Annotated in this window: 105 protein-coding genes, 1 other RNA gene, 3 pseudogenes and 2 riboswitches (2 of these 111 cut by a window edge); of the genes and pseudogenes, 37 read left to right on the forward strand and 72 right to left on the reverse strand. The window is 65.3% G+C overall.

Annotated elements, in window-relative coordinates; translation table 11 throughout:
* On the forward strand, positions 1-1,144 hold the 3' portion of the coding sequence (locus FVD38_RS05425; RefSeq protein WP_147933875.1) for an MFS transporter. It extends 68 nt beyond the left edge of the window; 1,144 of the gene's 1,212 nt are visible here — the last part of the coding sequence; its start codon lies beyond the left edge, outside the window; it ends in the stop codon at positions 1,142-1,144.
* 74 nt (positions 1,145-1,218) lie between these two features.
* Here the strand turns inward: FVD38_RS05425 and FVD38_RS05430 are convergent, their stop codons facing one another.
* The 4 genes from FVD38_RS05430 to FVD38_RS05445 form a co-directional block, all read right to left on the reverse strand.
* Positions 1,219-1,563 carry a hypothetical protein gene (locus FVD38_RS05430; RefSeq protein WP_147933876.1) on the reverse strand — a complete coding sequence of 115 codons (345 nt, stop codon included), beginning with the start codon at positions 1,561-1,563 and terminating at the stop codon, positions 1,219-1,221.
* Positions 1,560-2,222, reverse strand: coding sequence for a thiol:disulfide interchange protein DsbA/DsbL (locus FVD38_RS05435; protein WP_123071425.1), 663 nt, complete (start codon positions 2,220-2,222; stop codon positions 1,560-1,562). Before FVD38_RS05435 ends, FVD38_RS05430 begins: the two co-directional genes overlap by 4 nt.
* 150 nt (positions 2,223-2,372) lie before the next feature.
* Positions 2,373-3,251 (reverse strand): cobalamin-binding protein, encoded by an 879-nt coding sequence (locus FVD38_RS05440; RefSeq protein ID WP_147933877.1) that lies wholly within the window; start codon positions 3,249-3,251, stop codon positions 2,373-2,375.
* 4 nt (positions 3,252-3,255) lie between these two features.
* Entirely contained in the window at positions 3,256-5,214 is a 1,959-nt protein-coding gene (locus FVD38_RS05445; RefSeq protein ID WP_229493427.1) for a TonB-dependent receptor family protein, read from the reverse strand.
* Positions 5,215-5,282: 68 nt separating this feature from the next.
* A riboswitch (cobalamin riboswitch) is annotated at positions 5,283-5,524 on the reverse strand.
* A gap of 87 nt (positions 5,525-5,611) precedes the next feature.
* On the opposite strand from FVD38_RS05445, the gene FVD38_RS05450 reads away from it, so the two are divergent.
* Positions 5,612-6,427 carry a DODA-type extradiol aromatic ring-opening family dioxygenase gene (locus FVD38_RS05450; protein ID WP_147933878.1) on the forward strand — a complete coding sequence of 272 codons (816 nt, stop codon included), beginning with the start codon at positions 5,612-5,614 and terminating at the stop codon, positions 6,425-6,427.
* Positions 6,428-6,577: 150 nt separating this feature from the next.
* Here FVD38_RS05450 and ylqF read toward each other — a convergent pair whose 3' ends face one another.
* The 4 genes from ylqF to FVD38_RS05470 form a co-directional block, all read right to left on the reverse strand.
* Positions 6,578-7,525, reverse strand: coding sequence for a ribosome biogenesis GTPase YlqF (gene ylqF / locus FVD38_RS05455; RefSeq protein WP_123071428.1), 948 nt, complete (start codon positions 7,523-7,525; stop codon positions 6,578-6,580).
* Between the two features lie 320 nt (positions 7,526-7,845).
* Positions 7,846-9,024 carry a hypothetical protein gene (locus FVD38_RS05460; protein ID WP_147933879.1) on the reverse strand — a complete coding sequence of 393 codons (1,179 nt, stop codon included), beginning with the start codon at positions 9,022-9,024 and terminating at the stop codon, positions 7,846-7,848.
* Positions 9,025-9,033: 9 nt separating this feature from the next.
* Complete coding sequence (locus FVD38_RS05465; RefSeq protein WP_147933880.1) at positions 9,034-9,918, reverse strand: hypothetical protein; 885 nt, start codon at positions 9,916-9,918, stop codon at positions 9,034-9,036.
* An 89-nt stretch (positions 9,919-10,007) separates the two neighbouring features.
* Entirely contained in the window at positions 10,008-10,940 is a 933-nt protein-coding gene (locus FVD38_RS05470; RefSeq protein ID WP_147933881.1) for a histone deacetylase family protein, read from the reverse strand.
* Positions 10,941-11,137: 197 nt separating this feature from the next.
* On the opposite strand from FVD38_RS05470, the gene FVD38_RS05475 reads away from it, so the two are divergent.
* The 5 genes from FVD38_RS05475 (at position 11,138) to FVD38_RS05495 (ending at position 16,951) form a co-directional block, all read left to right on the forward strand.
* On the forward strand, positions 11,138-12,058 hold the full coding sequence (locus FVD38_RS05475; protein WP_147933882.1) for an AAA family ATPase: 921 nt from the start codon (positions 11,138-11,140) through the stop codon (positions 12,056-12,058).
* Positions 12,058-13,089: a DUF58 domain-containing protein gene (locus FVD38_RS05480; RefSeq protein WP_147933883.1), complete on the forward strand. Its 1,032-nt coding sequence runs from the start codon at positions 12,058-12,060 to the stop codon at positions 13,087-13,089. The genes FVD38_RS05475 and FVD38_RS05480 overlap by 1 nt, the downstream gene beginning before the upstream one ends.
* Positions 13,086-15,077, forward strand: coding sequence for a transglutaminase TgpA family protein (locus FVD38_RS05485; protein WP_147933884.1), 1,992 nt, complete (start codon positions 13,086-13,088; stop codon positions 15,075-15,077). The genes FVD38_RS05480 and FVD38_RS05485 overlap by 4 nt, the downstream gene beginning before the upstream one ends.
* A complete protein-coding gene (gene mltB, locus FVD38_RS05490) occupies positions 15,074-16,159 on the forward strand; it encodes a lytic murein transglycosylase B (protein ID WP_147933885.1) in 1,086 nt (361 codons plus the stop codon). Before FVD38_RS05485 ends, mltB begins: the two co-directional genes overlap by 4 nt.
* Before the next feature lie 453 nt (positions 16,160-16,612).
* A complete protein-coding gene (locus tag FVD38_RS05495) occupies positions 16,613-16,951 on the forward strand; it encodes a hypothetical protein (RefSeq protein ID WP_109344434.1) in 339 nt (112 codons plus the stop codon).
* Positions 16,952-17,186: 235 nt separating this feature from the next.
* Here FVD38_RS05495 and cysM read toward each other — a convergent pair whose 3' ends face one another.
* The 16 genes from cysM to gyrA form a co-directional block, all read right to left on the reverse strand.
* Positions 17,187-18,089, reverse strand: coding sequence for a cysteine synthase CysM (gene cysM / locus FVD38_RS05500; protein ID WP_147933886.1), 903 nt, complete (start codon positions 18,087-18,089; stop codon positions 17,187-17,189).
* A gap of 130 nt (positions 18,090-18,219) precedes the next feature.
* Positions 18,220-19,593: a M20/M25/M40 family metallo-hydrolase gene (locus FVD38_RS05505; protein WP_187271480.1), complete on the reverse strand. Its 1,374-nt coding sequence runs from the start codon at positions 19,591-19,593 to the stop codon at positions 18,220-18,222.
* A 99-nt stretch (positions 19,594-19,692) separates the two neighbouring features.
* Positions 19,693-20,037, reverse strand: a complete 345-nt coding sequence (locus tag FVD38_RS05510; RefSeq protein ID WP_147933888.1) for a ComEA family DNA-binding protein — start codon at positions 20,035-20,037, stop codon at positions 19,693-19,695.
* A 109-nt stretch (positions 20,038-20,146) separates the two neighbouring features.
* A complete protein-coding gene (rfaE1, locus tag FVD38_RS05515) occupies positions 20,147-21,124 on the reverse strand; it encodes a D-glycero-beta-D-manno-heptose-7-phosphate kinase (protein WP_147933889.1) in 978 nt (325 codons plus the stop codon).
* A gap of 5 nt (positions 21,125-21,129) precedes the next feature.
* Positions 21,130-22,305 carry a lipopolysaccharide assembly protein LapB gene (lapB, locus tag FVD38_RS05520; protein ID WP_147933890.1) on the reverse strand — a complete coding sequence of 392 codons (1,176 nt, stop codon included), beginning with the start codon at positions 22,303-22,305 and terminating at the stop codon, positions 21,130-21,132.
* 21 nt (positions 22,306-22,326) lie between these two features.
* Positions 22,327-22,644, reverse strand: a complete 318-nt coding sequence (locus FVD38_RS05525; protein ID WP_071359980.1) for a LapA family protein — start codon at positions 22,642-22,644, stop codon at positions 22,327-22,329.
* Between the two features lie 156 nt (positions 22,645-22,800).
* Complete coding sequence (locus tag FVD38_RS05530) at positions 22,801-23,106, reverse strand: integration host factor subunit beta (protein WP_005668997.1); 306 nt, start codon at positions 23,104-23,106, stop codon at positions 22,801-22,803.
* 28 nt (positions 23,107-23,134) lie between these two features.
* A complete protein-coding gene (rpsA, locus tag FVD38_RS05535) occupies positions 23,135-24,838 on the reverse strand; it encodes a 30S ribosomal protein S1 (RefSeq protein WP_147933891.1) in 1,704 nt (567 codons plus the stop codon).
* Between the two features lie 314 nt (positions 24,839-25,152).
* Positions 25,153-25,815, reverse strand: a complete 663-nt coding sequence (gene cmk, locus FVD38_RS05540) for a (d)CMP kinase (protein ID WP_147933892.1) — start codon at positions 25,813-25,815, stop codon at positions 25,153-25,155.
* Between the two features lie 18 nt (positions 25,816-25,833).
* On the reverse strand, positions 25,834-27,165 hold the full coding sequence (gene aroA / locus FVD38_RS05545; protein ID WP_147933893.1) for a 3-phosphoshikimate 1-carboxyvinyltransferase: 1,332 nt from the start codon (positions 27,163-27,165) through the stop codon (positions 25,834-25,836).
* A complete protein-coding gene (locus FVD38_RS05550; RefSeq protein ID WP_147933894.1) occupies positions 27,162-28,070 on the reverse strand; it encodes a prephenate dehydrogenase in 909 nt (302 codons plus the stop codon). The genes aroA and FVD38_RS05550 overlap by 4 nt, the downstream gene beginning before the upstream one ends.
* On the reverse strand, positions 28,071-29,174 hold the full coding sequence (gene hisC, locus FVD38_RS05555) for a histidinol-phosphate transaminase (protein ID WP_147933895.1): 1,104 nt from the start codon (positions 29,172-29,174) through the stop codon (positions 28,071-28,073).
* Between the two features lie 21 nt (positions 29,175-29,195).
* On the reverse strand, positions 29,196-30,266 hold the full coding sequence (gene pheA / locus FVD38_RS05560) for a prephenate dehydratase (protein WP_147933896.1): 1,071 nt from the start codon (positions 30,264-30,266) through the stop codon (positions 29,196-29,198).
* A 75-nt stretch (positions 30,267-30,341) separates the two neighbouring features.
* On the reverse strand, positions 30,342-31,427 hold the full coding sequence (gene serC / locus FVD38_RS05565) for a 3-phosphoserine/phosphohydroxythreonine transaminase (RefSeq protein WP_147933897.1): 1,086 nt from the start codon (positions 31,425-31,427) through the stop codon (positions 30,342-30,344).
* An 18-nt stretch (positions 31,428-31,445) separates the two neighbouring features.
* Complete coding sequence (locus FVD38_RS05570; protein ID WP_147933898.1) at positions 31,446-32,009, reverse strand: DUF2059 domain-containing protein; 564 nt, start codon at positions 32,007-32,009, stop codon at positions 31,446-31,448.
* A gap of 82 nt (positions 32,010-32,091) precedes the next feature.
* Complete coding sequence (gyrA, locus tag FVD38_RS05575) at positions 32,092-34,707, reverse strand: DNA gyrase subunit A (protein WP_147933899.1); 2,616 nt, start codon at positions 34,705-34,707, stop codon at positions 32,092-32,094.
* Positions 34,708-35,095: 388 nt separating this feature from the next.
* On the opposite strand from gyrA, the gene ompA reads away from it, so the two are divergent.
* The 4 genes from ompA (at position 35,096) to FVD38_RS27125 (ending at position 38,213) form a co-directional block, all read left to right on the forward strand.
* Positions 35,096-35,803, forward strand: a complete 708-nt coding sequence (ompA, locus tag FVD38_RS05580) for an outer membrane protein OmpA (RefSeq protein ID WP_147933900.1) — start codon at positions 35,096-35,098, stop codon at positions 35,801-35,803.
* Between the two features lie 207 nt (positions 35,804-36,010).
* Positions 36,011-36,715 (forward strand): bifunctional 2-polyprenyl-6-hydroxyphenol methylase/3-demethylubiquinol 3-O-methyltransferase UbiG, encoded by a 705-nt coding sequence (ubiG, locus tag FVD38_RS05585; RefSeq protein ID WP_123070614.1) that lies wholly within the window; start codon positions 36,011-36,013, stop codon positions 36,713-36,715.
* A 5-nt stretch (positions 36,716-36,720) separates the two neighbouring features.
* A complete protein-coding gene (locus FVD38_RS05590) occupies positions 36,721-37,428 on the forward strand; it encodes an HAD family hydrolase (protein ID WP_187271481.1) in 708 nt (235 codons plus the stop codon).
* A 164-nt stretch (positions 37,429-37,592) separates the two neighbouring features.
* On the forward strand, positions 37,593-38,213 hold the full coding sequence (locus FVD38_RS27125) for a glycine zipper 2TM domain-containing protein (RefSeq protein ID WP_147933901.1): 621 nt from the start codon (positions 37,593-37,595) through the stop codon (positions 38,211-38,213).
* Between the two features lie 43 nt (positions 38,214-38,256).
* Here FVD38_RS27125 and FVD38_RS05600 read toward each other — a convergent pair whose 3' ends face one another.
* Positions 38,257-39,018: a class I SAM-dependent methyltransferase gene (locus FVD38_RS05600; protein ID WP_229493447.1), complete on the reverse strand. Its 762-nt coding sequence runs from the start codon at positions 39,016-39,018 to the stop codon at positions 38,257-38,259.
* A 246-nt stretch (positions 39,019-39,264) separates the two neighbouring features.
* Here FVD38_RS05600 and ssrA point away from each other — a divergent pair.
* Positions 39,265-39,623, forward strand: a transfer-messenger RNA (tmRNA) gene (ssrA, locus tag FVD38_RS05605).
* 65 nt (positions 39,624-39,688) lie between these two features.
* On the opposite strand, the gene FVD38_RS05610 is transcribed toward ssrA, so the two are convergent.
* Complete coding sequence (locus FVD38_RS05610; RefSeq protein WP_147933903.1) at positions 39,689-40,240, reverse strand: hypothetical protein; 552 nt, start codon at positions 40,238-40,240, stop codon at positions 39,689-39,691.
* 155 nt (positions 40,241-40,395) lie between these two features.
* Positions 40,396-40,564, forward strand: a riboswitch (yybP-ykoY riboswitch).
* A gap of 3 nt (positions 40,565-40,567) precedes the next feature.
* On the opposite strand from FVD38_RS05610, the gene FVD38_RS05615 reads away from it, so the two are divergent.
* Positions 40,568-41,125 (forward strand): manganese efflux pump MntP, encoded by a 558-nt coding sequence (locus FVD38_RS05615; RefSeq protein WP_147933904.1) that lies wholly within the window; start codon positions 40,568-40,570, stop codon positions 41,123-41,125.
* A 109-nt stretch (positions 41,126-41,234) separates the two neighbouring features.
* Here FVD38_RS05615 and FVD38_RS05620 read toward each other — a convergent pair whose 3' ends face one another.
* The 3 genes from FVD38_RS05620 to tssF form a co-directional block, all read right to left on the reverse strand.
* Entirely contained in the window at positions 41,235-41,864 is a 630-nt protein-coding gene (locus tag FVD38_RS05620; protein WP_147933905.1) for a type 1 glutamine amidotransferase domain-containing protein, read from the reverse strand.
* Between the two features lie 105 nt (positions 41,865-41,969).
* The gene (gene tssG, locus FVD38_RS05625) at positions 41,970-42,959 is read right to left on the reverse strand and encodes a type VI secretion system baseplate subunit TssG (protein WP_229493431.1); all 990 of its coding nucleotides are present in this window, start codon (positions 42,957-42,959) and stop codon (positions 41,970-41,972) included.
* Complete coding sequence (tssF, locus tag FVD38_RS05630; RefSeq protein ID WP_147933907.1) at positions 42,956-44,791, reverse strand: type VI secretion system baseplate subunit TssF; 1,836 nt, start codon at positions 44,789-44,791, stop codon at positions 42,956-42,958. The genes tssG and tssF overlap by 4 nt, the downstream gene beginning before the upstream one ends.
* Positions 44,792-44,965: 174 nt before the next feature.
* Here tssF and FVD38_RS05635 point away from each other — a divergent pair, with 174 nt between their 5' ends.
* Together FVD38_RS05635 and FVD38_RS05640 are read left to right on the forward strand one after the other, a co-directional pair.
* Complete coding sequence (locus tag FVD38_RS05635) at positions 44,966-46,378, forward strand: MATE family efflux transporter (protein WP_147933908.1); 1,413 nt, start codon at positions 44,966-44,968, stop codon at positions 46,376-46,378.
* Positions 46,379-46,430: 52 nt separating this feature from the next.
* Positions 46,431-48,650, forward strand: a complete 2,220-nt coding sequence (locus FVD38_RS05640) for a S9 family peptidase (protein ID WP_147933909.1) — start codon at positions 46,431-46,433, stop codon at positions 48,648-48,650.
* A 136-nt stretch (positions 48,651-48,786) separates the two neighbouring features.
* Here FVD38_RS05640 and FVD38_RS05645 read toward each other — a convergent pair whose 3' ends face one another.
* Positions 48,787-48,993: a CsbD family protein gene (locus FVD38_RS05645; protein WP_147933910.1), complete on the reverse strand. Its 207-nt coding sequence runs from the start codon at positions 48,991-48,993 to the stop codon at positions 48,787-48,789.
* 183 nt (positions 48,994-49,176) lie between these two features.
* Here FVD38_RS05645 and FVD38_RS05650 point away from each other — a divergent pair, with 183 nt between their 5' ends.
* Positions 49,177-50,274 carry an AI-2E family transporter gene (locus FVD38_RS05650; RefSeq protein ID WP_147933911.1) on the forward strand — a complete coding sequence of 366 codons (1,098 nt, stop codon included), beginning with the start codon at positions 49,177-49,179 and terminating at the stop codon, positions 50,272-50,274.
* A 102-nt stretch (positions 50,275-50,376) separates the two neighbouring features.
* Here FVD38_RS05650 and FVD38_RS05655 read toward each other — a convergent pair whose 3' ends face one another.
* Both FVD38_RS05655 and FVD38_RS05660 read right to left on the reverse strand, forming a co-directional pair.
* Positions 50,377-50,553 carry a CsbD family protein gene (locus FVD38_RS05655; RefSeq protein ID WP_137174977.1) on the reverse strand — a complete coding sequence of 59 codons (177 nt, stop codon included), beginning with the start codon at positions 50,551-50,553 and terminating at the stop codon, positions 50,377-50,379.
* 72 nt (positions 50,554-50,625) lie between these two features.
* The gene (locus tag FVD38_RS05660; protein WP_147933912.1) at positions 50,626-51,270 is read right to left on the reverse strand and encodes a class I SAM-dependent methyltransferase; all 645 of its coding nucleotides are present in this window, start codon (positions 51,268-51,270) and stop codon (positions 50,626-50,628) included.
* A 139-nt stretch (positions 51,271-51,409) separates the two neighbouring features.
* On the opposite strand from FVD38_RS05660, the gene FVD38_RS05665 reads away from it, so the two are divergent.
* Positions 51,410-51,691, forward strand: coding sequence for a flagellar protein FliT (locus FVD38_RS05665; RefSeq protein WP_147933913.1), 282 nt, complete (start codon positions 51,410-51,412; stop codon positions 51,689-51,691).
* 358 nt (positions 51,692-52,049) lie between these two features.
* On the opposite strand, the gene FVD38_RS05670 is transcribed toward FVD38_RS05665, so the two are convergent.
* Positions 52,050-53,153, reverse strand: coding sequence for a FimV/HubP-related protein (locus FVD38_RS05670; protein ID WP_147933914.1), 1,104 nt, complete (start codon positions 53,151-53,153; stop codon positions 52,050-52,052).
* Positions 53,154-53,241: 88 nt separating this feature from the next.
* Between FVD38_RS05670 and fumC the strand changes: the two genes are divergently transcribed.
* The 3 genes from fumC (at position 53,242) to FVD38_RS05685 (ending at position 55,394) form a co-directional block, all read left to right on the forward strand.
* Positions 53,242-54,636, forward strand: a complete 1,395-nt coding sequence (gene fumC, locus FVD38_RS05675) for a class II fumarate hydratase (RefSeq protein ID WP_147933915.1) — start codon at positions 53,242-53,244, stop codon at positions 54,634-54,636.
* Positions 54,637-54,753: 117 nt separating this feature from the next.
* Entirely contained in the window at positions 54,754-54,966 is a 213-nt protein-coding gene (locus FVD38_RS05680) for an RNA-binding S4 domain-containing protein (RefSeq protein WP_123070597.1), read from the forward strand.
* 143 nt (positions 54,967-55,109) lie between these two features.
* The gene (locus FVD38_RS05685) at positions 55,110-55,394 is read left to right on the forward strand and encodes a DUF883 family protein (RefSeq protein WP_123070596.1); all 285 of its coding nucleotides are present in this window, start codon (positions 55,110-55,112) and stop codon (positions 55,392-55,394) included.
* Between the two features lie 115 nt (positions 55,395-55,509).
* On the opposite strand, the gene FVD38_RS05690 is transcribed toward FVD38_RS05685, so the two are convergent.
* From FVD38_RS05690 to FVD38_RS05710, 5 genes are read right to left on the reverse strand one after another with little or no spacing between them, the layout of a single operon-like run.
* Entirely contained in the window at positions 55,510-55,701 is a 192-nt protein-coding gene (locus FVD38_RS05690) for a YjfB family protein (protein ID WP_123070595.1), read from the reverse strand.
* 23 nt (positions 55,702-55,724) lie between these two features.
* A complete protein-coding gene (mobB, locus tag FVD38_RS05695; protein ID WP_147933916.1) occupies positions 55,725-56,309 on the reverse strand; it encodes a molybdopterin-guanine dinucleotide biosynthesis protein B in 585 nt (194 codons plus the stop codon).
* Positions 56,296-57,000, reverse strand: coding sequence for a general secretion pathway protein GspB (locus tag FVD38_RS05700; protein ID WP_147933917.1), 705 nt, complete (start codon positions 56,998-57,000; stop codon positions 56,296-56,298). The genes mobB and FVD38_RS05700 overlap by 14 nt, the downstream gene beginning before the upstream one ends.
* A 1-nt stretch (position 57,001) precedes the next feature.
* Positions 57,002-58,633, reverse strand: coding sequence for an AAA family ATPase (locus FVD38_RS05705; RefSeq protein ID WP_147933918.1), 1,632 nt, complete (start codon positions 58,631-58,633; stop codon positions 57,002-57,004).
* Between the two features lie 26 nt (positions 58,634-58,659).
* Positions 58,660-59,157 carry a hypothetical protein gene (locus tag FVD38_RS05710; RefSeq protein WP_147933919.1) on the reverse strand — a complete coding sequence of 166 codons (498 nt, stop codon included), beginning with the start codon at positions 59,155-59,157 and terminating at the stop codon, positions 58,660-58,662.
* A 200-nt stretch (positions 59,158-59,357) separates the two neighbouring features.
* On the opposite strand from FVD38_RS05710, the gene FVD38_RS05715 reads away from it, so the two are divergent.
* The 10 genes and pseudogenes from FVD38_RS05715 (at position 59,358) to FVD38_RS05760 (ending at position 70,864) form a co-directional block, all read left to right on the forward strand.
* Positions 59,358-60,707, forward strand: a complete 1,350-nt coding sequence (locus FVD38_RS05715) for a GIN domain-containing protein (RefSeq protein ID WP_147933920.1) — start codon at positions 59,358-59,360, stop codon at positions 60,705-60,707.
* Positions 60,708-60,993: 286 nt separating this feature from the next.
* Positions 60,994-61,872, forward strand: coding sequence for a glucosamine kinase nucleotide-binding domain-containing protein (locus FVD38_RS05720; protein WP_147933921.1), 879 nt, complete (start codon positions 60,994-60,996; stop codon positions 61,870-61,872).
* Positions 61,869-62,966 carry an N-acetylglucosamine-6-phosphate deacetylase gene (gene nagA, locus FVD38_RS05725; RefSeq protein WP_147933922.1) on the forward strand — a complete coding sequence of 366 codons (1,098 nt, stop codon included), beginning with the start codon at positions 61,869-61,871 and terminating at the stop codon, positions 62,964-62,966. Before FVD38_RS05720 ends, nagA begins: the two co-directional genes overlap by 4 nt.
* Positions 62,967-62,989: 23 nt before the next feature.
* On the forward strand, positions 62,990-64,000 hold the full coding sequence (locus tag FVD38_RS05730) for an SIS domain-containing protein (protein ID WP_147934028.1): 1,011 nt from the start codon (positions 62,990-62,992) through the stop codon (positions 63,998-64,000).
* Positions 64,001-64,011: 11 nt separating this feature from the next.
* The gene (gene nagZ, locus FVD38_RS05735; RefSeq protein ID WP_147933923.1) at positions 64,012-65,520 is read left to right on the forward strand and encodes a beta-N-acetylhexosaminidase; all 1,509 of its coding nucleotides are present in this window, start codon (positions 64,012-64,014) and stop codon (positions 65,518-65,520) included.
* A gap of 227 nt (positions 65,521-65,747) precedes the next feature.
* Positions 65,748-67,022: a tetratricopeptide repeat protein gene (locus FVD38_RS05740; protein ID WP_147933924.1), complete on the forward strand. Its 1,275-nt coding sequence runs from the start codon at positions 65,748-65,750 to the stop codon at positions 67,020-67,022.
* Between the two features lie 153 nt (positions 67,023-67,175).
* A pseudogene (locus tag FVD38_RS05745) lies at positions 67,176-68,177 on the forward strand (IS1595 family transposase).
* 137 nt (positions 68,178-68,314) lie between these two features.
* On the forward strand, positions 68,315-69,385 hold the full coding sequence (locus FVD38_RS05750; protein ID WP_147933925.1) for a flavodoxin family protein: 1,071 nt from the start codon (positions 68,315-68,317) through the stop codon (positions 69,383-69,385).
* 52 nt (positions 69,386-69,437) lie between these two features.
* Complete coding sequence (locus FVD38_RS05755) at positions 69,438-70,196, forward strand: GntR family transcriptional regulator (protein ID WP_147933926.1); 759 nt, start codon at positions 69,438-69,440, stop codon at positions 70,194-70,196.
* A 59-nt stretch (positions 70,197-70,255) separates the two neighbouring features.
* Positions 70,256-70,864 carry a PH domain-containing protein gene (locus tag FVD38_RS05760; protein ID WP_147933927.1) on the forward strand — a complete coding sequence of 203 codons (609 nt, stop codon included), beginning with the start codon at positions 70,256-70,258 and terminating at the stop codon, positions 70,862-70,864.
* A gap of 86 nt (positions 70,865-70,950) precedes the next feature.
* On the opposite strand, the gene FVD38_RS05765 is transcribed toward FVD38_RS05760, so the two are convergent.
* The 11 genes from FVD38_RS05765 to rpsP form a co-directional block, all read right to left on the reverse strand.
* Positions 70,951-71,565 carry a choice-of-anchor E domain-containing protein gene (locus tag FVD38_RS05765; protein WP_147933928.1) on the reverse strand — a complete coding sequence of 205 codons (615 nt, stop codon included), beginning with the start codon at positions 71,563-71,565 and terminating at the stop codon, positions 70,951-70,953.
* 230 nt (positions 71,566-71,795) lie between these two features.
* Positions 71,796-72,584: an SDR family oxidoreductase gene (locus FVD38_RS05770; RefSeq protein WP_123071949.1), complete on the reverse strand. Its 789-nt coding sequence runs from the start codon at positions 72,582-72,584 to the stop codon at positions 71,796-71,798.
* A gap of 103 nt (positions 72,585-72,687) precedes the next feature.
* Entirely contained in the window at positions 72,688-75,456 is a 2,769-nt protein-coding gene (locus FVD38_RS05775) for a M16 family metallopeptidase (protein ID WP_147933929.1), read from the reverse strand.
* 173 nt (positions 75,457-75,629) lie between these two features.
* Entirely contained in the window at positions 75,630-76,079 is a 450-nt protein-coding gene (locus tag FVD38_RS05780) for a CBS domain-containing protein (RefSeq protein WP_147933930.1), read from the reverse strand.
* A gap of 98 nt (positions 76,080-76,177) precedes the next feature.
* Positions 76,178-76,531: a DUF3579 domain-containing protein gene (locus FVD38_RS05785; RefSeq protein ID WP_147933931.1), complete on the reverse strand. Its 354-nt coding sequence runs from the start codon at positions 76,529-76,531 to the stop codon at positions 76,178-76,180.
* Between the two features lie 131 nt (positions 76,532-76,662).
* Positions 76,663-77,622, reverse strand: a complete 960-nt coding sequence (locus FVD38_RS05790; RefSeq protein ID WP_147933932.1) for a CobD/CbiB family protein — start codon at positions 77,620-77,622, stop codon at positions 76,663-76,665.
* Between the two features lie 91 nt (positions 77,623-77,713).
* Positions 77,714-78,424, reverse strand: coding sequence for a CoA pyrophosphatase (locus tag FVD38_RS05795; RefSeq protein ID WP_147933933.1), 711 nt, complete (start codon positions 78,422-78,424; stop codon positions 77,714-77,716).
* Between the two features lie 34 nt (positions 78,425-78,458).
* A complete protein-coding gene (rplS, locus tag FVD38_RS05800; protein ID WP_147933934.1) occupies positions 78,459-78,845 on the reverse strand; it encodes a 50S ribosomal protein L19 in 387 nt (128 codons plus the stop codon).
* 116 nt (positions 78,846-78,961) lie between these two features.
* Positions 78,962-79,723 (reverse strand): tRNA (guanosine(37)-N1)-methyltransferase TrmD, encoded by a 762-nt coding sequence (gene trmD / locus FVD38_RS05805; protein WP_147933935.1) that lies wholly within the window; start codon positions 79,721-79,723, stop codon positions 78,962-78,964.
* A 27-nt stretch (positions 79,724-79,750) separates the two neighbouring features.
* On the reverse strand, positions 79,751-80,281 hold the full coding sequence (gene rimM / locus FVD38_RS05810) for a ribosome maturation factor RimM (protein ID WP_187271493.1): 531 nt from the start codon (positions 80,279-80,281) through the stop codon (positions 79,751-79,753).
* A gap of 48 nt (positions 80,282-80,329) precedes the next feature.
* The gene (rpsP, locus tag FVD38_RS05815) at positions 80,330-80,578 is read right to left on the reverse strand and encodes a 30S ribosomal protein S16 (protein WP_123071958.1); all 249 of its coding nucleotides are present in this window, start codon (positions 80,576-80,578) and stop codon (positions 80,330-80,332) included.
* A 240-nt stretch (positions 80,579-80,818) separates the two neighbouring features.
* Here rpsP and FVD38_RS05820 point away from each other — a divergent pair, with 240 nt between their 5' ends.
* Positions 80,819-81,232, forward strand: a complete 414-nt coding sequence (locus tag FVD38_RS05820) for an NINE protein (RefSeq protein ID WP_147933936.1) — start codon at positions 80,819-80,821, stop codon at positions 81,230-81,232.
* Here FVD38_RS05820 and FVD38_RS05825 read toward each other — a convergent pair.
* From FVD38_RS05825 to FVD38_RS05860, 8 genes are all read right to left on the reverse strand, one after another.
* Positions 81,229-83,019 carry an acyl-CoA dehydrogenase gene (locus FVD38_RS05825; RefSeq protein ID WP_147933937.1) on the reverse strand — a complete coding sequence of 597 codons (1,791 nt, stop codon included), beginning with the start codon at positions 83,017-83,019 and terminating at the stop codon, positions 81,229-81,231. The two genes, FVD38_RS05820 and FVD38_RS05825, sit on opposite strands and share 4 nt — an antisense overlap.
* A gap of 112 nt (positions 83,020-83,131) precedes the next feature.
* Positions 83,132-84,073: an electron transfer flavoprotein subunit alpha/FixB family protein gene (locus FVD38_RS05830; RefSeq protein WP_147933938.1), complete on the reverse strand. Its 942-nt coding sequence runs from the start codon at positions 84,071-84,073 to the stop codon at positions 83,132-83,134.
* 34 nt (positions 84,074-84,107) lie between these two features.
* On the reverse strand, positions 84,108-84,857 hold the full coding sequence (locus FVD38_RS05835; protein ID WP_147933939.1) for an electron transfer flavoprotein subunit beta/FixA family protein: 750 nt from the start codon (positions 84,855-84,857) through the stop codon (positions 84,108-84,110).
* Positions 84,858-85,071: 214 nt separating this feature from the next.
* Complete coding sequence (locus tag FVD38_RS05840; RefSeq protein WP_040777452.1) at positions 85,072-85,299, reverse strand: sulfurtransferase TusA family protein; 228 nt, start codon at positions 85,297-85,299, stop codon at positions 85,072-85,074.
* Between the two features lie 497 nt (positions 85,300-85,796).
* Positions 85,797-88,406: an alanine--tRNA ligase gene (alaS, locus tag FVD38_RS05845; RefSeq protein WP_147933940.1), complete on the reverse strand. Its 2,610-nt coding sequence runs from the start codon at positions 88,404-88,406 to the stop codon at positions 85,797-85,799.
* Positions 88,407-88,520: 114 nt separating this feature from the next.
* On the reverse strand, positions 88,521-88,748 hold the full coding sequence (locus FVD38_RS05850; protein ID WP_147933941.1) for a hypothetical protein: 228 nt from the start codon (positions 88,746-88,748) through the stop codon (positions 88,521-88,523).
* Positions 88,749-88,842: 94 nt separating this feature from the next.
* Entirely contained in the window at positions 88,843-89,595 is a 753-nt protein-coding gene (ugpQ, locus tag FVD38_RS05855) for a glycerophosphodiester phosphodiesterase (protein ID WP_147934030.1), read from the reverse strand.
* 31 nt (positions 89,596-89,626) lie between these two features.
* A complete protein-coding gene (locus FVD38_RS05860) occupies positions 89,627-89,971 on the reverse strand; it encodes a DUF1294 domain-containing protein (RefSeq protein ID WP_147933942.1) in 345 nt (114 codons plus the stop codon).
* Between the two features lie 698 nt (positions 89,972-90,669).
* Between FVD38_RS05860 and FVD38_RS26410 the strand changes: the two genes are divergently transcribed.
* Complete coding sequence (locus FVD38_RS26410) at positions 90,670-91,113, forward strand: DUF3597 domain-containing protein (protein WP_229493449.1); 444 nt, start codon at positions 90,670-90,672, stop codon at positions 91,111-91,113.
* Positions 91,114-91,213: 100 nt separating this feature from the next.
* Here the strand turns inward: FVD38_RS26410 and FVD38_RS05870 are convergent.
* Together FVD38_RS05870 and trpS are read right to left on the reverse strand one after the other, a co-directional pair.
* Positions 91,214-92,245: pseudogene (locus FVD38_RS05870) on the reverse strand (serine endopeptidase); the annotation flags it as partial.
* A gap of 121 nt (positions 92,246-92,366) precedes the next feature.
* A complete protein-coding gene (gene trpS, locus FVD38_RS05875) occupies positions 92,367-93,404 on the reverse strand; it encodes a tryptophan--tRNA ligase (RefSeq protein ID WP_147933943.1) in 1,038 nt (345 codons plus the stop codon).
* 303 nt (positions 93,405-93,707) lie between these two features.
* Between trpS and FVD38_RS05880 the strand changes: the two genes are divergently transcribed.
* Complete coding sequence (locus FVD38_RS05880; protein ID WP_147933944.1) at positions 93,708-96,023, forward strand: family 1 glycosylhydrolase; 2,316 nt, start codon at positions 93,708-93,710, stop codon at positions 96,021-96,023.
* A 210-nt stretch (positions 96,024-96,233) separates the two neighbouring features.
* Here FVD38_RS05880 and FVD38_RS05885 read toward each other — a convergent pair whose 3' ends face one another.
* A complete protein-coding gene (locus FVD38_RS05885; protein ID WP_147933945.1) occupies positions 96,234-96,428 on the reverse strand; it encodes a hypothetical protein in 195 nt (64 codons plus the stop codon).
* Positions 96,429-96,602: 174 nt separating this feature from the next.
* On the opposite strand from FVD38_RS05885, the gene FVD38_RS05890 reads away from it, so the two are divergent.
* Entirely contained in the window at positions 96,603-97,856 is a 1,254-nt protein-coding gene (locus tag FVD38_RS05890) for a CaiB/BaiF CoA transferase family protein (protein ID WP_147933946.1), read from the forward strand.
* 3 nt (positions 97,857-97,859) lie between these two features.
* Here FVD38_RS05890 and FVD38_RS05895 read toward each other — a convergent pair whose 3' ends face one another.
* Together FVD38_RS05895 and FVD38_RS05900 are read right to left on the reverse strand one after the other, a co-directional pair.
* A complete protein-coding gene (locus tag FVD38_RS05895; RefSeq protein ID WP_147933947.1) occupies positions 97,860-98,183 on the reverse strand; it encodes a hypothetical protein in 324 nt (107 codons plus the stop codon).
* A 126-nt stretch (positions 98,184-98,309) separates the two neighbouring features.
* Positions 98,310-99,224, reverse strand: coding sequence for a LysR substrate-binding domain-containing protein (locus tag FVD38_RS05900; protein WP_147933948.1), 915 nt, complete (start codon positions 99,222-99,224; stop codon positions 98,310-98,312).
* 104 nt (positions 99,225-99,328) lie between these two features.
* Here FVD38_RS05900 and FVD38_RS05905 point away from each other — a divergent pair, with 104 nt between their 5' ends.
* Together FVD38_RS05905 and FVD38_RS05910 are read left to right on the forward strand one after the other, a co-directional pair.
* Complete coding sequence (locus tag FVD38_RS05905; protein ID WP_147933949.1) at positions 99,329-100,522, forward strand: MFS transporter; 1,194 nt, start codon at positions 99,329-99,331, stop codon at positions 100,520-100,522.
* 203 nt (positions 100,523-100,725) lie between these two features.
* The gene (locus FVD38_RS05910) at positions 100,726-102,375 is read left to right on the forward strand and encodes a DUF4394 domain-containing protein (RefSeq protein ID WP_147933950.1); all 1,650 of its coding nucleotides are present in this window, start codon (positions 100,726-100,728) and stop codon (positions 102,373-102,375) included.
* 30 nt (positions 102,376-102,405) lie between these two features.
* Here FVD38_RS05910 and FVD38_RS05915 read toward each other — a convergent pair whose 3' ends face one another.
* The 5 genes and pseudogenes from FVD38_RS05915 to FVD38_RS05930 form a co-directional block, all read right to left on the reverse strand.
* The gene (locus tag FVD38_RS05915) at positions 102,406-103,098 is read right to left on the reverse strand and encodes an anti-sigma factor (protein ID WP_147933951.1); all 693 of its coding nucleotides are present in this window, start codon (positions 103,096-103,098) and stop codon (positions 102,406-102,408) included.
* On the reverse strand, positions 103,095-103,652 hold the full coding sequence (locus FVD38_RS05920; RefSeq protein WP_147933952.1) for a sigma-70 family RNA polymerase sigma factor: 558 nt from the start codon (positions 103,650-103,652) through the stop codon (positions 103,095-103,097). Before FVD38_RS05920 ends, FVD38_RS05915 begins: the two co-directional genes overlap by 4 nt.
* Positions 103,653-103,748: 96 nt before the next feature.
* Positions 103,749-104,036 (reverse strand): annotated as a pseudogene (locus FVD38_RS27170) (response regulator); the annotation flags it as partial.
* A gap of 12 nt (positions 104,037-104,048) precedes the next feature.
* Complete coding sequence (locus FVD38_RS05925; protein WP_370660629.1) at positions 104,049-105,479, reverse strand: ATP-binding protein; 1,431 nt, start codon at positions 105,477-105,479, stop codon at positions 104,049-104,051.
* Positions 105,466-106,944 (reverse strand): ATPase domain-containing protein, encoded by a 1,479-nt coding sequence (locus FVD38_RS05930; protein WP_147933953.1) that lies wholly within the window; start codon positions 106,942-106,944, stop codon positions 105,466-105,468. The genes FVD38_RS05925 and FVD38_RS05930 overlap by 14 nt, the downstream gene beginning before the upstream one ends.
* Before the next feature lie 551 nt (positions 106,945-107,495).
* Between FVD38_RS05930 and infA the strand changes: the two genes are divergently transcribed.
* Complete coding sequence (infA, locus tag FVD38_RS05935; RefSeq protein WP_123071346.1) at positions 107,496-107,765, forward strand: translation initiation factor IF-1; 270 nt, start codon at positions 107,496-107,498, stop codon at positions 107,763-107,765.
* A 103-nt stretch (positions 107,766-107,868) separates the two neighbouring features.
* Here the strand turns inward: infA and FVD38_RS05940 are convergent, their stop codons facing one another.
* The 5 genes in view from FVD38_RS05940 to FVD38_RS05960 are tightly spaced (at most 60 nt apart) and all read right to left on the reverse strand, a layout consistent with a single transcriptional unit that may run on beyond the window.
* Positions 107,869-109,080 carry an MFS transporter gene (locus FVD38_RS05940; RefSeq protein WP_123071345.1) on the reverse strand — a complete coding sequence of 404 codons (1,212 nt, stop codon included), beginning with the start codon at positions 109,078-109,080 and terminating at the stop codon, positions 107,869-107,871.
* Between the two features lie 10 nt (positions 109,081-109,090).
* Positions 109,091-109,969, reverse strand: a complete 879-nt coding sequence (locus FVD38_RS05945) for a hypothetical protein (RefSeq protein WP_147933954.1) — start codon at positions 109,967-109,969, stop codon at positions 109,091-109,093.
* Between the two features lie 17 nt (positions 109,970-109,986).
* Positions 109,987-110,772, reverse strand: coding sequence for a hypothetical protein (locus FVD38_RS05950; RefSeq protein WP_147933955.1), 786 nt, complete (start codon positions 110,770-110,772; stop codon positions 109,987-109,989).
* Positions 110,762-111,271: a hypothetical protein gene (locus tag FVD38_RS05955; protein WP_147933956.1), complete on the reverse strand. Its 510-nt coding sequence runs from the start codon at positions 111,269-111,271 to the stop codon at positions 110,762-110,764. The genes FVD38_RS05950 and FVD38_RS05955 overlap by 11 nt, the downstream gene beginning before the upstream one ends.
* 60 nt (positions 111,272-111,331) lie before the next feature.
* On the reverse strand, positions 111,332-111,552 hold the 3' portion of the coding sequence (locus tag FVD38_RS05960) for a DnaJ domain-containing protein (RefSeq protein WP_147933957.1). The gene runs 73 nt beyond the window's last position; 221 of the gene's 294 nt are visible here — the last part of the coding sequence; the start codon falls outside the window, past its right edge; it ends in the stop codon at positions 111,332-111,334.

The raw sequence follows: 111,552 nt of genomic DNA on the forward strand, positions 1-111,552 counted from the left end.
GCCCTATCCGATGCTGGCGCCGCTGTTCGCCGACGGCGGCGTCAACGGCCTGAACAGCTTCCTCGGCCTGCCGCCCAAGCTGCTGCTGGGGATCGCACTGATGATCAATCCGATCGGCCTGCTGATCGGCAGCGCCGTGCTGGGCCCGCTGTCGGACGGCTTCGGCCGGCGCCGCGCCCTGCTCCTGACCACCGTCGGTGCGGCAGTAGGCCACCTGCTCACGGCCGTGGCGATGGTGATGGAATCGTATCTGCTGTTCCTGGCCGCGCGTTTCTTCACCGGTCTGCTGGAGGGCAATGGCGCGGTGATGCGGGCCCTGGTCATCGAGCGCATCAAGGGCCCGCTGCGCAACCACGCGCTATCGTGGCTGAACGGCTCGTTCAACCTCGGCTGGCTGGTCGGCCCGCTGCTGGCCGGCTTCACCATGGCCTTCGGCCCCGAGTTGCCTTTCTATATCGCTGCCGGCGCCCTGCTGCTGGGGACGGTGGGCGTGCTGGTGTCGATCCCGCCCACGCCGGCGCCGCCGCATGCGCACCGCTGGTGGGCGGTGGCGCGCGACCGCCATGCGCTCACCCTGCTGCGCCATGCGCCGCTACGCACCCTGTTCACGGTGCACCTGGCGTATTGCTGCGGCGTCGCGGCGCTGTATGAATTCTTCCCGTTGTGGCTGGTGGACGTGGGCGGCTACGATGCGCGCCAGATCGCCGTCGTCAATATGGGCATGTGCGCGCTGATGACCACGGCCGCCCTGTTCGCCGGCCATGCCAGCCGGGTCGAAGGCCGCCTGCGCGCCGGCTGGTACGCGGCCATTGCAGCCGCCGCGGTGCTGTGCGTGGGCTTCGGCAATCTGTGGGTCGGCATCGCCGGCATCGTCCTGTTCGGCGCGCCCCACGCCTTCTACAACACCGCCCTGCAAACCTGGTCGGCCGACGAGTTCGCGCAGCACGGCCAGGGTTCGGTCATGGCCCTGCTGTCCACGATCTTTTGCTTGGCGAATATCCTGATGGCGCTGGCCGGCGCCGTGCTCACGCTGATCGATACCCGGCTGGTGCTGGTCGTTGGCGGCCTGCTGACGGCCTGGGCCTCGGTGGCCCTGCGGCGCTGGAGCGCCCGCAGTCCCCGCCCGCACCTGGAAAGCACTTGACGCGCCTGCGGACGTGAAAACGGCGTCCACTGGGGACGCCGTCTTGTCTTGCCTTCTTGTCTTACCTTTAAGTCTTACTTCCGGGTATCGATCCGGCCGTCGTGATCCGGATGCGAACGCACATGGGTCACGCCGTACCACAGGTGCTCCCACCAATGATCGCGCGAACGCACGGTCAGCATGCACTTCTTGTCGAACCCCTGTTTGAACACTTGATCGGGGCAAAGGTTCGAGGCCATCGCATGGCGCTGGTTTTCGGCATTGACGAGCGCAATGCCAAACCAGACGGTGGTCAGGACGAAGATCAGCGCCAGCGCCCACGCGACGTGATTCACGTTACTGGTCTCGAACAAGTTTTCCTCTTTGGGCCGGGACCCTTCGTAAATCTTGAGGATCTCGCCTTCGACGTTATCGGTCATTTTTCCTTGGCTGCCTTCGCCACCAGTGCATCGAGGACCTGGCCGGTCGCCGTCATCAGCTGGCCCATGTCCTGGATCTTGTTCGATTGCGCCACCGTTGCCGGCGACACGACGTATTTGCCGTCGATGACGACGGTCGGGGTGCTGCTGGCCTTATACGCTTCGGCGATCTGCGGCAGGCGCTTGAGCTTGGTCTGCACGCCGAACGAGTTCCACGCTTCGAGGAACTTGGCCTTGTCCAGGCCATTCGAGGTGGCCCAGGCGATGATGTCGTCGTCCTTCATCAGGCGCTTGCGCTCGACGTGCACGGCGCGGAACACGCGATGATGGTACTCCTCCAGCTTGCCCATGGCGTCGAGCGTCAGGAACAGGCGTGCTTCAGGATCGCTGGCGCCCTGGAACGGCAGCGGGATGCGGCGCATCACGATATTGTCACCCTGCTTTTTGACCCAGTTCACCAGGCTTGGTTCGAACGCATTGCACGCGCCGCAGTGGTAGGCGAAGAACTCGACCACTTCGACCTTCTTGCCCACGGTCTGGGTCGGCTGCGGGCTCGCGAGCACGGTGTATTCGGCGCCGACGCGTGGATCGGTTGGCGAAGCATTGGCGAAACCGGCGACCAGGGCAGCGGCAACGAGGGCGAAACGCAGGGTGCGCATAAAATCCTTCCAGAAGAATGAACGAACGACCGCGAGATTACCACTTTTTGCGGCTCCCCTGTCCCAGGAGCACGATTTTTTGCATTTGCTTACGGCTGAAACAAAGAGCGTGGTGACTTTCAATCTACGCCGGCGGCGTGAATAGTCAAGTTACCGGGGCCGGCGCCCGCGCGCTTGTTCGAGCATCGCGCACAGCTGCGCCGCACCCTCGGCCGTTCGCGGCCCCGCCCGGTTGGTCAAATCGCCATCGATCGTGAAGATATTGTCGCGCCGGACGGCGGTCATGCCCTTGAACGCCTGCCACATCTTCCCGCCCGGGTCGTCCGGATTATCCCGTCCGCCAACCAGGATGACTTCGGGGTCGGCCTCGATCACCGCCTCGACGCCGACCTCGGGCGCGATCGTCTTGAGCGCGCCGAACAGATTGCGTCCGCCGCACAGGCGTACCATATCGCTGGCGATGTGGTCGTCATTGAGCGTGTAGAGCGGCCGCGGCCACACCTGGTAGAACACGCCTACCTGCGGCCGGCCCGCGTAGCGCGCCCTGAGCGCGGCGATCCGGTCGCCGTAGTCGCGCGCCGCCGCCCCCGCGGCCGGCTCGGTGCCGAGCAGCCGGCCCAGGCGCAGCAGGCTGTCGCCGATCTGGGCCAGCCGCCCAGGCTCGCTGTGGTAGACCGGGATCCCGAGCCGCTCCAGCTGCTCGACCTGGCGCGTCGGGTTGCCGCTATGCCAGACCACGATCAGATCGGGCTTGAGCGCCAGCACGCGCTCGAAGTCGAGCTTGTTATAGCTGCCCACCTGGGGCAGCTTCTTGGCCGCCTCCGGGTAGTCGCTATAGTTGACGGCGCCGACCACGCGCGCCCCGCCGCCGGCCGCGAACAGCAGCTCGGTGACGTGCGGCGCGAGCGACACCACGCGCCGGGCCGGCTGCGCCAGCGTCACCGTACGGCCGACGTCGTCGACCACCGTGACGCCGGCGCCGGCGAAGGCCGGCAGTACCGCCAGCACGAACCCGATCAGACGCTGCATGGCGTCAGAAGTCGAAGCGCAGCGACAGTTTCAGTTGGCGGCCATCGCTTGGATAGATGCCGTCACGGCAGCTGAAGGCCTGGCTATAGTACTGGCGGTCGGCCAGGTTCAGGCCCGATACCGCCACTTCCCACGGGCCAAAGCGGCGCGCATAGCGGGCGTCGATCGTGGTGAACGAAGGAATGCGGGTGCTGCAGCCGTTGGTGAAGTCGTTGCCGTAGCGCTGGCTGTCGACCCACTGGGCGCCGATGTCGGCGGTCTGGCCGTCGCCCGGCGTCCAGGCCAGGCGCGCGGTGACCACGTGCTTCGGCACCAGCACCATCTCGCGGCCGGCGTTAGGGCCGTCGCGGAACTCGGCCTGCACGTATTGCCATGAACCGGTCAGGCGCCAGGCGTCGGCGAAGGTCGCCTGCCCTTCCAGTTCCACGCCCTGGCGGCGGGTCGGATCGAGGTTGGTGTTGGCGCCGAAGCCGATGGTCGGATCGTAGTAGATCTCGTTGGTCAGGCGGTGGCGGAACACGCGCGCAGTCGCTTTACGCGCCTCGGTGCCGGCGGCCACGCCCAGTTCCAGGTCGCGCGAGGTTTGCGGCTCCAGCACGTCCAGGGTCGAACGGTAGGAGTTCTCGTCGATGTTGGCGATGCGATAGCTGCGGCCGGCCTTGGCGAACACGGTCACGAGCGGCATCACGTCGATGCTGCCTTCCACGGTCCAGGCGGTGAGCGACTGCTTGCGGTGCTCGCCCAGGACAGCCGGGACAGCCAGCGGGTCGCTGTAGTCCTTCTCGAAGCGCTCATGGCGGCCGCCGACCGCCAGGCGGGCATTGTGCGGCGCGTTCCAGCGCAGTTCGTCGCGCAGGTAGAAGGCTTTCGAGTCCTGGCGCGCATCGCCGGTCGAGTAGTCGGACGTGACCTTGCGGTCCCAGCGGATCAGATCGATGCCGGTGACGAATTCGTTGCGCTTGTCGCCAAAATCAACCGTGTGGCGCAGGCGCGGCGAGAACTGGGTTTGCTCGGCCTCGTAGGTCGATGCCGTCGTGCCCCACTCGGAGAAATAGGTCGACGCGACATCGCGCTCGCGGTGCGACAGCTCGGCTGCCAGCTCGAAGGCGCCGATGCGGTGCTCGACGAAGGCGGTCACGCGGTCGGTGTCGAGCGAGCCGAAGTCGTCCGGCGTATCGGTCTGGGTCGGAATGGCCAGGAACTGCGCTTCGGTCAGCGAACCCGGCAGGCGCGAATCCGAGCGCGAACTCTCGAAACGCAGGCCGGCGCGGCCGTTCGGCGCGTAGGCGTACTGCACGCCGCCACTGAAACTGGTCTGCTCGTACTTATTGTTGTCACGGTAGTTGTCGGTGCGGCGGTCGGCGACGGCGGCGTCGAACGACCAGGGGCCGGCGCCGTGGGCGATCGAGGCGCGCATATCCAGGTGGTCGAAGCGGCCGCCTTCAATGAACAGCGAACCGCGCGTACCGGCGCCGGCGCTGCGGCGGGTGACGATGTTGATCACGCCGCCGGTGGCGCCGTCGCCATACAGCACGCTGCTGCCGCCGCGCGTGATCTCGATGCGCTCGACCGTGTCCACGGGGATGGTCGACAGCACGGTGTGCACCAGCTCGTTCTCGTTCAGGCGCACGCCATCCACCAGCACCACCGTGTTCTGGGCGCTATTGGTGCCGAAGCCGCGCAGGTCGAGCCCGAAGTCAGGCGAGCCGTCCAGGCTCTGGCGGCCGAACACCCCGCCGATCTTGCGGATCGCCGCATTGACGTCGGTGGCGCCGGCGCTGCGGATCTGCTCGGCGGTGATGACGGTGGCGCCGATCGGCGTGGCCTGGGCCGGGAAGCGCGGGCCGGTGATGAGGACCGAAGGGACGCTGCTCTGGGCGACAGCCTGGGTGGTGAGGGCGGACAGGGCGAAGGCGCAAGCCAGTGCGAGTGGCGCGCGGCGCGGTGCGGCAGCAAAAATCATGATGAATGTGTTCTCGATAAAAGGCACCGGCCTGCTTCCCCGCAGGCCGGAGTCAACGGAAGCGCCTGGCGCTTCCACCTGGTTTGGCCGGTATCCGGGCTGGCAAGCATGACGGCCTCACCTTCCTGCGCGTCATGCACAGTGGTTGTCGAGAGCGTCCGCCACGCCTCTTGAATGGGGGCGCGGCGCTTGTTGACCGTTGCGGGGGCAGCACACTTCCATGGCGGCGCGCGGCGCGGCCATGTCGTGTTTCCCGTTTAACTTCGCGCACCAGGATGTGCGCGAGAGCACCAAAACGGGGCGATTATACCTTGACAAGGTGCGGCCTGCCCGGTCGCCGGCAGCTTGGCGCGGGATCGGCTACCATCGTTGTTTTCATGCCTCAAGAGGAGCTGCCATGGCACGTCTACCCACTTACTTCGTCTCGCACGGGGGAGGCCCCTGGCCGTGGATGCGCGAGCAGTACGGTACTGCCTACGACCAGCTGGCCGCCTCGCTGGCTGCCATGCGCGCCGAGGCTGGAGAGACGGTGCGCGCAGTGCTGGTCGTGACCGCCCACTGGGAGACGCCGCAGTTCATGGTGTCGTCGGGCACGGCGCCCGGCATGATCTACGACTACGGCGGCTTCCCGCCGCACACCTATCAGGTGAAGTACCCGGCGCCGGGCGAGCCGGCGCTGGCGCGGCGCGTGGCCGACCTGCTCGAGGCCGCGGGTCATCCCGCCACGCTGGACGCCGAACGCGGCTTCGACCATGGCACGTTCTCGATGCTGTACCCGGTCTATCCGGAAGCACGCATGCCGGTGGTGCAGCTGTCGATCCGGCGCGACCTGGATCCGGCCACCCACCTGGCGGCGGGCCGCGCGCTGGCGCCGTTGCGCGATGAGGGAATTTTGATCATCGGCAGCGGGCTGTCGTATCACAATCTGCGCCAGTTCGGGCCGAATGGGCGCGAAGCTTCGCAGGCCTTCGATGGCTGGCTGCAGCACGCGCTGCTCGAACTCGATCCATCGCAACGCGAGCAAGCCTTGCTGCGCTGGGACACGGCGCCACAGGCACGGGCGGCGCATCCGCGCGAGGAGCACCTGATACCGCTGATGGTGGCATTGGGGGCGGCCGAGCAGGAAGCCGCGGCCTGCGTCTATCATGAAGACGCGTTCATGGGCAATCTGGCGGTGTCGAGTTTCAGGTTCGGAGAGCCGCCGCAGGTTTAAGCAATCTGCTGCGCCGCCAGCACGTCGTACCCGAGAAGGCGGGTACCCAAGTACTGCGTGAGCTACCGTAACGCTGGCACACTTGGGTACCCGCCTTCGCGGGTACGACGTTTTGAGGCTAACGCTGGAAACCCACGCTAGAGGCGCGCCTTACGTCCCGCGCTTGCCGCGCGCCGCTTCTTCGGCCTTGGCGGCTGCCTTCTCGGCCGCGATCCGGGCCTTCTCGGCCACCTCGGCCTCATGCTGGGCCAGGCTGGCGGCACGCGATTCGGGCGTTTCCAGGCTGATGCGGCCCAGCGCGCCCTGGCGGTAATCCTGCAGCAGGGTATGCGCCGCTTTCTCGTAATCGTAGTCGCCGCCGCGCACGCGGAAGCCGCGACGCTGCGCCACACCCTCGACCACCGCCACGCCATCCATGCCTTCGGTCTTGAAACCGTAGCGCGCGGTGAGCAGTTGCGGGTAGCGCTGCAGCAGCAGCTCGCCCAGGTACTCGGCCACTTCTTCCTCGACCAGCGCATTGGTGCCGATCGCATGGCTGGCGGCCAGCATCAGGCCGTCGCTGGCCATGGCGATCTTCGGCCACAGCATGCCGGGGGTGTCGACCAGCACCACGTTCTTGTTCAGGTACAGGCGCTGCTGGGTCTTGGTCACGGCCGGCTCGTCGCCCACCTTGGCCACGCGCTTCTTTAAAAGCGCGTTCATCAGTGTTGATTTTCCTACATTTGGGATGCCCATGATCATGATCCGCAGCGGCTTGGTCGGCACGCCGCGGTGCGGGGCCAGCGACAGGGCCAGCTCCGGGATGCGGGCCACGTCGGCCGGCTTCTTGGTCGTCATCGGATAGGCGGTCACGCCATCCTGGGCATCGTAATAGGCTTTCCAGGCGGCGGTCGCGTGCGGGTCGGCCAGGTCGATCTTGTTCAGGACCTTCAGGCAGGGGCGCTGGCGGAACTTGCGCAGTTGGTCCACCAGTGGGTTGCAGCTCGCCTCGGGCAGGCGCGCATCGAGGACCTCGATCACCAGATCGATGTTTTCCATCTGCTCGGCTGCTTCCTTCTTGGCCGCGTTCATGTGGCCAGGGAACCATTGTATCGACATGCTATTGCTCTCTTAATCTTTCGTCCAAGGCGCTATTTTACGCTGAGCGTCGACACAAACGTAGCGGCGCCGCCACAAGGCCTCTTTCCATCGCACATACCGTTGAGCTATTGCAACACTGATGACATATTCCGCGCGCACACTGCTCTCTTGCCTGCACAAGATGGAGATGGGAATGCGCGTACGGGAAAAACTGAAACGGTCGCTGGCACGCTGGTATGGCGTGCTGATGCTGTGCTGCGCCATCGTGGTGTCGGCGCTGGTCGAGCAGTTACCCCTGCTTCCCTACTAAGAACCTATCCCAGTAGGTGGGATAGGTTCTAATCCCGCCCGCAGGCCGCCGGCGGCAAGGTCGCCTGCGGATCGAAGCGCGTCAGCCGCGCACGGGCCGCGGCGCGGTCCTTCGCATACTCGGCCAGGTAGCGGCTGCGTTCCTCGCTTTGCCACTCGACATCCGGCACTCCGGCCAGCGAACGGGTGCGGCTGGCAATCACCTTGCCTTCCAGGCGCGGCAACAGCAGGCGGTCGGGGTCGGCATTCTCGCGCAGCAGATAGCCTTCGACGTCGCGCAGCAGCAGCGGCAGGCGCGGCGCACCGTCGTGCAGCAGCTTGCCGTGCACCTGGAGCCGCACCTGCTGCGCGCCCTGTCCCAGCACTTCGTTAAAGGTGGCCAGCGCGAACGGTCGGCCGGCCGCATCGTCGACGCGGCCCGTGACCACGTAGCGTCCGGGCAGGCGCACGTCCAGCGGCAGCGCGAACTGCAGCGCGCCGCCGTCGACCGCCTCGCGCGGCGCGCCGCTCCAGGTGGCAGGCGACTGCGGCGAGTAGATGACGTCGAACAGCACGACGCCTTCGCGGCCGCCGGCCTGGTAGCTGACCTCGAGCCGGATCGTGCCGTGGAATCCGCCCAGCGCCGTCTGCGCCGGCGCCAGTGTCCCGCGCCAGGCGCCGCCCTCGTCCGCGAACGGCACGGCGACCCGCGGCGCCGGACGGCTCAGCCCATAGGTCATGCCCTGGGCCAGCGCACGCGTGACGACCAGCGGCAACGGCTGGCCGTTCGCGTCCAGCGCGCGCAGCGTGAAGCGGGCCTCTTCGCCCGCCGCCAGATAAACCCGCGACTGCGCGGTCTGCAGCTGGACCTCTGGATGGCTGTCGCCGTCCTCCGCCCGCATCGGGTTGGTCTCGAACAGCGGCTGGTTCGGGTATAGCTGGTCGGGATGGTGGCCGGCCGGCCGCGACTCGTGCGGGTAGCGCGAATGCGCCAGGTAGCTGCAATAGGTGTGGTCGGTCAGGCGGACCTGTTCGACCAGTTGGCGCCGACGCGCCGCGCGGTCTTCAGGCGGGGCCGTGACGGGCCGCGCCGCCACGATGGGCGGCGCCGAAGGCCGCGCCTGGGGCGCCTCGGGCACCGCCTCGCCCTCTCGCACCAGTACGATCAGTCCCACGCCGATGCAGGCCGCCACGCCCGCCACGGCCGGCCAGCGCCAACGCCAAGCCATGCCGATTTCCTAGTTGGCGGTGTTGACCATCGCCTCGCGCACGACCCCGATGATGCCCTCCCAGTTGCCGTCGCCGTAGTGGTCGAAGTCTTCGCCGTCGTCGCGGAAGGCGACCGAGTGCCAGCTCCACTTGACGCTGCCCCCCTGGTTCGGCTCGGTGCCATAGCGCAGGTCGTCGCAGAACCAGTCGCCCGGATTGCAGAGCGAGCGGCCCGAGTTGCCGGCCGCGCCGCCGCTGCTGTGGTAGGCCACGACTTCGTCGTCCTGTCCCGGCAGCAGGAAGGAATACACGGTGCCGCGCGCGCCGGCGTAGCGGTAGAACCAGATATTGCGGGTGTCGTTGTGGTTGTACATGGCGCGCGCCGTGCCGGTGCGCAGGTCTTGCACCAGCGGTTCGGAGGTGGTCCAGGCGCCGGCATTGGCCAGTTCGGAGCCGCCCGCGGCGCCCGAGGCCACTCTCACCCACTTGATGTTCCAGCCGCCCTGCACGCCGCCCGCATCGCCGCAGACGCCGTCCGCGTTCGGCGTGGCGTTCTTGAGCGCGCGCGTGGTGCCGCCGAAATTGGCCAGGGTATACCCCAGCAGCGGCTCGCCCGCGCTGTAGGCCGCGATATAGCACCAGTTCTGGCCGGTGCAGAAGCAGTCGAGCGCGTCGCGCACGCGCCCGCTCTGCGAAGCGATGCTGCTGTAGCCGTCCCAGTTGACGGCCTTCTTGTTGACGCCGGCGGGCGTGGTGTCCGGCCCCCAGTAGCGGAAGTCGGCATAGTTGCCGGGCGTGCCGCCGCTGTTGCGGCCGGGGTCGCGGCCATTGAGCCAGAGGGTGTAGTTGGCCGCCTCGGCCAATCCCGCAGCCGACAGCAGGCAGAGCGCACACAGGGTCTGCTTCTTGTTCATCTTCGTCTCCTCTACGCAAGCCGGACCAAGGCCGGTTATGCGTTAGTGCGCGCGAGGAGCCGCTGAGTTCCGCGACCGGCGCCGACGCCCTACTCGAGGTCGGCCATCACCTTCAGGTGCGCCACCACGCTGCGCCCCAGCGCCGAGAGGTCGTAGCCGCCTTCGAGACAGCTGACGACGCGCCCGCCGGCGTGTTCCTTGGCCACCGCCATGATCTGGCGCGTGATCCAGGCATAGTCGGCTTCCACCAGGCCCATGCCGCCCATATCGTCGTCGCGGTGGCCGTCGAAGCCGGCCGAGATGAAGATCATCTGCGGCTTGAAGGCGTGCAGGGCCGGCAGCCACTGCTCCTGCACCAGCGTGCGCACCGCGTCGCCGTCGCCGCGCGCGGGCACCGGCACATTGATGCGGTTGGCCGTGACCGGTTCCACCTCGCTGTAGGGATAGAAAGGATGCTGGAAGAAGCTGGCCATCAATACGCGCGGCTCGTCGCGGAAGGCGTCGGCGGTGCCGTTGCCGTGGTGGACGTCGAAGTCGACGATGGCCACCCGCTCCAGGCCGTGGGCCTCGAGCGCATGGCGCGCCGCGATCGCGACATTATTGAAGAAGCAGAACCCCATCGGCTCGGTCGGCGTGGCGTGGTGGCCGGGCGGGCGCACCGAACAGAAGGCGTTGGAGACGCTGCCCTTGATGACGTCGTCGGTGGCGGCCACCGCGGCGCCGGCCGCGCGCAGCGCTGCCTGGTAGCTGTAATGACAGAGCGAGGTGTCGCCGTCGAGCGGGTAGTAGTCGCCGGGCGTGGCCGGCACGTGGTCGCGCACCAGCGCCAGCGCGCCTTGCGTATGGTTGCGCAAGACCTGCTCGACCTCGGCCAGCGGCGCGCTGCGCTGCTCGATCAGCCCGTCCAGCCGGGCCAGGATCAGCTGGTCGTCGATCGCCTGCAGGCGGGCCGGGGATTCGGGGTGCCAGCTGCCCATTTCATGCCGCAGGCAGTCCGGGTGGCTGTAAATCGCTGTACTCATGGTGCTCTCGTCTCCGACTATGCTCATCCATTCACACCCCGTGTCGCCGTTCTCGCATAGAATCGTCTGGAACGGCTGGCGCTTGCCAGGGCATGAAGCTTGCCAATGGCGCTAATCTACCACGGCAAGCCGCGGCCCCGCTCGGCCGGCGCCGTATTGCAGACGCATCGACCGCCTCGACCAACCACGGAAAATCCATGTTCAACAAAATGCACGCCGTCGCACGCCAGGTCAACGAAGTCGTGGTCGGCAAGGACCAGCAGGTACGTTTGGCCCTGACCTGCCTGCTGGCCGGCGGCCACCTGCTGCTGGACGACCTGCCGGGCGTGGGCAAGACCACCCTGGCGCATGCGCTGGCGATCTCGCTCGGCCTGCGCTTCAACCGGGTCCAGTTCACCAGCGACCTGCTGCCGGCCGACGTGGCCGGCATCTCGATCTACGAACGCGACAAGAACGAGTTCGTGTTCCATCCGGGCCCCATCTTCACCCAGGTGCTGCTGGCCGACGAGATCAACCGCGCCACGCCCAAGACCCAGTCGGGCCTGCTCGAAGCGATGGAAGAACGCCAGGTGTCGGCCGACGGCGTCACCCGCCCGCTGCCCGAGCCTTTCTTCGTGATCGCGACCCAGAACCCCGCCAACCAGGTCGGCGTGTTTCCACTGCCCGAATCGCAGCTCGACCGCTTCCTGATGTGCCTGAGCCTGGGCTACCCGGACGCCGCCGCCGAGCGCGCGCTGCTGATGGGCGAAGACCGCCGCAGCATGTTGAAAACCCTGCAGCCGGCCATGCTGCCCGAGGAACTGGCCCAGGCCCAGCGCCAGCTGCGCGAGATCCACGCCTCGAGCAACCTGGTCACCTACGTGCAGGCGCTGGCCCAGGCCTCGCGCCAGAACGGCCTGTTCGCCGAAGGCCTGTCGCCGCGCGCCGCGATCGCCCTGCTGCAGGCCGGCCGCGCCTGGGCCGCGCTGGAAGGCCGCGACCACGTGATCCCCGAAGACATCCAGGCCGTGCTGGTGCCGGTCTGCGCGCACCGCCTGCGGCCCCTGCGCGCCGCCCACGGCACCGCGCTGGCCAGCCGCGACCTGGTGCTGCAGCTGCAGAAGGCGGTCCCGGTCTGATGGCGCAGGCGCAGCAGAAGGTCCAGGGGCGGCAGGGGCTGCGCGGGCGGCTGCGCCGCGCGACCGGCGCCTGGCTGCCGCGCGCCGGCAAGCTGGACGCCGGCGAAGTGGTGCTCAAGCAGCGCCGCGTGTTCATCCTGCCCACCCGGGCCGGCCTGGGCTTCGCGGTGCTGCTGGCGGTGCTGTTGATCGGCTCGATCAATTACGCGCTCGGCCTGGGCTTCGGCCTGACCTTTCTGGCGCTGGCCTGCGCGCTGGTCGACATGGTCGCCACCTACCGCAACCTGGCGCACCTGGCCTTGCTGCAGGGGCGGGTCGCGCCCGCGTTCGCGGGCCAGGAAGTCCAGTTCGAGCTGCAGGTCTTCAACCGCACCCGCCTGGCGCGCTACGCCGTCCGCGCCGATTTTGCTAACGTCGCCGAGCCACGCCACGTGGCCGACATCGCGCCCGGCACCCATGCGATCCTGACCCTGTCGGTGCCGACCCTGCAGCGCGGCTGGCTGGCGCCGGCCCGGGTCAAGCTGTCGACGCATTTTCCGCTCGGCCTGTTCAATGCCTGGAGCTACTGGCGCCCCGCCGCGCGCGCCCTGGTCTATCCGCGCCCCGAGGATGGCGCACCGGGCCTGCCGCTGGGCGGCGGCAGCGGCAGCAGCCTGCGCGCCGCCGGTCACGACGATTTCGCCGGCGTGCGCAATTACCAGGCCGGCGACTCGCCGCGCCAGCTGGCCTGGCGCCAGATCGCCCGGCTCGATCCCAGCATCGGCGGCGCCTTGGTGTCGAAGCATTTCGAGGGCGGCGGCGACGACGAGCTGGTGCTCGATTTCGATGCCTTGCCGGCCACGCTCGACCTCGAACTGCGCCTGTCGCGCCTGACGCGCTGGGTGCTGGAGGCGGAAAGCCGCGCCCTGCCCTATGCCTTCCGCCTGGGCGCGCTGCGCTTGCCCGCCGCCCTGGGCGCGGCCCACCAGGCGGCCTGCCTGCGCGCGCTGGCGCTCCATGGTATCGATGAGGGCATCGGGGAACCCGCATGAAGCTCCTGGCGACGCCGCTCACCCGCGACAAGGCCGACACCCTGCTGCTGCTGGGCAGCGCGGTGCTGGTGCTGGCGCCGCATGCCCTGCACCTGCCGCTCTGGGTCTCGCTGCTGTGCGGCGCCACCCTGGCCTGGCGCGCCGCGATCACCCTGCGCGGCAAGCGCATGCCGCCGGCCCTGGTGCTGCTGCCGGTGGCGGTGGCCGCGATGGCCGGCGTGCAGTTCAGCTACGAGACCCTGCTCGGCAAGGATGCCGGGGTCGCGATGCTGGTGCTGCTGGTCGCCTTCAAGATGCTCGAGATGCATGCGCGGCGCGATCTGTTCGTCGTGATCTTCCTGTGCTTCTTCCTGGTGCTGACCAACTTCTTCTATTCCCAGGGCATCGGCACCGCCCTGTTGACCGTCGCCTCGGTGCTGCTACTGCTTTCGACCCAGCTGTCGTTCCAGTTCGCAGGCACCGTGCCGCCGCTGCGCACCCGCCTGGCGATGGCCGGCCGCACGCTGGCCTTCGCCCTGCCGATCGCGATCGTGCTGTTCGTGGTTTTCCCGCGCATCCACGGCCCGCTGTGGACCATGCCGGGCGATGCCGCCGGCCCGAGCTCGGGCCTGTCGGATTCGATGGCGCCGGGCCAGATGTCGAACCTGGCCCTGTCCGAGGAGACTGCCTTTCGCGTGCGTTTCCTGACGCCTCCCCCGGTGCAGACCCAGCGCTACTGGCGCGGCCCGGTGCTCGATTTCTTCGACGGCCTCACCTGGTCGCGCGGCGCCAGCCAGGCGTCGGGCCGCGACCTGCACCTGGCGGTGCATGGCGACGCGATCGACTACGAGGTCACGCTGGAACCCTCTCAGTCGCGCTGGGTATTTACGCTGGAGATGCCGGGCGAGCTGCCGCGGGTGGCGGGCCACGAATTGCGGCTCTCGCCGCAGTTCGAGCTGACCGCGAACGACGCCATCGCCAGCCGGGTGCGCTATCGCGCCAGCTCGCATCTGCAATTCGTTTTCCAGGGCGGGGCGAGCCTGGACGACGCCCGGCGCTGGCTGCTGCTGCCGTATGGCTTCAATCCGCGCGCGCTGGCCGCCGGGCGCGAGTTGCGCCGGCTGCCCGATCCGGCGCAGCGGGTCGAGGCCGTGCTGGCGCAGTTCCGCCAGCAGCCTTTCGAATACACCTTGTCTCCGCCGCTGCTGGGCCGGCACACGGTCGACGAATTCCTGTACGGCACCCGCTCGGGCTTTTGCGAACACTATTCAGGCGCCTTCGTGTTCCTGATGCGCGCCGCCGGCGTGCCGGCGCGCGTGGTGACCGGCTACCAGGGCGGCGAGATCAATCCGCTCGACGGCTTCATGACGGTGCGCCAGTCCGATGCCCATGCCTGGGCCGAAGTCTGGATCGCGGGGATCGGCTGGCAGCGGGTCGACCCAACCGCGGCGGTGGCGCCCGAGCGCGTGCGGCGCGGCCTGGACGCCTCGGTGCAACGCCCGGCCCCGTTCGGCATCGAGGCGCTGCGCGGCATGAATCCCTTCCACGGCGGCGCCAATGCCTGGCTGGCCCAGCTGCGCAACGCGGCCAGCGCCGTCAACAATGGCTGGAACCAGTGGGTGCTCAACTATACGCCCGAGCGCCAGCGCGAGGTCGTGCGCGACCTGCAGCGCAAACTGTTCGGCTGGCCTTTTATCGCTCTGCTAACGTCTGTTGCCGTGGGCCTCGCCTTGCTCGTCTTTTTGCGCCGGCGTCGGGAAATCCACCCGGTCGATGCTCTATACTCGACCCTGTGCAAGCGTCTCGGCCAGCTGGGCCTGGCGCGCGCGCAGGACGAAGGACCGAGCGCCTACGCGGCGCGGGTCGCCGGCGCCAGCGAACTGGCGCCGCAAACGCGCGCGGCGGCACAGGACTTCCTGCGTCGGTACAGCGCCTGGCGCTACGCGCCCCCGACAACCGATCCCCGGCTTACCGCCACCTTGAAAAGCTTATTGTCGCAAGTCAGATGAAATCGATCGCAATCCTGTTTTCCGCGCTCGCGCTTGCCGCCAGCGCGCATGGCGATGCCCTCGCCGCTCCCCAGACCACCACAACCCAGGCCGCCATGACGGCTGCGGCCGACCAGGACCCGGAACACGTCAACTTCGTCGAATGGTTGCCGGTGCGCGAGTTCATCGAAGAGATGGTCACGCAGCACGGCTTCGAGCGCGAGGCGCTGCATACCCTGTTCGGCCAGGTCCGTTTCATCGACCGCGCCGTGCAACTGGTCAAGCCGGCGCCGCCGGGCAAGCCAAAGAACTGGCAAGCCTATAGCGCGCGCTTCATCGAGCCGATCCGCATCCGCGCCGGCGTGCGCTTCTGGAACGAGAATGCCGATGCGCTGGCGCGTGCCGAAGCGGCTTATGGCGTGCCGGCCGAGATCATCGTCGGCATCATCGGCATCGAGACCATCTATGGCCGCGATACCGGCAAGTTCCGCGTGCTGGACAGCCTGACCACGCTCGCCTTCGCCTATCCGGAGGCGCCGAACCAGGTCGCGCGCAAGGCTTTCTTCCGCGAGGAGCTGGCCAACACGCTGGTGCTGGCGCGCGAGCGCGGCTACGATCCGTTCTCGCTGCTGGGCTCGTTCGCCGGTGCGGTCGGGATGCCGCAGTTCATGCCGAGCAATATTCTCAAGTACGGCGTCGACTTTGACAGCGACGGCCGGGTCGACCTGCGCGGTTCGGCGACCGATGCGATCGGCAGCGTGGCCAATTTCCTGGTCCAGCATGGCTGGAATCCCGAGCACCGCGGCCCGACCGCGTTCGCGGCCGACGTCTCGCCGAAACGCGCCTGGGAAGGCTTGCTCGGGCGCGGCCTGGAAGCGACGCTGCGCCCCGAAGAACTGCGCGAAGCCGGCGTGGTCACGGGGACGGCGCTGCCGGGCGACCGCCTATATGGCCTGATCGACCTGCAGAATGGCGCGGAAGCAACAGAATATTGGGTGGCTAACGATAACTTCTATGCCATCACTAAATATAATCGCAGTTACTTCTATGCCATGTCGGTCGTCGACCTGGGGCGGGCGGTGCGGGCGGCACGGCCTGATTGACTCTTTCCGGGCGGGAAACTTTGTAATCCTTTGTAACAGGTTTCCCGCTTTCTCCTTCCTTTACTCGTAGGCATTCTCCTACATACCCCCCAGGGGTATCCGCCAACAACATTGTTGTGTCCGTGACAAAAATAGCACTGATAGCAACATACCCCCCTGTTTCTTTCCATTTCGTCAGCAAATCTCGTACCGTGCGGCATCAAATGCTGGATGCCCGTACACTGGTCATTAAATAAAAAACAATATATTTCCCCAGTGACTTTGTGAGAGAATTGCATTGCGGCTATTGTTGCATTGAGACAACAAAATCCAAGGTGAGAGAAATGATTCCGACTTGCTCATGAGTATCGGAATAAAAATAGTTGTACAATTGAATAGAAAATTACGAAATTAAACTTCCGGACTCGAACGCCGCCAGCGACTCCGTTTCAACCCCAGATAGGAATTTGAATCATGACTAACCAAGTCGGCATTGATATGAACAGCGATTCGGAAGGCGATGAGCTGCTTCAGTACAACCCGAACCGCCTGCTCGACACCCTGATCGAGAACCTGCGCCTGAAGAACGACGCAGCCCTGTCGCGCGCACTCGAAGTGGCACCGCCGGTGATCTCGAAGATCCGCCACCACCGCCTGCCGGTCGGTGCTTCGCTGCTGATCCGCATGCACGAAGTGAGCGACCTGTCGATCCGCGACCTGCGCTACCTGATGGGCGATCGCCGTGCGAAGTTCCGCATCAGCGACAAGCAGTTCAAGCCGAAAGAAGGCGCGGTTCCTGCTTCGAAAGACTGAGTCGTCGCGGGCGCGGCAGCTGGCGCCCGGGCTTCTGTCTTGACGAAGATGAGCGGCGCCTTGCGCGCCGCCGGATAAGTAGTGCGTACGCCCGCGCGGGCGTATGAGCCGCCGCATTGGCGGACGACCGGATATGCCAGCTACACGCTGGCCGAACGGTCTAAGCAGTCCCAGCGACTGATACAACAAAGGCCGCCTGTCACCCAGGCGGCCTTTTCATTTGGCGGAGCGCCGTTCAGGCCGGGAAGACGCCGGTCGACAGGTAACGGTCGCCGCGGTCGCACACCACGAACACGATGGTCGCGTTTTCCACCGTCTGGGCGATGCGCAGCGCCACTTCGCAGGCGCCGGCGGCCGAGATGCCGCAGAAGATGCCTTCTTCGGCCGCCATGCGGCGCGCCATCTGCTCGGCCGAGGCCTGGTTCACGTTCTCGACCTGGTCGACGCGCGCCGACTCGAAGATCTTCGGCAGATAGGCTTCGGGCCATTTGCGGATGCCCGGGATCGACGAGCCTTCCTCGGGCTGGGCGCCGACGATGCGGATGGCCTCGTTCTGTTCCTTCAGATAGCGCGACACGCCCATGATGGTGCCGGTGGTGCCCATGGCGCTGACGAAGTGCGTGACGCGGCCTTCGGTGTCGCGCCAGATTTCGGGACCGGTGGTCTCGTAGTGCGCGCGCGGGTTATCGAAGTTGGCGAACTGGTCGAGAATGATGCCCTGGCCATCTTTCTGCATTTGCTCGGCCATGTCGCGCGCGTATTCCATGCCGCCCGATTTCGGCGTCAGGATGATCTGCGCGCCATACGCGGCCATGCTCTGGCGGCGCTCGACCGACAGGTTATCCGGCATCAAGAGAATCATCTTGTAGCCGAGGATCGCGGCCGCCATCGCCAGTGCGATGCCGGTATTGCCGCTGGTCGCTTCGATCAGCGTGTCGCCCGGCTTGATCTGGCCGCGCAGTTCGGCGCCGCGCAGCATCGACATGGCGGCGCGATCCTTCACCGAGCCGGCCGGGTTATTGCCTTCCAGCTTGCCCAGGATGATGTTGTTGCGGGCCGCGATGTCGGCGCCAGGCAGGCGCTGCAGCTGCACGAGCGGCGTGTTGCCGATCGTGGCTTCGATGGTCTTGTAAGCCATTGCTTTCTCTATTCCTTGCGATACCAAAGCGCCATTTTAATCTGAGAAGCAATACGGCGTCGGGGCGGGCATCGGTGGACCTGTCCACCGATGCCCGCCCCGTCAATTTACAGGCAGGACGTACGCTGGTTTAGCGCAGCGGCAAGGGATACGTGGCCGGGCTGACGTTGCCATCCTTGTCGACCGCCTGCACGCCAAAGAACACATTGTCTTTCGACAGGTCCACGGTCGCTTCCGTCACATTGCCGACCCACTTCGAGTTTTCCCAATTGGCGCTGGTCGTGTCGCGCCACACGAGGCGGTAGCCCGCCAGGTCTGGCTCGGCATTGGCCTTCCACACCAGGGTCGAATCGTTGGTCAGGCCGGCGGTGCGCAGCTTCACTTCCTGCGGCGCGGATGGCGCCAGCGCCAGCGAAGCCATGGCAGCGCCATTCACCTTGGTTACGTTAGCCACGTAGCGGAAGTCGACGTGGTCGATGGTGTCGCCAAACACCTTGCCGTTTTCGGTGCGCAGGTCCTGGTGCTGGTGATCGAAGTTCTCGGCCGGCTCGGTGAAGCGCAGCGCGGCATAGCCCTGCTCCAGGAACGGCATGTGGTCGCCGCCGCGCAGGTAGCGGTCGTGGCGCTGGATGACCGACACCTTGAAGCCCTTCACGTAGCGTTCGCCCTGCTCCTTGGTGTGGCGCGCGAGCTGGCGCGAGATCGAATCGTTCTCGCCGCCGGTGGCCACCAGCTGGCGCACGGCCTCGCTCATTTCCTTGGTCGCCGGGATGCTCTGGGCGAACAGGCGCACCGATTTATCGTCGACCTTGCCGTCGTCGCCGCGCGAGCTGCCGATGATGTCGTTGGTGAACATGCCGGCCACGTTCCAGCCTTTTTCGCGCGCCTGGGTTGCCCAGTGGCGGGCGCCGATCAGGCCCTGCTCTTCGGCCGCGACGGCCATGAACACGAGCGTCGCGTCGAACTTGTACTTGGCCATCACGCAGGCCAGTTCCATGATGGCGGCGGTGCCCGAGGCATCGTCGTTGGCGCCCGGCGCATCCGACGTCGCATCCATCACGTCCGAGGCGCGCGAGTCGTAGTGGCCGCTGACCACATACATGCGGTCTTTCGAGGCCGCCTGCGTGCCCGGCAGGGTCGCGACCACGTTGACGATCTCGGTCGGCCTGGAGATGCGCGCCGATACCGGCGCCATGTGGCTGTCAAAGGCCACCTGCAAGGGCGTACCGGCGCCGCAACGCTCCAGCTCGGCCTTGATCCAGCGCCGCGCGGCGCCGATGCCACGCGTCTCGGATTCGGTTTCCGACATCGTGTGGCGCGTGCCGAAACTCACCAGCTTGCGGATATGGCTTTCGATACGCTTCTGCGAAATTTCGCCCAGGATCTTGTTGATTTGGGCTTGCTGGGCGGTGATGTTCGGCTGGGCCGGGGTGGCGGCAGAAGCCGTCGCGGACGCGGCCAGCAGGGCCGCCAGCAAGGCGGTGGAAACACGGGCGTGAGGCATGATTACCTTTCTGGTATTGATGTGCAAGCTGTAACAGATGAGCTTGCACATCTTGCCACGCGGCCGCAGGAATGTCAGTCAATACATGTCATCAAGCGATCACAGTGCTGCCTTGGCGTCGGCCGCCTGGCTCGGCTTGGCGTCTTTCGCGACGGGCTTGGCCGCAGCGGCGCCCTCCTTGCCCTTGCCGTTGACCACCAGGCCGGCCTCGGACAGCTTGGCGGCCTTCTTGTCGCCCAGGCCCTTGATGCGTCCCTGCAGGTCGGCCCAGTCCTTGAATTCGCCCTTGGCGCGTTCGTCGAGGATGGCCTTGGACATGCTCGGTCCCACGCCCTTTATGCCATCGAGCGCCGCGGCGTCGGCCTTGTTGACGTCCACCTGGGCGAAGGCGAAGCCGGCCGAGGCGACCAGCGTGGCGACCGCCAGCATCAGTTTCTTGATCATTGAATGTTCTCCGTAAGTGAATACTCCCGACGGCGGGGCGCCGCCGGTGTTCACTTAGACGGATGACCCCGGCTAATGTTGGGGTCCGGGGACTGAGCGCGATCAAGCGTCAGGCGGGAAACAACTCCTCGCGCGTCACGGTCGCGGTGCCCAGCTTGCCGACCACGATGCCGCCGGCGCGGTTGGCGGTCACCAGGGCCTCGGCCAGCGGTGCGCCGGTGCCGAGCATGGTGGCGAGCGTGGCGATCACGGTGTCGCCCGCGCCCGAGACGTCGAATACCTCGCGCGCGTCGGCATGCACGTGCAGCACCTCGTCCTGCGTGAACAGGCTCATGCCTTCTTCGGAGCGGGTCAGCAGCAATGCGTCCAGGCTCAGTTCCTGGCGCAGCTTCTGCGCTTTCTCGAGCAATTGCTCTTCGGTCTTCCAGCCACCCACCACTTGCTGCAGCTCGGAGCGGTTCGGGGTCAGGATGCTCGCGCCCCGATACGGCGTGAAATCGTCGCCCTTCGGATCGACCAGCACGATCTTGCCGGCGGCGCGCGCCAGGGCAATCATCTCGGCCACATCGACCAGGGAACCCTTGTTGTAGTCGGACAGGATGATGACGTCGTAGTCCGGCAGCAGCGCCTTGAACTGGGTGAGCTTGTCGCGCAGGACATTCTCGGTCGGCGCATCCTCGAAGTCGATGCGCACCATCTGCTGCTGGCGGCCGATCACGCGCAGCTTGATGATGGTCGAGATCGCCTCGTCGCGCTTCAGGTAGCTGTGGATGCCTCCATCCTGCAGCAATTGCTCCATCTGGTCGCCCGCCTCGTCGGCGCCGGCCACGCCCAACAGGCCCGTGTGGGCGCCGAGGGCGGCGGCGTTGCGCGCCACGTTGGCGGCGCCGCCCAGGCGCTCTTCGCGCTTCTGGATGCGCACCACCGGCACCGGGGCCTCGGGAGAGATGCGCGAAACGTCGCCGAACCAGTAGCGGTCGAGCATGACGTCGCCCACCACCAGCAGGCGCACACAAGACAGTTGCGGGGCCGCCTGCTGGCGGAAATCGTCGGCCACCAGCAGGCGGCTTGGAGTCGGCTTGTTCATCGTGCTCAGTTCATCACATTCAGTTCTTCGGTGCGGCGCGGCGGATAGGAATCCCAGCGGTTGCACCCCGGGCAGTGCCAGTAGAACTGGCGCGCCTTGAAGCCGCAATGGCTGCACTGGTAGCGCGCCAGCTTCTGGGTATAGCGCTGCACCAGGTTCTTGACCATCGACAGCTCTTCCCAGATATTTGCCGGCGCATCCATCAGGCGCGCTTCCAGCAGTTTATCAAGGCCCAGCAGGGTTGGATTGCGGCGCAGCTCTTCGACCACCAGTTCCTTGGCCGCCTGCACGCCATCGAGCTCGATGACGGCCTTGAACACGACCTCGATCAGGTCGATCGACGAAGCCTCGGCCAGGTAGGACTTGAGCAGGTTGACGCCTTCCTGCGGGCGGCCCACCTTGCGGTAGCCATCCATCAGGCGCGCGGCCACCAGGGCCACGTGCGGCACGCTCTGCTGCTCGACGCGGCGCCAGGTCTTCAATGCCTCTTCGACGTCGCCCTGGGCCAGCTGCGCGTCGCCGCGCAGGATGGTGGCGCGCACGCTGTGGCGGTCGGCTTCCAGTGCCTTGTCGAGCAACTGCATGGCGTCGCTAGGCGCCGTGTGCACCAGCGCGTCCTGGGCCAGTTCGCAATAGAACTGGGCGATTTCCTTCTGGCGCGAACCGGCGCCCGAGTCCTGCAGGCCTTCGGCGGCCGCGATGGCGCGCTTCCATTCCTTTTCGCGCTGGTAGATCTCGAGCAGCGAACGGCGCGCCTTGACCGCATACGAGGTGTCGACCAGCTGGTTGAAGGTTTCCTCGGCGCGGTCCAGCAGGCCGGCCTTCAGGTAATCGATGCCGAGCTCGTACTGCGCGTGCGCCTTGTCCTCGGCCGGCAGATCGGGCCGCGCCAGCAGGTTCTGGTGCACCCGGATCGCGCGCTCGGTTTCGCCGCGGCGGCGGAACAGGTTGCCAAGGGCAAAGTGCATGTCTGCCGATTCAGGGTCGAGCTTGACGATCTCGATGAAGGAATCGATGGCTTTGTCCGGCTGGTCGTTCAGCAGGTGGTTGAGGCCCTTGAAGTAACCGCGTGGCAGGGTGCGCGATTCGGAGACCAGTTCGTTGATGTCGACCCGGGCGGCAAGCCAGCCTAGGCCAAAAAAGAATGGGATGCCAAGCAGCATCCAGAGTTCAAATTCCATGGATTCTAGTTTTCTTATTGTTCAGGGCCGCGGTGCAGGCGGCGGGGTCACGCTGTCCGGGGTCGGCGCTGCGTTGCCGGTGCCGGCGGCGCTTTGCAGGGACTGGATGGTGATCTTGTTCAGCCACTTCTCGCGGCGCTGGCGGAACACGGTCGGGGCCAGCGCCAGGATGCCGAAGGCGGCGCCGGCCACGAAGAACGCCAGCAGCATCAGCACCAGCGGGCCGCGCAATTCATATTGCAGGAAGAAATGCAGGTCGACTTCCTGGGTGTTCTTCAGGGCAAAGCCGAAGAAAAGGATGAACAGGACGATTCCGACGATGGTCGAGACAAATTTCATCAGCAGGTTCCGCTGGAGAATGGTGTGAGGGCGAAGTGTCGCATATTCGCCATGATATTTCAAAATGACACCGGGCGTGGGCCAGAAGCCAATTGGAGAGAGGCAAATAAAAAACGGCATCCTCTCGGATGCCGTTTTCTTGGGGCTGCTCGACGACTAATCGTTGATGATCGGTTGTCCGACCATCGCATCCACCCGCTCGCGCAACTGCTTGCCCGGCTTGAAGTGCGGCACCCGTTTTTCGGGCACCATCACCTTGTCGCCGGACTTCGGATTGCGTCCGATGCGCGGAGGACGGCTGTTCAGCGAGAAGCTGCCGAAACCACGGATCTCGATGCGCTGCCCGGTCGCCAGGGCGTTGGTCATCGCATCGAGGATGGTCTTGACAGCAAACTCCGCATCCTTCGCCACCAGCTGGGAATAACGCTCAGCCAGTCGGTTGATCAGCTCGGATTTGGTCATCTGCCGCTCCAGTCAGGGGTTAGCCTGATTAGTTTTTGTTGTCGAACTTGGCTTTGAGCAGTGCGCCCAGGCTGGTGGTGCCCGAAGCTGCGCTGTTGTCGTTGGCCAGTTTGCTCATTGCTTCTTGGGTGTCAACATTGTCTTTCGCCTTGATCGACAGCTGGATGCTGCGAGCCTTGCGATCGATGTTGATGACCAGGGCTTCGACGCTGTCGCCCACTTTCAGGTGGGTGCCGGCATCTTCCACGCGGTCACGTGCGATTTCCGAAGCGCGCAGGTAGCCTTCGACTTCTTCGGAGAGAGCGATCACGGCGCCTTTTGGCTCAACCGATTTCACGGTGCCGGTGACCAGGGTGCCCTTGTCGTTCAGCGAAGCGAAGTTGTTGAACGGATCGCCTTCCAGCTGCTTCACGCCCAGCGAAACACGCTCGCGCTCGACGTCGATTGCCAGAACGACTGCTTCCAGCTCGTCGCCCTTCTTGAAGCGACGCACGGCTTCTTCGCCGGCTTCGGTCCACGACAGGTCCGACAGGTGGACCAGGCCATCGATATTGCCTGGCAGGCCGATGAAGACGCCGAAGTCGGTGATCGACTTGATCGAACCCTTGACCTTGTCGCCCTTCTTGTGGGTCATGCCGAAGTCGTCCCATGGGTTCGCTTTGCATTGCTTCATGCCCAGCGAGATACGGCGACGCTCTTCGTCGATTTCCAGGACCATGACTTCCACTTCGTCGCCCAGCTGGACAACTTTGTTTGGCGCCACGTTCTTGTTGGTCCAGTCCATTTCCGACACGTGGACCAGGCCTTCGATGCCTTGTTCCACTTCGACGAACGCGCCGTAGTCGGTGAGGTTGGTGACTTTACCGAACAGGCGGGTGCCTTGTGGGTAACGACGCGACAGACCGGTCCATGGGTCATCGCCCAGTTGCTTCACGCCCAGCGAAACACGGTTCTTCTCTTGATCGTATTTCAGGACTTTAGCGGTGATCTCTTGGCCAACCGACAGGACTTCCGACGGGTGACGCACGCGACGCCATGCCAGGTCGGTGATGTGCAGCAGGCCATCGATGCCGCCCAGGTCAACGAACGCACCGTAGTCGGTGATGTTCTTGACGACGCCGGTAACCACGGTGCCTTCTTTCAGGGTTTCCATCAGCTTCTGGCGCTCTTCGCCCATCGATGCTTCGATGACGGCGCGGCGCGACAGCACGACGTTGTTACGCTTGCGGTCCAGCTTGATGACCTTGAATTCGAGGGTCTTGCCTTCGAATGGGGTGGTGTCCTTGACTGGACGGGTGTCAACCAGCGAACCCGGCAGGAAGGCGCGGATGCCGTTGGTCAGGACGGTCAGGCCGCCTTTGACTTTACCATTGACGGTACCGGTGACGATTTCGCCCGATTCCATCGCTTTTTCCAGTGCCAGCCACGAAGCCAGACGCTTGGCTTTGTCGCGCGACAGGATGGTGTCGCCGAAACCGTTTTCCAGCGACTCGATAGCCACGGAAACGAAATCGCCGATTTGAACTTCCAGTTCGCCCTGGTCGTTCTTGAATTCTTCGACCGGGATGAAGGCTTCCGATTTCAGACCTGCGTTGACGATCACGAAGTTGTGATCCAGGCGCACGACTTCAGCCGAGATGACTTCGCCCGAACGCATGTCTTGACGTTGCAGCGATTCCTCGAAGAGGGCTGCGAAGCTTTCCATACCGGTATCTTGAGTTGCAGTAGACATAAAAGTGGGATATTTCATGTTAACCAGCAGGCCGACAATATGCGGACTGAACTGGGTTAGGGTTAAAACACGCCTGCAACATAAAAGCGCGTTGCAGACACCAAAGGACGGCGGCCGTAGCCGTCGTCCCCGCGAAGGCGGGGACCCAAGTTACTCAGCGCAGCCGCCACGGCGATGACTCGAGCCAACGGCGGCGTTACGGACTTGGATTCCCGCCTGCGCGGGAATGACGTTATGACGCCAACGGCTTACGCCGAAAGCATCGAAACGCCATTCAAAGTCTTTAAAAACTCTTCTTGATTACTTTTGCCGGGCTACTTTTGCGAATACCAGGCCATGACCTGTTCCACTGCCTGATCCACGCCCATTTCGGACGTGTCCAGCAGATGCGCATCGCTTGCCGGGGCTAGAGGGGCGACCGCGCGATTGGTGTCGCGCTCGTCTCTCGCCTGCAAATCTGCCAGGAGGTCGTTCATATTAGCAGAAAACCCTTTGTCAATCAATTGCTTATACCGGCGTTGCGCACGGGCCTCAACACTTGCGGTCAAGAACACCTTCAGCTTGGCGGTGGGGAAGATCACGGTGCCCATATCGCGCCCGTCGGCCACCAGGCCCGGCGTCTGGCGAAAGCCCAGCTGCAGCCCGAACAGCGCCTGGCGCACGGTCGGCAGCGCCGCGATCTTCGACGCCATATTGCCCACCTCCTCGGCCCGGATCGCGTGCGTCACCTCTTCCTGCGCCAGGAAGATATGCTCGCCCTGGAAGCGCGCCGGCAGGTGCTCGGCCAGCTTGGCGATCGCGTGCTCGTCGCGCAGTTCGACCTCGCGCCGCAGCGCCTGCAGCGCCGTCAGGCGGTACAGCGCGCCCGAGTCGAGCAAATGAAAACTGAGGCGCTCGGCGACGCGGCTGGCGACCGTCCCCTTGCCGGATGCGGTGGGGCCGTCGATGGTGATGACTGGTACGTTCGAATTCGGCATGCGGATCCTGGCAATCGGTTAGAACAACTCGTCGCGCGCGATGCCCGCGAACGCTTCAAAATAATCGGGGAAGGTCTTGGCGACGCATTTCGGATCGTTGATGCGCATCGCGTTGCCGCGGCGCGCCTTGCCGTCCAGCGAAGCGAGCGAGAAGCACATCGCCATGCGGTGGTCGTCGTAGGTGTCGATCGTAGCCGGCTTCAGTTCTTCCGGCGGGGTGATGCGGATGTAGTCCGGCCCCTCCTCCACCTCGGCGCCAACCTTGCGCAGCTCGGTGGCCATCGCCGCCAGGCGGTCGGTTTCCTTCACGCGCCAGCTGGCGATATTGCGCAGCGTGCTCGGGCCGTCGGCGTACAGCGCCGCCACCGCGATCGTCATCGCCGCATCCGGGATGTGGTTGAAGTCGGCGTCGATGGCCTTCAACACGCCATTCGAACGCGCTTCGATCCAGTTGTCGCCGCGGGTAATGATGGCGCCCATGCGCTCCAGCGCATCGGCGAAGCGCACGTCGCCCTGGATGCTGTGTTCGCCCACACCCTCCACCCGCACCGGACCGCCGGCGATCGCACCGGCCGCCAGGAAGTAGGACGCCGACGAGGCGTCGCCCTCGACGTGGATGGTGCCGGGACTTTGGTAGCGCTGGCCCGGATGCACGGTGAACGAGGACCAGCCGTTCTGCTCGACCTCGACGCCGAAGCGGCGCATCAGGTTCAGGGTGATCTCGATATAGGGCTTCGAAATGAGTTCGCCGACGACGTCGATCGCCACCGGATGGGTCTTGGCCATCAGCGGCGCCGACATCAGGAGCGCGGTCAGGAACTGGCTCGACACATTGCCGCGCACGGCGATGCGCTGCGGATTGACGCGGCCGCGGCGGATGCGCAGCGGCGGGAAGCCCTGCTCGCCCGTGTACTCGATCTGGGCGCCGACTTCGTTCAGCGCGTCGACCAGGTCCCCAATCGGACGTTCGTGCATGCGCGAGACGCCGTGCAGTGTATAGTCGCCGCCGATCACGGCCAGCGCGGCCGTCAGCGGACGGATCGCGGTGCCGGCATTGCCCATGAACAGATCGGCCTCATGGTTCGGCAGCTCGCCGCCATTGCCGTGCACGACCACGGTGCGCTCGTCGACTTCGTCCCACTGGATGCCCAGCGAGCGCAGCGCGCCCAGCATCACCATGGTGTCGTCCGAGGCCAGCAGGTCATGGATCGTGGTCGTGCCCTCGGACAGCGCCGCCAGCAGCAGCGTGCGGTTCGAGATGGACTTGGAACCCGGCAGCCGCACCGTGCCATGCGCATGCAGCACGGGCTCGAGGTCGATATGCTGCGGGTAGTGTTTTTGCTGCGTCATGTGTTTTCCTGATTGGGCGAACGCCGTTCGGGCGAGCCGGCCTCGATGGCTTCTTGCCATTCGCGGCGGGCGCGCTGGGCGGTCGCGTAGATTCCTTGCAAACCGACGCCGTCTGCGGCCGCAAGCATGGCCCGCATCGACGTCAATTGTGCCAGATATGCATCCAGCTCGGTAAGCAGTGCGGCGCGGTTGGCCAGGCTGATGTCGCGCCACATCTCGGGCGACGAACCGGCGATGCGCGTGAAGTCGCGGAAGCCGCTGGCGGCGTACTGGAACAGCATGTCGGCATGCGGTTTGGCGGCGATGTCGTCCACCAGCGCATAGGCCAGCAGGTGCGGCAAATGGCTGACGGCGGCGAATACGCGGTCGTGGTCGGCCGGGCTGAGCGTGTGGATCACGGCGCCGCAGGCGCGCCAGGCGCCGGCGACTTTCTCGACGTCGTGCGCCGCATTCTCGGGCAGCGGCGTCAGCACGCACTTCTTGCCATGGTACAGGCCGGCCAGTGCGGCGTCGGGACCGTTCGATTCGCTGCCCGCGATCGGATGGCCCGGCACGAACTGGTGCACGCGGTCGCCCAGCACCGCACGGGCGGCCGCGACCACGTCGCACTTGGTGCTGCCGGCGTCGGTCACGACCGTCTGCGGCTCGAGGTGCGGCAGCAGCGCTGACAGGATGGCCCCGGTCTGGGCCACCGGGGCGGCCAGCAGCACGAGATCCGCGCCGCGCAGCGCGTCGGCATAATCCTCGGTGATGCGGTCGACGATGCCCAGTTCCAGCGCACGCGCCAGTGCTTCCGGATGGCGGCCGATGCCGACCACCTCGCCCACCTGGCCGGCGTTCTTGAGCGCCAGCGCGAACGAGCCGCCGATCAGGCCGACGCCAACGATAACGACTTTACCGAGCATTCAGCTGAGGGATTTCTTGAGGGCTGCGATGAAGGCTGCATTCTCTTCGGGCAGGCCGATCGAGATGCGCAGCCACTGCGGCAGGCCATAGGCGCCGACCGGACGCACGATCACGCCCTGCTTCAGGAGCGCCGTGTTCACGCGGGCGCCGGCCTGATCGTCATCGCCCACCTTCACCAGCACGAAGTTGCCGAACGACGGCACGTACTGGAGTTTGAGCTCTTCGAAGGCAGCGATCATCTGCTTGTAGCCTTCGGCGTTGTTTTTTGCACCCTTTTCCAGGAAAGGCTTGTCGTTCAGCGCGGCGATCGCGGCGGCCTGCGCCAGCGAGTTGACGTTGAACGGCTGGCGGATGCGGTTCATCAGGTCCGTCACTTCCGGTTGCGCGATGGCGAAGCCCACGCGCAGGCCGGCCAGGCCGTAGGCCTTGGAGAAGGTGCGCGAGACGATCAGGTTCGGGTATTTGCGCACCCAGGCGCTCGACTCGAACTGGTGTTCCGGCGCCAGGTATTCGTTATAGGCTTCGTCGAGCACCACGACCACATTGGCCGGGACTTTTTGCAGGAAGGCTTCGACCTGTGCGGCCGGGATGAAGGTGCCGGTCGGGTTGTTCGGATTGGCGACATAGACCAGGCGCGTGTCCGCATCGATGGCGGCGGCCATCGCATCCAGGTCGTGGCCATAGTCCACGCTCGGGACCACGATGGCGCGTCCGCCCACGCCCTGCGTGGCCAGCGCGTACACCGCGAACGAATACTGCGAATAGACCACCGCCTCACCCTTCTGCACGAAGGCGTGGGCGGCGATCTCCAGGATGTCGTTGCTGCCGTTGCCCAGGGTGATCCACTCGAGCGGCACGTCGTAGCGCTGCGACAGCGCGGTCTTGAGTTCGAAGCCGTTGGCGTCCGGGTAGCGGCCGAGATCGGCGGCGGCTTCGAGCATCGCGGCGCGGCTCGATTCCGGCAGGCCGAACGGGTTCTCGTTGGAGGCCAGCTTGACGATGGTCGCTTCGTCGAGGCCGAACTCGCGGGCGACTTCGGCGATGGGTTTGCCGGCCTGGTAAGGGGCGATGGCGCGGACGTATTCTGGACCGAATTTCGACATGGTGTCTCTCTCTATCTTTAATTAAAGGCTTTGCGGGTAGGACCCGAGCACCTTGAAGAAGGCGGCGTTGTCCTTGAGTTCCGCGAGCGCGCGCGCGACCGCGGCGTCATGCACATGGCCCTCGATATCGACGTAGAAGTAGTACTCCCAGGTGCCGATGCGCGCCGGGCGCGATTCGAAGCGGGTCATCGACACGCCATGCTTTTCGAGCGGCGCCAGCAGGTTGTAGACGGCGCCGGCCTTGTTCGGCACGGCCAGCACGATGCCGGTGCGGTCCTTGCCCGACGGGCCGGTCTGCAGCTGGCCGATCACCACGAAGCGGGTGCGGTTGTGCGGGTCGTCCTGGATGTGGGCTTGCACCACGCCCAGCTGGTACTGCTCGCCCGCCATCTCGCTGGCGATCGCGGCGACCGTCGGATCCTGGCTTGCCAGCACCGCCGCCTCGGCATTCGAGGCCACTGCGCGGCGCTCGACGTCAGGGTGGTGCAGGTTGAGCCAGACCTGGCACTGGGCCAGCGCCTGCGAATGCGCGCAGACGACTTTGACGCCGTCCATCGAACCGGTCTTGGTCATCAGGCTATGGTGCACGGCGATCGATACCTCGCCGCTGATGATGGTGGTGGTGGCCAGCAGCAGGTCGAGCGAGCGGTTGATCGCGCCTTCCGACGAGTTCTCGACCGGGACCACGCCGAAATCGGCGGTGCCGGCCTCGGTGGCGCGGAACACCTCGTCGATCGACACGCAAGGCAGCGTGTGAATGGCCGTGCCGAACTGCTGGAACACGGCCTGCTCGCTGAAGGTGCCGCTCGGCCCGAGGTAGGCGACCGTCACGCGCTTCTCGAGCGCGCGGCAGGACGACATGATCTCGCGGAAGATCGTTTGCACGTCCTTGTCCTTGAGCGGACCGGGATTGCGGTCGGCGACGCCGCGCAGCACTTGCGCTTCGCGCTCGGGACGGAATACGGGGGCGTTGGTTTCGGCCTTGACGTGGCCGACCTCTTGCGCGACCTTGCCGCGCTCGCTCAACAGCGAGAGGATTTGCGCGTCGATCGCATCGATGCGTTCGCGCAGGGGTTTGAGTTTGTCTGTCATCGTTATGCTGTGTGGTCGATTGGTTCGCCTGACCGCTGCTGCACGCCTGAAAGCCCCGGCATGCCGGGGCGGGTCTCAACGACCGGCGAACTCGTTCAAATAATCGACGAGGGCCTGTACGCCCTCGATCGGCATCGCGTTGTAGATCGATGCCCGCATGCCGCCGACGGACTTGTGGCCCTTCAGTTGCAGCAGACCGCGCGCTTGTGCGCCGGTCAGGAATAACTGGTTCAGCGATTCGTCGCGCAGGTAGAACGGCACATTCATGCGCGAACGGAATTCGGGCGCCACGCGGTTGACGTAGAAATCGTCGCGGTCGAACGCCTCGTACAGCAGACGCGCCTTCTCGATATTACGTTGCTCCATGGCGGCCACGCCGCCATTCGCCTTGAGCCAGGCGAACACCAGCCCGGCGATATAGATCGAGTAGGTCGGCGGCGTGTTGTACAGCGAGTCGTGCTCGGCGCAGGTCTTCCAGTTGAAGGCCGACGGGCACTGCGGCGACGCGTAGTCGAGCAGGTCTTCGCGCACGATCACCAGGGTCAGGCCGGCCGGGCCGATATTCTTCTGGGCGCCGGCGAAGATCACGCCATATTTCGAGATATCGATCTTGCGCGACAGGATGTGCGAGGACATGTCGGCCACGATCGGCACGTCGGAATTGATCTCTGGCGCGTCGGGGTATTCGACGCCGTCGATGGTCTCGTTGGTGCAGATGTGCAGATAGGCCGCGTCCTGCGACAGTTTCCAGGACTCGCGCGCCGGCACGCGGGCGAACCCTTCGGCCTCGCTCGATGCGGCGACGTTGACGCGCGCATAGCGCGCCGCTTCCTTGATCGACTTGCCCGACCATGAACCGGTGTGGACGAAGTCGACCACCGGATCGTTGCGGCGGCCGGCCAGGTTGAGGGGAACGATGGCGTTTTGCCCAAGCCCTCCGCCCTGCTGGAACAGGATTTTATAGTTGGCCGGCACGTCCAGCAGCTCGCGCAGGTCGTCGAGCGCCTGGCGGTGGATGCTGCTGAACTCTGGACCGCGATGGCTCATCTCCATCACCGACATGCCGCTGCCATGCCAGTCGAGCATCTCGCTCGCTGCCTGCAGCAGCACTTCTTTCGGAAGGACGGCGGGGCCGGCCGAGAAATTGAAGACGTGGGTCATGCGGTCCTTTCCAAGATGTTATTTAGCCTGGGCGTTCTGCATCACTTCCAGCATCAGGCCGTTCAGGCGTGGCGCGACGATCTTCTGGCCGACCGCCATGCTTTCGGCGGCCAGGCGCGGCGACAGGGCCAGCATCTTCTGGCCCAGCGGGGTGCGGTAGAAAGCGCTCAGCTGTTTCAGTTCAGCCACCGAATAGTTGCGGGCGTACAGCGGGCCGATCTCGGCCATCATCTCGTCGATCAGCGCCGGATCGCGGAACATGCGGTTGACCGCTTCGGCGGCGCCCGGCAAGACCTGTTCGATCTTCTCCAGCGCGGCCTTCTTCTTCTCGTCGCTGGCGGTCGGATCGGCATTGATCACCGCCGTGACCTGGGCGCGCATCATCTGCGGCAGCGCCTTTTCCATCTCGTTGAACGAGGCGGTCATCATCTTGCGCACGTCCATCGCGTCCATCAATTCCTTGACGGCGGCGCGTTCCTGCTCGCTCCCCTGGGTGCTCGGGGCGGCAGTTTGCGCCAGGGCGAACGCAGGGGCGCCGGCGAAAACGGCGGCACAGGTCACGGCGAGGAGGATTTTTTTCATTGGTTTTCCAAGCGGGCGCAGACGCCCATCGAATTGAACGAAGGGTGCAAGCGCACGATCGACGCTTGCACCCGGGGCGCCATTATTCCGGCGCCGGTTCGAGCTCGACTTCTTCGAGGTCGGTCTCGACGATGCGCTGCAGGCCGGACAGCTTGGTGCCATCCTCGACCGCGATCAGGGTCACGCCCTGGGTCGCACGACCCATCTCGCGGATCTCGGAGACGCGGGTGCGAATCAGCACGCCGCCGGTCGTGATCAGCATGATCTCGTCGCTCGGCTCGACCAGGGTCGCGGCCACCACTTTGCCGTTACGCTCGCTGGTCTGGATCGCGATCATGCCCTTGGTGCCGCGGCCGTGGCGGGTGTACTCCGTGATCGGGGTACGCTTGCCGAAGCCGTTCTCGGTGGCGGTGAGGACGGTCTGCTCTTCGCTCTCGGCCACCAGCAGCGCGATCACTTGCTGGCCTTCTTCCAGGTTCATGCCGCGCACGCCGCGCGCGGTACGGCCCATCGGACGCACGTCGTTCTCGTCGAAGCGCACGGCCTTGCCGCCGTCGGAGAACAGCATCACGTCGTGCTTGCCGTCGGTGAGCGCAGCGCCGACCAGCACGTCGCCTTCATCCAGGTCGACCGCGATGATGCCGGCCTTGCGTGGATTGCTGAAGTCGCGCAGCGGCGTCTTCTTGACGGTGCCCAGCGAGGTCGACATGAAGACGTAGTGGTCTTCAGGGAAGGTGCGGTTCTCGCCCTGCAGAGGCAGCACGACGGTGATCTTCTCATTGTCCTGCAGCGGGAACATATTGACGATCGGCTTGCCGCGCGAGTTGCGCGAGCCTTGCGGCACTTCCCACACCTTGAGCCAGTACATCCGGCCACGGTTGGAAAAGCACAGCATGTAGTCGTGGGTATTGGCGATGAACAGCTGGTCGATCCAGTCTTCGTCCTTGGTCGTGGTCGCCTGCTTGCCGCGGCCGCCGCGCTTCTGGGCGCGGTATTCGGAGATCGGCTGCGCTTTCATGTAGCCCGCGTGCGACAGGGTCACCACCATGTCCTGCGGGGTGATCAGGTCTTCGGTCTCGAGGTCGCTGGCGTTGTGCTCGATGCTCGAACGGCGGGTGTCCTTGCCGTTGTCGGCGTACTCGGCCTTGATGGCGGACATCTCGTCGACGATGATCGTGGTGACGCGCTCTGGCTTGGACAGGATGTCGAGCAGGTCGGCGATGTGGGCCATCACCTCTTTGTACTCGTTGACGATCTTGTCCTGCTCCAGACCGGTCAGGCGCTGCAGACGCATCTGCAGGATCTCTTGCGCCTGCTCGTCCGACAGCTTGTACAGGCCGCTCTGCTGCATGCCGTAGTGCTTCGGCAGGTGCTCCGGACGGAAAGCGGCGATACCGCCGGACTCGCCCAGTTCGGTACGGTTGAGCATCTCGCGCACCAGGGACGAATCCCAGCTGCGCTCCATCAGCTCGAGCTTGGCGACCGGCGGGGTCGGCGCGGCCTTGATGATGGCGATGAAGTCGTCGATGTTCGCCAGCGCGACAGCCAGGCCTTCGAGCATGTGGCCGCGGTCGCGCGCCTTGCGCAGCTCGAACACGGTGCGGCGGGTAACCACTTCGCGGCGGTGCGACAGGAAGCACTCGAGCATCTGCTTGAGGTTCAGCAGCTTCGGCTGGCCATTGACCAGCGCCACCATATTCATGCCGAAGGTGTCTTGCAGCTGGGTCTGCTTGTACAGATTGTTCAGCACCACTTCCGGCACTTCGCCGCGCTTGAGCTCGATCACCACGCGCATGCCCGATTTATCGGACTCGTCGCGGATGTCGGAAATGCCTTCGAGCTTCTTGTCGCGCACGTTCTCGGCGATGCGCTCGAGCAGCGACTTCTTGTTAACCTGGTATGGCAGCTCGTCGATGATGATCGCGGTGCGGTTACCGTCGCGGCCCACTTCCTCGAAGTGGGTCTTGGCGCGCATCACCACGCGGCCGCGGCCGGTGCGGTAACCGTCGCGCACGCCCGAGACGCCATAGATGATGCCGGCGGTCGGGAAGTCCGGCGCCGGGATCAGCTCGATCAGCTCGTCGATGGTGCAGTCCGGGTTGTGCAGCACGTGCATCGCGCCGGCGATCACTTCGGACAGATTGTGCGGCGGAATATTGGTCGCCATGCCGACAGCGATACCGGACGAACCGTTGATCAGCAGGTTCGGAATGCGGGTCGGCAGGACCGTCGGCTCTTTCTCTTTACCGTCGTAGTTCGGCTGGAAGTCGACGGTGTCCTTGTCGATGTCGGCCAGGATCTCGCCGGCGATCTTGTCGAGGCGGCACTCGGTGTAACGCATCGCCGCGGCGCTGTCGCCGTCGATCGAGCCGAAGTTGCCCTGACCATCGACCAGGGTGTAGCGCAGCGAGAAGTCCTGGGCCATGCGGACCAGGGTGTCGTAGATCGACGAGTCGCCGTGCGGGTGGAATTTACCCATCGTGTCGCCGACGACGCGCGCGCACTTGAGGTAGGGACGATTCCACACGTTGTTCATCTCGTGCATCGCGTAGAGCACACGGCGGTGCACCGGCTTCAGGCCGTCGCGTACGTCCGGCAGCGCACGGCCCACGATCACGCTCATCGCGTAATCGAGGTAGCTCTTGCGCATCTCTTCTTCGAGGGAAATCGGGACTGTTTCTTTTGCGAATTGATCCATTGGGCGGGTCGACTGCTTTCAGGCGATGGTTATAAGTTGCAACGGACGATTCTACCATGCGACAGATAGCAGATGCTCAATTCCGACCGGTCCACTCTGGATGCTGGAAATCACGGGCGGGACGATGGAATGCGCACCAAATTTCCAGCATTGTCGTCCCCAGCCCGCTCCGCTTGAGAAAATGTTGCGGCGAAACAACGTCAAGCAATTAATGCTTGATGTTTGATTTGGGTGCAGTCGTGCGATTTTGGTGCATGTGGCAAAATGGACAGGAAGTCAATTGCTTGTTTCACAATACGAAACAGACGGAGCGGCCGCCGTGTTAATCTTATGACCACACATGGGAGCCCGTTTGAATCGCTACGGAATTAACCGAAAGGAAAAGAATATGAAGAAACTGATCACTGTTCTGCTCGCAGCGTCGGCCGCGATTGCGGGCGTCGCCTCCGCCCAAAGCGCCCCACCCTACGCGCCACTGACCACCGACATCCAGGCCCGTACCCCGTACAGCGCCTATGTACAGGACGCTCGCGGCGTGATCGCGCGCAATCCTTTCGGCCTGTGCTGGCGCACTGGCTACTGGACCCCGGCCGATGCGGTCCCAGGCTGCGATGCGCCGCTGTGCGTCGAGCCAGAGAAACTCGAAAACGGCAAGTGCGTCGCTCCGCCGCCACCGGCAGCGCCGGCACCGGCTCCAGCACCTGCGCCAGTCGTGGCCGCACCAGTGCCGACCTCGGAAAAAGTCAGCTACTCGGCCGACGCCTTCTTCGACTTCGACAAGGCGATCCTGAAGCCAGCCGGCAAGTCCTCGCTGGATGAGCTGAGCGCCAAGCTGGGCGACATGAACCTGGAAGTCATCATCGCCGTCGGACACACCGACTCGATCGGCACCGATGCCTACAACCACAAGCTGTCGATCCGCCGCGCCGAAGCTGTCAAAGCCTACCTGAAAGGCAAAGGCATCGAAGACACCCGCATCTACACCGAAGGCAAGGGCGAAAGCCAGCCAAAAGCGGACAACAAGACCGCCGAAGGCCGCGCCCAGAACCGTCGCGTGGAAATCGAAGTCGTCGGTACCCGTACCGTCAACAAATAATCGGCTCCAAGCCACTGTCGTAAGCCGTCGTCCCCGCGCAGGCGGGGACCCAAGTTTGCAAGCGTTTCGATAGCGCATGCAGTACTTGGGTCCCCGCCTTCGCGGGGACGACGTTTTTGCGCCGGAGACAAGTACATTTGGATCCCCGCCTGCGCGGGGACGACCTTCGCCTGCCGGCGGAGATCGATTTCCGCTATTATTCGAGCCATGACGACGACAAACGCAGACCCATTAGAAATCCAGAAGTTCAGCGAACTGGCCCACCGCTGGTGGGACCCGACCTCCGAATTCCGTCCGCTGCACGAAATCAACCCCTTGCGCCTCGAGTGGATCAACGCGCGCGCGCCGCTGGCCGGCAAGAACGTGATCGACATCGGTTGCGGCGGCGGCGTGCTGTCCGAATCGATGGCGCGCAAGGGCGCCAAGGTGACCGGCATCGACCTGTCGCAGAAGGCGCTCAAGGTCGCCGACCTGCACAGCCTGGAATCGGGCGTGGAGGTGCGCTATAAGCACATCGCGGCCGAAGAGATGGCCGAACAGGAAGCCGGCCAGTTCGACGTCGTCACCTGCATGGAAATGCTGGAGCACGTGCCCGATCCGGCCTCGATCGTGCGCGCCGCCGCCAAGCTGGTCAAGCCGGGCGGCCACCTGTTCTTCTCGACCCTGAACCGCAATCCGAAGTCCTACCTGTTCGCCGTGATCGGCGCCGAGTACGTGCTGCGCATGCTGCCGCGCGGGACCCACGACTACGGCAAGTTCATCACGCCGGCCGAGCTGGCGCAGTTCGTCCGCCAGGCCGGCCTGCAGGTCGACGGCCTGAAAGGCCTGACCTACAACCCGTTGACCAAGATCTATTCGCTGAACAACGACACCGATGTGAACTACATGGTGGCGTGCAGCAAACCGCTCTGAACGACATGACTTTTCCCACCGTGATGCCGGCACCGCGTGCCATCCTGTTCGACCTCGACGGCACGCTGGCCGACACCGCGCCCGACCTCGCCGCGGCCGTGAACTGGCTGCGCACCGAGCGCGGCCTGGACCCGACCCCGTACGAGGTGCTGCGCCCCACCGCCTCGGCCGGCGCGCGCGGCATGATCGGCGCCGCCTTCGGCCTGGCGCCGGGCGACGAGGGCTACGAGGAGTTGCGCCTGGCCTGGTTCGAACGCTACCAGTCCGCAATGTCGACCTATACAACCCTGTTCGACGGCATTCCCGAGCTGCTGGACGGCATCACGGACGCCGGCATGGCGTGGGGCATCGTGACCAATAAACCGTCGCGCTTCACCGATCCGCTGGTGCCGCAAATCGCGCTGGCGCACGCCGGCTGCATCGTGTCGGGCGACACCACGGGCTTCGCCAAACCGCACCCCGCCCCGCTGCTGGAAGGCGCGCGCCGGCTCGGCATTGCACCAGAACAGTGCTGGTACGTGGGCGACGACCTGCGCGATATCGAGGCGGGACACGCGGCCGGCATGGTCACCGTCGCCTGCGTCTGGGGTTATTGCGGCGCGATCGAGCCATCGACCTGGGGCGCGGACTACCTGCTCGAGACGCCGGCGCAGCTACTGGCGCTGCTGGGGCAGGTCTCTGAGGCGGCGCGGCAGGCCGAGCACGCGGCCTGATCTCTTCAGGATCCCGTTCAAACGGCGCCTTCCACGGCGCCGTTTTCTTTTGTGCCGACATGCTTACATCTATTTACGATTGATACAGGGGCACGTCTATCTCTCCGTCCGGCTCGCCAGTAATCTACGTCCATACGAACACGCCATACCAAACGGAGCAGATCATGGAAACCACGACCACCAACCGCATCCACCCACTGATGGCCGCTGCCGCCGCGTCGGTCATCGTCGTCAGCCTGACTGGCGCCGCCGCGATCACCGGCCTGCTGCCGACCTCGAACAGCGCGCCTGAGCCGAGCATGCCGCTGGCCGCTGCCTCGCCGTACGCGATGCCGCAGGCGGGTATGGTGCAGCCGAACGGCTATGTCGCCCAGCCTGGCCAGATGGCGCCGGTGGCAGCTAACGGTCAGCAACTGGTGCCGGCCATGGTTCCCGCGATGGTCCCGGCCCATCAGGTGGCATATGCCCAGCCCGTCGCCCAGGTGCAGCCTGAGCCGACTGTGATCATCAGGGAAAAACCGGTGGTGAAAGTGGTCGAGAAAACCCGCGTGGTGCACGCCAAGCCGCAGCCGGTGCGCTACGAAGAACCGCGTTACTCGCAGCCGGCGCCGGCGCCGGCACCGGCCCAGCAACCGAACTACGTCGGCATCGGCACCGGCGCCGTGATCGGCGGCCTGATCGGTAACCAGATCGGCGGCGGCAACGGCAAGAAGCTGGCGACTGTCGCCGGCGTGATCGGCGGCGGCATCATCGGCAACGAAATCGCCAACCGCAACGGCCGCTAAGCAAGCGCTAACTTACTTTCTCTCTCCCCTTGGCCGCGGACCTTCAGTCTGCGGCCTTTTTTTTGAACACGCCGACGATGATATCGCTCGGGAACATGCGCAGCACGGGGATCGCGCACATGATCGCCACGTACTGGAGATAGAGCGACATGGTCGGCACATTGCCGGCGCAGCGCAGGCGCTCCAACAAGCCCTTGGCGCGCAGTGCCGGCAGCTCGGCCGCCTCGGCCAGTTCGAAGCCCTGCCCCACCACTAGTTGCTGCAGATTGCGCGGATTGAAATAATGGACGTGCGGCGAAGGCAGGTCTTTCTGCCACAGCCGTTCGAACGGCCCGCGCCAACCCAGACGCGCGATCAGCTTCGACAGCCGGTAGAAGAAGCCGCGGCTGTTCGGCAGGTTGAGGATCAGGATGCCGCCGTCGTGCAGGCGCGCATGGCAGGCGGCCAGCGCGCTGCGGATGTCGGGAATGTGTTCGATCACGTCGTTGAACACGATGACGTCAAAGCGCTCGCCTTCCCTGAGTACGTCGGGAAAGTAGCCGGAACGTACCGGCAAGCCGCGCGCGGCGGCGCGGGCGCCGACGACGGCATCCGGCTCCACGCCCAACACGTCGAATTGCTCGCGCGCCGTCTCGAGGAACCAACCGTGGGCGCTGCCGACGTCGAGCAGGCGCGGCCTGCTGACGCTGACGTGGCGCCGGGCCCAGGCGACGATGGTGCGGAAGTTTTCCAGACGCAGCGCCTTGAGGCCGGCCTCGCGCTCGGCTTCGTCCACGGCCGGGCCTTGATGGGCATTGATCGCCACGCTCAAGGCCGCGCTTTCGTAATCGCAAGCTGGACATCTCGCATGCCATCCAGCCAGGCCAGCCATCTGAGTACTGCCACAAACGATGCACGTCATGTCGGACCTCGTCAGCATGTCGAATCCTGTTAGCATATTGCAATTAAGCTATGCATTGTAGGTTTTTTACGATGACAGACTTTAAGCAGGCGCTAAGGAACAGCGCTGTACATCCTTGACACTTGGAGTACAATAGAGTTTCTTGACGTTGGGGGCGACCTGGTTTCGACGTGGGTTGCAAAGCAGCGCAGGGCATACCGAGGACTGGTTACCTCGTAAATACATCCAGAAATCAATAACTGCAAACGATAACTCGTACGCACAAGCAGCTTAATTGCTGCTAGCTCTACAACACCTCGCCTCTGGGGTGAGTCGCAAGACTAGTAGAGTCATTTACAGAGGCTAGGAATCAATCGGGTTACTTGGTTGCTTCCGAAATTTAAGGTAACTCGCTTGTACAAAGGGTGCACATCCCCGTTGTATAGGTCAAATCAAATGATAGTGCTAAGTATGTAGAACTGTCTGTAGAGTGCTTGCGGACGCGGGTTCGATTCCCGCCGCCTCCACCAACCTCTTTTCAAAAAGCCGCTGATTCGTCAGCGGCTTTTTCATTTCCACCATCGTCATTGGCATGTCAGTCCATGCCAGCAATTCCGTGCCGACGCGCCCCGCCTTCCCACGTAGAGGTACTGGGTCCAACTGTATGCATGCGCCGCTTCGCCGTGGGATCCGGCGCTGCAAACATCCTCGCCCTGCACACAATCCGCTCGCCGCAAGTCAGGGTCGCGTCATGCAGCATGACGCCATCGACCGAATCGTCCAGCATCACCTCCGCCACCAGCAATCGGCCGACACAGGCGGGCGCAAGGAACTGGGCGCTGCAGCGTGTCGGCGGGCGCGGCTGCGACACACCATCTTGCGTTGTGCGTGACAACATCGCGAGGAGGAAGGCCGACTGCTGCGCGAACTCGATCAGCAGTGATTCGCGCAAGACCTGCGCACCGCCCGGCACATGCGCGGCCACGAAAGCGTCGCCGGCTTCGATCCGGCGGCAGGTGCGGATATAGTCCGGCGGACGGCATTCGACGACCCGCTCGACCAGGATCCATCCCGGCGCAATCGGCAACAGGCGCTCGATTTCGATCCGCTTCAATGGGGCAATCGTCGCTGCGGCGGTGTCGCGCACAATGAGTTCCTCTCAGCCAGCGCCTGGTAACTGGAAGACCCGCAAAATAAGGACGAGTTCAAAATCAACGCGATCCGCATGACATGGATTAAGGCAGGCGTCGGGACCCCAGGGCCTGTGCGTTTCTTGTCTCCAGGCCATTCTTGCGTTACCATGCCCCCGCCCTTGGGGAGTAGCCTACTTCCGCAACGGAAGTTCCCGTATCAACATACTTGACGTCTCCACGTCATGGTGCGGAAGCCTTCTGGTTGGCAAGACCATTGGCATGTTCGCGCGACGATCGGGCCGTGCGACATGCCTTGTGTCGTGCCCGATCGGAAAGCTGTCATGACTCTCGCTGCAATCATCATCCTCGCCCTCGCCATGTCCACCGACGCCTTCGCCGTCGCGATCGCCATGGGTTCACGCCGTGCCCACGTCCTGTTCAAGGATGCGCTCAAGGTCGGGCTGCTGTTCGGGATCATCGAGGGTGTGACGCCGCTGGTCGGCTGGGCCATGGGCAGCATCGCCGCGTCCTACGTCGAAAGCTGGGACCACTGGATCGCCTTTGTCCTGCTCGGCGGCCTGGGGATTCGCATGATCGTCGAAGGCTGCGGCGAGCCGGATGACGACGCGGACGATCCCGCCCGCCCCTTTTGGCTGCTGGCGCTGACCGGCTTCGCCACCAGCATCGATGCGATGGTGGTCGGGGTCAGTTTGGCGTTTGCGGATACCGGCATCCTGTGGCCGGCGCTGGCGATTGGGCTGGCGACGCTGACGATGGTGACGTTGGGATTGTTGATCGGCCGCCGCATCGGGGCCGTGGTGGGCAAGCGGGCGGAGATCTTTGGTGGGCTGGTGTTGATTGCGGTGGGCTGCGTTACGCTGTATGAGCATTTGCAGTGATGCTGGTCCTTCAGGCGATCGGGCTTCGGTTGCAGAGCTTGGGTCCCCGCCTGCGCGGGGACGACGTGCTTGGGCTAACTAGGGAAGACGTTCTCTCGACTCGACGAAATCACGACGTCGGCCCCGGGTCGCTGCCCGCCTGCTGCAGCACCATCAGCTGCTTCTGGATCGCCTCATTGAAGGCCGGGATGTCGTCCGGCTTGCGGCTCGTGATCAGCTTGCCGTCGACGACGACTTCTTCATCCGTCCATTCCGCGCCCGCGTTGCGCAAGTCGTGCTGCAAGGTCGGCCAACTGGTCAAGTGCTTCGACTCGGCCACACCAGCATCGATCAGCGGCCAAGGCCCGTGGCAGATCGCGGCGATCGGCTTGTCCTCGTCGCCAAAGGCCTTGATGAAAGCGATGGACTCAGGGCTCAGGCGCAGGCTGTCCGGGTTGGCGACGCCGCCCGGCAACAGCAGCAGGTCGTAGTCGCCCGGCTTGGCGTCCTGCACGCTCAGTTCGACCTTGAATTTCTGGTCCGGCGTCAGGTGATTGAAACCCTGGATCTCCTCGCCGGCCTTCTTGGGCGAGACCAGGATCACCTTCACGCCCAGTCCCTCGAGGAAGCGGCGTGGTTCGGTGTATTCGACCTGCTCGACGCCGTCGGTCATCAGGACCGCGACGCGCCGGCCCTGCAGGGATTGGGTGGCGGCCGGCTCGACGTGATCCGCCGGCTGCATATTCGCTACTTGTTGCATAAAGCCTCCTTGTTCAATGCGGTTCATTCGCATCGATTGTAGGTCGGCTGCCGCGTCCGCGGCGCGCGCATGCCTGTCAGCACGTCGCGCCCGCTCATCCCGGATTCAGTCCAGCAGATAGCACACGTCATCGCGGTCGCGTCCGCCTGTCTGGGTGCACAGGAAACCATCCAGCCCCAGCCGCACCGAGCCATCCAGGCAGGCGCCGTCGACGTCCTCGCGCCGCAGCACCACCTGCAGCTCGCGGTACGGCACGTCGATCGCGAACCGATCCAGCAAGGCGGCCAACGCCCTCGCCCCTTCGGCGCCGGGCAGGAAGCGCTCGAAGGCATGCGCATCCACCGGCCCCAGCCGGATGCGCATGCCCAGCTCGGGCCGCAACAGCCGCGCGCCCGCGGTGGCGCCCTCCCCCAGCACGCAATTGCCGCACGCCAGCCGCGTGCGCTGCCCTGGCGCGAGCACGTCCCAGCGTCCGGTAAATTGTTCCACCCGCACCGGCACCCGGAAATAGGCGCGCAACACGCCCGCGATCGACTCCGCACTCACCACCCGGCTGCGCAGCGGCGCCGCGAACCAGGCCAGGCTAGCCGCCTCCACGCCGGGCATGTCTTGCGCGCGCGCCGGCACGCCGGCCAGCGCCAGCAGCAGCGGCAGGAAGCGGTCCACGTCCGGTTCCATCGCATGGCGCACCCGGTACTTGCACCAGGCCCGGTAGAACAGCGCCACCTGGCGGCTCGACAACAGGTCGAGGAAGGCGCGCGGCCCCTCGTCGCGCACCGCAAGCTCCCAGGCGGCGAAGCGTTCGGTGTAATGCAGCGGCAGGGTTCCCATCACGCCCAGCAGACCCATCAGCGTGGGCGTGACGCTCACCGCCGGCACGCCCTCGGTGGTGGGCACGATGGTCTCGATCTCGCTGGCCGGAAAGGCCAGTGCCAGGCTGTTGCGAAAGCGGATCAGGCCGCCCAGCGCATGCTCGGGCGCGATGCCCTGGTGCGCCAGCCAGCACACCAGCAGCCGCACCGCCTGGAAGAATTCGTAGCGCTGCGGTTGCCGCAGCAGGTCGACCACGGCGCTCGTACGCCTGACAGCGCTCACACCAGCGCCAGGCTGCCGTTGCGGGGCTCGCATCGCAGCAACTCCTTATCGCTCTGCCCCGACACCAGCACCAGCCGGGTAAAGCTGTTCAGGTGCACATACAGGCCCAGGAAACGGCTCACGACCTGGGCGAACACGAACAGGCTACTGCCGGCGAAGGCTTCCTCATCCACCGTCATGCGCACCTCAATGCCGTGCACCAGGCTCGCGCCGTAGCGGTTGCGCAGCCAGGCCGTGGCCGGGATTGACGCCATCGCGCTGACGCCAGCGATCTGGCGCTGCGAGGCGCCAGACCGAGGCAGGTCGTACAGGGCCAGGGTCTCGCGGAAGGCATCGAGGTCGGCCAACGAGCGGTGGTTCAGCGCCAGTTGCGTCACCAGGCGCCAGTGGGTGCCGTTGCGGTTGCCGAAGCGCAGCGGCGCGGAGGGCTTGCGCAGCAGGCGGATCGGCAGGCCGCTGGTGGCGGTCTCGCTGGCCAGGTCGCCGCCCGGCGCCTTGATGCCGACGCCGCAGGCGGCTGCGCCGTTGCTGCAGGTGAGGTCGATCGAGGCCACGCTGGCATCCTCGCCCAGGAGCGAAAAGTCGTCGCCGGTGAAGGCGATCTTCATGCGGTGGCGGCTGTCGCCACGGTCGTCGCGGCGCGCGAACCAGTAGCGCTGGCCATGCTCGTCCCCTTCGCCATGGCGCAGGCCATAATAAGGCCGGTACTCGACGCTGGCGGTCTTGCCATCCTCGGTGCTGAGCACGTGCACCGCGTCGATGCTGTAGACCTCGACGCCCTCCTCGTGCCGGCTCGGCGCCACGTCGTACATCGCCGAACGGTGCGTGATGCGCACCGGCGCCGCCGCCTGGCGGAACAGGTTCACCACCGGCACGCAACCGGTAAGCAGGTTGGCGGCCGACAGCGCGCGCAGGATGCGCGCCGGGCTGGCGTCGGCGTGCATGCCGGTGAGGAGGAAATGCAGGGTGAAGCGGCGCGCGCCGGCCGGCAGCAAGGGCGCCAGCCGGGCCAGGTCGAGGTCCAGGAAGTGGAATTTGTCGGGAAAGGCAAAGTACTCGGTCAGCAGCCGGTAGGCCGGATGCGCATGGTCTTGTTCCGGCACCAGCGCCTCGTCGGGCTCCAGGCCGCCCAGGTGCAGGGCAGCGCCGTCGAGGCGGCGCCAGCCCTCCATGCCCTCGGCCTCGACCCAGGTCTCGACCACGTTCATGCCCAGGGCGTCGATCAGCGCCGCCGCCAGTAGGCCGTCGCCGTCCACGTGCAGGCGCAGACGCGGCAGGCCGCGGCCGTACAACATGCGCGCCGGCAGCGCGCTGTCGAAGGCGATGCCGATGCGGCTCGCCGCACGCGGCGGCAGCCGGATTCGCGGCGGGACGTGGGCCACCGGCTCGAACCAGGCGCGCGCCACCCGCACCGGCGCCAGCGCCAGCTCGGCCGTGGTGCGAAACACGCAGGGCGCGCCGCGCGCCTTCAGCGAACTCATCTCGGTGCCGCGCGGCACCGCCTGCACGTGCTCGACCTTCCCGACCCGGGCCAGCTGGTCGCCGCCGTCCACCTGCGCGATCGAGCAGCTCGGCAGACCATACAGGAAGTGCGGATACAGGCTGCCCAGCAAGGCTTCGGTCAGTTCGGGGTAGTCGTCGTCGAGCTTTTTCGCGGTGCGCGCATTGAGCAGCGCGCAGGCCTGGATCAGGCGCCGGATATGGGGGTCTTCGCTGCCTTCCGGCCCCAGCCCCAGCTCGGCCGCCAGGCGCGGATACTGGTGGGCGAGTTCGCGACCGACGGTGTTCAGGTAGACCAGTTCGCGCTCGAAATACGGCAACAGTTCTTCCATGAAAACCTCCTCGGGCTGTCGCTCTACGGTGGTGCAGATCGCGGCAAGTTGCCTTGCGACGGCGCAACATTAACGATGGGATAAAACTTGTTGCGCTAAAGAGATCGCGCCTCTTAATACCGGCCTTGACAATAAGTCAGTAAAATCACGGGTCCATCGACCTATCGCCGCATCATGACCACCGCCACCACAGCCGCCGCCACCACCCCCGTACGCACCGAGATCGCCACCCTCTGGCGCCTGTCGTGGCCGGTGCTGGTCGGCCAATTGGCGACGGTCGGCATGGGCGTGGTCGACGTCGCCCTCACCGGCCACGTCAGCGCCGACGAGCTGGCGGCGGTGTCGCTGGGCACGGCGGTGTGGTCGATCGTGCTGGTGACGGTGATGGGCACCATGATGGCGATTAATACCGTGGTCGCCCACGAGATCGGCGCCGCGCGCCACGACCGGGTGCCGCACTCGGTGCGCCAGGCTATGTGGAAGGGCTTGCTGGTCGGCCTGGTCGGCTGCCTGTTCGCCAACCTGTGCACCTTGCTGTTCGACCATATCGGCATGGAGGCCCACGTGGCCGACCGTGCTTCGCTGTTCCTGCACGTGATCAGCATCGGCATGCCGGCCTTCGGCGTGTATCGCGCGCTGTATGGCTATACCACCAGCATCAACCAGACCAAGCCGATCATGTGGATCGCCATCCTCGGCCTGGTGTTCAACACCGTGGTCGCCTGGGTACTGGTGTACGGCAAATTCGGCTTCCCGCAGCTGGGCGCGGTCGGCTGCGCGATCTCCACCGCCAGCGCGCTGTGGCTGATGCTGGGCGCCATGCTGTGGTGGGTCACGCGCGCGCCGGCCTACCGCCTCACTTACCCCTTCGACCGCTATGAAGGGCCGGATGCGCGCGAGATCGGCGCCCAGTTGCGCCTCGGCCTGCCGATCGGCGTTACTTATTTTGCCGAGGTCAGCGCCTTCGGACTGATCAGCCTGCTGGTGGCGCGCTATGGCGTGGTGCAGGTGTCCTCGCACCAGATCGCGCTCAATTTCGCCTCGCTGGTGTTCATGGTGCCGCTCAGCTTTGCGATCGGCATGCTGACCCGCGTCGGCCAGGCGATGGGCGAAGGCGATCCGGTGCGCGCGCGCTTCGTCGGCTGGGTCGGCGTGGGCGTCTCGGTCAGCTTCGGCGTGGTGGCGGCGCTCGGCATCGCCCTGTTCCGCTGGGAGATCGCGGCCATGTACACCTCGGATCCGGCGGTGCAGCAGGTGACCGCCAACCTGCTGCTGTTCGCCGCCCTGTTCCAGCTGTCGGATTCGACCCAGGTGGCGACCGCCTCGGCCATCCGCGGCTACCAGGTGACGCGCCCGCCGATGGTGATCCAGTTATTGTCGTTCTGGGGCCTGTCGCTGCCGCTCGGCTGCATCCTCGGCCTGGCGCCGGCCTGGTTCCCGTGGGCGCCTGCCGCGCCGATGGAAGCCACCGGCTTCTGGATCGGCCTGGTGGTGGCCCTGACGGTGGCGGCGGTCCTGCTGACCTGGCAGTTCGAGAAGCTGGCGCGCCAGCGTATCCGCGACGGCGCGATGGCGCAGCCCCGCTGACTCTGGTATCGTCTCGCGATTGCTGTAAATTAATAATCCTCAAGAGACATCAATGCGCCCTCTTCTCCTTCTCCTGGCCGCCCTCGCGGCCTCTCCCGCCATGGCCGAACGCCTGACACTGGACCGCATCTACGGTGAAGCCTCGCTGGCCGGCGCCAGCGTGCGCAATCTGCGCGTGTCGCCCGACGGCGAACGTGTGACCTTCCTGCGCCCGCGCGCCGACGACCAGTACCGTCTCGACCTGTGGGAATACAACACGAAAAGCAAGGCCACGCAGCGCCTGGTCGATTCCAAGCAACTGGTGCCGAACGAGGAATTGTCGCTCGAGGAAAAAGCACGCCGCGAACGTGCGCGTACCGCCGGCCTGTCGGGCATCCTCAACTATTACTGGTCGCCCGACGGCAAGCGCCTGCTGGTGCCGATCGGCGGCGACCTGTATCTCGTCGATGCCGCCAAGCCGGAAGCCGCGCGCAAGGTCGCCTCAGGCAACGTCATCGATCCGAAGATCTCGCCGCGCGGCCGCTATGTGTCCTTCGTGCGCAACCAGAACCTGGTGGTGATCGATCTGACCACCGGCGCCGAGCGTCAGCTGACGACCGATGGCAAGGGCACCGTGCACAATGGCGAAGCGGAATTCATCGCCCAGGAAGAGATGGACCAGCACACCGGCTACTACTGGGCGCCGGACGATTCGCACATCGCCTACCGCCGCTACGACGACGCGCCGGTGCCGGTGGTGCGCCGCTTCGAGATCTTCGCCGACCGTACCGAAGTGATCGACCAGCACTACCCGGCCGCGGGCGATCCGAACGTGGCGATCGAGCTGATGATCGTCGATCCAGCCACCGGCGCGCAGCGCAAGATTGACCTCGGCCAGGACAAGGACATCTACCTGGTGCGCGCCGACTTCAGCGCCGACGCCAAGACCCTCGTCTACCAGCGCCAGACGCGCGACCAGAAGCGCCTCGACCTGGTGGCGGTCGACGTCGCCTCGCTGGCCCAGCGTCCGCTGTTCTCCGAAACCTCCAAGACCTGGGTCGAAGTCCATAACGACCTGCGCTTCCTCAAGAACCGCCAGGCCTTCGTCTGGGCGTCCGAGCGCAGCGGCCGCAAGCACCTGTATTTGTATGACCTGAACGGCAAGCTGCTGCACCCGATCTCGCGCGGCGACTGGGGCGTGGACAATATCCTGGCCGTCGATGAAGGCGCCGGCAAGATCTATGTGTCGTCGAACCGCGACGCCGTGATCGACAAGCAGACCTATGCGCTGTCGCTGGATGGCCGCGGCGCCGACAAGCCGGCCCGCATCACCCAGGGCGATGGCTGGCACGAGGCCTCGTTTGCCGGCAACGGTAAATTGTTCGTCGACACCTATTCGAATCCGAGCACCCCGCCGCAAGTGTCGATCCGCCGCGCCGATGGCAGCATGGTCGAGTGGATCGAGAAGAACGAACTCAACGCCAACCATCCATATACGCGTCATCTGGATTCGCACCTGCCGACCGAATACGGCACCCTGAAGGCGGCCGATGGCCAGACCCTGCACTATTCGATCATCAAGCCGGCCGGTTTCGATGCGAATAAACGTTACCCGGTGTTCCTGTTCACCTATGGCGGCCCGCACTCGCAGCGCGTGACCCGCGCCTGGGGCAATTATTTTGACCAGTACATGGCGCAGCAAGGCTTCGTGGTCTTCCGCCTCGACAACCGCGGCTCGGGCCGGCGCGAGCGCCAGTTCACCGACGTGCTGCACAACAACCTCGGCAAGCACGAGGTCGAAGACCAGGTGGCCGGCATCGACTGGCTGGCCAAGCAGAGCTTCGTCGATCCGAAACGCGTGGGCGTGTTCGGCTGGAGCTATGGCGGCTTCATGACCCTGCGCCTGCTGTCGGCGGCATCGGACAAGATCGCGATGGGCGTGTCGGTGGCGCCGGTGACCGACTGGGCGCTGTACGACACCCACTATACCGAGCGCTACGTCGGCGGCACGCCGAAGGGCGATCCGGAAGCGTACAAGCGCAGCGGCGTGTTCGCCCACCTGGACGGCATGAAATCGCACCTGCTGCTGATCCATGGCATGGCCGACGACAATGTGCTGTTCTCGAACACCACCCTGTTGATCGACGAGCTCGTGAAGCGCAATGTGCAGTTCGACCTGATGACCTATCCGGGCGCCAAGCACGGCATGTCGGGCCGCACCAACCAGCGCCACGTGTATGGCCTGATCGAGTCCTACTTCAAGAAGCAGTTGGGCGGCACGCAGCCGAACTGATCAAGCTAGAAACTGCACGTCAAATGCACGTCGTCCCCGCGAAGGCGGGGACCCAAGCTTGCAAGCGTCTCGATAACGCAAGCAGTACTTGGGTCCCCGCCTGCGCGGGGACGACGTATTTCAGCTAACTGAAAGCTTACGGACGTGGCGTTGGACGGTTCACTTCGTCCACGGCATCCTTCACGACTTCTTTCGCGTCGCCATAGGCTTCCTGGGTCTTGCCCTCAGCCTGGTTCGCCAGGCCCTTGGCCTGCTGTTCGGTGCTGCCCACCACTTTACCGGCGCCTTCTTGAATCTTGCCGCCGATGTCTTTCAGTTTGCCTTCGACTTGGTCTTTGTTCATGGTGTTCTCCTTGAGTAATGCATGCCTGAATGGCCATGCGATGGATACAGAATAGCCCTTTCGCGCCTGCTCATCTGTTAGCGCACGCACACAGTGATGCGACCCCATCCGCGCGACATTTTTATGGCTTAAATGCTAATCTTTTCTTGCAACGCGGCCCGCCGCTCAAGAAGAGAATCCTCCATGAATAACAACAATAGCGACACCGTCCCGGCAACCCACGAAGCCACCCACGCCCAGCGCCGCCTGGCGCGCCGCGTGACCCTCGTCAATGGCATCGCCGTGCTGTTCATCCTCGGCCTGGCCGCCGTCGTGCTGGCGGCCGATGCGCTGTTGCTGGTGTTCGCCTGCGTGCTGTTCGCCATCCTGCTCTACAAATTGAGCGAGATCATGCATCGGCGCTTTCACATGCGACGCAAGCTCGCGCTCGGCATCGTCGTGCTGCTGCTCGGCGCCATCGTCGGCCTGGGCGGCTGGGCCATGGCGCCGCAGATTTCCGAGCAGTCGACCCAGCTGGCGAAGGAAATCCCGGCCGCGATCGAACGCCTGCAAGGTGAAGTTGCACAGCATCCCCTGCTCAAGCGCGTCGTCGACGAACTGCCGCCGCCGGAAGACATCGTCAAGCAGATGAGTTCGATGGTGCCGAATGCCGGCCTGTTCTTCACGGGCGTGCTGGGCGCCCTCGGCAACGTCGTCATCATTATTTTCGTCGGCATTTATTTTGCCGCCACGCCGGGCGTGTACACCGGCGGCTTCATCCGCCTGATCCCGCAACACAAGCGCGGCCGCGCCCGCGAAGTCATCGACGAGATGGGCGATTCACTGGCCAGCTGGCTGCTCGGCAAGGCGCTGTCGATGCTGATCGTCGGCACCACCACCGCGATCGGCCTCTCCCTGCTGGGCGTGCCGCTGGCGCTGATCCTGGGCATCATTGCCGGCCTGATGGACTTCATCCCCTACCTCGGCCCGATCATGGCTGGCATCCCGGCGGTGCTGCTGGCGCTGTCGATCAGTCCGGAAATGGCGATGTATGCGCTGCTGCTGTTCGCGGCGATCAATATGCTCGAAGGTTATGTGCTGCAGCCGATGATCGAAGCCAAGGCGATCGATCTGCCGCCTGCGCTGGTGATCGTGATGCAGTTGATCTTCGGCACCCTGTTCGGCTTCGCCGGCGTCGCGCTGGCGACGCCGCTGGCGGCCGTCCTGTCGGTGCTGGTCAAGATGCTCTATATAGAAGACGTGCTGGGGGACAGACCGGCGAAGGGAGTTGGGTCCAGTTGATCTGCCTCGCTTCTGGAATGCCGCGCCGTGGCATTCCAGAAAATGCCGGCCCAAAAACAAAGCCGCGCGATTGCGCGGCTTTGTCGTGGAGCAGAAGGCGGATCAACGATTGCCTTTGGCGATTTCTTTCACGTCGCCGACTTTCTTCTGAACCTTGCCCTCAGCCTGGTTCGACAGGCCTTCGCTCTGTTGCTGGCGGCTGCCGACTGCTTCGCCGACCTTCTGCTGCACCTTGCCGCCGATTTCCTTCGCCTTGCCTTTGACTTGATCCTTGTTCATTGCAATCTCCTTGCCTGTTACGTGGATGAGCCTTAAGAATAGGATTAACTTCCAGGCGGTTCTGTTCGACGCTTAACAAACAGGCTTACGCCAGACGCTGGCCAGCCACGGTTGCTGGTCGCGCGGCAAGCCGGGCGGACGGTAGTAGTGATGCAGCGCCGTGAAGCCGGCCGCGAGCAGATAGCATTCCCACGTGGCGTAGTCGTAATAACTACCATAGCGCGCACCGTTCCAGCCTTCCTGGTTGTCGCCGCGTGGATTCGAACTGAACAGCACTCCGCCCGGCTTCAGTGCGGCGTGCAGATGTGTCAGCACCTGCGGCAAGGCGGCGCTCGGCACATGGAACAGCACGGCATTGGCAAAGATGCCATCAAAGGTCTCTTGAGGCAGATCAAGGTGCAGGAAATCCTGGTGCCATACCTCGCAGCCGCTGTAGTCGCGCGCCATGGCCACGAAGCGTTCGCTGCCGTCGACGCCGATGGCGCGGTGACCGAGCGCGCTGAAGGACTTGAGGTCGCGCCCCGGTCCGCAGCCCAGGTCGAGGATGGTGTAGGGCGCCGGGACCGCGATCGCGTCTAGCAGGGCGGCGATGTTCTGGCTGACGTCGTGGTCGATCGTGCCGGCGAAGAAGGATTCGGCATTATGCTCGTAATGCGCGAGCGTGCGGCGGGCGATGTCGTCGTGCGCGTCGTGCGTGTGATTGTTCTCATGATCCATGACGACAGTATGCCAGCTGGCGGCCCCAGAAAAAAAATTCAAAAAAAATTCAAAGAAACCCTAAAGTTCCCAAAATCCCTGCCGTAAAAGAACCAGACAACCGGCAATCCGGCCGGAGTTTCATTGTTTTGGTGGCAACATGAACGCAAACGAAGTCCTCTCGATGTACGAAAACCTGGCTGGCCTGACCCGTCAGATGTCGGATGCCGCCAAGGCCGGAGACTGGAACGAGTTTGCCAACCTGAACGTCGAAGCCAAGGTCGAAGCGCGCAGCGCCACTGCCGGCATGCCGGCCCTGGAAGGCGCCCAGCGCCTTCGCAAGATCGACCTGCTCAAGCAGCTGATGGCCAACGACCGCGCGATCCGCGACGTGACCGAGCCATACGATGGCCAGCTGGAGCGCGCGCTGCAAGCGCACTGATTCCTGGCGAATCCTGAATCAAGGCACCTGCGGGTGCCTTTTTTGTTGCCGGAATAAGTAATAGTGGCGCGTGGGGCGGTCGAAGCGCCAAAGAAAAAAGCGCCCATCGGGCGCCTTGGCTGCCGCCGAGCCAGGGGCTCGACCGCGAATCGGGTGGAGGACGAACTCCAGCTATCTGCTGGCGTCGCCTCTTGCCGGTTGCTCCCGGCGTCCATTGCCACTGCAGGCAAGTGGACTGCTTCCGGTCACAGGCGTTTCATCAACGGTCGTCTGTTGTCGCGCCACGCTATCGGTGGTGGCTGCGCAGACCCTGTGCCGTCTGTGACCTCGTCGATCACAAATCCAGTATAACGCAAAATCAAACTTGTGTAGACATTTCCTGTTCAGCGTCGTCCAGCTTCGGCTCGACCGGCTCCTGGCTCGCTTTCTTGCGCCCGAAACGTTGGCGCAAGCGGGCCATCAAGGGCACGCCGGGCATGGGCTGGATCTGCCCTGCCCGCTTGCGACGACGAACCACCAGGATTGCAGCGCCGGCCAGCGCCAGCACGGCGCCAAGGCCGCCGGCGATCCAGCCCCAGGGCATCGACGCCTCCGGTTCGGGCGCCGGACGCCGCCGCGCCGGATGCGGCTTGCTCGGGTCGGCCGGCCGCGGCTTGCTGACGGCGGCCGGGCTGGCGCCCAACGCCACCTGCAATACTTTTACCTTGTCTTCCAGCTGGCCGATCTGTTCGCGCAACTGCGCATTCTTGTAATCCAGCGCGGCGCACACGGTCGAACGGTCGACGTCGGGCGCAGGCGCGCAGGCGGCTGGGGTAGCCGGGGCAGCCAGCGGCAGGGGCAGTCCCTTGGGGGCCGGCTTCGGCTCGGCTGCAGGTGCTGGCTTGGCTTCCTGTTTCGGCTCCGACCTGGATTCGGGTTTGGGTTCCTGCGTCGGTGTCGGCGCGATCTTCGCGACCACCGGCTTGGTCGGCGGAGGCGGACGCGGCCTTGGCGGCGGCTTGGCCACGACGGGCGCGGGCGCGGGCGTGTCGACCACGACCGGCGCCGCGATCCTGACAGGCGCCGGCGGTGGCGGCGGATTCGGATTCGGCGCCATCGACAAGGTCACCAGGCGAACGCCACGCTGGCCGCCATCGGCCAATTCCAGGTACAAATGCAGGCGGCTTGATTCGACCGGGGCCAGCGACGTCACGTGCAGGAACTGGCGGCCAGCACGCTGCGTCACAGTCATATTGAGTGTCGACAGCACGTGCGGCATACCGATATTGGCGCCGCGGTAGACGTTCGGGTTGGCCAGGCGCACCTGGACCGGAGTCGCGGGGGCGTCGAGCATGGTCAGTTCGATGTCGGCCGCGAGCTGCTGGCCGATATAGGAACGCACCTGCGCGTCGCCCAGTTCGGCTGCGCCAGCGGCGCCGGACAGCAGCGCGCATGTGATGATCAGGGGGAGGCGGCTAGCCATAAGGAATACCGAGAGTGAAGCCCAAGCATGATTAACGGACATTGCGATAAACTCTTTAATCCCAGCCCCTTGCATAACAGGAATGTCTATGGAAAACAGGATTGAGAAGGACAGCTTTGGCCCGATCGAGGTACCCGCCGATCGTCTATGGGGTGCGCAGACCCAGCGCTCGCTCCACCACTTCCACATCTCCACCGAGCGCATGGCGCCCGAGCTGGTCGCGGCGCTGGCCCAGGTCAAGCGCGCGGCGGCGGCGGTCAACCGCTCGCTCGGCAAGCTTTCCAGCGACAAGGCCGACGCCATCATCCGGGCTGCGGACGAAGTGCTCGATGGCCGCCATCCGGCCGAATTCCCGCTCGCCGTGTGGCAGACCGGCTCGGGCACGCAGAGCAATATGAACATGAACGAAGTGCTGGCCAACCGCGGCTCCGAGCTGCTGGGCGGCGAGCGCGGCGAAGGCCGCATGCTGCACCCGAACGACCACGTCAATATGGGCCAGTCGTCGAACGACATCTTCCCGACCGCCATGCACGTGGCCGCCGCCTGGGCCCTGGCCAAAGAGGTACTACCGGCGCTGGCCCAGCTGCGCGGCACCCTGTTGCGCAAGTCGCGCGACTTCGAGCCGATCGTCAAGATCGGCCGCACCCACCTGCAAGATGCGACCCCGCTGACCCTGGGCCAGGAATTCTCCGGCTACGTGGCCCAGCTCGAGTATTCCGAGCAGCAGCTCAAGTCCGCCCTGCCCGGCCTGCTGCTGCTGGCCGCCGGCGGCACCGCCGTGGGCACCGGCCTGAACGCCCACCCCGAATTCGCCGCCCGCATCGCGGCCGAGCTCGGCTCGCGCACCGGCCTGTCGTTCAAGACCGCGCCGAACAAGTTCATGGCCCTGGCCGCCCACGACGCCATGGTCGCCGCCCACGGCGCCTTCAAGACCCTGGCCACGGCCCTCATGAAGATCGCCAACGACGTGCGCTGGATGGCGTCCGGGCCCCGCTCCGGCCTGGGCGAGATCACCATCCCCGAGAACGAGCCGGGCAGCTCGATCATGCCGGGCAAGGTCAATCCGACCCAGTGCGAGGCCCTCACCATGCTGTGCTGCCAGGTGTTCGGCAACGACGTCGCCATCACGGTCGGCGGCTCCCAGGGCAATTTCGAGCTCAATGTGTTCAAGCCCATGATCGTGCACAACTTCCTGCAAAGCGCGCGCCTGCTGGCCGACGGCATGCGCTCCTTCGACGAGCATTGCGCGCAGGGGATCGAGCCGAATCGCGCCCGCATCGGCGAGCTGATGGAGAAGTCGCTGATGCTGGTGACTGCACTGGCGCCGCACATCGGGTATGATCGCGCCGCGCAGATCGCCAAGAAGGCATCGACGGACGGCCTGACCTTGCGCCAGGCCGCCCTGCAAAGCGGCTTCGTCGACGAACAGCAGTTCGACCAATGGATCGTGCCGATCGACATGACGCGTCCGGATCCAGCGTAATCCGACGAGGGCGCGCAGGGTTGGCGCAGCCGCCAACCCACGCGCATGCGCCTTCGCGCGCGCACATACTGAGCGGCCTCATCAATCGTACGCCGCCTTCACCAACCCGAGGATAGAATGCAAAAAATAGTTTTCGATTTGACATCAGAATTCGTCGAGGTCAATCAGCTGCTGAAGCTGGTCGGCCTGGTCGACAGCGGCGGCGCCGGCAAGAACATGGTCGCCAGCGGCGTGGTGTCGGTCGATGGTAAACAGGAGCTGCGCAAGACGGCGAAGATCCGCACTGGCCAGACCGTCTCGGTCGGCGACGTGCGCATCACCGTGCAGTAAGCTGTTGGGGGCCCAAGTCGGGCCTATAGTGCGAAGAAATGGGGCGCCAGAATGGCGTTCTTATGTTTGCGCGCTAACAAACAGAGCGGGGCTTCCTTGTTTATATTTTAAGACGTCACTCATACGGCTTAGAGGTGAAGGCGATGGAAACCCCGGAACACCATGCACAATCGCAGGAGCAATTGATTGGCGACCTGCGCCTCGTGATCGAAAACGCGGAAGAACTGCTCAAGAATACCGATCACTATTCCAGCGCCCTGTACCAGAATGCGCGCGCCAAGCTGTCGCTCGCCCTGGAAGCGGCGAATGAAGAACTGTCGCGCTTCGAGGATGCGCAACTGGAGCGCATGATGGCCGCCACCCGCGCCGCCAACGATCGCTACCAGGACAGGTCCGGCGAAGACCGTATCCTGCGTGCCTTCCACTGAACGACGAAAGCAAAAACCCGGCATGCTAGCCGGGTTTCAACGGACGATAAACAATCCCGTGTGATCTTCGATCCGGCTTTCGCGCTTAAGTTCGCACCGGATGCCAGCCTTGGATTCAGGCTTTGGTATTGATCGTATTGCCCAGGTGCGGCGGCAGGTTTTGCGGTTGCGGCAGCGCGTCGAGCAGCTGTGCGGCCGACACCGCCTGGATGTCCATGGATTTCTTGAGCATCGTAACGCCCACTTCCTGACGGATACCGGTTTCGGCCATGCTGGTTGCAAGCTTGGCAATGTTCGTGACGTCCATACACCTCTCCAGAAAAAGACTTGTCAGTCTTTAACGGCCCCATCGACCAGAACTTGAGGGTGCGTCTTTAACCATCCGCAAACCCAATCCACTACCCGGCCCAGATCGTTCAAGTCGAGCCAGGCGAGTCCGGCGCGCGCATCAAGCGGCCGCGCAACGTCCGAGACCACGGCCAGGATCGCGACATCGTCCCGGAACAGCGGCGGTTTGCCCAGGCTCGGGCGGTGCACTTCGAGCTTGGGCAGGGATTCCCATTTATAACCTTCGACCAGGGTCAGGTCGGCCGGCGACAGCCGCGCCAGCAGCTCGTCCAGTCCTGGCTCCGGCGCTGCGCGCAGCTCACGCATGATGGCAATGCGGTAAGGCGAGGCGATCATCACCTCGGCCGCCCCGGCCAGGCGCAGGCGCGCGCTGTCCTTGCGCGGCGGCTCGAGTTCGATGTCGTGGTGGCTGTGCTTGACGATATTGACCCGCAAGCCATCCTGCGCCAGGCGCGCGACCAGCCCTTCCAGCAAGGTGGTCTTGCCGCTGCCCGACCAGCCCACCACGCCCAGGACCGGACCGGGTCTCTGCCCTTGCGTCGTACCCGGCACGTCAGTACGCGACACGGTAGCGGGTTCCCCGGTAGTTCATCACCGCCGCCTTCGGCATCAGGCGCTCGAGCACCAGGCCGGGCGCCACTTCCTCGCCTTCGCGGCGCAGCATCTTGTCCACTAGCAGCAAGCTCTCGCCCGGCGTCGGCGAATAGATGTAGCCGCCGACGCTCACTTGCGGGATCTCGCGCCTGACCGCCTCGGGCAATTGCTGCAGGGTGCGCAGGTTTTCCTCGCCGGCCGGCTGGGCCGCCGCCACGGGCGCGGGTGCGACCGGCGGTGCGGAAACCGGCGCTTCGGCCACCCGCACCGGCAGCGGTGCTGGCGCAGCCACCTTGGCCGGAGCCGACGCCGGCTTCGCGGCCACCAGCGCAGCTTCGCGCGGTGCCGGTGCCGGTGCCGGTGTTGGTGCCGGGGCCGGCGCTGGGGCGACAGGCGGCACGACAGCCGCCGTCGGCGCGGGAGCCGGCACGTTCACCGGCGCCGTCGCCAGCCGCACCGGCTGTTCGCCCCCATGGCGCACCCACAGCAAGACGCCCGCCGCCACCAGCACGCCCAGGCCGAGGCCGATCACGAGATTGCGCCGGTTCCCGCCCTGGGCGCGGTCCGGCGCCGCATACATCGGCGGCGGCGCATGGATGGTCGGGGCGTTGCCCAGCTGGCGTTCGGCCTGGGCCTTCTTGAGTGCTTCGAGGATGTACGACATATCAGTTTCCCGTCCCCTTCACTGGACCGGCCAGCAGGCGCGGCTCGACCACGCCGGACAGCTGGTTGAGACGCATATAAGTACGCGGCCCGGCCACGCCGTCCGCCTTCAGGTCCTGGGCTGCCTGGAAGGCGCGCAGCCATTCCTGGGTGCGCGCATCGAGCGGCTGGTCGAGCGCTGGCGCGGTTGTCTTGTTCAGGCCGGCCAGGCGCTGGGCGATCCAGTCGACGTCGGGACCACGGTCGCCCTGCCCCACGACGTCGCGGAACGCCCCCGGCATGCGCCAGAAAGTCGTGAACTCGCCGCCGAAGCGCGCGACGAAGGCGGGAATGGCGACCCGCTCGCGGCGCCCGTCCACGGCCAGCAGCACGCTGTCCTCGTCCATCCCGGCCAGCACCGCATACCCGGTGCGCTGACCGTCGTGCAGGGTGACCACGGCCGGCCGGTCCAGCAGGCGCAGCTCGTACAGGCCGCCCCGCCCCCCGTGGCAGCGCAGGTTGGCGCGCTGGGCCGCCTCGCAGGTCGCCTTCGGGCTGGCGCCGGCAATGCCGGCGAACGACGGCCCCCACAGCGCAGCCAGCGCACGCAGCGCATCGTTCTCGCTCTTGCCAGCCGCGAAATCGGCGCCGGCCGCGGGCGCCGCCTTGATCGACGCAGGCGCCGGCCTGGCCGCCACCTGCTTCACGGCCGGCGGCGCCGCTTGCGCGCTAGCCGGCTGCGCCTGCTGCTGAGGCAGCATCTGCCAGGCCGCGGCGCTGATCGCCACCCCGGCCAGCACCCCGCCCGCCAGCAGCGGCCAGCGCAGCGGCTTGCGTGCCGCCGGCTCGCCGGCAAACACTTCCTCGGCCGACTTGAGCAGGATGGCGCGCGTGACCTGCGGGCTGTTCTCGACGTAGGCGCCCAGCAGCGCACGGTCGCACAGCAGGTTGATCCGGCGCGGCACGCCATGCGTCAGGCGGTGCACCACAGGCGTCAGGCCCGCAGGGAACGGCATTCCGGCCGCCCCGGACACCGCCAGCCGGTGCGCGATATAGGCGCCGGTTTCCTGCTCGGACAGCGGCCCCAGGTGGTAGCGCGCAATCACGCGCTGGGCCAGCTGCTCCAGTTCCGGCCGTGCCAGCATCGTGCGCAGCTCGGGCTGGCCGATCAGGATGATCTGCAGCAGCTTGCGCTCGCTCGTCTCGAGATTGGTCAGCAGGCGCAGCTGCTCGAGCACTTCGCTCGACAGGTTCTGGGCCTCGTCGATCACCAGCACATTGTTCAGGCCCTGGGCATGCGATTCGAGCAGGTGGCGGTTGATCGCATCTACATGGGATTTGACGCCGCTCACGCCTGGCGGCAATGCGATGTGCAGCTCGTCGCAAATCGTCTGCAACAGCTCTTCGGCGTTCAGGCGCGGATTGAAAATATAGGCCAGGCGGCAGTTATCGGGAATCTGCTCGATGAAACAGCGGCACACGGTGGTCTTGCCGGCGCCGATCTCGCCGGTCAGCAGGACGAAGCCGCCGCCGCTGCCGATGCCGTACAGCAGGTGGGCCAGCGCCTCGCGGTGCCGCTCGCTCATGAACAGGTAGCGCGGATCGGGCGCGATCGAGAACGGGGCGTGCTTGAGCTGGAAATAGTGGTTGTACATGCGTTGGACCGTACGATGTGGCGTGGCTAGCGGCCCGGAGGCTGGGGCTTGAACTTCGCGCAGTATATTTTGCTTTTGTCCCTGGCGTAGGCGATCGTGCTGCCCGGGTTGGATTTACGCAAAGGGTAGCGCGAGGCATCCACCGGCTTGAAGGCGACGCCGGCGCCGTCGCGCACCGACTTCTCGAATTCCTCGGGCTTGCTGTCGACGATGGCGGCGACGAACACCAGATTGCTGCTATCGTCGCTGACCATCACCTCGCTCACCTGGGCGCCCCACAGCGAGGCCTCGGTCTTGAACCACCAAGCCCCGCCCTCGCGCTTGTAGGCCGGGCCGAAGGCCTGGGTCAGGTAGGCGTGGAAATAGGCGTTGTCCAGCTGGCTGCGGCACAGCAGCGCGCTGCCGATCACCGGGCCGAAGGTCGACGGCGCCGCCAGCGCGCCGGAGCAAGCGAGTCCTGCCAGCAGCGCCAAGGCGCGCAGCATGGACCGGGTCTTGCCCTGCAGCCCTGGGTGGCGAATCATGGACATCCTTTTTTCGACGATCTCGACATTATGACATTCCACGCCGTGGCGGGCACCGCGGATTGTCGCAAACGACGCACGGTTCGTCGCCTGCAGGCGCAGTCGGGTCCCCGAATCCACCGTTCCGTCGGTTTCGTCATACGCCGCGCGCGCCGCCGGCGTATCGTTCAGGCTCCCATCGACTCCAGGCCAGGAACACTATGCACATCGTACAAAAGACCACCCTGGTGGCCGTCGCCCTCGGCGCCGCCTTCCTATCGATCGACGACAGCCTGGCGGATACTCCGGCCAGGGCGGTCTCCGAACAGCGCAATGTCGCCGCCTTCAGCGCCATCGAGCTGAATGGTCCGTACGAGGTGGCCATCGACACCCAGGGCCGGGCCGGCCTGAGCCTGCGCGGCGAACGCCAGCAGCTGGACGAGGTCGAGACCTTCGTGCGCGGCGACACCCTGGTGGTGCGGCCCAAAGGGGGCAAGCTGTTCAGCTTCGGCTTCGGCCAGCGGCGCGAGACCGTGGTCATCCACATCGGCGCGCCGGCACTGAAAAGCCTCTCGATGTCGGGCAGCGGCGACACCACGCTGGGCCAGGTGAGCGGCGAGCGTTTCGCGCTCGACCTCAGTGGGCCGGGCGACCTGGAAGTCTCGGGTGCGGTGCGCGACCTGGCGCTCACCGTCAGCGGCAGCGGCGACGCCCAGCTGCAGCGACTGCGGGCCAGCAATGTGGCGCTCACGCTGTCCGGTCCTGGCGACGTGCGGCTGGCCAATATCGACGGCTCCCTGCACGCCAACATCAGCGGCTCGGGCGACCTGGAGGCCGACGGCCTGCGCCTGGGGCGCCTCGACGCGCGCCTGTCCGGCCCCGGCGACATGGTGCTGCGCGGCGCCAGCGGTGACGTGCGCGCCGAAGTGACCGGCTCGGGCTCCTTCGACGCCTGCGACCTGGCCGCCGGCCGTGCCAGCACCATGCAGAGCGGTCCCGGCGACGTCTGCCTGGGCGGCGCCATCGCCCAGCTCGACGCCGAGGTCGGCGGCTCGGGCAACCTGACCGCGCTCGGCCTGCGCGCGCAGGCGGCCACCTTGCGCATGCACGGTCCGGGTGATGTCCGGTTGGCCGGCACGGTGGGCGAGTTCAAGGCGCAGCTGTCGGGCTCGGGCGACCTCGATGCCGGCGGCCTCGCCGTCACCAAAGCCATGCTCAAGGCGCGCGGCCCGGGCGGCATCGAACTGGCCCAGGTCTCGGACACGCTGGAGGCGGAACTGCGCGGCTCGGGCAGCCTGACGTCGGCGATCCAGGGCAAGCGCCTGGTCCTGACCTCGGACGGCCCGGGCGGCGCCCGCATCAGCGGCCAGGTCGGGATGGTCCACGCCCGCCTGAGCGGCTCGGGCAGCCTGGATGGCAACCGCCTGAAGGCCGACCGCGCCGACATCGCGGTCAGCGGCCCCGGCACGGCCCGGGTGCACGTGGCCGAACGCGTGGGCAATGCGCCTGCGGGCGGCAACGGCCAGCTGCTGGTGGTCGACCGTCGCGGCAGCAGCCACGCGCCGCAGTAGACCACAAACAACGGCCGCCACCTGCGGCGCGCCGTTCTGACCTTGCGCCGGGGCCAGCAGTACAGTCTCGGCGATACTTCTTCCGCCGCTCCTTCCACGTCCTCGCCCACGCTCCGCACAGTACCAATAACAATACCAATCCTACGTTCCATCACCAGACCGTTCGCCAGCATAAGCGCAAGCTATACCTGGCCTTTGGTCTGCATTGGCGAATACCAGTTAAATACCTGTTGACATCGAGATAGGGCCTGCCTATAGTGCCTTGACCCCATTTCCCTCACCTACCATGATCGACTATCTCATCGGCGTCGACGGCGGCGGCACCAATACCCGCGTGCGCCTGGCCGGGCGCGACGGCGCCGAACTGGCCACCGGCCGCAGCGGCGCTTCAGGCCTCGTCCATGGCATCGACAAAGCCTGGCGCGCGGTCGAGGAAGCCGCCGCCATGGCTTTTGCCGCGATCGGCATCGACACGATTCCCCGCCACGCGTGCGCTATCGGCCTGGGCATGGCGGGCGTGCACAACAAGGAATGGGCGGCCGCCTTTCGCTCCGCCAATCCGGGCTACGCGGCCCTGGCGCTCGATACCGACGGCTTCTCGACCCTGATGGGCGCCCATGGAGGCCGCCCTGGCGCCATCGTCGCGATCGGCACCGGCAGCGTGGGCGAAGCCCTGCGCGAGGACGGCACACGGGTCGAGGTCGGCGGCTGGGGCTTCCCCTCCGGCGACGAAGCCGGCGGCGCCTGGATGGGCCTGCGCGCGATCGCCCATGTCCAGCAGGTGCTCGACGGCCGCGCCGAAGGCGGCGCGCTGGCGCGCGACGTCATCGCTGCCTGCGGCGGCGGGCGCGACGCGATCCAGGTCTGGCTCGGCAAGGCATCCCAGACCGATTACGCGAGCCTGGCGCGCTTCGTGGTCGAACATGGCGCGCTCGACCCGGTGGCCGGCGCGATCCTCGAACAGGCCGGCCGCGAAGTGGCCACCATGGCGCGCGCGCTCGACCCCAGGGAAACCCTGCCGCTGTCCCTGTGCGGCGGCCTGGGCGACACGCTGCGCCTTTACCTGCCGGCCGAGACGCTGGCGCGTTGCAGCCCGCCCCATGGCGATTCGGCCCTGGGCGCGCTGCGCATGATCGAACTGCACCTGAAAGACACCCCGGCATGACCCGCTCAATCAACGGCAATATCCTCACTCCCGACGGCTGGGTGCGCGGCACGCTGCGCTACGGCGCCCACATCGACGCCATCGACGGCGCCGCCGCCGATCCCGCATCCAACGGCGACGACTACATCCTGCCCGGCTTCATCGACGTGCACGTGCACGGCGGCGCCGGACGCGACATGATGGAAGGCGGCGACGCGCCGCACGTGATCGCCGCCCTGCACGCCAAGCACGGCACCACCAGCCTGCTGGCCACCACCATGACCGCGCCGGTCGAGGACATCGACCGCGCCCTCGCCGCCATCGGCCAGGCCTGCGCCGCGCGCGGCAAGGGCGAAGCGCGCATCCTGGGCGTGCACCTGGAAGGCCCGTACATCAATTCCGGCAAGCTGGGCGCCCAGCCGCCGTATGCGCGCGAAGCCAGCCTCGATGAAGTGAAACGCTTCGACGCCCAGGCGCCGATGAAGCTGATCACGGTGGCGCCCGAGATCGACGGCCACATGGAGCTGGTGCGGGTACTGGCCGACGCCGGCATCCGGGTCCAGGTCGGCCACACCACCGGCAGCTACGAAGTCGGCGTCGACGCCCTCGCGCATGGCGCGGCCGGCTTCACCCACCTGTTCAACGCCATGCCCGGCCTGCACCACCGCGATCCCGGCATGGTCGGCGCGGCGCTGGCGCATGCCGAGTACGCCGAGATCATCCCCGACCTGCTGCACGTGCATCCGGGCGCGATCAGGACCGCGCTGCGCTGCATCCCCAAGCTGTTCTGCGTGACCGATTCGACCGCCGCCGCCGGCATGCCCGATGGCGAATACATGCTCGGTCGCCAGGTGGTCCACAAATGCATGGGCGGCGTGCGCCTGGCCAACGGCAGCCTGGCGGGCAGCACGCTCACCATGGACCAGGCGCTGCGCAACCTGGTCAGCATCGGCCTGTCGATCGAAGACGCCAGCCGCCGCGTATCCACCAATGCCGCCGACTACCTCGGCGAAACCCTGCGTGGCCGCCTGGCGCCGGGCTGCCATGCCGACTTCGTGGTCCTGGACCGCGACCTGAACATCAAAGCCGTCCATATCGAAGGAGAAGTCCTGTGACCACCGCCACCACCCCGTCACTCATGCTGCAGGAGGCCTTGTCGGCCGCCGATTGCATCGCCCACCAGCTGACCCAGGACGTGGAGCGCTACGCCGAGCTGGGCGCGAAGCTGCGCGCCACGCAGCTGCACAGCGCGGTGACGGTGGCGCGCGGCAGCTCGGACCACGCTTCCAACTACCTGGCCTACCTGATCATGGCGCGCATGGGCCGCCTGGTGACCTCGCTGCCGATGTCGCTCATCACCCTGTATAAATCGCCGATCGTCGCGCGCGACACGCTGGCGGTGGCGATCTCGCAATCGGGCCAGAGCCCCGACGTGGTCGAACCGATCCGCTACTTCCGCGATGGCGGCGCCACCACCGTGGCCCTGGTCAACGACCCCGCATCGCCGCTGGCCGACGCCGCCGAATGGACCATGCCGCTGCATGCCGGTCCCGAGAAAAGCGTGGCCGCGACCAAGAGCTTCATCGCCAGCCTGGTGGCCGGCGCGCGCCTGGTCGCCGACTGGCAGGATGACAAAGAACTGAAAAACGGCATCGCCGCCCTGCCCGACGCGTTGCGCGCCGCCACCGAAGTGGACTGGTCGGCCGCGATCGAGGTGCTGGCGCCGGCCCGCAACATCATGGTCGTGGGTCGCGGCATCAGCTTCCCGCTGGCGCTCGAATCCTCGCTCAAGTTCAAGGAAACCTCGGCGCTGCAGGCCGAGGCCTTCTCCGGCGCCGAGATCAAGCACGGCCCGATGGCCCTGATCGAGGAAGGCTACCCGTTGCTGGTCTACGCCACCCGCGGCCCGACCCAGGCCGGCCTGGTGGCCCTGGCCGACGAGATGCGCGGGCGCGGCGCGCGCGTGCTGCTGGCGGCGCCCGCCGACGTCGCCAGCCGCGACCTGACGCTACCCACCGCCGCCATCCCCGACCTCGACCCGATCGCGGCGGTGCAGGCCTTTTATACGATGGCGGCGAAGCTGTCGGCCACGCGCGGCATGAATCCGGACCAGCCACGCCACCTGAGCAAGGTCACCAAGACCAACTGACGACGAATCTTATGTCCCGCACCAAGACTGATTACCTCGGCCTGGCCGGCCAATTGATGATGGTGCGCCTGTTCGGCACCGAGCTCGATGCCGACACCGACGCCTTCCTGCGCAGCCACCAGATCGGCGGCGTGTGCCTGTTCCGCCAGAACATGGTGGACGCCGCCCAGTTAACCGGCTTCACCGGCGCCCTGGTGGACGCGATGGGCCCGCGTGCGCTGGTCGCACTCGACCAGGAAGGCGGCGCCGTGGTGCGCTCGACCTGGGTGCCGGCGCCGCCGAGCGCGATGGCGCTGGGCGCCGCCAACGATCCGCAACTGGCGCGCGAAGTCGGCGCGGCGGTGGCGCGCGCGGTGCGCGCACTGGGCTTCAACTGGAACTTCGCGCCGGTGCTGGACCTGAACAACAACCCGGACAATCCCGTCATTGCCGAGCGCTCGTTCGGCGCCGACCCCGAGCAGGCCACCCGCATTGCGGTGGCCTGGATGGAAGGCAGCGAGAGCGAAGGCGTGGCCTGCTGCGTCAAGCACTTCCCCGGCCACGGCGACACCCACGTCGATTCGCACCGCGACCTGCCGCACGTGGACAAGCCGCGCGCGGAGCTGGAACGCTTCGAGTTCGCGCCGTTCCGTATCGCCGCCAGGGCGGCAACCCCGGCGCCGGCAGTCATGACGGCCCACATCGTCTATCCCGCACTGGACCCGGTCAATCCGGCCACGATGTCGCGCGCCATCCTCACCGGCGTGCTGCGCGAGGAATTCGGCTACGACGGCGTGATCATTACCGACGGCATGGACATGCATGCGATCGCGCACCGCTACGACGCCGGCCAGGCCGCCGTCAATGCGCTGGTGGCGGGCGCCGACATGGTGATGGCGATCGGCACCCGCGCGACCCAGGTCGACACCGTGCACGCGATCGCCGCGGCGATCCGCGACGGCGTGTTGCCGCTGCCTGAAGTCGAGGCCAAGCTGGCGCGTCTTGCCAGGCTGGCGGACGCGCATCCCGCGCGCGCCATCGCCTACGTCCGCGAACAGGACGACCGCGCATTGATGGCGCGCGCCTGGCGCGCCGGCCTGACCGAACTCGGCCGGCCGCAACGGCCCGCACGCGGCAGCCGCGTGCGCCTGGTCGCGCGCGCCGACGTGGTCAGCGACGGCATCTCGGAAGCCGGCGTGCCGGCGGACCGCATCGCCGAGGCGCTGGGGACCTTGTATGACGTCGAACTCGTCACCTTCGCCGACAGCGAAAACTTCGACTGGTCGGCCCTGCCGCAGGACGGGCGCTTCACGATCCTGGCCTCGACCGCGCGCCGCCGCTATGGTCCGAACGCGCGCGCCGGCTGGCGCCCCGACCTGCACCTGGCCCTGTGGAACCCCTACCAGGCGCTGGATTTCCCGGCTCCGGCCCTGATGAGCTATGGCTTCGCTCCGCCCGCACTGGAGGCGGCCATGGCCTGGCTGGCTGGTGAGATCGGGGCGCCAGGCACCTGCCCGGTGCCCGGCTTCGACCGTGCCTGACCTGGTAAACGACAGCACGCCGCCAACGACGAGGTAACGCGATGTAACGACGCTGGGCGCGCCCGCGGGCTCTACGGCACAATTGGCGAGCCAGAAAATGGCTGACTATGGGACAATGCACGCTTTGTCCGAGATTGGCATTTTTGCTATATTGGTGAAAATGCGTAGCGAAAGAACGTGCCGAAAGCGCGCTTCGTCGATTTTTTGTCTAGATAGAAGGATACAGAATGTCCCAACTCCGTCTTGCCCGCCTCTGCCTGATGCTGGCCGCCGTCGGCCTCTCGGCCCCGGCCCTGACCACCGCCGTCCATGCGCAAGAGAAGCCCGCCGCCGCCGCCGCGCCGGCGGACACCGTCCGCCCAGAGCTGTTCAAGCTGCTCGACCCGGCCGCGATCAAGCCGCTGATGGATGCAAAGAATTACGCCGAAGTGCAGAACCGCGTGCAGCAGGCCGAAGCTTTCCCGAACCGCACGCCATACGAAGACTACGTCGTCAACCGCATGAAGCTGTCGGTGGGCTCGGCGACCAACAATAACGAGATCGCCATGCCGGCGCTAGAAGCCGTGATCAATTCCGGCCGCCTGCAAGGCCAGGAACAGGCCGACTTCATCCTGGCCCTGGGCAATATGCACTACAACGCCAAGGACTACGCGAAGGCGATCGAGTGGTTCAAGCGCTACCAGAAGGAAAGCCCGACTCCTGAAAAAGTCACGTCTTCGCTGATCCGCGCCCATTACCTGGGCGGCGACTTCGCCAGCGCCAAGACGGCCCTGCTGCCGGCGATCGAAGCGACCGAGAAAGCCGGCCAGAAGCCAAGCGAGGAAGACCTGCGCCTGCTGGCCTCGTCGGCCAACAAGGTCAAGGATGACGCCGGCTACCTGGTCGCGCTGGAAAAACTGGTCGCCCACTACCCGAACGACGACTTCTGGACCGACGTCCTGAACCGCGGCGTGGCGCGCAAGTCCGGCTTCGATCCGCAGACCAATATGATCAACGTGTACCGCCTGGAAGCGGCCACCGTCAAGAAGATGGCGCCGGAAGAATACGTCGACCTGGCCGAGCTGGCGCTGCGCGACGGCTTCCCGACCGAAGCCAAGAAGGCCATGGACGCCGGCTACGCCGCCGGCGTGCTGGGCCAGGGTTCGAACGCGAAGTCCCACGCCGCCCTGCGCGACAAGGCGACCAAGGGCGCGGCCGACGATGCCAAGAACATCGCCGCCGGCGAAGCCTCGGCCTCAAAGGCGAAGACCGGCGCCGGCCTGGTCAACCTGGGCTGGGCTTACGCCACCATGGACCAGGGCGACAAGGGTGTCGGCTTCATCCAGCAAGGCATCGCCAAGGGCGGCCTGAAGAACCCTGAAGAAGCCAAGCTGCGCCTGGGCATGGCGCAGGCGCTGGCCGGCAAGAAAGCCGAAGCCATCCAGACCTTCGGAACCGTCAAGGGCGGTGGCGGCGCCGGCGACCTGGCGAAATACTGGATCGTTCACCTGAACCAGAAGTAATCCCTCGTTTTACGATGGACCCGCGAAAGCGGGCCGGGCTCGCTGCCCGGCCCGCTTTTTTCGTAGGCGCTGTCATCGTTAAATATGGATGAGCATTGAACTGCTGAGCTGATCCGCGGTCCAATCCCAGTCGCCATCGATCGGGAGCGCACGATGAAAGCGCCGAACTTTGAGAAGCTGTTCGCGCAGCTGGCGCTGCTGAACCAGCCGCAGCGCCAGCAAGTACTCGCCGCTCTGCATCCGGCTGCCGGGCTCGACCGGGTGGTTGCCCTCATCGACGAGATCCGGTCGAAGGGGCGGCGCTGTCCGGATTGCGGCTACGAGCGTTGCCACCGGCATGGTCACGCTAATGACCTGCAACGCTTTCGCTGTTGCGCATGCGGACGCACTTTCAATGACCTGACCGGTACGCCACTGGCGCGGCTCAGGCACAAGGGCAAGTGGCTCGATTATCTGGACACGATCGTCGATTCGCGCACGGTCCGCTCTGCGGCCAAGCGGCTCGGCGTGCACCCCAACACCACTTTTCGCTGGCGCCACCGCTTTCTCGACCGGGTTAAGGACGACCGGCCCGAGCGCCTGCTCGGCATCGTCGAGGCCGACGAAACGTTCCTGCTCGAATCGCAGAAGGGTTCACGCAAGCTCGATCGCAAGCCGCGCAAGCGCGGCGGCAGGGCGGCCCTGCAGCCGCGCAAGCGCGGCGGCAGGGCGGCCCTGCGCGGAATTTCGCATCACCTCGACTGCATCCTGGTGGCGCGCGACCGCAGCGGGCAGACCATCGATGCCATCACCGGCCGCGGCGCCTTGAAGGTGGCCCAACTGGTCAAGCATCTGCTGCCGAAACTCGATCCCCAGGCGCTGCTGGTCACTGACGCCAACGCCGTCTATCCCCCCTTCGCCCGCGCCCATGGCATCGCCCACTAGGCTGTCAATCTCAGCGCTGGCGAGCGAGTCCGCAACGGCGCCGAGGCGGCCATCCACGTTCAAAATGTCAACGCCTATCACCGGCGCTTCAAGGAATGGCTGGCGCGTTTCCATGGCGTGGCGTCACGCTGGTTACTCAACTACCTGGGCTGGCATTGGGCGCTCGATGGCGGCCGAGTCACTTCCGTCGAGCAATTGCTGCGTATTGCATTCGGGGTCATCAACAGCTAACGATGACAGCGCCTTCTCGTATGGACGGTTCATCCTGTCCCGCTGCCGGCCGGCGGTTTTACCCGCCCAAGGTGCGCCCCCGTACATTAATGCCCCCGAGCCCGTCCGATAATTGCATTATTTGCATCGGAGGCAGCATGACCACGGTACGCAAGGGCCAGGCGCCCGCCAAGCTGGGACGCAACGAATTCCACCTGCGCTTTCGCAAGGCCTTCCAGGACCCCGGCTACGAAACGCTCGACCGCGAACTGGCGGCAATCGAGGACGTGGCCTGGGACGCGTACCAGGACGGCCGCAAGGCCCCGCACACGGTCAAGGCCGGTCCCGGCTTCGCCGACCCCGGCTACGACCTGTCGGTCGAATGGAAAGAGGCGCGCGACCGCCTGCTCGGCGCCGAGCGGCACCAGAAGGATCCCGACTCGCGCAACCGCATCCTCCTCATCAACGCCTCGGCCCGCAACGACGGCACCTGTCCCGGCGAGATCTCCAAGAGCTGGCGCATGACGCAGATGGCCAAGGACGTGTTGATGGAACAGGGCTTCGAGGCCGACGTGCTCGACCTCTCCCTGCTCAATTCCGACTACGACCGCCACATCCACCCGTGCAAGGGCTGCGTGTCGACCGCGATGCCGCTGTGCCACTGGCCGTGCAGCTGCTACCCGAACCACGCCGAGCGCCAGGTCAACGACTGGATGAACGAGATCTACGAGCGCTGGGTGCTGGCCCATGGCGTCATCATCATCACCCCGGTCTACTGGTACCAGACCCCGGCGGTATTGAAACTGATGATCGACCGCCTGGTCTGCGCCGATGGCGGCAATCCCGACCCGACGTCGACCCACGGCAAGGACGCCGAAGCGGCCAAGCAGATCGAGCGCGACGGCTGGGATTATCCGAAACACCTGGCCGGCCGCGCCTTCGGCCTGCTGGTGCACGGCGATGTGGCCGGCATCGAGGGCACGCGGCGCTCGCTGTCGGACTGGCTTGAATGGATGGGCCTGATCAACTCGGGCAGTTTCGGCCAGCTCGACCGCTACATCGGCTATTACGAATCGTATGCCGACAGCCACGAGACCTTCGACAAGGACACCGCGGTGCAGGAAGAGACGCGCAACGTGGCGCGCGCGGTGGCCACCGCCGTGCGCGAAGTGCGCGCGGGCCGGGTCGCCGTGGTCAGCCAGCCCTTGAAGGATCCGCGTCCGAAATGACCGCCGGCCCGGCCTGCGGTATCATTTCCGGTCCACTGACTCTGCCCGCCGCATGAATCCCCTCGTCCAGCTGATGCACGACGCCGCCAAGGCCAGCCTCGCCGCCGGCGCCGGCAAGCTGCCGCTCTACCAGCAACTACAGCGTGCGCTGCGCCAGGCGATCGACAACGGCGTCTACGGCCCCTCGAGCGCCCTGCCCGCCGAGCGCCAGCTGGCGCTGGAGCTGGGCATCTCGCGCATCACGGTGCGCAAGGCGATCGACAGCCTGGTCGACGACGGTCTATTGGTGCGGCGCGCCGGTTCCGGCAATTTTCTCAACACGCGCATCGAAAAGAATTTCGCCAAGCTGAGTTCGTTCTCGGAAGACATACGCGCCCGTGGGCGAGTGCCGAAAAGCAATTGGCTCAAGCGCTCGGAAGGCCTGGTCACGCCCGAGGAAGCGCTGCGCCTGCGGCTGTCGCCGGGCACGCCGGTGTACCGCTTCAACCGCCTGCGCTACGCCGACGATGCGCCAATGTGCCTGGAGTACGCGACCATCGCCGCCTTCGCCCTGCCCTCGCTCGACGCGGTGGGCGACTCGATGTACGAGGCGCTCGAGGCGACCGGCAACCGTCCGGTGCGCGCGCTGCAGCGCCTGTCGGCCCTGCTGCTGGGCGCCGAACAGGCGCGCCTGCTCGATGCGCGCGAGGGTGACGCCGGCCTGTGCGTGGAACGGCTGGGCTTCTTGCGCGACGGGCGCGCGGTGGAGTTTTGCCGCTCGTATTTTCGCGGCGATACCTATGATTTCGTGGCCGAGCTCACTGCAGCCTGATGCGTACAGCCTGATGAAATGATGCTAATCTGACCTTTTTTCACCACACGAGGACGATCATGTTCAAGAGAATGGCGGCGGAAGCATTGGGGTTGAGCGATATCGGTGTCATCGTCGGACCGGCGGACTATAGCAAGGTCGATGCTGACGACTACCTGTTCACCGAGGACGGTGAGCAGATCTTCTTCCTGATCAAGAGCAAGAAGGACGAGTACTGCTTCACCAACCTGGCCCTGATCCACGTCGACGGCGATTCGGCCGTGTCCTCGAAGCGTTCGATCAAGCGCTACGAGTATTCGTCGAACCTTATCACCAACGTCAGCATCGAAACCGCCGGCACGCTGGACATGGACATCGAGCTGAAGTTCAACGTGAACGACACGAAGTTCTCGATCGACGTTAAAAAATCCTTCATCGAACAGCTGAAGGACATCTACAAGGCCTTGACCACCATCGGCAAGCTGCAACGACGCGATGCCGTGTGCCGCGACAATGCGCTGCGCACGCTGGACGCCACCGCCTCGGTCCACAAGCTCAATATCGCGCCCGGCGCGGGCAGCCTGGTCAGCCAGTACGGCGAATTGCTGGAAGCGCTGAACACGGCCATGCTCGATACGCACACCAAACGCGATTTCAGCGACGTGTTCGCCAAGTACATCCACAACTGAAGCGGCGCTTCATGAAAAAACCGTCATGCCGGGGTAGGCAATGACGGTTTTTCCGCAGCCGGCAGCGCGCTGCGCGCGTGTCGGGATTACGCCTTGTTGCTTTGGCGGCGGCGGCGCACGGCGCCGATCAGGCCGAGGCCGGCGAGCATGGTCGCCAGCGTGGCTGGTTCCGGGACTTCGGCAAATGGGGTGTAGTCATACGTGACCTGCACCGCGCCGGATGCGTACGTGTCGAATCCGGTCATCACGTTGCCTGGCCCCTTCGCGAACGAGGTGCCCAGCGCGCTCAGGCCGAGCTCGATGAAACCTTTACCCGAGAACAGGGCGAAATCGCTGGCGCTGCTGCTCAGGAACGATTCGGCCTTGCTTGCCTCGACCGTCCCGGTATTGACGCCGGAGGTGCCACCGAAGTCAAGAACTCGGTCATAGCGGCCAAGGTTGTAAAGCTGGTCGAATACAGGGTTGGCCACGACCAGCGTGCTGCCATCCGGGCGGGTCAGCTCGATGGTCGAACCCAGTGTCAGGGTGACCTTCGCCGCGCTGCTGCCCCGGTTTTCGGCAAAGCCGGCGCCGCTGACCAAGCCACTCAAGTCGAACTTGATCGAATTGAGGGTGCCGAGCTTGGTGTTGAACTTGCTGAAACGTAGCGTCTCGGACCAATCCGTTTCCGTGACTCCGATACTGTCGTTGAAGCTGATCACGGCGGCCTGAGCGCCTGCGACGGGAATCAGAGCGGCGGCAAGCGCCAGTGCGGCAAAAGTCTTTTCAAGTTGGTCTCACTAGATGGAAATGCGTTAGTTACATGCGGCGACATGCAACCAATAAGCATAATTTATGCCACTAGGAAATACTTGATTAAAAACAAGGACTTGGGATTTCCCGCCTCGTATATACGCGGCGCACTGTAAAGATTTCCGACAAGAAAACTCGCTCAAACGGCGGTGAAACCACCGTCGACCACCATCTCGTGGCCGTTCACGTAGGACGCCATGTCCGAGCACAGCCACAGTGCAGCCTGCGCCACCTCGCCCGCCTCGGCGAAGCGCCCCATCGGATGCGCTGCCTTGAGCTTCTTCTCGATGCCCGGATCGCGCTCGAAAGCGCGCGCCAGCATCGGCGTCTTGACCGCGGCCGGGCACAGCACGTTGACGCGGATGCCCTCGCGCGCGTACTCGGCGGCGGCGCTCTTGGTCAGGCCGACCACCGCGTGCTTGCTGGCGCCGTAGATCGCATGGTTAGGGCTGCCGACCAGGCCGGCGATGCCAGCCATATTGACGATCGCGCCATGGCCCTGCTTCTGCATCTGGCGCAGCTGGTATTTCATGCACAGCCAGACGCCCTTGACGTTGACGTTCATGATGCGGTCGAACTGCTCGTCGTCGGCGTCGGCCAGCGGCTGGCGCTCTTCCTCGACCGCGGCATTGTTGATCGCGAAGTCGAGACGGCCATAGTAATTGATGGTCTTCTCGACCAGTGCTTCGACGTCGCCGGCGCGGGTGACGTTGCTTTGCACGAACAGCGCCTTGCCGCCATTTTCGACGATCATCGCCGCGGTGGCGTGCCCACCGTCGATCGACACGTCGGCCACGACCACGCTGGCGCCGGCACGGCCGAACGCCAGGGCGATGGCGCGACCGATGCCACTGGCGGCTCCGGTAACCAAAACGACCTTGCCGGTGAACGACAAACCGCCTGGCTGCTGCTTGCTGATGGCCTTCATGATGCTCCCTGGATGAAACTTTTGCTTCCGAAAAGAAACATTTTAACGCATGGCTTCGTGCATTGTCACAATCCAGAGAGTTTTTGTCAGGAAACTGTTGTAGTTACGGCATAGTAACTACGGGTGTCGCCGGACCATTTGCCTTGGCTTGGTCGCCCGCCATGAATACCGATAGCTTAGCCGGATCGATCGCCTTGCGAAATGCGGCATTCAGCTGAGGCAAGGTCACGGCCCCCAGCTTGCGTTCGAGCTCGGCCGATGCCTCGAAAGTCTTGCCGCGGTACAGGAAGGAGGTCCAGCCCGACGCCAGCGCGCCGTCGTTCGAGCGCGACTGCAGGCGCTGCTGCATCAGGCCCGACTTGGCCCCTAGCAGTTCCTCGGCAGTAAAGCCGTCCTTGAGCGCACGCGCCAGCTCGGCGCGCACCGCCGCGTCGAGCTTGGCCAGGTTCTGCGGCGCCGCGATCGCATTGATCGTGAAGCTGCCGGCGCGGTCCAGCGTGCCCGGCGACACGTCCGAGCCGCCGCCATACGACAGGCCATCCTGCTGGCGGATGCGGTCCATCAGGCGCGACTTGAGGCCGCCGTCGCCGAAGATGTAATTAGCCAGCGTCAGGGCCGGATAATCGGCATCGTCGATGTTCAGGTCCAGGTTCAGGCGTGCGATATAGAAGCCGTTTTCCTTGTCCGGGGTATTCAGGGTGCGCGCCACCGGGGCCACCTCGGCATGCGCGACCAGCACCGGCGCGTGCGCCTGCGGCGCTTTCCAGGCGCCGAACAGGGTATTGACCAGCGGCGTGATTTCCTGCGGATCGAAGTCGCCCACGATGGCCATCTCGGCTGGATTGGCGCCGTAGAACTGGCCGTGGAAGGCCTTGACGTCCGCGAGGCGCGCCGCCTTCGCTTCTTCGAGCTGCTCTTCCAGGCTCGGCGAGTAACGGATGTCGCCGCGCGGATAGCGGTTGAAGTGCTGGCTGAGCGCGCGCACGGCCGCGCTTTGCGGTTCGTTGCGGCCCGCTTCGATGCCGACCAGCAGTTGCTGGCGCAATTGCTCGAATTCGGATTCAGGGAAAGCCGGCTCCCTGAGCACATGGGCCACGAGCTTGAGCGCCTCTGCCAGGTTGGCGCGCGTGGTCTGGAAATGGGTGGGACTGCCGGCGATCTTGAGTTTCTCGAACGCGTCGGCCAGTTCGGCGCGCGTATAACGGGTCGTGCCGCGCATCAGCATCAGATTCGTCAGGGCCTGGGTCGTGCCCTTGCCGAACAGGCTTTTCTCGTCGCCGAAGTGCTGGCGCAGGTCGACCGTCACGGTCTCGCCCCGGTTCTTTTTCGGCAGCAGGGCCAGCTTGACGCCGCCAGCGGTGGTCAGGGTGGTGCGCTTCATGATGTTTTGCTGGCTCGGCTCGAAATTCTCCGACACCAGGTTCGAGACGGCTGGCTTGAAGTCCTTCATTGCCTCAGTCACCGTGGGCGCCGGTGGCAGTTCGGCGCGCTTGGACGCTTCTTCCGGGATGAAGGTGCCGGTCGTGCGGTTGCTGCGCAGGTAGTAACGTCCCGCGCTGGCGGCAACCTGTTCGGCCGTCATCTTTTGCACGCGCTCGCGGCCCACGAAATACATGCGCCAGTCGCCCAGGGCGACCGGTTCGGACAGGGCCACGCCGACCGCCTGTGGATTGTTCAGGCTGCGCTCGACCGTGTTCAGCCAGGAGCGACGTACCCGTTCCAGTTCCTCGGTAGTAGGCGGCTTGCTGGCCAGTTCCTCGACCGCCTGGGTCAGCGCCTCGCGCACCGGCTCGATCGGCTCGCCCAACTTGACCACGGCGCCGAAGAATTGCAGGCCCGGCGCATAGCCGGTCTGGCCGAAGCTGAACACCTGGCTGGCCTTGCCGGTCTCGACCAGCAGCTTGTGCAGGCGGCCGTTGGGCGCATCGCCCATGATTTCGGCAGCGAAGCCGAGCGCCTCGGCTTCGGGATGCAGGTCGGACGGGATCTTGTAGCCAACCGCCACGAACTGCATATCGCCCTGGCGCCGCACGGCGAAGCTGCGCTCGCCGTCCTGGGTCGGCTCGACCGTCCAGAAGGCCGGCAGCGTGCGCTTGGGTTTCGGGATCGCGCCGAACAGGCGGTTGATCTTGGCCAGGGTCGCGCGCTCGTCGAACTGGCCGGCCACCAGCAGCACCGCATTGTCGGGCTGGTAATAGGTGCGATAGAAAGCCTGCAGGTTCTCGATGCGCACGTTCTCGATGTCGCTGCGGTTGCCGATGGTTGAGCGGCCATAGCTGTGCCAGTCGTAGGCGACGCTTTGCATGCGCTTGAACAGCACGTTGCCGGGCTCATTTTCACCGGCTTCGTACTCGTTGCGCACCACGGTCATCTCGGAAGCGAGATCCTTGGCCGAGACGAAGGAATTGACCATGCGGTCGGCCTCCATCTGCAAGGCCCAGTCCAGGTTTTCCGGCGAGGCCTGGAACACTTCGTAGTAATTGGTGCGGTCGAGCGAGGTGGTGCCGTTGAACTGCATGCCGCGCTCGGAGAACTGCTTGGTGATGTCGCGGTTGTTCTTCGCGCCCTTGAACAGCAGGTGCTCGAGCAGGTGGGCCATGCCGGTCTCGCCGTAGTTCTCGTGGCGCGAGCCGACCAGGTAAGTGACGTTGACGGTCACGGTCGGCCGCGAGGCGTCCGGGAACAACAGCACTTTCAAGCCGTTGGCCAGGCGGTATTCGGTGATGCCTTCGACCGACGGGCCGAGGGTCACGCCCTTGGGGAGCGCTGCGCCGGTGGCGGCCTTGGCGGCGCCTGGGGCTGCAGGGGCGGCGGCGGTTGCCGGCGCGATCATGACCAGGGCCAGGCAGCCCGCCGCTACGTGCGCGGACATTCCGCGCAGCTGAAATCTCGAATCCATGGTGTCCCGTCTGTTCGGCGGGACGCCAGCCGTCCCGCTTGAACCTGCGATGGTAGCAGACGGGGACGCTACTTGTTGCCTATCCGCATACGGGGTTGACAGGCCGAGGTCGCATCGTTCAATACTTTGCAGCAACTAACGAACAGCTATTGGCGCACCCGGCGTTCGTGCGATTGCTGCCAGGAGCCGATCCGTGACAGCTCGCTCATCTCTTCGGCGAGGAACTCGAGGAGGTCGTCGGCGCTGACGATGCCGCAGAGGTTGCCCTGGGCATCCACGACCGGCACCCGGCGGATGCCGCGCAGCCGCATGTGCTCGATGGTCTCGTAGACATCGTCGGACTCGCCCGCAGTGAGCAGGTCGTCGCTCATGATGTCGCCCGCCAGCAGGCTGGCCGGGTCGAGCCCGGGGGCGATGACGGCCAGCACGATGTCGCGATCGGTCAGGATGCCGAGCGGGACGTTACCGCCGCCGTCGGTATCGACCACGACCAGGTCGCCGACGTGGTGACGGCGCATCAGCATGGCGGCGCCCTGCACGGTCTCGTCGCGGGTGCAGCAGATGGTGTCAGTGGTACAGATTTCGCCGATGCGCATAATGGCCCCCTCCCTTGATCCGGGTGAGGCTAGGCCAAAACAAAATTGGCGCTTTGATTTCGATCAAAGCGCCAATGGCTGCTAGCTTGCGGGGATGTTCAGGCGGCGCCTGGTTTCTTTTCGCCCGGCAAGGGCACGAAACAGGCATCGACCACCTGCATATCATTGTCCTTGGCGAAACTGATCACAAAGTGATAGGCCATCGGCTCGATCTTTTGCAGGCTGCGGTTGACCACGACGGCCTTGGTGCCGTTGACCACGGTCGGGTAGACGTAGGGGGAGAATTTCAGGTGGGCATTGGGGCCGCCAGAACCGGGGCAATAGCAGGCCATAACGCCGCACAGGCGCTCGGCCCAGTCGCTGGGGCGGAACGTCTTGCCTTTATTCGTGATGCCCAGGATGAAAAACTCGCCAGAGAGTTCATCATCCTTGGGTGGCGCTTGGTCGGTCATAGTCCTACGGGCTCAGACAGAAAATACTGCGTGGGTGAGAGCAAATTCGGCTCAGTGCAATACGGCTTTGCTCGGTACAGGCAGTATTATATCTTATAGAAGACTTGAGGACGAGACCCGGCGCGCCACACTCAGCGCAGCCAGGCCACGCTCGACGTCAGCAACAGCAGGATCATCCACAAGATCAGGGCACGCCACACCAGTCCAACCGTGCTCTGCAGGGCGCGGACGTTCGGCTCCTCGCCCGGCATCACATCCACGTCGCTTTCGCTCAAGTCCACCGTGGCGGCGTCCGCCGGTAGCAATTGTGGCGCATTTTCGTTCGGCGTGCCGAGGCGCACACCCATCGCGCCGCCGCCGGCCGACAGGATGATGCCGCGCGCCTCGTCGGTCCAGCGGTTGGCAAAGTTGCGCCAGGCATAGACGGCGTCCTCGAAATTGCCGACGACGGCAAAGGCCACCGCCGTCAGGCGCACCGGCACCCAATCGATCCAGTAGAAGGCCTTGGCGGCGAACTGGCCGAAGGCTTCGTTGCGCATATGGTCGGGCTCGTTCCAGGCGCGCGACAGGTATTCGGACACGCGGTACATCACGGCGCCCGCCGGCCCCAGCGGCATCAGGAACCAGAAGAACACACCGAACACATTGCGGTGGGTCGTGATCAAGGCCTTCTCGACCGCGATGCGGGTGATCTCGGTGCTATCCATCCCGACGGTGTCGAGCCTCGTCCATTCGGCCAGGAGGGTGCGCGCCCGCGGTTCGTCGCCCGAATTGAGCGCGAACTGGATCGAGGTGAAGTAATGGCTGTAGTGACGGAAACCGAGGGTCAAGTAGACGATCAGGACATTCCAGGCAAAGGCCAGGAACACCAGGTTGTAATGCATGAAGAACCAGTAGACGAGCCAGGTCGGCAGCATCAGGGCGCTCATCATCAGGATCCAGCCCATGCGCCCATTCTTTTGCTCGCCGGCATTGAACCAGGTCTCGATGCGCACGGCGAGCGACTTGACGCCGCCATACACCTGGTTATCGGCGCGCAGCGGTTTCAGTTGCTCGATGAGCAGTGCGCACAAGATGGAAAAGAATGTCATTCAGGAACCCTTTTTTGTTATGGCAATACGACTGCCCCGTTACGATAGCGGAGAAGCCTGCCAGAATCAAATCCCTGAGTGTAAGTAAGCTCTAAGCGCGAAGGAAATGGAAGAGGTTGCGCAGCATGGCGGCCGTCGCGCCCCAGATAAAATATTGCTCGTACGGCATCGTATAAAAGGCACGCCGCCCCGCTCCTTGCGGCAATTCGAATACCCGGCGCTGGTGGTTCAGGCCGTCCATCAGGAAGCTCAGGGGCACTTCGAACGCCTCGGCCACTTCGCCCGGATCGGGCTGCAGCTCGAATGGCGGCTGGACCAGGGCCACCACCGGCGTCACGCGATAGGCGCTGACGGTGGTGTAATCGGGCAGTACGCCGATGATCTCGATATGGCGGCGGTGCAGGCCGACTTCTTCTTCGGTTTCGCGCAGCGCCGTTTCGATCGGGGACGAATCGAGTTCTTCGGCCCGGCCGCCGGGAAAACTGATCTGGCCGGCATGGCTGGACAAATGGTCGGTGCGCAAGGTCAGCAGCACGGTTACCCCCTCGGGGCGCGCCACCAGCGGCACCAGCACGGATGCACGGCGCAAGGTAGCGCCCGTCATGCCGCGGCCTTCGTCCGACGCTTCCTCTTCCCATGGCAGGGTTTGCGCAAAGCGTGCGCGCAGCGCGGCAGGGATCAGGCGCGCGGGCGCCACCGGCGCCTCGCCGGCCAGGCTGGTCACCGGCAACTGGGTCGGATCGAAAATGAATTTGGCCAAACTGAATCCTTTGCAATACTGCGCCAGAATAGAAAAAGGCATCCTTGCGGATGCCTTTTTCTGAGCACGAGTAAGATTACTCGGCAGCAGCGACGGTCTTGACGCGACGCTGTGGCAGTTTTTCTTTGATACGTGCCGACTTGCCCGAACGTTCGCGCAGGTAGTACAGCTTCGCACGACGGACGTCACCACGACGCTTCACTTCGATCGAAGCGATCAGCGGCGAGTACAGCTGGAACGTACGCTCGACGCCTTCGCCGGACGAGATCTTACGAACGATGAAGTTCGAGTTCAGGCCACGGTTACGACGCGAAATCACGACGCCTTCGTATGCCTGGGCGCGCTTGCGGTTGCCTTCGACGACGTTGACGCTGACGATAACGGTATCGCCAGGTGCGAAATCAGGAATCGAACGGCCGAGGCGCGCGATTTCTTCTTGCTCGAGTTGTTGAATCAGATTCATTTTTTTATGACTCCAAAAACCATCTTGCTGGCACTACCTTCGCCCAGTAGAGGATGGGGTTGAACGACGGACAACGCGTCCGCCGTTGCATGCACCTGTATTACCGGCACATATTCTTAACTTGCAGGTTCGACCAACCCTGCCAAAAACTGTTCATCTTTCTTGCTCAGCTGACCGGCGGCGCGCGCCTTGTCCAGCAGATCGGGCCGCTTCGCCGCGGTCGCTTCCAGCATGCGCTGGCGGCGCCACTTGACGATCTCGGCATGGTTGCCGCCCATCAGGACCGGCGGCACCGGCACGTCTTCGTACATTTCCGGCCGCGTGTAATGCGGCGAATCGAGCAGGCCGTTGACGAAGCTGTCTTCGACCGCCGAGGCATCGTCGCCCAGCACGCCGGGAATCAGGCGCACCACTGCATCCATCAAGGCCATGGCCGGCAATTCACCGCCCGACAGCACGAAGTCGCCGAGAGAAATTTCCTCATCGACGCAGCGGTCCAGCAGGCGCTGGTCCACCGCTTCGTAGCGGCCGCATAAAATCACCAGGCCGGGCTCGTCCTTGAGCGCCATCGCGCGTTCGTGGGTCAATGGCTTGCCTTGCGGCGACATGAACACCACGCGCGGACTTGGCAGGCCGAGCTCGATTTGTCTTTGCTTTGCTGCATTGATCGTCGCTTCGAGCGGCTTGGCCATCATCACCATGCCGGGACCGCCGCCATAAGGGCGATCGTCCACGGTGCGGTGGCGGTCCTGCGTGAAATCGCGTGGATTCCAGATCTGCAGGCCCCAGCGTTGCTGCTCGAAGGCGCGCCGGGTGACTCCCGACTGCGTCAATGCGGCGAACATTTCAGGGAACAAGCTGACGACGTCAAACTGCATCGCGACTTGCTCCTCTAACGGACGGGCTCAAAAATCGAGACCCCAATCCAGCGTAATCAGTTGTTGCTCGAGGCTGACGGTCTTGACGAACTGGTCCACGAACGGCACGAGGCGCTCTTGCGCCTTGCCTTCGGACGCTGGATCAGCGACCGGAGTGATGCGCAAAATCGATTGCGCGCCGTTGTGCATCATGTCGGTCACCTTGCCCAGGGCTTCACCCTGCAGGTTGACCACATCCAGGCCGATCAGATCGGACCAGTAGAACTCGCCCTCTTCGAGCGCTGGAAACTCGCTGCGCGCGACCTGCACCGTTGCGCCCTTGAGCGCCTCGGCTTCATCGCGGTCACGCATGCCGACCAGGGTAGCGACAACATCGCCACCGTGCAGCCTTGCACTCCGTACCGAAACGGCGTGCAGGGTCGGCTTGTCGAGCCACCAGGTTTTCACGCTCAGCAGCGCATCGGCCTCGGGCGAATGCGGGGAGACACGAATGCCGCCCACAATGCCATACGCACCGGAAACATAACCGACCGGAGTCAGGTCATCGGGGATTTGCACCCCGCTCATTACTGCTGAATCGTTCACTACAAGTTTGCCTGCTTAAGATTAAGCAGCTGGCTTTTGCTGGGCGACCAGGCGAGCGACGGTTGGCGACAGTTGTGCGCCAACGCCTTGCCAGTGAGCCAGACGGTCAGCAGCGATACGCAGGCCGACTTCGGCGCCCGAAGCCATCGGGTTGTAGAAACCGATGCGCTCGATGAAACGACCATCGCGACGGTTGCGCGAATCGGTTGCAACGATATTGAAGAACGGACGCTTTTTAGCGCCACCACGAGCCAAACGAATAACGACCATAATATTTCCGAAAAAGTTGTTCTGGACGGAGAAAGTCGACGATTATAGCGCGCGACACCGAACAGCAGCAAGCGTTAATGACAACGGGCGCGCAGTCCCAGAAGAATCAGCCATTATCGCTGATTTTTCAACACACCGCCACCGGCCATCCGCCCAAATCCGCAGCTTGTCGCGTGAAACGTGCCATTCCTGCAAATCTCGACCATACTCTTGCTGTCCTGAACTAATGAACAACATGACATGGCCGCTGCCCACAAGAACAAGACCGTCGCCACCCTGCTCGCCCTGCTGCTGGGCGGGATCGGCGCGCACCGCTTCTACCTCAAGCCGGGCGCCGACCGGATCGGGCTGCTGCACCTGTGCGCGCTGCCCGTCACCGGCATCCTGTGGGGCGCGGTCAAGCCGCACCCCTTCTATGTGATCCTGCCGCTGCTGGTGTCGTGCATCGCCGGCTTCATTGAAGCGCTGGTGATCGGGCTGACGCCCGACGAGAAGTGGGATGCGAAATACAATGCCGGCAGCGGCCGGCAATCGCGCTCGAACTGGATCTTGCCGGTGCTGCTGGTGATCACGATGCTGACCGGCGCCATCGTCCTGATCGGGACGATGGCGCGGCTGTTCGACATCCTGTTTACCGGCGGCGCCTACGGTTAAAACTGCTCGACGTCCAGCGCCAGCACACCCGCCGCGCCGTCGACGATCGACGTGCGCAGCCCCGGCGCCTGCGACAGGATGTGATCGGCGAAGAAGCGCGCGGTGGCGATCTTGGCGCGATAGAAGGCGGCATCGCCCTCGCCCGCATCGAGCTTGCCTTGCGCGACCAGCGCCGCGCGCGCCATCTGCCAGCCACCCAGCACGATCCCGGCCAGTTTCAGGTACGTCACGCTGCCGGCAAACACGGCGCGCACGTCCGATTTGACGTTGGCGACCACGTAGTCGACCACCTGCTCCAGCGCGGCCGCACCCTCCCGCAGGCTGCGCGCGATCGCGGCGTAGTCTTCTCCCTGCACCTCGCCCAGTTGGGCTTCGACCGCGCGGATCTGCGCGATCAGCGCCTTGGCCACCGCACCGCCATCGCGCACCGTCTTGCGCCCCACCAGGTCGTTGGCCTGGATCGCCGTCGTGCCCTCATAAATGGTGAGGATCTTGGCGTCGCGGTAATGCTGGGCCGCACCGGTCTCTTCAATGAAGCCCATGCCGCCATGCACCTGCACGCCGTCGCGCGCGACGTTTTCACTCATCTCGGTCGACCAGCCCTTGATGACCGGGACCAGGTATTCATACATGGCCAGGTTCGCCTGGCGGGTCGCCTCATCGGGATGGTGATGCGCCAGGTCCGAGATGCCGGCGCCGACGTAGGCCAGCGCACGCGCGGCCTCGGTCTGCGCGCGCATCGACATCAGCATGCGGCGCACGTCCGGGTGGTTGATGATCGCCACGGGAGCGCTTGATCCCGACACTTCGCGCGACTGGATGCGGTCTTTTGCAAACGCCACCGCCTGCTGGTAGGCGTGTTCGGCCAGGCCGACGCCCTGCATGCCGACGCCGAAGCGGGCCGCGTTCATCATGATGAACATGTATTCCAGGCCGCGGTTCTCTTCGCCCACCAGGGTGCCGATCGCGCCGCCGCCGTCGCCGAACTGCAGCACGGCCGTCGGGCTGGCCTTGATGCCCAGCTTGTGCTCGATCGAGACGCAGTGCACGTCGTTGCGGCTCCCTAATGAACCATCGTCGTTGATCAGGAATTTCGGCACGATGAACAGCGAGATGCCCTTCACGCCCGGCGGCGCATCGGGTGTGCGCGCCAGCACCAGGTGGACGATGTTCTCGGTCATGTCGTGATCGCCATAGGTGATGAAGATCTTGGTGCCGAAGATTTTATAGGTGCCATCACCCTGCGGCTCGGCGCGGGTGCGCACGGCCGCCAGGTCGGAACCGGCCTGCGGCTCGGTCAGGTTCATGGTGCCGGTCCACTGGCCCGAGATCAGCGGTTCGAGGAAGCGTGCTTTCTGTTCGTCGGAACCGGCGGTGAGCAGCGCCTCGATGGCGCCGTCGGACAGCAGCGCGACCAGCGCGAACGACAGGTTGGCGCCGTGCAGCATCTCCATGCAGGGCGTGGCCACCAGCTTGGGCAAGCCCTGGCCGCCGAATTCCTGCGGGTGCTGAACGCCCTGCCAGCCAGCGTCGGCGTAGGCGCGGAAGGCTTCCTTGAAACCCTTGGTCGTGGTGACCGCGCCATCCTTCCAGAAGCTGGGCTCCTTGTCGCCGGCATGGTTCAGCGGGGCGATCACTTCGCCGCAGAATTTCGCGTTTTCTTCCAGCACCGCTTCCACGGTGTCGGGCGTCGCGTCCTCGCAGCCGGGCAGCGCATTGACCTCGGCGAGGTTGGCCAGTTCATTGAGGACGAACTGCATGTCTTTCAGCGGGGCGTTATAGCTCACCTATTGTCTCCTGATGGTCTCTCGTGCAAAAAAAACGCCGTTCCTGCGCGGGCGGGAACGGCGTGTGCGGGTGCCTGTGGCGCGCGTCAGTCTCGATGAGCGCGCCGGCCGGTCAGCCCAGTTCCTTGACCAGCTCCGGCACGACCTCGAACAGGTCGCCCACCAGGCCGTAGTCGGCGACCGAGAAGATCGGCGCTTCCGGATCCTTGTTGATGGCGACGATGGTCTTCGAATCCTTCATGCCGGCCAAGTGCTGGATCGCGCCTGAAATGCCGACCGCGATGTACAGGGTCGGAGCGACGATCTTGCCGGTCTGGCCAACCTGCCAGTCGTTCGGCACGAAGCCGGCGTCGACCGCGGCGCGCGAAGCGCCCATGGCGGCGCCCAGCTTGTCGGCCAGCGGCTCCAGGATCTTGAAGTTGTCGGCCGAGCCGATGCCGCGACCACCAGAGACGATCACCTTGGCGGCGGTCAGCTCGGGACGGTCCGACTTGGCCAGCTCGCGACCCACGAAGGTCGAGGTGCCCGAGTCGGCGACGGCAGTCACGTTTTCGATGGCGGCCGAACCGCCGCCGGCTGCCGAATCGAAGGCGGTGCCGCGCACGGTGATGACCTTGACCTTGTCGCTCGACTGCACGGTGGCGATGGCATTGCCGGCGTAGATCGGACGCTCGAAGGTGTCGGGCGAGTCGACCTTGGTGATCTCGGAGATCTGCGCCACGTCCAGCTTGGCGGCCACGCGCGGCAGGATGTTCTTGCCGTAGGCGGTGGCCGGGGCCAGGATGTGCGAGTAGTCGCCGGCGATGGCCAGGATCTGCTCGGCCACGTTCTCGGCCAGGCCGTCGGCGAAGTGCGGCGCGTCGGCGACCAGCACCTTGGCCACGCCGGCGATCTGGGCGGCGGCTTCGGCGGCGGCCCCGCAGTTGCTGCCGGCAACCAGGATGTGGACCTCATTTGCACCACCTGCGCCGCACTGGGCGGCCGCGGTCACGGTGTGGTGGGTAGCGCCCTTCAGGGAGCCGTTGTCGTGTTCAGCAATGACTAATGCGACCATGTTGATTCCTATGTATTAAGTAACGACAGACGGCTCAGATGACTTTGGCTTCGGTGCGCAGCTTCTGCACCAGGGTCGCCACGTCCGGCACCTTGACGCCGGCCGAACGCTTGGCCGGCTCGACGACCTTCAGGGTCTTCAGGCGCGGCGCGACGTCGACGCCCAGGTCTTCTGGCTTGATGGTCTCGAGCGGCTTCTTCTTTGCCTTCATGATGTTCGGCAGCGTCACGTAGCGCGGCTCGTTCAGGCGCAGGTCGGTGGTGATGATGGCGGGCAGGGTCAGGGCCACGGTTTCCAGGCCGCCGTCGACTTCGCGCGTCACGGTCACTTTACCGTCTTCCAGCACGACTTTCGACGCGAACGTGGCTTGCGGCCAGCCCAGCAGCGCAGCCAGCATCTGGCCGGTCTGGTTCGAATCGTCGTCGATCGCCTGCTTGCCCAGGATGATCAGCTGCGGCTGCTCCTTGTCGGCCAGCGCCTTGACGATCTTGGCCACGGCCAGCGGCTCGGTGTCGCCGGCGGTTTCCACCAGGATGCCGCGGTCGGCGCCGATCGCCATGCCGGTACGCAGGGTTTCCTGGCACTGGGCCACGCCCACCGAGACCGCCACCACTTCGGTGACCTTGCCGCCCTCTTTCAGGCGGGTTGCCTCTTCGAGTGCGATCTCGTCGAACGGGTTCATCGACATCTTGACGTTGGCGACATCGACGCCGCTATTGTCGGACTTGACGCGAACCTTGACGTTGTAGTCGACCACGCGTTTGACGGGTACCAGGACTTTCATAGGGTGCCTTTAAAAATGGGATGGATCGAAATAAGTGGCATAGATTATATGAGAAATCGACGCTCCGGGCCAAATTAAAGCACGATCGTGCGATTTTTAGTTAGAGGAAAACACCTAATCGGCCCATTTCGGTTTTTACAAGGGGAGCGAACGGGGCTGGATGCCCCGTCTCAGGGTACGCACGCGGCCGCAGCATCGGCTGCAGCCTGTCACATTATTTGCGGCGCATCAGGAAGGTGAACTCGCCATTCTCATGGGTATGAGCCAGCAAGGCATTGCCGGTTTGTTTGGCGAAGGCCTGAAAGTCGCGCACGGAGCCGGTATCGGTGGCAACGATGCGCAGCACCTGGCCGGTTTCCATCTCGGCGAGCGCCTTCTTGGCTTTGAGGATGGGCAGCGGGCAGTTCAGTCCGCGTGCATCCAGGTCTCTCTGGAATTCCATGGTGTCGGTTTCAAAAGTAATATCGCTCATCGCATTACCTGCTTTGATTAAGTGGTCCAACTTCAGTCGCATACTACTCCAATTCGGGCAGTATGACGCACCGCACCAAAATAGTCACACATTGTTGCAGGATTGCAACCGCAATGTGAATTGCTTGACCGTATTACATTGAGTGTGTACTGGATGCTCACGAATCGGCACTGCAGCGGTGCAGCATGCCCTCTAGATGCGGTCCGAATTGGGGCGCGCAATAGTCCGAATGACCATGAAAACAAAGTGTTACCACTTTCGGTCGGGATCGGGGCTACACATTGCCACCACCCCAAACGCGTCGTCCCCGCGCAGGCGGGGACCCAAGTTTTCATGCGCTGAGCCTACGTAAATCGTAGTGGCTGCGCAAAGGACTTGGGTCCCCGCCTGCGCGGGGACGACGTGGTAAAGCTGATTGCAGGGACGACGTGTTGAAGCTAGATTCTAAAGGTGACGTTTGCTAAAGATCAGGCGCGTTCGCCGACCCAGCCAGCCACACCAGCCAGCGCTGCCGGCAGGCCCGAAGGATCGGTGCCGCCTGCTTGCGCCATATCAGGACGGCCGCCGCCCTTGCCGCCTACCTGCTGTGCGACGAAGTTCACCAGCTCGCCGGCTTTGACTTTACCGATGGCATCCTTGGTCACGCCCGCGATCAGGCTGACCTTGCCATCGACCACACTGGCCAACACGATGGCGGCCGTGCCCAGCTTGTCCTTCAGCTTGTCCATGGCTTCGCGCAGGGTGGCGACGTCGGCGCCTTCCATCGTTGCCGCCAGCACCTTGATGCCATTGACGTCGACTGCCTTGCCCAGCAGCTCGTCGCCCTGGCCGGCCGCCAGCTTCGATTTCAGCGCGGCGACTTCTTTTTCCAGGGTCTTGACCTGGTCCTGCACCTGGGCGATGCGGGTGGTCAGCTCGTCCGGGCTGGTCTTGAGCGCGCCGGCCGCTTCGACCAGCTTGCGGTTGATCGACTGCACCAGCGCCAGGGCGCCCTCGCCCGTCACCGCTTCCACGCGGCGAATGCCGGCGGCGACGCCGCCTTCCGACACGATCTTGAACAGGCCGATGTCGCCGGTGCGGGTCACGTGGACGCCGCCGCACAGCTCTTTCGAGGTGCCGATGTCCAGCACGCGCACGGTGTCGCCATACTTCTCGCCGAACAGCGCCATCGCGCCATGCTTGACGGCGTCGTCGAAGGACATGTGGTGCGACTGGGTCGGGTGGTTCTCCAGGATTTCGCGGTTGACGATGGCTTCCACTTGCGCGATTTCGTCGGCGGTCAGGGCTTGCGGGTGGCTGAAGTCGAAGCGGGTCTTGTCCGGATCGACCAGCGAACCCTTTTGCTGCACGTGGCTGCCCAGCACTTCGCGCAAGGCCTTGTGCATCAGGTGGGTCGCCGAGTGGTTGCGGATGGTGCGGCCGCGCTTGCCGGTATCGACCTGCGCGTCGACAGTGTCGCCGACCTTCAGCGAACCCTCGCGCAGCACGCCGTGGTGGCCGAACACGTCGGCCTGGATCTTGAGCGTGTCTTCCACGTCGAACTGCATGCCGGCAGTACCGATGACGCCCTGGTCGCCGACCTGGCCGCCCGATTCGGCATAGAACGGGGTGGTGTCGAGCACGACGATGCCGGCCTGGCCGGCCTTGAGCTCGTCGACCTTCACGCCGTCGGCGTACAGCGCCAGCACGTGGGTGTTGTGGGCCAGCGAGTCGTAGCCGACGAACTTGGTCTTCTCGCCTGCGTACTCGACGTTGGCGGCCATCTTGAACTTGCCGGCGGCGCGCGCGGTCTTCTTCTGCTGTTCCATGGCGGCGGCGAAGCCGGCCTCGTCGAGCGTCACGTTGCGCTCGCGGCAGATGTCGGCGGTCAGGTCGAGCGGGAAGCCGTAGGTGTCGTACAGGGTAAAGGCGGTGGCGCCATCGAGGTTCTTCGGATCCTTGGCCAGCTGGGCTTCCAGGATCTTCATGCCGTTTTCCAGGGTCTCGCCGAAACGCTCTTCCTCGGCCTTCAGCACCGACGCCACGCGGTCTTTCACGTTGCGCAGTTCCGGATAGGCTTCGCCCATCTCGAGGTCCAGGTCGGCCACCAGCTTGTAGAAGAACGGCTTGGTCTGGCCCAGCTTGTGGCCGTGGCGCAGCGCGCGGCGGATGATGCGGCGCAGGACGTAGCCGTGGCCTTCGCTGCTCGGAATGATGCCGTCGACGATCATGAACGAGGCCGAGCGGATGTGGTCGGCGATGACCTTGAGCGAGTTGTTGCCCAGGTCGTCGATGCCGGTTTCGCGCGCGGCGGCCTTGATCAGATTCTGGAACAGGTCGATCTCGTAGTTGCTGTGCACGTGCTGCAGCACGGCGGCCAGGCGCTCCATGCCCATGCCGGTGTCGATCGACGGCTTCGGCAGCGGGGCCATATTGCCCGCTTCGTCGCGGTTGAACTGCATGAACACCAGGTTCCAGATCTCGATGAAGCGGTCGCCGTCTTCCTCGGCCGAACCCGGAGGACCGCCCCAGATGTCGGCGCCGTGGTCAAAGAAGATCTCGGTGCACGGGCCGCATGGGCCGGTGTCGGCCATCTGCCAGAAGTTGTCCGAGGCGTAGCGCGCGCCCTTGTTGTCGCCAATGCGGATGATGCGCTCTTTCGGCACGCCGATCTCGTTGGCCCAGATGTCGTAGGCTTCGTCGTCCTCGAAATAGACGGTGACGGTCAGCTTCTCGGCCGGCAGGCCATAGACTTTCGTCAGCAGTTCCCAGGCATACTGGATCGCATCGCGCTTGAAATAGTCGCCGAAGCTGAAGTTGCCCAGCATTTCAAAGAAGGTGTGGTGACGCGCGGTGTAGCCGACGTTTTCCAGGTCGTTGTGCTTGCCGCCGGCGCGCACGCAGCGCTGGACCGAGGTCGCGCGCGAATACGGGCGGGTATCCAGGCCCAGGAACACATCCTTGAACTGCACCATCCCGCTATTGGTCAACAGCATGGTCGGGTCATTGCCAGGCACCAGCGGGCTGGAACGCACGATGGAATGGCCTTTGGATTCAAAGAACTTCAGGAACTTTTCGCGAATGTCTGAGGATTTCATGTCTGTTGGAAGGGCGGAATGAGGCAGCGTGCCATATAAAGGAACGATTATAGCCTAGCCGCCGCCGTCAATATCGGTCATGCCGATATTGACAACTTGCCAGCAACAATGGACTCAACGCAGCAGGTGCGATACCGCGCGCGTCTTCGGCTCGACCGGGGCCAGCATCGTCATGGCCGCTCCCTGCAGGATGCGCGCACGGATTTCGCCGGTCGGATCGGTATCGCGCCGGCGCGCGCCGGCCTGCACCGACTTGCTGACGAGGTCGAGCCATTGGCTGACGGCGGCCTGGGCGCCTGCGGCGTGCGGGGACAACGGAATGATGGTGGTCGAGGGTGCCATGCTAGCTGCTTCAAAGAGATCGTCTTTACTTAACGTCTCCCGGGCGATCATTCTTGAGGCCGCCAGACAAATATATTGCTGAGCCGAAATTCCTTCAGGCGAAATCCGGCCCGATCAGGTCGATCCGATCGGTGCAGAAAGCGTCCACGCCCCAGTCCAGCAAGGTGCGCGCACGGCCGGGATCGTTGACGGTATAGCAGAACAGGCCGAAGCCGCCGTCCTTGACCGCCCGCGCCATCTCCGGCCCCAGGTGCTGGTGATTGGTGTGGATGGCAACCGCATCCAGCGCGCGCGCACGTGATTCCCAGTCCGGACCCAGCGCGCTGATCAGGCAGGCGCGCGGAAGTTGCGGCGCGGCCAGACGCGCGCTGGCCAGCGCCACGTCGCTGAACGAGGACAGCAGCGGGACCCGGGCCATGTCTCCGGCCGCGAGTTCGGCGGCGAACAGCTCGGCGGCAAGCGCCGCCACGACCGCGCCGGTTTCCGCCTCGAACCCGGGCGCCGGCTTGATCTCGATATTCATCCACACGCCCTGCTCCTTGCACAGGCGCGCGAATTCGGTAAACAGCGGTACCGGTTCGCCGGCAAACGCCGGGGCGAACCAGGCGCCGGCATCCATCGCCGCCAGATCGCCGGCATCGTGCTCGAATACGCTGCCCGTGCCCTTCACCGTGCGGCCCAGGCCGGGATCGTGCACCACCACCGGGACGCCGTCGCGCGCCAGCATGACGTCGAACTCGATCGCCCGAAAGCCCGCCTGTATCCCGCAGCGCAGGCCGGCATAGGTGTTCTCGGGCGCCAGGGTGCCGCCGCCACGGTGGGCCAGGATGCGGGGGTAAGGCCAGATGCGGGGCCACATGCGCGCCTCCTGTCGACAATCAGGCCGGCACGCCGAGGCGCCAGGCCAGCCAGGTGAAGGCGCCCAGGTTCAGCGCCACCGTCAGCTGGAACTTGCGCTGGAACGATTGCTTGCTGGTCTTGTGGCGCAGCCATTGCTGGGCCAGCAAGGCGCCGGGCCAGCCCCCGACCAGGCCGAGGATCAGCAGCGTCGACTCGGGCGTGCGCCAGGACTGCGAGCGCGCCGCCGACTTGTCGATGGCGTAGGCGACGAAGCAGGTCAGGCTGGTCGTCAGGTAGGCGGCGCCGACCAGCTGGGACATGTCCCAGGCCAGGCTGGCGAACAGGTAGACGACGAGGAAGAGGACGAGCGGCAGGTAGGGCATGGCGCCAGCTTACCGCTCCCGGCCCGCAAATGTCCACTGGGCAAATGCAGCATCGATTACTTCCCCGATGCCGCTCCTGGGTTCGTCATCGAACAGAGCCGACGATACCAAACATCTACGCTGAGTCTTCGCAGGTATCACATCACGTAGGAGATGACATGGCTTTCGATTTAGGTAACTTACTGCAGCAATATATCGGCGGTGCCGGCGCTGTCGCCAACAATGGCAAGGCTGCCGATGACTTCGACCAGGTGGCGCAGAACGCGCCCCGCGCCAGCATCGCCCAGGGCATCGCGAGCGCCCTGCGCTCGGACCAGACCCCGCCCTTTCCCCAGATGGTCAGCCAGTTGTTCGGGCAGAGCAATCCCGACCAGCGCGCCGGCATGCTCAACAGCCTGCTGGGCGGCGCCGGTGGCGGCTTGCTCGGCTCCGTGGCCGGCGGCGCATTGGGCAAGATCTTCGGCGGCAACGCGCCATCGAAGGTAACGCCGGAACAGGCGGTGCAAGTCTCGCCTGAGCAAGTGCAAGAACTGGCCGAAAAGGCGCAACAAGAGAATCCCGGCATTGTCGACCGTATGAGCGACTTCTATGCCGAGCATCCAACGTTGATCAAGGCTGCCGGCGGCGCCGCGCTGGCGGTTGCGCTCGGCTATATGGCCAACAATATCCGTAAACAATCACCAGAAAAGGAGGGTCCCGTGGGTATCCTGAGCAATATTTTCCACAAAATTTTCCCAGGTAAGAAAGATGCGGCGCCTGCCGCGACGACGGCGGCGGCTCCTGCCGCTGCTCCTGCCGCTCCGGCCCAGCCGCAAGCGGCGCCGGCGCCGAGTGCGCCTGCCGCCGCCCCTGCCGCCGCGCCAGCTGCCGCTGCCCCGGTCCAGCAAGTCGACGTCGAGCAGATCCTGAACGATATGCAGAAGTCGTCCGGCCAACAACTGAACTGGCGCACCTCGATCGTCGACCTGCTCAAGCTGCTCGGCCTGGACAGCAGCCTGGCCTCGCGCAAGGAACTGGCAGCCGAGCTGAACTACACCGGCGATACCAGTGACTCGGCCAAGATGAATATCTGGCTGCACCGCCAGGTGATGAACAAGCTGGCCGCCAACGGCGGCAAGGTGCCGGCCGATCTGCGCGACTGATATCAGGTACTTGGACCCCGGCCTGCGCCGGGGCAGTGCTTGGACCCCGGCCTGCGCCCGGGTGACGGTGCGTGCGCTGGCGGCGATCCGCAAGCGTCGTATTGGCCGCCGTCCCACATGCAAAGCAAAAGCGCGCGAACGCATTCTTGCGCGCCGTGCAGGCGCCGCATCGGTTGAACAAGCCGATGCCGCAGTGCGGGCAGAAGTCGGTCTTGCTGTCCTTGAGGTCGACGGCGCGCTCGCAACCGGGGCACACGCCTTTCGCGAGGCGCGACTGGACCAGGTCATAACGCATGCCCTGGCGCCGTTCGGCGTCGGGCAGCGCCTCGGCCTGTTTCTGGCGCGCCAGGTAGCCCTGCAGCCAGACGATGGCGTAACGCCCCGCGACCACGGTCAGGATGATGCCGACGATGTAGCGCACGTAGCCGCCGTAGCTCGGCAGGTAGGGCACCAGCTCGAAGAAGAAGGTGAACAGGGCAAAGATGATGAAGCCCCAGGCGAACGGCCAGTCGGCCGTCTTGCGCTTGTGCCTGAACAGCCAGCCTGCCGCCAGCAGCAGCGGCAGGGTCAATGCCAGGCGGTAGAGAAAGACGCGCAGCTCGCGCGCCTCGACTTCGTCGGCGAAGGCCTGCTGCGCCGGTTCTTGCAGGGCGTCCCAGCGCAGCTTGGCGCGCTCGTAGGCCTGGGTGGCGTCCAGCATCGTCTGCTGTTCGCGTTCCACCGCCGCGAGGGCGGCGCGTTCAGCGCGCTCCAGGGCCTCCAGGCCCTGGGTACGCTTGATCAGTTCGGGGTCTTGCTCTGGCCGCGCGGTCGCCTGCCGGGTCGCGAGCCAGTTGTCGAAGGTCGAGCGCGCCGAGCGCGTATTCGACTGCGCCACCGTGTGCTTCTGGCTGGCCTGCTCGAGGCGCGTGCGCGCACCTTCGATGCGCGCCTGCTCGCTGGCCATCTCGGTACGCAGCTTGCCGACCTGGGCCGGGTTCATGAACTCTTCGACCGTCAGCGGCGCTTCGACGTCGCGCAGCTGCTGCACGACCAGGCCGCCCAGGCCGATCAGGAAACCGGCGAAGACGAAGGCGACGAGCCACAAGGCCCGCTGCATCCATTGTTCGGTCAGGCGCAAGCCCTTGCTCATGAAGCACTCCTCGGCGATGACAAGCCCGCAGCTTGCCATCGTCGGGAAGATCATGCTACTGGCAGTTGATGGAGGCCTGCTGTGCGCTACTGCCAGTATCGGGTTGCGATACCACTCGCGCTTAGAAGTAGGACAGGCCCAGCGCCTTCTTGACTTCGTCGGTAGTCGCGGCCGCCACTTCGCGCGCCTTGAGGGTGCCTTCCTGCAGCATCTTCATCACCTGAGCCGGGTCCTTGGCGAACTCTTCGCGGCGGGCGCGGATAGGCGCCAGCAGGTCTTGCAGAATGCCTTCGAGGCGCTTCTTGACGATGCTGTCGCCCAGGCCGCCGCGCTGGTAGTGCGCCTTCATCTCGGCCAGGCCCTCCTTGTCGGTGTCAAAAGCGTCCAGGTAGGTAAAGGCGACATTGCCCTCGATATGGCCCGGATCCGACACCTTCAGGTGCAGCGGGTCGGTGTACACGTTCTTGACCGCGGCGCGGATCTCATCGGCGCTGGCGCCCAGGTTGATGGTGTTGCCGAGCGACTTGCTCATCTTGGCCTTGCCGTCGATGCCCGGCAGGCGGCCGACTTCCGGCACGAAGGCCTTGGCCTCGACCAGGACGTCGCGGCCGACGATGCGGTTGAAGCGGCGCACGATCTCGTTGCACTGCTCGATCATCGGAATCTGATCTTCGCCCACCGGCACCACGCCGGCCTTGAAGGCGGTGATGTCGGCCGCCTGGCTGGCCGGATAGGTCAGGAAGCCGGCCGGGATGTCGCGCTCGAAGCCGCGCAGGACGATTTCCGCCTTCACGGTCGGGTTGCGCTCGAGGCGCGCCACGGTCACCAGGTTCAGGTAGTAAAAGGTCAGCTCGGTCAGCTCCGGGATCTGCGACTGGATGAAGATCGTGGTCTTGGTCGGGTCGATCCCTACGGCAAGGTAATCGAGCGCCACTTCCAGCACGTTCCGGTGTACCTTAGTCAAGTCATCCATATTGTCGGTCAGCGCCTGTGAGTCGGCCAGCATGACGAACTGGCGGTACTGGTGCTGGTAGGTCACGCGATCGCGCAGGCTGCCCACAAAGTGACCGAGGTGCAGCGGACCGGTCGGACGGTCGCCGGTCAGGATAATCTGGCTTCCACGAGTAGAAGCAGTAGCAGGAGTTTGTTGCAGGGTCATCGAGGTTCCTTGGTAGATGCCTCGATCGTCCTGCGTCAATGAATGAACGCCACCCAAATCGAGGCGGCGTTAGCTGAAATGCACATCATTTCCGGGGCCGCGCGCTAGGAGCGGCGCCACCAGGCAAGAATGAGATGTGATTTCGGAAAGATCATGGACCGCATGGTTGCAGGTTGGCGCCCCGCTGTCAACCGCTACCGGTGCCATGACTCGGCAGGCAACGCTCTTCCCACGTAGTGTAAAGATCGGTAGCGCCACCCTGTCGAAACTTTGTTGCCATAAAATTAAGGAATCAGAATAACCATGAACAAGAGCACGAACAGCCCAGCACACCCCCTCGAACTCTGGGGCGGCCTCGAATGCACGGTCAACCGCGTGCAAGACACTTATTTCAGCCAGCTGGACCGCAACGGCCACAGCGGGCGCGCCTGCGACATCGAGCGCTTCGCCGCGTTCGGCATCCGCGCCATCCGCTACCCCATCCTGTGGGAACGCACCGCCCCGGACGGCATCGAAGGGGCCGACTGGCGCTGGCCGGACGAGCGCCTGGCCGCCCTGCGCGAGGCGGGAATCACCCCGATCGCCGGGCTGATCCACCATGGCAGCGGTCCGCGCCACACGAGCCTGGTCGATCCCGGTTTCGCGCAAGAGCTGGCCGACTACGCCGGCGCCGTCGCCGCGCGCTATCCCTGGCTCGAGTTCTATACTCCGGTCAACGAGATCTGCACCACGGCGCGCTTCGCCGGCCTGTACGGTGTCTGGTATCCGCACGGCCGCGACGACCGCACCTTCATCCAGGCCCTGCTCAACCAGTGCCGCGCCACCGTGCTGTCGATGCGCGCCATCCGCGCCGTCAACCCGGACGCGAAACTGGTGCAGACCGACGATCTCGGCAAGACCTACAGCACGCCGGAGCTCAGCCACGTGGCCGAGTTCTACAACGAGCGCCGCTGGCTGGGCTGGGACCTGCTGTGCGGCATGGTCGGGCCGGAGCACACCCTGTGGAACTACCTGCAAAAGAACGGCGCCAGCGCCGAAGACCTCCAGTGGTTCCGCGACAATCCCTGCCCGCCCGACCTCATCGGCGTCAATTACTACGTCACCAGCGAGCGCTGGCTGGATCACCGTCCCGAACGCTTCCCCGAAAACCACCGCGGCATGGCCGACGGCATCCCCTGCGCCGACATCGAAGCCTCGCGCGTGCTGGCCACGCCGACGCCGGGCATCGCCCCGCTGCTGTCCGAGATCTGGGAACGCTACGGCATCCCGCTGGCCATCACCGAAGCCCACATCGACGCCAACCGCGAAGACCAGATGCGCTGGCTGCTCGAGATCTGGGAAGCGGCCCAGCAGTCGCGCGACAACGGCGTCAACGTGCGCGCGGTCACGGTGTGGGCCCTGCTCGGCTCCTTCGACTGGAACAGCCTGGTAACGGTCGAGCGCGGCTATTACGAACCCGGCCCGCTCGACGTGCGCTCGCCGCTGCCGCGGCCGACCGCGCTGGCCCGGATGATGCGCGAGCTGTCGGACGGCGCACCGCTGTCGCACCCGGTGCTGCGCGCCCAGGGCTGGTGGCGCCGGCCGGGCCGCTTCCTGTGCCAGCAGCCGGTGGCCACGCCCGCAGCCCTCACCTCGATCGCGGCCGACGGCCACCGGCTGGTGGGCAGCGACGCCGCGCCGATCCTGATCCTCGGCGCCACCGGCACCCTGGGCCGCGCCTTTGCCCGCATCTGCGACAAGCGCAACCTGGCCTACCGCCTGCTGTCGCGCCAGGACATGGACATCGCCGATGCCGACTCGGTCGAGCGCGCGCTGGCCAAATACAAGCCCTGGGCCGTGGTCAATACCTGCGGCTACGTGCGGGTGGACGACGCCGAACACGAGATGGAGCGCTGCCAGCGCGAGAACACGCACGGCGCCGCCATCCTGGCCGCCGCCTGCGCGCGCCACGACATCCACCTGACCACCTTCTCGAGCGACCTGGTGTTCGACGGCCGCAACGAGCGGCCCTATGTCGAATCCGATACGCCCAATCCGCTCAACGTCTACGGCCGCAGCAAGCTCGATGCCGAACGGGCCGTGCTCGAAAACCATCCGGGCGCACTGGTGGTGCGCACCAGCGCCTTCTTCGGCCCGTGGGACCAGCACAACTTCGTGACCCTGGCGCTCGATGCGCTGGAGCGCGGCGATGCCTTCGTGGCCGCCAGCGACCTGACCATCTCACCAACCTATGTGCCCGACCTGGTGCACGCCTGCCTCGACCTGGCCGTGGACCGCGAAGCCGGCATCTGGCACCTGGCCAACCAGGGCGCGCTGACCTGGGCCGAACTGGCGCGGCGCGCGGCCGAGCTGGCCGGCGTCGATGCGGCGACGCTGGAAGCGAAACCGGCCGCGGAGTTCGGTTTCACGGCGGCGCGGCCGGCGTATTCTTCGCTGCACAGCGAGCGCGGCGCGCTGCTGCCTGCGCTGGACGATGCGCTGCGGCGTTATGTCGAGCTGCGCACTGCCGACAAGGCCGAGCGCTGCGCGCTGCAGCAGGAGGCTGAGAGCCGGCAGGCGGTGGCGGGTGGCGACACTCAGACTGAGGCAAACACGGCTGCCTTACACTCGGCGAATTAATTGACGACTTGCAGTCGGGATGGACGTAGAGCGTTTCTCCCGACTGCTCACTCGCGCTCTATTTAATACGAGTAATCGTCGGGCGTGGCCGAAAGGCAGTAAAGGAAAAGCGCACATTTGTGACTGCGCCAGCGGCCGTCGTCGCTGGAAAGCTTGGTAGTTGCTTGTTGACAGCCACCAATCATGTCGATGAAGATATTTGTATCAAGATCACTGCCATTCAGATCTCAATAGATCTTGAGCCTTGACGCCGTCTTTCGGAATATCAGGGCGGTCTTTCCAAAGGCCCTCAGCTGCTTTCAAAGCAGCTAGACGTCGCGCGCGGGCATGCTTGAGCAGATCTTCTGATGTCGAAACCGCTAACGGCTCTGCTTGAGTATCCGCTTCTTTTGTCACGGTGCTCATAACGCACCTCCCTTGCTCGATTTGATCAACGCGACCAGTTTAGATCAAACAGCTCGCACTGTCGCCGTCGCACAAATGGCTATTATTTAGGCAGCGCAAGGTTTTGTTCAGGCCTAACCGACCACGACCAGCCAGCTATAATCTGCGCTCGCCCGAACATAAGAAGAACGAGACATGACGCAACCTATTCCACCTTCACCCGCGCTGCCCAAAGCCCTCGGCCACATCCGCGTGCTCGACCTGTCGCGCGTGCTGGCCGGCCCCTGGTGCTCGCAGAACCTGGCCGACCTCGGCGCCGACGTGATCAAGATCGAGCGCCCCGGCGCCGGCGACGACACCCGCGCCTGGGGTCCGCCGTATGCAAAGGATGCGCAGGGTAACGACACGCTTGAAGCCGCCTACTACCTGTCAGCAAACCGCGGCAAGCGCTCGCTCACGGTCGATATCGCGAGCAGCGAAGGCCAGGCCCTGCTGCGCGAGCTGGTGCTGCATTGCGACGTGGTGCTCGAGAACTTCAAGGTCGGCCACCTCAAACGCTACGGCCTCGACTATGCATCGCTCAAGGAAATCAGGCCCGACCTGGTCTATTGCTCGATCACCGGCTTCGGACAGGACGGCCCCTATGCCCACCGCGCCGGCTACGACTTCCTGATCCAGGGCATGGGCGGCCTGATGTCGGTCACAGGCGAGCGCGACGACCTGCCTGGCGGCGGTCCGCAAAAGGCCGGCGTCGCCCTCACCGACCTGATGACCGGCATGTATGCCACGGTGGCCGTGCTGGCCGCCCTCACCCACCGCGACCGCACGGGCGAAGGCCAGCACATCGACATGGCGCTGCTCGATACGCAGGTGGCGATGCTGGCCAATGTCGGCAGCAATTATCTCAACAGCGGCAAGCCGCCCAAGCGCTGGGGCAATGCCCACGCCAATATCGTGCCTTACCAGACCTTCGCGTGCGAGGACGGCCACCTGATCGTCGCCACCGGCAACGACGGCCAGTACCAGAAGTTCGTCGAGGCCGGCGGTCGGCCAGACCTGGCGGGCGATCCGCGCTTCGCCACCAATCCGCTGCGCGTGCAGAACCGCGAGCTGCTGGTGCCGCTGCTGGCCGAAATGGTCAAGCGCAAAAAGCGCGACGAATGGATCGCGCTGCTGGAAGAAAAAGGCGTGCCTTGCGGGCCGATCAACGACGTCGGCGAAGTGTTCGCGAACGAGCAGGTGCAAGCGCGCGCGATGGCGATCGACCTGCCGCATCCGAGCGCGGGCCAGGTCAAGCTGGTGCGCAATCCGATCCGGATGTCGGCCACGCCGGCAACCAGCGGGATGGCCCCGCCCCTGCTGGGCCAGCACACGACAGAAGTATTGCGCGAAGTGCTGGGCAGGAGCGAGGAAGAGATCGCGGCCTTGCGCGAACGGGGTGTGATTTAAAACTTAGTGCAGCTGGTGCTTCAGGTTCGACAGTTCGTCGTGCACGCGCACGATGACGGATTGCACTTGCGGTGACGGACGGGTCGAGGTGCAGACGCGCTTGGCCTCGTCGCCCATGGCTTCCAGGTCGTCGATGGCCTGGATCATGCTCGACTGGTCGTTCGACTGCATGACGCTTTGCGCGCGCCCGGCTTCCTCGGCGATCTTGTGGATGCAGTCGCGGATTTCGCTGGGGACGCTCCCGTCACTCTGGCAGACCTGCTCGGCCTGGTTCACGACTTGCTGGACGCTTTTAAAGCGTTGCTGGATTTCGGCAGTTTGCAGCATGATGCCCTCCTGAAAAATGCGTGGAAAAACCACTGGAGCCTTCCAGCTTAGGATGGATCCCTGGTTTATCAAGCATCGATTTCGCCTGTTCCGCGGGACAATGACGGTGCGTTCCCATTAGCACTTTTATGTCATCGACTCCGACAGCGCCGCGCGCAAGACGTCGACCAGCTCGCGCACGCGCGGCACGTCCTGTTTCGCCTTCGGCCACACCACATGCATCGTCAAGCCAGGCGTCGCATAGTCCGGCAGCACCTCGACCAGGCTGCCGTCCTTTAGATGGCGCTCGATCAGCCAGGTCGACATCTGGGCGATGCCGAGCCCCGCCACGGTCAGGCCGGCCTGGACTTCGGCGTCGCCAGTAACGATCCGCGCGTCGAATGCACGCTGTTCGACCAGGGCGTTGCCGCGCCGGATCAGCAAGGGACTGACGCGGCTGTCGGCCTTGCCGTACATGATCACCGCATGTTCCCCCAGCGCTTCGACCGAGGCCGGCGCGCCGTGCGCCGCGAGGTAGGAAGGCGCCGCGCAAAACACCTTGCGGTCCTGGCCCAGCAGGCAATGGCCGAGCGCAGGCGACCAGGCTTCCGGGCTGCCGATGCGCACCGTCACATCGATGCCTTCGTCCTCGAGGTCGACATAGCGGTCGGTGAAGGACAGCACCGGCTTGATGCGCGGATAACGCTGCAGGAAAGCCGTCAATACCGGCAGTACCACCAGGCGTCCGTAGGTGGCCGGCAGGTCGACCCGCAACCGTCCGGCCAGCAGCTCGCCCTCGGCGTGCAAGGCATGCTCGGCTTCCTCGAGCTCGCCCAGCACCCGGGTGCAGGCGGCCAGGAAACGGGTTCCGGCGTCGGTCAGCGCCAGCCGGCGCGTGCTGCGCTCGAACAGGCGCGCGTCCAGGCGTGCCTCGAGGCGGGCGATGGCCTTGCCGACGGCCGAGCCGGTCAGGCGCAGGCGCTCGGCTGCGCGGATGAAGCTGCCGGCCTGGGCCACGGCCACGAAGACATCGACGCCTTTCAGGCGTTCACTATTTTGCATGATCGATTACGGAAAAATATTCCGCTAAGTATAGAAAAAATGCCCGAGATAGGAAATGGCATTTCAAATAGGATGGCGACCCGCTCAATCCCAATAAGAACATCATGTCCCAATCACCCTCCGCGCTTGCGCAGCCGGCCCCGGCATCCTCATCGTCCGGCGCGCTGTCGATATTGATCCTGGCGATCGCCGCCTTCGTCATCGTCACCACCGAATTCCTGATCGTCGGCCTGCTGCCGGCCTTGTCGCGCGACCTCGGCATCTCGATCTCGCTCGCCGGCCAGCTGGTGACCTTGTTCGCTTTCACCGTGATGCTGTTCGGTCCACCGCTGACGGCCTGGCTGTCGCACCTGGACCGCAAGGCGCTGTTCATCGGCGTGCTGGTCGTGTTCGCGCTGTCCAATGCCCTGGCCGCGCTGGCGCCCAATATCTGGGTGCTGGCGCTGGCGCGCTTCATTCCGGCGCTGGCGCTGCCGGTGTTCTGGGGCACCGCCAGCGAGACCGCGGCCGAACTGGCCGGCCCCGACAAGGCCGGGCAAGGCGTGGCGCGGGTCTACCTCGGCATCTCGGCTGCCCTACTGTTCGGCATCCCGCTCGGCACCATCGCTGCCAACAGCATCGGCTGGCGCAATGCGTTCTGGATCCTGGCCGCGCTGTCGCTGGCGATGGCGCTGGCACTGCTGTTCCTGATGCCGGCGGTGGCCCGCGCCAAACGCGTGGACTTCCGTTCCCAGGCGCGCCTGTTCCGCGAGCCCTATTTTTTGGCCAACGTCGGCCTGTCGATCCTGGTATTTACCGCCATGTTCGCCGCCTACACCTACCTGGCCGACATTCTCGAGCGGGTGGCCGGCGTGGCGCCGCTGGACGTCGGCTGGTGGCTGATGGGCTTCGGCGCGATCGGCCTGATCGGCAACTGGGCGGGCGGCAAGGTGGTCGACCGCGCGCCGTTGAAGGCCACGGCGCTGTTCTCGGGTCTCCTGGCGCTGGCGATGGCGCTGGCGGTGCCCACCGCCGGCTCGACGATTTTGTTCTGCGCGGTGCTGGCGCTATGGGGCATCGCATACACGGCGCTGTTCCCGATCTGCCAGGTAAGGGTGATGAAATCGGCCACCCACTCGCAGGCGCTGGCCGGCACCATCAATGTGTCCGCCGCGAATGCTGGCATCGGCATCGGCGCCATGCTGGGCGGCGCGGCGATTCCGCTGCTTGGCCTGGACAAGATCGGCTATATCGCGGCCGGCTTCGCGTTGCTGGCCGTGCTGCTGGCGCCGCTGGTGGCGCGCCTGCGCCGGAGTTAATGCATCTCCACAACGTGACGGCATTCCCGCCGACACGAATTACGTGACTTCCACCACGCCGCACACCTTGTGAAAATATTTTTTCCACAAGGTGCATCCATTCCTGCATCTGGCGAGTAGTACAAGCGCCAACATTGCAGGCCGACCCGGCCGCGATGCGCTCCTAACGAATTCAAACAAGCAATTCTTACTGAGGACACATCATGACCCAACCACAATTCGCCAAACTCGTTCTCGTTTCCTCGATCGCCCTGGCCCTGGCCGCCTGCGGCAGCAGCAGCGACGACCACCACTCCGACACGACGCCGACCACCCCGCCGCCGCCGGCCGCGACGGTCGGCGACGTGGTCGCCCTGACCGCCAGCAACCGCCTGGTCTCGTTCGACCGCGCCACGCCGGGCACCATCCGCAGCAATGTTCTGGTGACGGGGCTGCAGAGCGGCGAGAACCTGGTCGGCATCGACGTGCGTCCAGCCGACGGCATGCTGTACGGCGTAGGCTCGACCGGCCGTCTGTACACGCTGGACGCCGCCACCGGCGCCGCCACCAATAAATCGCGCCTCGCCGCCGATGCCGCCGACACCACGGCACCGTTCACCGCCCTGGCCGGCGCCAGCTTCGGTGTCGATTTCAACCCGATGGCCGATCGCCTGCGCATCGTCAGCAATACCGGCCAGAGCCTGCGCATCAACGTCGACACCGGCGCCACGACCACCGACGGCAGCATCAACGGCGGCGCCGCCAATACCGCGATCTCGGCCTCGGCGTATACCAATTCGTTCGCCGGCACCGGCTCGACCACGCTGTACGGCATCGACAGCGCCAACTCGACCCTGTACACCCAGAACCCGCCGAACGACGGCACCCTGGCCAAGCCGGTGCCGCTGGGCGTCACCATCGGCGCGGCGAACGGCTTCGACATCGATGCGCGCACGAATATGGGCTATATGGTCGCCACCGTCGGCGGCGCACGCAATCTGTATGGCGTGAACCTGGCCGCCACCAGCGCCCCGACCAACCTGATCGGCGCACTCGGCGTGACCGAAGACATCCGCGGCATCGCACTGCGCGGCGCCGCGGCGCCGGTCCTGCTGGGTCTCTCGGACGACAATCGCCTGCTGGGCTTCAAGATCGCTTCGCCCAACACCATCGACACCAATGTCGCCATCACCGGCCTGGCGGGCGGCGAAACCCTGGTCGGCATCGACGTGCGGCCGAAGGACGGCATGCTGTACGGCCTGACCTCGACCGCGCGCCTGGTGACCATCGATCCGGCCACCGGCGCCGCCACCGTCAAGGCGACGCTCAGCGCCGACGCCGCCGACACCACCGCGCCTTACACCGCGATGCAGGGCACGACGTATGCGGTCGACTTCAACCCGGCCGCCGACCGCCTGCGCGTGATCAGCGACAGCGGCCAGAGCCTGCGCATCAACGTCGACACCGGCGCCACTACCACTGACGGCAATATCAACCGCGCCGGCGTGGCGCCACGCGTCGTGGCCGCCGCCTACACCAACAGCATCCCGAATGCGGCCTCGACCCAGCTGTTCGACGTCGACGGCGCGAGTTCGGTGCTGGCGCTGCAAAATCCGCCGAACGACGGCACGCTGGTCAACGTCGGCGCGCTGGGCGTGACGGTGGCGGGCACCGGCGCCATGGACATCGGTGGCGGCGAGAACGGTCTGGTGCTGGCGGCGCTGCGCACCGCGGCCGGCGGTCCAAGCTCGCTGTACCGCGTCAACCTGACGACCGGCGCGGCAACCCCGGTCAATGGCGCGGCGACGCCGGCGACTTCAGTGATCGGCAGTGGCAACCCAGGCGTGCGCGATATCGCGATCTGGCTGCGCTGATGATCCAGGCGGCAGCATGCGGGCTGCCGCCTAGATCCTGACCGCGCGCCCGATGTAGAGTATGGGCCCGGTCGGACGGCCGATCGGTGATCCGGCGGCCGGTTCCAGGGTGATTTCAAACAGCTGGTTCGGCACCACTTTCGGCAGGTTGGCGAGCTTGACCTCGACCGACTCTCCCGGCTTGACCAAGCCGAGCGAGACCGGACCTTCCCAGTCGTCGGCCTTGGTCCACAGCTGCAACGCACGATCGGCCGGCACCTCGGTCGTAACCAGCGGATCCAGGCGCAGCGTGTCGTCGGCCACCAGCTCCAGCACCCAGCCCGGCCCCGCATTCTGCGGTGCGGCCAGCACCACCATATAGCGCGATTGCTCGACCTCGAACTGGCGCACGCCGACCACGGCGGCCATGATCGCGGCGGCCGCGAAGCCGCCGGCCGCCAGCGCGCGCCACAGGCCCAGGCGTTCCCACCAGCCCGGACGGACGGCCGCCGGTGCGGCTGCTGGCCCCAGGCTGCGCTCGATGCGCGGCCACAGGGCGGGGGGCGGCGCCACCGGCGCGACCAGCGCACTCAGGGGCATCAGCCGTTCTTCCCAATAGGCGACGGCGGCGCGCAGCGTGGCGTCGTTCGGCAGCATGGCATCCACCTCGCGGCGCCGTTCGCGCGACAGGGTGCCCAGCACGTATTCGCCGGCCAGCTCGTAGGGGTCGTGGACCGGATTCATACCATGCACTCCCGCAGCGCGCTCATGCCGCGCTTGATCCAGGCCTTGACCGTCCCCAGCGGCGACTTGAGGCGTTCGGCGATCTCGCTGTGCGAGAAGCCATCCACATAGGCGTGCAGGATGCTGTTGCGCTTGGCGACGTCGAGCCGGCTCAGGCAGTCGTGCAGGCGCCCCATGTCCTGGCGCAGTTCGAAGGCGTCCTGCATGCCGGGATCGAAGGCATCCGTGCCCAGGGCATCGAACGCCTCTTCGTCGACGTTGATTTCGCGGGCGCCGTCGCGCACCGCGTCGAGCGCCGCGTGACGCACCACGGTGTACATCCAGCCGCGGCCCGAACCGCGGGTGGCGTCGAAGCCGGCGGCGCGGGTCCAGATGCTCACGAAGGCGTCGTGCAGCACATCCTCGGCCGCCTGGCGTTCGCGCACGATGCGCAGGGCGACGCCCAGCAGGCGCGGGCTTTCCTGATCATACAGGCGGCGCAGGGCTTGCCGGTCGCCGCGCGCGCAGGCAGCGAGGTGCGCTTCATAGTCGAAGTGGTCGGGTGCAGTCGTCACGATGGGCCGTTCTCGGGTGGATGGTCCGGGACCTGCCGGCTCCCGATGAGCGGCAATTATAGTTGGGCAAGTGAAAGCGGCTTGCACGCTTGCGCGTCAGTGGACCTTCGCCGCCCCGCCGTCGCCCTGGCGCTGGCGGTCGAGGGCCTGGCCGACGCTGATCGCCAGCTCGGCCAGCTGGAAGGGTTTGCGCAGCACCACGCCATCGCCGATCACCTGCTCGATCGCCTTCATGTCGGCGTAGCCGGTGGCGATGATCGTCGGCAGGCCGGGGAACATCGCGCGCGTGCGCTGCACCAGTTCGGCGCCGGTCATGCCCGGCATCAGGTAGTCGGTAATCAAGAGGTCGGGCCGCTCGGCGTGCAGCGCACAGAGGCCCGCCTCGCCATCGGGCGCCTAGCGCACCGTATGGCCGAGGGCTTCGAGCGAGGACACCATCGACTCGCGCACGAAGTCGTCGTCCTCGACGATCAGGATGCGCGCCGCCTGCCTGACGGCCGGAATGCGCGCCGGCGCCGCCGGCTCGGCGTCTTCCTCGCCGCCCGCCTTGCGCAGCCAGATTTCCACCGTGGTGCCCACGCCCGGCTCGCTAAAGATGCGCGCGCCGCCGCCCGACTGCTGCGCCATGCCGTACACCTGGCTCAGGCCCAGGCCGGTGCCCTTCACGCCCTTGGTCGTGAAGAAGGGCTCGAATACCTTGGGCACCAGGTCGGGCGCCATGCCTTCGCCGCTGTCGGCGACGGCGATGCGCACGTAGTCGCCCGCCGGCAGGAAGCCTGGCGACGGTTCGCCGCAGGCGGCGACGAACACCAGTTCGCCGCCATCCTGCATCGCGTCGCGCGCATTGATGGCCAGGTTCAGGAGCGCCATCTCCATCTGGTTGGCGTCGGCCAGCACCGGCGGACAGTCGCCCTCGACCTCGAAGCGCAGCCGGATGCGCGAGCCGAGCGAAGTGGAGACCAGTTCGCGCACGCCGTCGAACAGCGCGCCGATATCGGTCTCGCGCAGGTCCAGGCTCTGGTTGCGGGCGAAGGCCAGCAGCTGGCGCGTGAGCTTGCCGCCGCGCTGGCAAGCCTTGCGCGCGATCTCCGCGCGACCCTTGGCGACCTCGTCCTTCGACATCAGGAGGATCAGGTCCATGCTGCCCTGGACCACGTTGAGCAGGTTGTTGAAGTCGTGGGCGATGCCGCCGGTCAGGCGCCCCACCGCTTCCATCTTCTGGTACTGGGCCATGGCCTGCTGCACCCGTTCGCGCTCGATGATCTCGTTCATCAGGCGGTCGTTGGCCTGGGCCAGGGCGCGGGTGCGCTCCTCGATGCGCGACTCCAGCGTCTCGTTCAGCGCCACCAGCTGCTGGCGGCTGTGCTGCAGGCTGGCGGCGGTGCGCTCGCGGTCGGCCAGCACGTCGCGCGCCTGGTACTGGCGGCGCCGCGCGCGCAGCGCCGACACGGTGGCGCTGCGCAGGGTCTGGGCGTTGAGCGGGCGCTCGAGCAGGATCACGTTGCCCAGGTCGCCCAGGCGCGCGCGCGCCGCCCCCTGCTGCAGGCCGATCGTCTTGCCAAGCAATACAACGAAGGGAAAATCGGACCACGGCGCCTGGCGCCCCAGCCAGGCATGCAATGCCGCGACATCGACGCCGTGCAGGGCTTCCTCGGCCAGGATGGCGGCGCCCGCGCCCTCGCCGATGGCGCTCGCCAGGTGGGCGAAATCGGTGGCGACCTCGCATCCGAGCCCGTCGCGCTGCAGCACCGAGGCCATGACCTCGGCATCGCGCCCGATGGGCGCGAAAATCAGTATCCGTTCTTCGTGCAGCTTATTCCGGTGCATGCCCGGCCTGCGCCATCAGCGGCGTTTCGCCGCGGTAGGTTGGCATACCCGACAATACACCCTCGAACCCGTCCAGCGCCGCGCCGATGACCACCCCGCCCTGGCCCAGCAGCAGCTCGTGGATCGTCGTGGCATGTTCCGTGGTGCGGCTCTTGATCACGCTGATCGCGCGCCGCACCTTGCCGCCCGCCTCGAAGAAACGCAGCAGCACCGTGCTGTCGCTCAGATAGCTCAGGTCGACGTCGGTGCGCGCCTCGGTCATCAGGCCGTGCTGGCCGAGGATCATCATCGTGGTCACGCCCTGCTGGTTCAGGTAGGACAACAGTTCGTGCATCTGCAGGACCAGGTAGTGCTCGCCCGGCATCGCCTGCAGATAGGCATTCAGGCTGTCGATGACGATGAAGCGGCTGTGGCGCTGGTCGACCGCGTCGCGCAGCTTCTGGGCGAATTCGCCGGGCGACAGCTCGGCCGGATCGAAGTGGTCGATGGTGAGCTGGCCATTGCCGAGATAGGGACGCAGGTCGAGACCGAGCTGGATACTGCGGGCGAAGAAGGTGCCGAGCCCCTCGTCGAACAGGTAATACGATGCCTTCTCGCCGCGCTGCAGCGCTGACAGCAGGCAGCGCGTCGACAGCGTCGTCTTGCCGATGCCGGACGGTCCCACCAGCAGGGTATTCGTGCCGCGCACCAGCCCGCCGCCGAGCAGCGCATCGAGGTCGTCCGAACCGCTGGAGCTGACCTGCGGCGTGAAATCGCGCACGTGTTCGGCCGCGACCAGGCGCGGATACATGACGATGCCGCCGGTGTCGAGCGCGTAGTCGTGGAAGCCGCCGCGGAAGCGGATGCCACGCATCTTGAGGACGTTGACCCGGCGCCGCTCCTTGCCGTAATCCCTGGTGATCTGCTCCAGGCTGATGACGCCATGGGCCAGGCTGTGCAGGTGCTGGTCGGATTCGGCGGTCTTGTCGTCGAGCAGCAGCACGGTGCAGTCGCGCGCCGAGAAGAACTGCTTGAGCGACAGGATCTGGCGCCGGTAGCGCAACGGGTTCTGGGCCAGCAGGCGCACCTCGGACAGGCTGTCGAACACGATGCGCATCGGACGCAGGGCGTCGACCTGGTCCATCACCTTGCGCGTCGTTTCACCCAGTTCGACTTCGGACGGGTGAAACACCGACTGCTGCGAATCGGGATCGAGGTCGTCGTCGCCTGCCAGCTCGACAATCGCCAGGGCGCCCAGGTCCCAGCCATGGCTGTGGCCGACCGCGACCAGCTCGTCGGTGGTCTCGGACAAGGTGATGTACATCCCGCTCTCGCCCCGGGCGACGCCGTCGAGCAGGAATTGCAGGCCGAGCGTGGTCTTGCCGGCGCCGGGAGAACCCTCCACCAGGTACAGGCGTTTTGGCGTCAGGCCGCCACCCAGGATATCGTCGAGACCGGGAATGCCGGTCGAAGTGCGGTCGTTCATGAAGTGCAGCCCTGGCTGTAGGCCGGTTCACGCGCATCCGCGCCTGCGCACGAGAAACGGGATGGGGACGGCCTGGATGGAAAGTGTCGCGCGCGGTGCAGCTACGGCGCAACGGATATTGCTGGGATTATATCCTCATCAAGGCTGGGCCGGGACAGCACAGCGCCAACCGTGCTACACTATCGCTTGTGCGGCATCGATCAAGCCCCTTGCGCTCGCGCGATGGGCTGGCGACACGAGATTGCCTCTGGTAATTCCTGATTCCGTCCCCATATTGTGTTCCGGCGGACGAATACTGCGCCAGCAGCGCAGCCCTGAAGCGCGACGCGGAACGCGGGCCGTCGCACCCAACGAAGTAACCGTCATACCTGACATCGAATTGAAGCCGGCCGCGTGTGCGGGCTTTCTCATTCCCCGGCATGGCGCCTGCGCCGCGCCGCCCCGGTCACCTTACATAGCCCGCTTGCGCGGGCCGTCTCACCCGCCGGCCCGGGCGCCTTTGCGCCAGGCCGGCCAGATATACTCGTATTCAATCTAACAGGAGCCCAATCATGGCAAAAGAAGAACTCATCGAAATGAATGGCGTCGTCTCTGAAGTGCTGCCCGATTCGCGTTATCGCGTCGATTGCGAAAACGGCCACAAGCTGATCGCCTACACTTCCGGCAAGATGCGCAAGAACCACATCCGCATCATCGCCGGCGACCAGGTCAGCCTGGAACTCTCGCCCTACGACCTGAGCAAGGGCCGCATCACCTTCCGTCACCTCGGCAAGACCGGCACCGGTCCACGCCCTCCGGTGAACCGCGCGGCACGCCGCTGATCGGCGCACCGCCCATCGGTAACAGACGCCACGCCCAGCGTGGCGTTTTCATTTGTGCGCGCACTTTCCGTCGCACTTCCAGCGCTACCCGCCTGTTTCCACCCTACCTGCCGCTGACGGCGACTGGCGCCAGCGTGCGCAGGCGCAGCGCGATCAGCAGGCCGATGCCGAGGATCGCGCCCAGCAGCGCCACCACCCCGGGCCAGGCCCAGTGCTCGTACACATAGCCGGTGAACCACCCCACCACGCTCGAGCCGAGATAATAAAAGAACAGGTAGATGCCCGAGGCCAGCGCCTGCGGCGGCTGGGCACGCCGTCCGACCCAGCTGCTGGCCACCGAATGGGCGGCGAAGAAGCCGAACGTTGCCAGGCCCACGCCCAGCACCACGGCGACGACCGCATCGACCAGCGTCACCAGCAAGCCGGCGATCATCACCCCCATCACCAGCCACAGCACGTTGCGCCGGCCCAGGCGGTCAGCCAGCTTGCCGGCCCACATCGAGCTGAAGATGCCCAGCAGGTAGAGCAGCGACAGCAGCCCGACCGCACTCTGGCGCAGCCCGAACGGCGGCGCCAGCAGGCGGTAGCCGATGTAGTTATAGAGGCTGACGAAAGCCCCCATCAGCAGGAACGGCAGCGCGAACAGCCAGGGCAGGCCCGGGTCGCGCAAATGGATGCGCAGGCCGTCGACGAAGCCCGGCCCGCGTGCCGGCAGCGCGCCGCCATGGCGCGACGGCGGCAGGCTGCGCGAAAATTCCCAGGCCGCGTACAGCCCGGCCGCGCCGAGCAGACCGACCGCCACGCGCCAGGACGCGACATCGCTGATGAAGGCCGAGATCACCCGCCCGCTCATGCCGCCGAAGGCGCTGCCGCTGATATACATGCCCATCGACAGGCCGAGCGAGGTCGGCTCGATCTCGTCGCTCAGGTAGGCCATGGCCACCGCCGGCAAGCCGCCCAGCATCAGGCCCATCAGGCCGCGTACGGCGACCAGCTGCGTGTAGTTGGCGGCGAAGGCGCAGACCAGGGTCAGCACCGCGCCGCTGATCATCGAGGCAACCATCACCGGCTTGCGGCCGAAGCGCTCGGCCACGCTGGAAGAACCCAGCAGCGCCAGCGCCAGGGTGGCGGTGGAGACCGACAGCACCAGGCTGCTCTGGGCCGGCGATAGCCGGAAGTCATGGCCCAGCAGCGGCATCAGCGGCTGGACGCAGTACAGCAGGGCGAAGATGGAAAAGCCCCCGAACGCCATCGCGCGGTTGATGCGCCGGAAGGCCGGGCTGCCGGCGGCGATGCGTGCGCCGGGGGTGCTCATGCAGGCGTGCTCAAGGATATTCCGGATCTACTTCGGAACCGGCGTAGTTCTCCAGCTCGGTCATCAGCTGGGCGATCGTCGCCTTCGTGCCGATCTGTTCCAGCACCGTGCAATGCTTGCGGTAGATGTCGATGCGCTCGGCGATCACCGGCTGGAGAGCCGGCGGGATGCGCGCCAGGAACTCGGCCCAGCCCTGCTCGAAGTCCGGCTGGTGCTTGCGCAGCGCCTTCACGAAGCGCTCGAACTCGCTCTGTCCGGTGCGCGCCGTGATGCGCGCGCCGCCCTCGGCCGCGAAGATGATGGCCAGCGCGATCACGCCCTCGGAATTCAGGTCCGGATCCTTGACCGGGCCCTCGTAGTGGTTCTTGCGCAGCCACTCGGCGGCCTTGACGGTCGCCTGGACCTGCTGGCGCTGCTGGACCTGGCCCAGGAAGCGCTCGTAGCCCGACCACGATTCGCCCGGATCGGCGGTGCAGATGTCGACGAACAGCTCCTTCAGGCGGCGCTGGGCGTACACCGGATCGTTGTCGTACTCGCTCACCAGGCTGTCCTCGGGCAGCGCGGCCAGCTCGCGGATCATGCGGAAACCGGCCTGGAAGGCGTGTTCGGCGCCCTCCCCCACCAGGATGTCGAGCGCGTCCAGGTCGCCCTCGTCCACACTCTGGATCAGGTGCTCGAGGCCCAGGGACACACCGCCCACGGTCAGCAGCAGCGCGCGCGCGATCCCTTCGGCGGTGCGGTCGTTGGTGAACTTCTCGGCCACCATGGCGGTAATCCCGGACAGCTCGTCGGCCAGGATCGCCGCTTCTTCCGGCGTGGCTTCGCCCGGCAGCAGCCTGATCGCACGGATCAGGCGCGGCGGTTGTTCGATGACGATGGCTGGCAGCATATAAGCGGCGGCTCCCGTCACGAGAAGATGTCCGAGCCCAGGCTGCGGCGCGGGCTGCGGCGCGGCATGCTGCGCACCGACGGCACTTGCTTCCTCAGGCGCAACAGGAGGTCGCGGGTCGAGCGCTGCATGAATTCGGACTCTTCGTCCGGATCGTCAGGCAGCTCGATCTCGGCCATCTCGGCGCTGTGGCGGAACTCCGGGAACAGCTCGAGCAGCGAACGCTCCCAGCCGTCTTCGGTGGCCTTGGCCAGGTCGACCGCCAGCGGCACGATGTCGCTGTCGGCGCTGGTCTGGCCGCTGACGTAGCGGCCTTTCGACAGGATCTCGCCCGCCACTTCCAGGATTTCCTTCGGCGCCAGCGACCACAGGATCGCGAACACGGTCGCGCCATGGTCGGTGGCGGATGCCGCCTCGAGCAGTTCATTGCGGCGCTCTTCGTCGTCCTGGGCGTAGACCACGCCGTGCACGTGGTTGAACAGGTTCTCGGCGATGCGCTCGGGATCGTCCTCGATCAGGTTATCGGGCCAGGTGGCGGCGATGAAGGCCAGGCTGTCGGCCCAGGCCTTGGGCGGCACCAGCATGGTGGCCAGCGAAGTCTTGCCGCCATCGAAGCCCGACAGGTGCAGCGCGGTCACTTGCGGCGGCAGCTCGGTCAGGACCTGGGCTACGGCGTAGTCGCCATGCTCGTCGGCGGCCTTGGAGAACACCTCTTCGGCATGCTCCAGCGAACCGGCCAGCACCAGCTCACCGACCTGGCTGACCAGGGCCGGTAGATTGGTTTTGCTGCTCTCATCGCTCATCGCGGTCTCCTTCGTCGAACAGGCCGGTGAAGTCGTCGGTGGCGTCGCCGTTATCGTCGACCTCGTCGCCGTCGTCGTTGCGGCCGAGCTGCTCGAGCGACTGATCCTCGTCATCCCAGCGGTTCTGGTTCTTGAACAGGAAGGCGGTGATGATGGCCTGGCGCGCCAGTTCCGGGTAGTTGGCGGTCATGCCTTCATACATCGCCTTGCCGTCGTCGCCATTGCACTCGGCCATGGCGAACACGCGCGCCGGGTCGCCGTCGGCGTAGTCGGCCGCTTCGCGCATCAGGCCCTTCGGATCCAGGAAGCGGATCTTGTCGACCAGGGCGAACGCCATCATATTGACGTCGTCGATGCCGCCGCCGTCGGCGTATTCGGACACCAGCGCGCCGACCATCATGTCGTAGTTCTTGCGATTGGGCGGGTCGCCCAGGGTGCCCTCGATCTGGCCTTCCAGCTCACGCGACTGGAAGGAGAATTCGGGATGTACGTTCTTCATGTTCTATCCTGTTGATGGGACGCGGCGCTCGGCCGCATCCAGTGTTGCCGTAGTGCCGGGTCAGTTGGCCGGCAGGTTTACGCCGTTGAGCGCGAACAGCGAGCGCCACAGCTCGAAGGCCTCGGCCTCGGCGTCCAGCACGATGCGGTGGTTCACGCTCTGGTTGTATTCCTCGCGCTTGGCACGGTCCGAGAGGATCTCGTAGGCCTTGGTGACGGCCTTGAAACGCGCTTCCGCGCCGGGCGCCCCGTTGCGGTCCGGGTGGTAGCGCATGGCCAGCG

It is taken from the genome of Massilia arenae (assembly GCF_008014745.1).
In the GTDB taxonomy this organism is placed as follows: Bacteria; Pseudomonadota; Gammaproteobacteria; order Burkholderiales; family Burkholderiaceae_D; genus Telluria; species Telluria arenae.

What these genes read in the sequence shown, in the direction of transcription:
- FVD38_RS05430 (WP_147933876.1), bottom strand. Translation starts at nt 1,563, where the DNA reads ATGACCGATAACGTCGAAGGCGAGATCCTCAAGATTTACGAAGGGTCC.
- FVD38_RS05435 (WP_123071425.1), bottom strand. Translation starts at nt 2,222, where the DNA reads ATGCGCACCCTGCGTTTCGCCCTCGTTGCCGCTGCCCTGGTCGCCGGT.
- FVD38_RS05440 (WP_147933877.1), bottom strand. Translation starts at nt 3,251, where the DNA reads ATGCAGCGTCTGATCGGGTTCGTGCTGGCGGTACTGCCGGCCTTCGCC.
- FVD38_RS05445 (WP_229493427.1), bottom strand. Translation starts at nt 5,214, where the DNA reads ATGATTTTTGCTGCCGCACCGCGCCGCGCGCCACTCGCACTGGCTTGC.
- FVD38_RS05450 (WP_147933878.1), top strand. Translation starts at nt 5,612, where the DNA reads ATGGCACGTCTACCCACTTACTTCGTCTCGCACGGGGGAGGCCCCTGG.
- ylqF (WP_123071428.1), bottom strand. Translation starts at nt 7,525, where the DNA reads ATGTCGATACAATGGTTCCCTGGCCACATGAACGCGGCCAAGAAGGAA.
- FVD38_RS05460 (WP_147933879.1), bottom strand. Translation starts at nt 9,024, where the DNA reads ATGGCTTGGCGTTGGCGCTGGCCGGCCGTGGCGGGCGTGGCGGCCTGC.
- FVD38_RS05465 (WP_147933880.1), bottom strand. Translation starts at nt 9,918, where the DNA reads ATGAACAAGAAGCAGACCCTGTGTGCGCTCTGCCTGCTGTCGGCTGCG.
- FVD38_RS05470 (WP_147933881.1), bottom strand. Translation starts at nt 10,940, where the DNA reads ATGAGTACAGCGATTTACAGCCACCCGGACTGCCTGCGGCATGAAATG.
- FVD38_RS05475 (WP_147933882.1), top strand. Translation starts at nt 11,138, where the DNA reads ATGTTCAACAAAATGCACGCCGTCGCACGCCAGGTCAACGAAGTCGTG.
- FVD38_RS05480 (WP_147933883.1), top strand. Translation starts at nt 12,058, where the DNA reads ATGGCGCAGGCGCAGCAGAAGGTCCAGGGGCGGCAGGGGCTGCGCGGG.
- FVD38_RS05485 (WP_147933884.1), top strand. Translation starts at nt 13,086, where the DNA reads ATGAAGCTCCTGGCGACGCCGCTCACCCGCGACAAGGCCGACACCCTG.
- mltB (WP_147933885.1), top strand. Translation starts at nt 15,074, where the DNA reads ATGAAATCGATCGCAATCCTGTTTTCCGCGCTCGCGCTTGCCGCCAGC.
- FVD38_RS05495 (WP_109344434.1), top strand. Translation starts at nt 16,613, where the DNA reads ATGACTAACCAAGTCGGCATTGATATGAACAGCGATTCGGAAGGCGAT.
- cysM (WP_147933886.1), bottom strand. Translation starts at nt 18,089, where the DNA reads ATGGCTTACAAGACCATCGAAGCCACGATCGGCAACACGCCGCTCGTG.
- FVD38_RS05505 (WP_187271480.1), bottom strand. Translation starts at nt 19,593, where the DNA reads ATGCCTCACGCCCGTGTTTCCACCGCCTTGCTGGCGGCCCTGCTGGCC.
- FVD38_RS05510 (WP_147933888.1), bottom strand. Translation starts at nt 20,037, where the DNA reads ATGATCAAGAAACTGATGCTGGCGGTCGCCACGCTGGTCGCCTCGGCC.
- rfaE1 (WP_147933889.1), bottom strand. Translation starts at nt 21,124, where the DNA reads ATGAACAAGCCGACTCCAAGCCGCCTGCTGGTGGCCGACGATTTCCGC.
- lapB (WP_147933890.1), bottom strand. Translation starts at nt 22,305, where the DNA reads ATGGAATTTGAACTCTGGATGCTGCTTGGCATCCCATTCTTTTTTGGC.
- FVD38_RS05525 (WP_071359980.1), bottom strand. Translation starts at nt 22,644, where the DNA reads ATGAAATTTGTCTCGACCATCGTCGGAATCGTCCTGTTCATCCTTTTC.
- FVD38_RS05530 (WP_005668997.1), bottom strand. Translation starts at nt 23,106, where the DNA reads ATGACCAAATCCGAGCTGATCAACCGACTGGCTGAGCGTTATTCCCAG.
- rpsA (WP_147933891.1), bottom strand. Translation starts at nt 24,838, where the DNA reads ATGTCTACTGCAACTCAAGATACCGGTATGGAAAGCTTCGCAGCCCTC.
- cmk (WP_147933892.1), bottom strand. Translation starts at nt 25,815, where the DNA reads ATGCCGAATTCGAACGTACCAGTCATCACCATCGACGGCCCCACCGCA.
- aroA (WP_147933893.1), bottom strand. Translation starts at nt 27,165, where the DNA reads ATGACGCAGCAAAAACACTACCCGCAGCATATCGACCTCGAGCCCGTG.
- FVD38_RS05550 (WP_147933894.1), bottom strand. Translation starts at nt 28,070, where the DNA reads ATGCTCGGTAAAGTCGTTATCGTTGGCGTCGGCCTGATCGGCGGCTCG.
- hisC (WP_147933895.1), bottom strand. Translation starts at nt 29,174, where the DNA reads ATGTCGAAATTCGGTCCAGAATACGTCCGCGCCATCGCCCCTTACCAG.
- pheA (WP_147933896.1), bottom strand. Translation starts at nt 30,266, where the DNA reads ATGACAGACAAACTCAAACCCCTGCGCGAACGCATCGATGCGATCGAC.
- serC (WP_147933897.1), bottom strand. Translation starts at nt 31,427, where the DNA reads ATGACCCACGTCTTCAATTTCTCGGCCGGCCCCGCCGTCCTTCCGAAA.
- FVD38_RS05570 (WP_147933898.1), bottom strand. Translation starts at nt 32,009, where the DNA reads ATGAAAAAAATCCTCCTCGCCGTGACCTGTGCCGCCGTTTTCGCCGGC.
- gyrA (WP_147933899.1), bottom strand. Translation starts at nt 34,707, where the DNA reads ATGGATCAATTCGCAAAAGAAACAGTCCCGATTTCCCTCGAAGAAGAG.
- ompA (WP_147933900.1), top strand. Translation starts at nt 35,096, where the DNA reads ATGAAGAAACTGATCACTGTTCTGCTCGCAGCGTCGGCCGCGATTGCG.
- ubiG (WP_123070614.1), top strand. Translation starts at nt 36,011, where the DNA reads ATGACGACGACAAACGCAGACCCATTAGAAATCCAGAAGTTCAGCGAA.
- FVD38_RS05590 (WP_187271481.1), top strand. Translation starts at nt 36,721, where the DNA reads ATGACTTTTCCCACCGTGATGCCGGCACCGCGTGCCATCCTGTTCGAC.
- FVD38_RS27125 (WP_147933901.1), top strand. Translation starts at nt 37,593, where the DNA reads ATGGAAACCACGACCACCAACCGCATCCACCCACTGATGGCCGCTGCC.
- FVD38_RS05615 (WP_147933904.1), top strand. Translation starts at nt 40,568, where the DNA reads ATGACTCTCGCTGCAATCATCATCCTCGCCCTCGCCATGTCCACCGAC.
- FVD38_RS05620 (WP_147933905.1), bottom strand. Translation starts at nt 41,864, where the DNA reads ATGCAACAAGTAGCGAATATGCAGCCGGCGGATCACGTCGAGCCGGCC.
- tssF (WP_147933907.1), bottom strand. Translation starts at nt 44,791, where the DNA reads ATGGAAGAACTGTTGCCGTATTTCGAGCGCGAACTGGTCTACCTGAAC.
- FVD38_RS05635 (WP_147933908.1), top strand. Translation starts at nt 44,966, where the DNA reads ATGACCACCGCCACCACAGCCGCCGCCACCACCCCCGTACGCACCGAG.
- FVD38_RS05640 (WP_147933909.1), top strand. Translation starts at nt 46,431, where the DNA reads ATGCGCCCTCTTCTCCTTCTCCTGGCCGCCCTCGCGGCCTCTCCCGCC.
- FVD38_RS05645 (WP_147933910.1), bottom strand. Translation starts at nt 48,993, where the DNA reads ATGAACAAAGACCAAGTCGAAGGCAAACTGAAAGACATCGGCGGCAAG.
- FVD38_RS05650 (WP_147933911.1), top strand. Translation starts at nt 49,177, where the DNA reads ATGAATAACAACAATAGCGACACCGTCCCGGCAACCCACGAAGCCACC.
- FVD38_RS05655 (WP_137174977.1), bottom strand. Translation starts at nt 50,553, where the DNA reads ATGAACAAGGATCAAGTCAAAGGCAAGGCGAAGGAAATCGGCGGCAAG.
- FVD38_RS05660 (WP_147933912.1), bottom strand. Translation starts at nt 51,270, where the DNA reads ATGGATCATGAGAACAATCACACGCACGACGCGCACGACGACATCGCC.
- FVD38_RS05665 (WP_147933913.1), top strand. Translation starts at nt 51,410, where the DNA reads ATGAACGCAAACGAAGTCCTCTCGATGTACGAAAACCTGGCTGGCCTG.
- FVD38_RS05670 (WP_147933914.1), bottom strand. Translation starts at nt 53,153, where the DNA reads ATGGCTAGCCGCCTCCCCCTGATCATCACATGCGCGCTGCTGTCCGGC.
- fumC (WP_147933915.1), top strand. Translation starts at nt 53,242, where the DNA reads ATGGAAAACAGGATTGAGAAGGACAGCTTTGGCCCGATCGAGGTACCC.
- FVD38_RS05680 (WP_123070597.1), top strand. Translation starts at nt 54,754, where the DNA reads ATGCAAAAAATAGTTTTCGATTTGACATCAGAATTCGTCGAGGTCAAT.
- FVD38_RS05685 (WP_123070596.1), top strand. Translation starts at nt 55,110, where the DNA reads ATGGAAACCCCGGAACACCATGCACAATCGCAGGAGCAATTGATTGGC.
- FVD38_RS05690 (WP_123070595.1), bottom strand. Translation starts at nt 55,701, where the DNA reads ATGGACGTCACGAACATTGCCAAGCTTGCAACCAGCATGGCCGAAACC.
- FVD38_RS05700 (WP_147933917.1), bottom strand. Translation starts at nt 57,000, where the DNA reads ATGTCGTACATCCTCGAAGCACTCAAGAAGGCCCAGGCCGAACGCCAG.
- FVD38_RS05705 (WP_147933918.1), bottom strand. Translation starts at nt 58,633, where the DNA reads ATGTACAACCACTATTTCCAGCTCAAGCACGCCCCGTTCTCGATCGCG.
- FVD38_RS05710 (WP_147933919.1), bottom strand. Translation starts at nt 59,157, where the DNA reads ATGATTCGCCACCCAGGGCTGCAGGGCAAGACCCGGTCCATGCTGCGC.
- FVD38_RS05715 (WP_147933920.1), top strand. Translation starts at nt 59,358, where the DNA reads ATGCACATCGTACAAAAGACCACCCTGGTGGCCGTCGCCCTCGGCGCC.
- FVD38_RS05720 (WP_147933921.1), top strand. Translation starts at nt 60,994, where the DNA reads ATGATCGACTATCTCATCGGCGTCGACGGCGGCGGCACCAATACCCGC.
- nagA (WP_147933922.1), top strand. Translation starts at nt 61,869, where the DNA reads ATGACCCGCTCAATCAACGGCAATATCCTCACTCCCGACGGCTGGGTG.
- FVD38_RS05730 (WP_147934028.1), top strand. Translation starts at nt 62,990, where the DNA reads ATGCTGCAGGAGGCCTTGTCGGCCGCCGATTGCATCGCCCACCAGCTG.
- nagZ (WP_147933923.1), top strand. Translation starts at nt 64,012, where the DNA reads ATGTCCCGCACCAAGACTGATTACCTCGGCCTGGCCGGCCAATTGATG.
- FVD38_RS05740 (WP_147933924.1), top strand. Translation starts at nt 65,748, where the DNA reads ATGTCCCAACTCCGTCTTGCCCGCCTCTGCCTGATGCTGGCCGCCGTC.
- FVD38_RS05750 (WP_147933925.1), top strand. Translation starts at nt 68,315, where the DNA reads ATGACCACGGTACGCAAGGGCCAGGCGCCCGCCAAGCTGGGACGCAAC.
- FVD38_RS05755 (WP_147933926.1), top strand. Translation starts at nt 69,438, where the DNA reads ATGAATCCCCTCGTCCAGCTGATGCACGACGCCGCCAAGGCCAGCCTC.
- FVD38_RS05760 (WP_147933927.1), top strand. Translation starts at nt 70,256, where the DNA reads ATGTTCAAGAGAATGGCGGCGGAAGCATTGGGGTTGAGCGATATCGGT.
- FVD38_RS05770 (WP_123071949.1), bottom strand. Translation starts at nt 72,584, where the DNA reads ATGAAGGCCATCAGCAAGCAGCAGCCAGGCGGTTTGTCGTTCACCGGC.
- FVD38_RS05775 (WP_147933929.1), bottom strand. Translation starts at nt 75,456, where the DNA reads ATGTCCGCGCACGTAGCGGCGGGCTGCCTGGCCCTGGTCATGATCGCG.
- FVD38_RS05780 (WP_147933930.1), bottom strand. Translation starts at nt 76,079, where the DNA reads ATGCGCATCGGCGAAATCTGTACCACTGACACCATCTGCTGCACCCGC.
- FVD38_RS05785 (WP_147933931.1), bottom strand. Translation starts at nt 76,531, where the DNA reads ATGACCGACCAAGCGCCACCCAAGGATGATGAACTCTCTGGCGAGTTT.
- FVD38_RS05790 (WP_147933932.1), bottom strand. Translation starts at nt 77,622, where the DNA reads ATGACATTCTTTTCCATCTTGTGCGCACTGCTCATCGAGCAACTGAAA.
- FVD38_RS05795 (WP_147933933.1), bottom strand. Translation starts at nt 78,424, where the DNA reads ATGCCTTTTTCTATTCTGGCGCAGTATTGCAAAGGATTCAGTTTGGCC.
- rplS (WP_147933934.1), bottom strand. Translation starts at nt 78,845, where the DNA reads ATGAATCTGATTCAACAACTCGAGCAAGAAGAAATCGCGCGCCTCGGC.
- trmD (WP_147933935.1), bottom strand. Translation starts at nt 79,723, where the DNA reads ATGCAGTTTGACGTCGTCAGCTTGTTCCCTGAAATGTTCGCCGCATTG.
- rpsP (WP_123071958.1), bottom strand. Translation starts at nt 80,578, where the DNA reads ATGGTCGTTATTCGTTTGGCTCGTGGTGGCGCTAAAAAGCGTCCGTTC.
- FVD38_RS05820 (WP_147933936.1), top strand. Translation starts at nt 80,819, where the DNA reads ATGGCCGCTGCCCACAAGAACAAGACCGTCGCCACCCTGCTCGCCCTG.
- FVD38_RS05830 (WP_147933938.1), bottom strand. Translation starts at nt 84,073, where the DNA reads ATGGTCGCATTAGTCATTGCTGAACACGACAACGGCTCCCTGAAGGGC.
- FVD38_RS05835 (WP_147933939.1), bottom strand. Translation starts at nt 84,857, where the DNA reads ATGAAAGTCCTGGTACCCGTCAAACGCGTGGTCGACTACAACGTCAAG.
- FVD38_RS05840 (WP_040777452.1), bottom strand. Translation starts at nt 85,299, where the DNA reads ATGGAATTCCAGAGAGACCTGGATGCACGCGGACTGAACTGCCCGCTG.
- alaS (WP_147933940.1), bottom strand. Translation starts at nt 88,406, where the DNA reads ATGAAATCCTCAGACATTCGCGAAAAGTTCCTGAAGTTCTTTGAATCC.
- FVD38_RS05850 (WP_147933941.1), bottom strand. Translation starts at nt 88,748, where the DNA reads ATGGCACCCTCGACCACCATCATTCCGTTGTCCCCGCACGCCGCAGGC.
- FVD38_RS05860 (WP_147933942.1), bottom strand. Translation starts at nt 89,971, where the DNA reads ATGCCCTACCTGCCGCTCGTCCTCTTCCTCGTCGTCTACCTGTTCGCC.
- trpS (WP_147933943.1), bottom strand. Translation starts at nt 93,404, where the DNA reads ATGACCCTGCAACAAACTCCTGCTACTGCTTCTACTCGTGGAAGCCAG.
- FVD38_RS05880 (WP_147933944.1), top strand. Translation starts at nt 93,708, where the DNA reads ATGAACAAGAGCACGAACAGCCCAGCACACCCCCTCGAACTCTGGGGC.
- FVD38_RS05885 (WP_147933945.1), bottom strand. Translation starts at nt 96,428, where the DNA reads ATGAGCACCGTGACAAAAGAAGCGGATACTCAAGCAGAGCCGTTAGCG.
- FVD38_RS05890 (WP_147933946.1), top strand. Translation starts at nt 96,603, where the DNA reads ATGACGCAACCTATTCCACCTTCACCCGCGCTGCCCAAAGCCCTCGGC.
- FVD38_RS05895 (WP_147933947.1), bottom strand. Translation starts at nt 98,183, where the DNA reads ATGCTGCAAACTGCCGAAATCCAGCAACGCTTTAAAAGCGTCCAGCAA.
- FVD38_RS05900 (WP_147933948.1), bottom strand. Translation starts at nt 99,224, where the DNA reads ATGCAAAATAGTGAACGCCTGAAAGGCGTCGATGTCTTCGTGGCCGTG.
- FVD38_RS05905 (WP_147933949.1), top strand. Translation starts at nt 99,329, where the DNA reads ATGTCCCAATCACCCTCCGCGCTTGCGCAGCCGGCCCCGGCATCCTCA.
- FVD38_RS05910 (WP_147933950.1), top strand. Translation starts at nt 100,726, where the DNA reads ATGACCCAACCACAATTCGCCAAACTCGTTCTCGTTTCCTCGATCGCC.
- FVD38_RS05915 (WP_147933951.1), bottom strand. Translation starts at nt 103,098, where the DNA reads ATGAATCCGGTCCACGACCCCTACGAGCTGGCCGGCGAATACGTGCTG.
- FVD38_RS05925 (WP_370660629.1), bottom strand. Translation starts at nt 105,479, where the DNA reads ATGCACCGGAATAAGCTGCACGAAGAACGGATACTGATTTTCGCGCCC.
- FVD38_RS05930 (WP_147933953.1), bottom strand. Translation starts at nt 106,944, where the DNA reads ATGAACGACCGCACTTCGACCGGCATTCCCGGTCTCGACGATATCCTG.
- infA (WP_123071346.1), top strand. Translation starts at nt 107,496, where the DNA reads ATGGCAAAAGAAGAACTCATCGAAATGAATGGCGTCGTCTCTGAAGTG.
- FVD38_RS05940 (WP_123071345.1), bottom strand. Translation starts at nt 109,080, where the DNA reads ATGAGCACCCCCGGCGCACGCATCGCCGCCGGCAGCCCGGCCTTCCGG.
- FVD38_RS05945 (WP_147933954.1), bottom strand. Translation starts at nt 109,969, where the DNA reads ATGCTGCCAGCCATCGTCATCGAACAACCGCCGCGCCTGATCCGTGCG.
- FVD38_RS05950 (WP_147933955.1), bottom strand. Translation starts at nt 110,772, where the DNA reads ATGAGCGATGAGAGCAGCAAAACCAATCTACCGGCCCTGGTCAGCCAG.
- FVD38_RS05955 (WP_147933956.1), bottom strand. Translation starts at nt 111,271, where the DNA reads ATGAAGAACGTACATCCCGAATTCTCCTTCCAGTCGCGTGAGCTGGAA.